Source organism: Hydrogenophaga defluvii, from assembly GCF_042665235.1.
GTDB lineage: Bacteria > Pseudomonadota > Gammaproteobacteria > Burkholderiales > Burkholderiaceae_C > Hydrogenophaga > Hydrogenophaga defluvii_A.
Genome location: NZ_JBHTBZ010000068.1, coordinates 1 through 108,956 on the forward strand (window position 1 = coordinate 1; position 108,956 = coordinate 108,956).

Below are 108,956 nucleotides of genomic sequence, written 5' to 3' on the forward strand. Positions count from 1 at the left end.
AGGCGATGCTGATAGGTCAAGCAACGGCGCTGCAAACCATCTTCGTGAGCCTTGCCAAGCGGGCGCACCATCAACAGTATCAACGGCACCTTGAGGCGTTTTTAGGGCTTGCCCTGAAAGCCCAGGCGCAGAGCCGAGCGACCATTCAGGCAGTTATCGACCTGAAGTTTCCCCGGCAGGCCACGTTCGTAAAGCAGGCCAATATTGCCCACGGACCGCAACAGGTGAACAACGGTATCCAACAGGTATCCAGCGAAACACAGCAAAACGTCAGCAGGCCAGAGGGGGCCACGCGCGCGCTGGAAAACCAGACTGAGCAAAACGAACTATTGGAGGGAACTACGCATGTCAGAGGTACGCACACCAGTACGCACATGGACGCCAGAGCGACGGCAACGGCAGCGCGAGGCAATCCAGCGGTGGAAACCCTGGCAAAAAGCCACCGGCCCAAGAAGCGCGGCAGGTAAGGCGGCGTCGGCACGCAACGCCTACAAGGGCGGGCATACCGTCAAGCTGCGGCGGATGATCGTGGAGTTGAACGGGCTACTTCGGGAGCAACGGCAAAGCCTGAGCGATGCCGACCAGTGAGGCCGTAAGGTGTAGACAGGGCCGGGGGCGGGTTGAAAGTCTGGAAGGTCGAACGACCTAGACCGACTGGTTTCTCACGCGGAGAAAAAATCCCCTTTTTCAGCAAATTCAAATGGCGGGCAAATCAATGCACTGCGGGCGGCGGCATCATGGCGTTGATGGCTATGCCTTCCATGAGGTCGGACACACGGGCCATGCCAACAATTAGCGCCATCATCGTATCGGCGCACTGAGGCGCGGCATCGACGGCGGCCTGTAGGCGCAACACTTCGTCAAGAGCATCCTCAAGCTGTTGTTGATCGGCGGGCGATGGCTTCATGGTGCCTGTCATTCTCTGACAGTTCACGATGGCCGGACACTCACATGCTCATGGCGGCAGCGCAAAAGGTACTCCGACGGGGTTTGCCCTACGGGAGCGCAGAGGCGCGAAGATCGACAGTTTTTCGGTGCCCCTAAGGTTGTAGTTTTTATTGTGTCGGGCTGTGGCTGCCTTTGGCGGCCCTGCGACAACGATTAGCGCATCCTGAACCGTTGTAATTGTCAAAAACGGTTTACATTTGAGGGTGAGCGGCAACGCTCCCGGCTTCACCTCCCTGAGCCGGTCCGCTTCACTGCGGATTCCCACCCGGCCTTGTGTCGGGTTTTTTTTGCCTGTGCTGTAGGCTGTGCGCGACACCGTGGCGGAAGTTTTCGGAAGTGTTAAGCGGGGCACAACCAGACGGAGCAAACCGGGGTATCAAGGCCATCACCGGGGAACAAATCGGGGAACAAATCGGTTTTAGAACGATGAAAATCGTTTAAAAACAATGTGCTAGAGCGTGAATGTGGCTCCGACAAGCGCACCATTTTTTCACGCACTCAGCGCCAGCTGCCTTGCTGGACCTTGATGCGCAACTGGCCCACCGCCAAACCCTTGTGTTCCAGTGCGAGCTTCATGGCGGGCAGCATCTGCCGCAGCTTGGCCGCCGCCGCGGTGTTGTCCACCAGCAGACACCAGTCGCTGCCGTCCAGCGGACCAGAGCGCACCGCTTTTCGCATGCCCGCCGGCAGCAATGGCAAAATAACGGCCAATCTTTTCTGGGATTGCGCCACCAAGTCGCTCAAGTGAGCGAGGGTCGGTGCGGCATGGATGGCCTGTTGCAGGCTCATCATCTGGTGGGTACGGGTCTGAGCATTCATGTGGGGCCCGCAACTGAGAACGTATGCATCTGATTATCACCGACGCCTGGGTGGCCAAGAGCCGCGCCCTGCACCTCACCGGGGTGCAGTTGGTGCTGGCCGGGCTGAGCCTGTCGGCGGTGTTGGTGCTGACCTCGCTTGGGCTGTACCACTGGGTGTTTCTGGAGGGCGCGCGCCAGGGCTGGCCAGTGGTCGGTCCCATGGTGAAGCTGCTGCTCAAGAGCGAGATCGAGTCGCAGGACGCGGTCATGCGCGACAACCTGGACGCCATGGCCAAACGCCTGGGTCAGATGCAGGCGCGGCTGGTGCAGCTCGAATCCCTGGGCGAGCGCGTGGCCGGGCTGGCGGGTGTTCCTGCTGCCGACCCCAAACTGCGCGGTGCGGCAGGTGGTGCCTTGATCGCGCCGCGTGCCATGACCGCCGAGGAACTGAGCCATTCGCTGGAACGCTTCGATGCCGCCGCCCTGGGACAGATGGACTGGCTCACCGTGACCGAGTCGCGTCTGTTCGAGCAAAAGGTCAGAAGCAGTCGGCTGCCCACCCAGCACCCCGTAGAAGGCGTGGACACGGGCTCCGGATTCGGCTGGCGCGTCGATCCGATCACCGGCCAGTCGGCCCTGCACAGCGGCCTGGATTTTCCAGCCGACACGGGCACGCCCATCGTGGCGGCTGCCGGCGGTGTGGTGGTGTTTGCCGGTTGGCATGCGGCGTATGGTCACATGGTCGAGGTGGATCACGGCAACGATCTGGTCACACGCTACGCCCACGCGTCCCAATTGCACGCCAAGCAAGGCGACCTCGTGCGGCGCGGCCAGAAGATCGCCAATGTGGGCAACACCGGCCGTTCCACCGGAGCGCACCTGCACTTTGAGGTGCTGGTGGCCGGTGTGCCCCAGGACCCGCAGAAATTCCTCGATGCCGGCAGACTTGCCGCGCAGCCGCAGGAAGCCCGCGCCGGGCCGTCCACACGTGTTGCCAGCGGCCCGCGCCGCTGACCTGCCTGCCCAGCTCCGCGCCCCTGGCCAACAGGGCTGCACAGGTAGAATCGTCCGGTTGGGCGCGGTGCGCCCATTCCCTTGTTTTCAACGGCTTGGCAGATCCCAAGAGCACCCAGAACCGTCACGCCCAGCGCCCGCCCACAGCGCGGTTGCGCGAGTGAAAAACACCTATGGCCACAAATTTCCTGACCAAAATCTTTGGCAGCCGCAACGACCGCCTGCTCAAGACCTACCGCAAAGCGGTGGAGCAGATCAACCGGTTGGAGCCGCAGTTCGAGCAACTCAGCGATGAGCAACTGAAGGCCAAGACCGAAGAGTTCAAACAGCGCGTGGCGCAAGGCGAAAGCGTGGACAAGCTGTTGCCCGAGGCCTTTGCCGTTGTGCGCGAAGGCAGCAAGCGCATCATGAAAATGCGCCACTTCGACGTGCAGTTGCTGGGCGGCATTGCCCTGCACCACGGCAAGGTGGCCGAGATGCGCACAGGCGAAGGCAAGACACTGACGGCAACGCTGCCCGTGTACCTGAACGCGCTCACCGGCAAGGGTGTGCATGTGGTCACGGTCAACGATTACCTGGCCAGCCGCGACGCGCAGTGGATGGGCCGCCTCTACAACTTCCTGGGCCTGTCGGTGGGCATCAACCTGCCACAGATGGCCCGCGAGGACAAGCAGGCCGCCTACCGTGCCGACATCACCTACGGCACCAACAACGAGTATGGCTTTGACTACCTGCGCGACAACATGGTCTACGAGACCGTGGACCGCGTGCAGCGTGGCCTGCACTACGCCATCGTGGACGAGGTGGACTCCATCCTGATCGACGAGGCGCGCACGCCCCTCATCATCAGCGGGCAGGCCGAAGACCACACCGCGCTCTACATCGCCATCAACCAGGTGGTGCCGCTGCTGACGCGGCAAGAGGGTGAAGCCGACCCACGCACGGGTGAGGGCGTGATCAAGCCGGGCGATTTCACGGTCGATGAAAAAGGCCACGCCATCCACATGACCGAGCAGGGGCATGAGAACGCCGAGCGCATTCTCACGCAGGCTGGCTTGCTGGCCGAAGGCGCATCGCTTTACGACCCCAGCAACATCGCCCTGATGCACCACCTGGTGACCGCACTCAAGGCGCACCACCTCTACCACCGCGACCAGCACTACGTGAACCAGGGGGGCGAGATCGTCATCGTGGACGAATTCACCGGCCGCCTGATGTCGGGCCGGCGTTGGAGCGACGGCTTGCACCAGGCGGTGGAAGCCAAAGAGGGCGTGGGCATCCAGGCCGAGAATCAGACCCTGGCCTCGATCACCTTCCAGAACTATTTCCGCCTGTACGGCAAGCTGGCCGGCATGACCGGCACGGCCGACACCGAGGCCTACGAATTCCAGGAAATTTATGGCCTCGAAACCGTGGTGCTGCCGCCCAACCGCCCCAGCCAGCGCAAGGACGAGCTGGACCGCGTCTACAAGACCACCAAGGAAAAGTACGACGCTGCCATCGCCGATATCAAGGAATGCCACGAGCGTGGCCAACCGGTGCTGGTGGGCACGTCCTCCATCGAGAACTCGGAAATCATTTCCGAGCTGCTGAAAAAAGCGGGCTTGCCGCACGAGGTGCTCAACGCCAAACAACACGCGCGTGAAGCCGACATCATCGTGCAGGCCGGCCGGCCCAAGGCCATCACCATCGCCACCAACATGGCGGGCCGCGGCACCGATATCGTGCTGGGTGGCAACCTGGAGAAGATGACGGCCGCCATCGAGGCCGATGCCTCGCTGGACGAAGCCGCCAAGGCCCAGCGCATCGAGGCGCTGCGCGCCCAGTGGCAGGCCGACCACGACCAGGTCAAGGCCTTGGGTGGCCTGCGCATCATCGCCACCGAGCGCCACGAAAGCCGCCGCATCGACAACCAGCTGCGCGGCCGTTCGGGCCGCCAGGGCGACCCCGGTTCTTCGCGCTTCTACCTGAGCCTGGACGATTCGCTGATGCGCATCTTCGCGGGCGACCGCGTGCGCGCCATCATGGACCGCCTGAAGATGCCCGAAGGCGAGGCCATCGAGGCCGGCATCGTGACCCGCAGCATCGAGAGCGCGCAGCGCAAGGTCGAGGCCCGCAACTTCGACATCCGCAAGCAGTTGCTCGAATACGACGACGTGTCCAACGATCAGCGCAAGGTCATCTACCAGCAGCGCAACGACATCCTGGACGCCCACGACCTGAGCAGCCAGATCGCCGGTCTGCGCGAAGGGGCCATCACCGACGTGGTGCGCGCCTACGTGCCCGAAGCCAGCGTGGAAGAGCAGTGGGACCTGCCCGGCCTGGAGCAGGTGCTGCGCGACGAGTGGGGCGTTGATGTCGAGTTGGTCAATTTTGTGGCGCAGGCCGAAGCCGTGACCGATGAAGACCTGGTCGAGCGCGTGGTGAACGCCGCGAACGAGGTGTTCAACGCCAAGGTGGCACAGGTGGGCGCCGAGAGCTTCACACAGTTCGAGCGCATGGTGCTGCTGCAGAACATCGACTCGCACTGGCGCGAGCACCTCAGCGCGCTGGACTACCTGCGCCAAGGCATCCACCTGCGTGGCTACGCACAAAAGCAGCCCAAGCAGGAATACAAGCGTGAGGCCTTTGTGCTGTTCGGGCAGTTGCTCGACACGGTGAAAAACGACGTGACCCGCACCCTGATGAACGTGCGCATCCAGTCCGACGAACAAATGGCCCAGGCAGCACAAGCGCTGGAGGCCAGCGCCGAACGTGTGAGCAACGTGACCTACACCGCGCCCACCGAAACGGGCGAGGTCGAAACCGTGGTGGACGCCACCACGGCCGCCATGCCACGTGTGGGCCGCAACGATCCCTGCCCCTGCGGCAGCGGTAAAAAATTCAAGCTGTGCCACGGCAAGCTGAGCTGAGGAGTTTGAGATGGCTGTGAACTGGACTGCGCCCGAGGCGGCGAGCATCCTGCCCGTGCCGGGCGTGCGTATTGGTGTGACGGAGGCCGGCGTGCGCAAGGCCAACCGCAAGGACCTGACGGTGTTCCTGCTGGACGATGGCGCGGCCGTGGCCGGCGTGTTCACGCAAAACCGCTACTGCGCCGCGCCCGTGCAAATCTGCCGCGAGCACCTGGCGATGGGCACCGGCATACGCGCCATGGTCATCAATACCGGCAATGCCAACGCCGGCACCGGCGAGCCGGGGTTGGTCAACGCGCGCGCCACTTGCATCGCCCTGGCCAAGGCGCTGCAGATCGCGCCGTCGCAGGTGTTGCCGTTCTCGACCGGCGTCATCATGGAACCGCTGCCCGTGGACCGTGTGCTGGCCGGCCTGCCCGCTGCCATCGCGGACGCTCAAGCCGTGCACTGGCTCAAGGCCGCTGAAGGCATCATGACCACCGATACCGTGGCCAAGGCGGCGAGCCGCCAGGTGGTGGTGGGTGGCCAGACCGTGACCGTCACCGGCATTGCCAAGGGCGCGGGCATGATCCGCCCCAACATGGCCACCATGCTGGGCTTTGTGGCCACCGACGCCAACATCGCCCCCGCGCTGCTGCAAAGCCTGGCGCGCGAACTGGCCGACGGCTCCTTCAACCGCGTGACGGTGGACGGCGACACCTCCACCAACGACAGCTTTGTGCTGGTGGCGACACGCCAGGCCGCGCATGCCGAGATCACCGCCTGGGACGGCGCCGAGGCGCAAGCCCTCAAGGCCGCGCTGCTGGACGTGGCGCGCACCCTGGCGCACGCCATCGTGCGCGACGGCGAGGGCGCGACCAAGTTCATCGCTGTGCGCGTCGAAGGCGGCGCCAGCACCGAGGAATGCCTCAAGGTGGCCTACGCGGTGGCGCACTCGCCGCTGGTCAAAACCGCCTTCTTCGCCAGCGACCCCAACCTGGGTCGCATTCTGGCGGCGGTGGGCTATGCCGGCATCACCGACCTGGACCAGGGCAAGATCGAGTTGCACTTGGACGACGTGCACGTGGTCACCCAAGGCGGGCGCAACCCCAGCTACCGCGAGGAAGATGGCGCACGCGTGATGAAACAAAGCGAGATCACCATCCGCATCGGCCTGGGCCGTGGTGCGGTGGCTGACACCGTATGGACCTGCGACTTCAGCCACGACTACGTGACCATCAACGCCGATTACCGGAGTTGATTGCAGCATGAACGAACACTTTGAGCGCCTGCTGCAACGCGTCGAGCAGCTGATCACCCGCATCGAGTCCGTTCTTCCGCAGCCCCTGGGCGAGCCCGACTGGGCCGCGTCCATTGCCTACCGTTACCGCAAACGCAGCAGCGGTCATGGCGGCCTGGAGCCGGTGCGCCACGTGGCCGACATGCGCCTGGCCTCGCTCAAGGAAATCGACCAGCAGAAAGAAAAGATCCAACGCAACACCGAGCAGTTCGTTACAGGCCTGCCGGCCAACAACGTGCTGCTGACCGGCGCGCGTGGTACCGGCAAAAGTTCGCTCATCAAGGCCTGCCTCAACGAATACGCGTCCCAGGGTCTGCGCCTGATTGAAGTGGATAAGGCCGACCTCACCGACCTGCCCGACATCGTGGACGTGGTGGCCGAGCGGCCCGAGAAGTTCATCGTCTTCTGCGACGACCTGAGCTTCGAGGACGGTGAGCCCGGCTACAAGGCACTCAAGTCCATCCTGGATGGCTCGGTCTCGGCGGCCTCGCCCAACGTGCTGATTTACGCGACCAGCAACCGGCGCCACCTGCTGCCCGAGTACATGAAGGAAAACCTCAGCTACACGCACACCGCCGATGGCGAGGTGCATCCGGGCGAGGTGGTGGAGGAGAAGATCTCGCTGTCCGAGCGCTTCGGCCTCTGGGTGAGCTTCTATCCTTTCAGCCAGGACGAGTACCTGGCCATCGTGGCGCAGTGGTTGTCGTCCTTCAACGTGCCGGCAGCGGCCATCGAAGCCGCCCGACCCGAGGCACTGGTGTGGGCCTTAGAGCGTGGCTCGCGCAGCGGCCGTGTGGCCTACCAGTTCGCGCGCGATTACGCCGGCAAACACGCTTCATGAGCGATACCCGCAGGCACACCGAGGTGGCCGTTGGCATCCTCATCCGCCAGGATGGGGCGCTGCTGCTGTCCACCCGCCCCGAGGGCAAGGCCTACGCTGGTTACTGGGAGTTCCCGGGCGGCAAGATCGAGGCGGGCGAGACGGTGGCAGAGGCCTTGCAGCGCGAACTGGTCGAGGAACTGGGTGTGACGATTGGCGAGGCCTACGAGTGGAAGGTCACCGAACACGACTACCCGCACGCACTGGTGCGGCTGCACTGGTGCAAGGTGTTCGAGTGGTGCGGTGAGTTTGAGATGCGCGAAGGCCAGCAGATGGCCTGGCAGACGTTCCCGTTGACGGTGTCACCGGTGTTGCCAGGGGCTTATCCGGTGCTTGACTGGCTGGAAGCCGAACAAGGCGTCACTGGAGCCTAGGGTCGCCGAACGGTTGTTCGTCGGGCGGTGCTTCGGCGGGCACGCGGAAGTGTTCGGCCGCCCACGCACCGATGTCCAGGTTTTTGCAGCGCTCGCAACAAAACGGCCTGTACGGGTTGGACGTGGCGTAGACGCTGTCGCCGCCGCAGCCGGGGCAGCGCACCAGGCGGGGCTTGACCTCGGTGCCGCTCATGCGCACAGGCTCAATTCAAAATTCATGTCCACATCGGTGGCGCCGTGCAAGCGGTGGTCTTCGCCCATGCGCATCATGCGCACCGAAAACATCAGGCGGTTGCCGCTGATTTCGGGTACCAGGCCCTGGCTGCCATCAATGAACACACGCAGCAGTTGGAAGCTGCGCCCCTGTGGCAGGTTTTGCTGAAACTGCCCGCCCACAGCCACCACCTTTTGGGGCGACCCCGCGTCACGCAGGAGCTTGAGCAGCCAGTGGATGGCCTCGGCCAAAGGTGCGAGGTGACCGACCCAGCCGTTGAGATCTTGCTGACGGCGCTCGGGCGGCTGGTGCTGCCAGTCGTAGTAAGCGGGCAGATCGAATTCGCAGGTGCCGCCGGGGATGCCGATGCGGCTGCGTATGGCCATGAGCCAGTCGTTGTCGGTCAAGGCCTGGCCGATCTTGCCGGAGATGGCATTGAGGGCGGTAAAACAGCTGTCAAGCTGACCCACGATCTGGTCGAGGGCGGCTTCAGAGATGGCCGGGTTGCCCCGGTAGCTGTTGAGCTGCTGCTTGTGTTTTTCCAGGTCCTTGAGCACGTCCGTTTTCATGTCGGCGCGCGCCGCCACGTCCATCACCTCGAAGATGGTCTGGATGGCGAAGTGGTGGTCCAGCGCGTGTGTGCGTGGCACCAGTTCACCCAGGCGCCGGAACAGGTCTTCCAGTCGAAGGTAGGTCCGGATGCGTTCGTTGAAGGGGTACTCGTACAGGATCACGGCGCGGGCTGGCTGGCTGGCAGGTGGGCGGACAGCGGGCATCATAGCCCGAATGATGTGGCCAGCGCCCGCACGTCGCGTTCCAATTGCAGCAGGGTGTTGCCAGCGCCGTTGAAAACCACGGCGTCGGCGGCGGCCAGTCGCTGGGCACGTGTGGCCTGTTGCTGGATGACGGCTTGCACGGCGTCACGTGCCCAGCCGTTGCGCGCCATCACGCGCTCGATCTGGGTCTCGTGGTCGCAATCGACCACCACCACGGCATCCACCCGGCCTCGCCAGTGGGGCGACTCGACCAGCAGCGGCACGTCGAACACCACACACGGGGCCGCGCTTTGGGCCAGGGCCTGTGCCATGGCTTGCTGCACACAGGGGTGGACGATGGCTTCCAGCGCCTTCTTGGCTGCCGGGTCGCTGAACACCCGTGCGCGCATCTGGTCGCGGTCCAGGCTGCCGTCGGCGGCCACAAAGTGGTCGCCAAACACGCGGCGGATATCGGGGATGGCACTGCCGCCAGCGGCCGTGCTGGCGCGCGACATGCCGTCGGCGTCCAGCACCTGGGCACCGAATGAGGCCAGCAACTGGGCCACGGTGCTTTTGCCGCTGCCTATGCCTCCGGTGAGCCCCAGGCGCAAGCCAGGCCCAGTGGTCACAGGCCCACCACCTTGAGGATGGCTTGCGGGCCGAAGACCAAGGCCGCAAAACCCGCACCGGCCAGAAACGGGCCAAAGGGCACGTAGCCTCCCTCACGCAGGTTGTCGAAAACCTTCATGCCAATGCCCACCACGGCGCCGATGACCGACGCCATGAGCACCATGGGCACCAGCGCTTGCCAGCCGAACCAGGCGCCCAGAGCGGCCAGCAGCTTGAAGTCGCCATAGCCCATGCCTTCCTTGCCCGTGGCCAGCTTGAACAGCCAGTAGATGCTCCACAACGACAGGTAGCCGGCCACAGCGCCCCACAGCGCATCGGTCAGCGGCACGCGGGTCCATTGGAGCGCTGCGGCGATCAGACCGGCCCACAGCAGGGGCAGGGTGATGTCGTCGGGCAGCAAGGTGGTGTCCCAGTCGATGGCGGCCAAGGCCAGCAAGGCGGCGGAAAACCCCCACCACGCCAGGGTGCTCAGGCTCATGCCGTGGCGGTCAAAACAGAAGACAAACAGCGCGCCCGTCAGCAGTTCGATGGCGGGGTAGCGCCAGCCGATGCGCGTGCCACATTCGGCGCAGCGCGCTTTCAGGGCCAGCCAGCTCAGCACCGGGATGTTCTGGTACCAGCGGATGGGCGCATGGCAGCTGGGGCAATGCGAACGTGGCGTGACCAGGTTGAAGGGTTTGCCGGCGTCGGCGGGTGCCTGGCCCGACAGTTCGGCACACTCAGCCGCCCAGCGCCGCTCCATCATCTTGGGCAGGCGGTGGATGACCACATTGAGAAAGCTGCCGATGAGCAAGCCCAGGATGCCCGCCAGCAGCGGGCCAGCCAAACCGATGTCCACCGTCACACCACCTGGCCCAGTTTGAAGATGGGCAGGTACATCGAGACCACGATGCCGCCGATGATGGTGCCCAGGATCACGATGATGATGGGCTCCATCAGGCTGGACAGGCCGGCCACCATGTCGTCCACCTCGGCTTCGTAGAAGTCTGCGGCCTTGCCCAGCATGTGGTCGATGGAGCCCGACTCTTCGCCGATGGCGCACATCTGTATCACCATGGACGGGAAGATGTTGGCGTTGGTCATGGCCGCCGTCAGGCTGGTGCCGGTAGAAACCTCTTGCTGGATTTTTTCGGTGGCCACGGCGTAGACGGCGTTGCCCGACGCGCCGCCCACCGAGTCGAGTGCCTCCACCAGCGGCACACCGGCGGCGAACATGGTCGACAAGGTGCGCGTCCAGCGCGCGACCACCGATTTTTCAACCAGCGCGCCAAAGATGGGGATGCGCAACAGCAGCTTGTCCATGAAGTGCTGCATTTTTTCGTTGCGCCGCCAAGCCTGGAAAAAGAAGTAGAGGCCACCACCAATGATGCCGAAGATCAGCCACCAGTAGGCGACAAAAAACTCGCTCATGGCAATGACGAAGAGGGTGGGCGCGGGCAGGTCGGCGCCGAAGGATGAGAACACCTGTTTGAACGCCGGGATCACAAAAATCATGATCACCGTCACCACCACAAACGCCACCACGATCACCGCGATGGGGTACATCAGGGCCGACTTGATCTTGGACTTGATCGCCTCGGTTTTTTCCATGTAGGTGGCCAGGCGGTCCAGCAGCTCTTCCAGAATACCGGCCGCCTCGCCCGCTTCCACCAGGTTGCAGTACAGGTTGTTGAAGTACAGCGGGTGCTTGCGGAAAGCCGAACTCAGCGAGGTACCGGTTTCCACATCGGTGCGCACATCGTTGAGCAGGCGGGTCACGCTGACGTTGGGGTTGCCGCGGCCCACAATATCGAAGGCCTGCAGCAAGGGCACACCGGCTTTCATCATGGTGGCCAGCTGGCGGGTGAAGATGGCGATGTCCTTGGGCTTGATGGCCTTGCCCGAGCGCATGCGGCGCTTCTTGATTTTGGTGGGCAGAATGCCCTGACGCCGCAGCGAGGCCTGCACCTGGTTTTCGCCCCCGGCACGCGTTTCACCCCGAACCACCTTGCCATTGCGGTCCTTGCCTTCCCACTCGAACACATACTCCTTGATGTCTTTCGATGCTGCGGTTGCCATGTGGGTCCTCTGGTGTCGGGGGCTTGTGCCGGCGCGTGGGCTCACTCGTTGGTGCAGTTCAGCACCTCTTCGAGTGAGGTAACGCCCAGTTTAACCTTGTGTAACCCTGCTTCGCGCAGGGTGCGCACACCTTCGCGCCGCGCCTGCTCGGCGATTTCGAGCGCGCTGCCGCCGCGCAAGATGATGCGTTGCATGTCTTCGGTGATGGGCATGACCTGGTAGATGCCCACCCGGCCTTTGTAGCCGTTGTTGCAGGCGTTGCAGCCCACTGGTTTGTAAGGGCGCCAGCTGCCGTCCAGTTCTTCGGGTTTGTAGCCGGCGGTCAGCAAGGCGTGCTCCGGCACGGTCAAAGGCACTTTGCACAAGGGGCACAGACGGCGCGCCAAGCGTTGCGCGGTGATCAGGATGCCGCTGGACGCGATGTTGAACGGCGCGATGCCCATGTTGATCATGCGCGTGAGCGTGGCCGGTGCGTCGTTGGTGTGCAGGGTGGACAAGACCATGTGGCCGGTCTGGGCCGCTTTGATCGCGATGTCGGCCGTTTCCAGGTCGCGGATCTCGCCCACCATGATCACGTCCGGGTCCTGGCGCAGAAAGGCCTTGAGGGCGGAGGCAAAGGTCAGGCCCGCCTTTTCGTTGACGTTGACCTGGTTGACGCCGGGCAGGTTGATTTCCGACGGGTCTTCCGCCGTCGAAATGTTCACGCCCGGCAGGTTGAGGATGTTCAGACAGGTGTAGAGCGACACCGTTTTGCCCGAGCCCGTGGGGCCGGTGACCAGCACCATGCCGTAAGGCCGGGAAATCGCATCCATCAGCTTTTTCTTCTCATCGGGCTCGTATCCGAGCGCTTCGATGCCCATCTTCGCGCTGCTGGGGTCGAGGATACGGATCACGATCTTCTCGCCAAACAGCGTGGGCAAGGTGCTGACGCGGAAGTCGATCACCTTTTCCGGGCCGACCTTGAGCTTCATGCGCCCGTCTTGCGGCACGCGCTTTTCGGAGATGTCCATCTTGGAGATCACCTTGATACGCGAGGCCAGTTTGTCCTTGATGGCCACCGGCGGGCTGGCGATCTCGCGCAGCTCGCCGTCGATGCGGAAGCGCACGCGGTAGTTGTGCTCGTAGGGCTCAAAATGCAGGTCAGATGCGCGCATGCTGAAGGCATCGAGCAGCATCTTCTGCAAAAAGCGCACAACAGGTGCGTCTTCCACTTCGGCCGACACCTTGTCCGCAGGCTCGCCGGAGCTCATCTCCACGCTGGATTCGTCGAATTCGAAGTCGCCGCCAACGATGTGATCGATGGCTTCACCCGCCGTGGTGCTGGCGGCATCCACCAGCTTGCTGAGCTTGTCGTATTCGGCAATCACCCAGTCCACGCCCAGCTGGGAGGAGAACTTGATCTTCTCCAGCGCCTGGTGGTCAGACGGGTCGGCGGTGGCGATGGTCAGGCGGTTGCTGCGCTTGCTCAACACCAGAATGCGCGCTTGTTGGCAGACTTTGGGGTCCAACACACCTTCAGGTAGGCGCTTGACGTCCACCGCATCGAGGTCGAGCAGTGGTGCGGCAAAGGCCTGCGACATGGTGTGTGCCAGGTCGGCCGATGACACCGCGCCGCTGCCCACCAGTTCCGAGATGAAACTGGTGCGCTGGGCCTGGGCCTTGGCGTAAATGTCCTCAGCACGGCGTGCGTCGAGTTTGCCGGCAGCCACCAGCGTGCGCGCCAGGCCTGGCAACGCCATGGTCACGGTGGGGGTGGTGGTCTTGTCGTCTTCAGCCATGGGTGGCAGCCGGCTGCAGGGTGCGGTCCAGGGCGGGAGATGCCCACTTTGCAGCTGCTAAAACTGTGCGGCCGACTGGGCGATTAAGGGCAGATGCCTGCATGTTGTCGGTGAATTGACCGAAATTGCTTACCACAAACGCCGGAAAGGTCGAAAATGAAGCTTCGTGTATAGTCCGCACGCTTTTCAACCATTGTGTATGGTTTGTTGCATTCTAGGTGCACATACTGGAGAAATATATGGATTTGCGCAAACTCAAGACCCTGATCGATCTGGTCTCCGAGTCCAACGTGTCGGAACTCGAAATCACGGAAGCCGAAGGCAAGGTCAGGATCGTCAAGAGCGCGCCCGTGGGGGGCGTTGCGCCGATGATGCAGGCGGCGCCGTTGGTGACGCTGGCACCCGCTGCGGCGGCTGCCCAGCCGGCGGTGGCAGCTGCCGAACCGGTGGTGGCCGCCGCTCCGGCCGGCCACGTGGTCAAGTCGCCCATGGTGGGCACCTTCTACCGGGCGTCCAGTCCCGGTGCCAAGCCCTTTGTTGAAGTGGGTGCGTCCATCAAGGAAGGCGAAGCCATCTGCATCGTCGAAGCCATGAAGATCTTGAACGAGATCGAAGCCGATAAAACCGGCACCGTGACCCAGATCCTGGTCGAGAATGGCCAGCCGGTGGAATACGGCCAACCGCTGTTCATCATCGAGTGAGCGGCGCTGCGCCATGTTCAAGAAAATCCTGATTGCGAACCGCGGCGAAATCGCCTTGCGGATTCAGCGCGCCTGCCGGGAGATGGGCATCAAGGCGGTGATGGTCTATTCCGAGGCCGACCGCGACGCCAAATACGTCAAGCTGGCCGATGAGGCCGTGTGCATCGGCCCGGCGCCGTCGGCCCAGAGTTACCTCAACATGCCGGCCATCATTTCGGCCGCCGAGGTGACCGATGCCGAGGCCATCCACCCTGGCTACGGTTTCCTGAGCGAAAACGCCGATTTTGCCGAGCGGGTGGAAAAAAGCGGCTTCAAGTTCATTGGTCCCACCCCCGAATCCATCCGCCTGATGGGCGACAAGGTGTCGGCCAAACAGGCCATGATTCGCGCGGGTGTACCTTGCGTGCCGGGCTCCGAAGGTGCCTTGCCGGCCGACCCGGCGGTGATCAAGCGCACCGCCAAGGCGATTGGCTACCCGGTCATCATCAAGGCCGCAGGCGGTGGCGGCGGGCGTGGCATGCGGGTGGTGCACACCGAGGCGGCCCTGCTGCACGCGGTGCAGACCACCAAGGCGGAAGCGGGTGCGGCCTTTGGCAACCCCGAGGTGTACATGGAGAAGTTTCTCCAGAACCCGCGCCACATCGAGATCCAGATCCTGGCCGACCAGCACCGCAACGCGGTCTACCTGGGTGAGCGCGACTGCTCCATGCAGCGCCGCCACCAGAAGGTGATCGAGGAGGCGCCGGCGCCAGGCATCCCGCGCCGCCTGATTGAGAAGATCGGCGAACGCTGCGCAGCCGCTTGCAAGAAGATCGGCTACCGTGGCGCCGGCACCTTCGAGTTCTTGTACGAGAACGGTGAGTTCTACTTCATCGAAATGAACACTCGTGTGCAGGTGGAGCACCCGGTGACCGAGTGGATCACGGGCATCGACATCGTGCGCACCCAGATCGCAGTGGCCGCAGGTGAGAAGTTGCCCTTCACCCAGCGCCAGATCGTGCTGCGTGGTCACGCCATCGAGTGCCGCATCAACGCCGAAGACCCCTACAAGTTCACGCCTTCGCCTGGCCGTGTGACCACCTGGCACGCCCCGGGCGGCCCGGGTGTGCGGGTCGATTCGCATGTGTACGCCAACTACTTTGTGCCACCCAACTACGATTCCATGGTGGGCAAAATCATCGTGCATGGCGATACCCGCGAGCAGGCGCTGGCGCGCATGAGCACGGCGCTGAGTGAAACGGTGGTCGAGGGCATCCTCACCAACATCCCGCTGCACCGCGAGCTGATGGTGGACGCCAACTTCGTAGCCGGTGGCACCAACATCCACTACCTCGAAGAGTGGCTCTCCAAAAGAGTTCGCTGATGTTTGAACTGACCCTGCTGGCCCCCGAAGACCGCGTCGAGACGCTGAGCGAGGCGCTGGAGGCGCTCGACGCTTTGAGCGTGTCGGTGGAAGACGCCGATGCCTTGACGGAGGCCGAGCAGGCGCTGTTCGGCGAGCCCGGCATGCCGCCGCCCAAGGCCGGTTGGCAGCGTTCGCGTGTGGTGGCCTTGTTCGGTGAAGAGGCCGCAGCGCGTGAAGCGGCAGCGTTGCTGCAGGTGCAGGATTTTTTCGATGGCTGCGAAGTGCTGGCCATCACCACCCTGGCCGACCAGGACTGGGTGCGCCTGACACAGTCGCAGTTTGATCCGGTCGAGATCACGCCCACTTTCTGGATCGTGCCGAGTTGGCACGAGCCGCCGGCCCAGGCGCGCCAGGTCATCCGCCTGGACCCGGGCCTGGCCTTTGGCACTGGCACCCACCCGACCACACGCATGTGCCTGCGTTGGGTGGCCGCGCGCGATCTGGTGGGGCAGCGCGTGCTCGACTACGGTTGTGGCTCGGGCATCTTGGCCATAGGCGCGGCCAAGCAGGGTGCAAACGACATCGTGGCGGTGGACATCGATCCTGCTGCCGTGGAATCCACCCGTTTGAACGCGGCCAACAACCACGTGGCCTTGCACGCGGGTTTGCCCGACCAGGCGCAGGGCGTCTACCAGGTGGTGCTGGCCAACATCCTGGCCACGCCGCTCAAGGTGCTGGCGCCGCTGCTCTGTGCTTTTGTTGCCGACGGCGGCCACCTGGTGCTGGCCGGTATCCTGTCGCGCCAGGTCGACGAGCTCAAAGCCGCCTACGCACCCTGGCTGGTGCTGGACGTGGCCGACGAACTGGACGGCTGGGTGCTGATGACCGCACGGCGTGGCTGAGCCAGCATCACGCTGCCCAGGCGATGGCCTGCTGTGATCCGCGCAACCTGAACATGCTCACGGCACCCACCAGTTGTTGCGCCTGCTGACGCAGCTGGTCGGCTGCGGCGGCAGATTCTTCCACCAGGGCCGCGTTCTGCTGGGTCATGTGGTCCAGGTCCTCGATGGCCTGCTGCATCCCCGTCACGCTGTGGGCCTGCTGTGTGCTGGATTGGCTCAGCCGCCCCATCACGCGGCCCACCTCGCCCACGGTGTGGACTATGTCCTGCATCGCCTGGCCGGCGTCGCGCACCAGTGTGGCACCGTCGGCCACCTTGCGCGTGGAGGTCGTGATCAGCTGCCGGATTTCGGCGGCCGCCGCGCCGCTGCGTGTGGCCAGCGTGCGCACCTCCGCCGCCACCACAGCAAAACCACGCCCCAGTTCGCCCGCGCGTGCCGCCTCCACCGCCGCGTTCAGGGCCAAGATATTGGTCTGAAAAGCGATGCTGTCGATGACGCCGATGATGTCGTTCATGCGCTGGCTGTCCGCGTGCATGCCGTCCATGGTCAACACCACCCGGGTGACCACCTCGCCGCCTTGCTGGGCCGCCGTGGCAGCGCGGGCCGCCAGTTGATCGGCTTCCTGCGTTGCCTGACCGGCTTGAGCGATGTGCTGGCTCAGGGTTTGCATGTCCAGCACCACCTGTTGAAGGCGCTGGGCGCCTTGTTCGGTGCGCTGGCTCAGGTCCATGTTGCCTTGTGCCATCTCGCCCGATACCTCGGAGACGGTGTGGGTGGCTGTCTGAATGCGCCCCAGGCTGGACTGCAGCTGCCCCACCAGCTGACCCAGCGAGGCCATCAGGCTGCTCGCTGGCGCTTGGGGGATGTCCATGTCGAGCTGGCCCGCAGCCAGGTCCGAAAGGACACGCCGCGCGCGCGACGGATCGGCGCCAAGTACCCGGGTGGCGGTGCGCCGTATCCAGACCGTGAAGCCCAGGCAGGTGACCACACAGGCAACGGTCAGCACCACCACCAGCCAGCCGCCGGTGGCTATCCAGGCCGCCAGTTGTTCGGGCGTGGCTTGGGCCGCCTGTGCGTGCAACCACCATGCGCCCAGTCCCACCGCGCCGCCGGCGCCGGCCACCATGCCTGTGGGCACCAGCATGGACAGTGTGAGTTTTTGCGTGTAGTTCATGGCATCTGAAGGCGAAACAAGGGAACCACTTTAGCGGCAACGCCCGCACCATGTGAAGCTGGCCCTGCACAAGGGGTGGCGTGCGCCCCCCTACAATCGCCGGCAATGAGCTTCGTCACCCGATGCCCCGCCTGTGCCACCCATTTCAGGGTGGTGTCCGATCAGCTCAAGATTTCGGATGGGTGGGTGCGTTGTGGGCAATGTGGCGAGGTGTTTGATGCCTCGGCCCATTTGACGCCGTTGCCACCGTCCGCCCCTGAACCAGCCCCAACGGTCGAGGCGCCAGCGGAAACCTGGTCGGCGGTGGTGCCTCCGTCGCCAGAGCCAGAGCCAGAGCCAGAGCCAGAGCCAGAGCCAGAGCCAGAGCCAGAGCCAGAGCCAGAGCCAGAGCCAGAGCCAGAGCCGCCGGTGGTGCCGTTGGTCGAGCCTCCGAGTGCCTTGCCATCCGATGACGATGCGCAGGACTCGATGTACGACCTGCCACCTGCGGCACAGCTGCTGCCGCCATCCGCAGCCGAGGCAGACGATCTGGCGGCCAACGAAGCGGTGCTGGCCGCATTCCCCGAGCAGGTGGGGTTTGTGCGCCAGGCGCAGCGCCGCGCTTGGTGGGCGCGCCCAGCGGTGCGATGGGGTCTTGGCGTGCTGAGCCTGCTGTTGTGCGCCGGCCTGTTGTTGCAATGGGTGCTGTTCGAGCGCGATCGGATCGCGGCCCTGCGGCCCGATCTGCGCCCCGCCCTGGAAACCTTGTGCCAGCCGCTTGGGTGCCAGATCGAGCCGTTGCGGCTGGTGCAGGCGTTGAGCATCGACAGCACCACCCTGGCGCGCCGGGGCAATGGCCGCTACGCACTGGAGGTCGTTCTGCGCAATGCCTCGGTGTTCGAGCTCGCCATGCCCGCGCTCGAATTGAGTCTCACCGATGTGCGCGACCAACTGTTGTTGCGTCGCGTGATCCTTCCGGCCGAGTTGCCGGTGGCGCCGGCCACCGTGCCCGCCAACAACACCTTGACCTTGCGCATCGATGTGCTCATCGATGGGCCGGCGGGGGACGCGCTGGCCGGCTACCGGACCCTGGTTTTTTATCCCTGACCGCTCACCTCTTCACACCATGTCCATTTACGTTTGTGGCTCGCTGGCCTTCGACACCATCATGTCTTTTGAGGGGCGTTTTGCCGAGCAGCTCCTGCCCGAGCAACTGCACATCCTCAACGTGTCCTTTCTGGTGCCCGCGCTGCGGCGCGAGTACGGCGGTTGTGCCGGCAACATCGCCTACGGTCTGCGCCAGCTCGGGGCAACGGTCACGCCGGTGGCCACGCTGGGCAACGACGGGCAGGACTACCTGGCGCGGCTGAAGGCCTTGGCCATCGACACCAGCCACGTGCAGGTGGCGGCGGCCGAATACACGGCACAGGCCATGATCATGACCGACCGCGACAACAACCAGATCACGGCCTTCCACCCCGGCGCCATGGCGCAGGCCCACCTCAATCCCATTCGGGCAGAGGGAGCAGGCCACATCGGCATCATCGCGCCCGATGGCCGAGAGGCCATGCTGCGCCATGCCGAGCAGTTCCATGCGGCGGGCATCCCGTTTGTGTTCGACCCTGGTCAGGGCCTGCCCATGTTCGACGGTGCCGAGCTGCGCCATTTCATCGAGCTGGCCGATTGGGTGGCGGTCAACGATTACGAAGGGCACATGCTCAGCGAGCGCACCGGCTGGAGCCTGGGCGAGGTGTCGCAACAGGTGCGTGGTCTGGTGGTGACGCTGGGTGAACACGGTGTGGATCTCTGGGAACAAGGCCAGGCCCAACGTGTGACGGGCGAGCGTGCCGAACAGGTGCTCGATCCCACGGGGTGTGGCGATGCGTTCCGTGCGGCCTTGCTGTGGGGCTTGTCTCAGGGGTGGCCCCTGGCGCGTTGTGCGGCGCTGGGCAACCGCATGGGCGCGCGCAAAATTGCCAGCCGGGGTCCGCAGAACTACCAACTCAGCGACGCTGACCGCAACGTGGCGCCCTGACCATGAAAAAAGCCCGGTGCATTGCACCGGGCTTTTGGCTTTCAGCGAGGCCTGAAATCAGGGTTTGCTGGAAGTGGGGAAAGGCCATGCGGCCTGCGGGTTCAGCGTGGTTTGTGCTGCGGGTGCAGGGGCAGGCTTGGCGGGCGCCTTTTTCGCGGCGGCTTTTTTGGCGGGAGCGGCTTTCTTCGCCGGTGCAGCAGCCTTTTTGGGCGCAGCGGCCTTCTTCGCCGGAGCTGCCGCCTTCTTGGCCGGAGCGGCCTTCTTCGCCGGCGCTGCCGCCTTCTTGGCCGGAGCGGCCTTCTTCGCCGGAGCTGCCGCCTTCTTGGCCGGAGCGGCCTTCTTCGCCGGAGCTGCCGCCTTCTTGGCCGGAGCGGCCTTCTTCGCCGGAGCCGCCGCCTTCTTGGCCGGAGCGGCCTTCTTCGCCGGAGCTGCTGCCTTCTTGGCCGGAGCGGCCTTCTTCGCCGGAGCTGCTGCCTTCTTGGCCGGAGCGGCCTTCTTCGCCGGAGCCGCCGCCTTCTTGGCCGGAGCGGCCTTCTTCGCCGGTGCTGCCGCCTTCTTGGCCGGAGCCGCCTTCTTCGCCGGTGCGGCTTTCTTTGCCGCAGCTTTTTTCGCAGTTGCCATGTTGTTCTCCTTGATCAAGTTGCACAGTGCACCACACGTCCCAGGATGGACGTGCAGCGATTCAGCGGGTTGGGAGCCGGTGGATGCATGCCACTTGTGGTGCCCAGCGCGTTGAATGGGGAGACAAAACCCGCGCGCGGCGTTGCCACAGCGTGTTGGTCGGGTTTTGAAAATGAAGGCCGCATGTGAAGAAGGCGTGGTGTTGTCCAGTCAGTCCCAGGACAGGGCGCCGCCCGATTGGTACTCGATCACACGGGTTTCGAAGAAGTTGCGTTCCTTCTTGAGGTCGATCATCTCGCTCATCCAGGGGAACGGATTCTCTTCGTTGGGGAACAGGGCTTCGAGGCCAATCTGCGTGGCGCGCCGGTTGGCGATGTAGCGCAGGTAGCCCTTGAACATGGAGGCATTGAGGCCCAGCACGCCACGCGGCATGGTGTCCTCGGCGTAGCGGTACTCCAGCTCGACCGCCTTCTCGAACAGCGCCTTGATCTCGGCCTTGAACTCGGCCGTCCACAGGTGCGGGTTCTCCAGCTTGAGCTGGTTGATCAGGTCGATGCCGAAGTTGCAGTGCATGGACTCGTCGCGCAGGATGTACTGGTACTGCTCGGCGGCACCGGTCATCTTGTTCTGGCGACCCAGGGCCAGGATTTGCGTGAAGCCGACGTAGAAGAACAGGCCTTCCATCAGGCAGGCGAACACGATCAGGCTCTTGAGCAGGGTCTGATCGTTCTCGGGTGTGCCGGTTTTGAAGGACGGGTCCATGATCGCCTCGATGAAGGGGATCAGGAACTGGTCCTTGTCGCGGATGGAGGCCACCTCGTTGTAGGCGTTGAAGATCTCGCCTTCGTCCAGGCCCAGCGACTCGACGATGTACTGGTAGGCGTGGGTGTGGATGGCTTCTTCAAAAGCCTGGCGCAGCAGGAACTGGCGGCACTCGGGCGCGGTGATGTGGCGGTAGGTGCCCAACACGATGTTGTTCGCGGCCAGCGAGTCGGCGGTGACGAAGAAGCCGAGGTTGCGCTTGACGATGCGGCGCTCGTCTTCGCTCAGACCGTTGGGGTCCTTCCAGGTCGCGATGTCACGCGACATGTTGACCTCTTGTGGCATCCAGTGGTTGGCACAGGTGGCGAGGTATTTTTCCCAGGCCCACTTGTACTTGAAGGGCACCAGCTGGTTGACGTCGGTCTGGCCGTTGATGATGCGTTTGTCGGCGGCCGAGACGCGGCCACCGGCGTGTGCGCTGCGCGGGGCAACGGCCGCTTGGGCCAGTGCCTGCGCGTGAGCCGAAGCCTGTGCGGCGGCCAGCGAAGCGGAGGCGGGAGAGGGGGTGTGCATCGCCAGAGACGGCGAGGCGGTCACACCGCTGGGGCTGTTCGATGCCGGCGGCGTGTGGGTGCGTTGCGGTGAGGGCGTGACTTCGTCGTCCCAGGTCAGCATATCGGTTTCCAAGTGTGCGAATTATCAAAGCTGCGAATCGAAAAGCAAAGCGGCATCTCGATCCATCGCGCGTGTTTGTTGTGTGGGTGCATCGAAAAAAGGCACAAGCACATGCGACACCTGAGTGACCACATGTGCCGTGCCTTGAGTCATGTCACTGGCAGGCTTCGCAGCCCGCGTCGTCGATGGCCGAGAAGGTCACGTCGGTGGCTGCCACCACAGCCACAGGGGCTGCCACGTTGGATGCCGCCATCGCACCGTGTCCGCCACCGGAACCCCCCATGGGCACCGCATTGAGCTGCCCCGTGCGACCGGTGGATTTCTCCACGTGGGTGGCGCTGCGGGTGCGCAGGTAGTAGGTGGTTTTGAGGCCACGCAGCCAGGCCAGCTTGTAGGTGTCGTCGAGCTTCTTGCCCGAGGCACCGGCCATGTAGATGTTGAGCGATTGCGCCTGGTCGATCCACTTCTGGCGGCGTGCGGCGGCTTCCACCAGCCAGTGTGTGTCGACTTCAAAAGCGGTGGCATACAAAGCTTTGATGTCTTGTGGCACACGGTCGATGGGCAGCAGCGAGCCGTCGAAGTGTTTGAGGTCCATCACCATCACGTCGTCCCACAGGCCCAGGCGCTTCAAGTCCTTGACCAGGTAGCCGTTGATGACGGTGAACTCGCCCGACAGGTTGGACTTGACCGACAGGTTGCCGAAGGACGGCTCGATGGACGCGTCCACACCAATGATGTTGGAGATGGTGGCGGTGGGCGCAATGGCCACGCAGTTGGAGTTGCGCATACCGTCCTGTGCGATTTTGGCGCGCAGCGCATCCCAGTCCAACGTGGCAGAGCGGTCGGTTTCGACGTAACCACCGCGCTGTTCGGCCAGCAGGTTCAGCGAGTCCAGCGGCAGGATGCCACGGTCCCACAGCGAGCCCTTGTAGCTGCTGTACTTGCCCCGCTCCTTGGCCAGTTCGGTCGACGCCCAGTAAGCGTGGTAGCACACGGCTTCCATGGAGCGGTCGGCAAATTCCACTGCTGCCTCCGATGCGTAAGGCACACGCAGCTGGTACAGCGCGTCCTGGAATCCCATGATGCCCAGGCCCACAGGACGGTGGCGCAGGTTGGAGTCGCGCGCCTTCTTGACCGCGTAGTAGTTGATGTCGATCACGTTGTCCAGCATGCGCATCGCGGTGGCGATGGTGCGCTTGAGCTTGTCCTGATCGATCTGGCCGTCCTTCAGGTGTTGGGCCAGGTTGACCGAGCCCAGGTTGCAGACGGCGGTTTCCGTGTCGCTGGTGTTGAGCGTGATTTCGGTGCACAGGTTGGACGAGTGCACCACGCCCACGTGCTGCTGCGGGCTGCGCACGTTGCAGGCGTCCTTGAAGGTGATCCAGGGGTGACCGGTCTCGAACAGCATCGAGAGCATCTTGCGCCACAGGTCAGACGCGGGCACCTGGCGGTAGGGCTTGATCTCGCCGCGCGCGGCCTTTTCTTCGTAGGCCACATAGGCCTTTTCAAAGGCGGTGCCGAACAGGTCGTGCAGATCGGGCACGTCGTTGGGCGAGAACAGGCTCCACATGCCTTTTTCCATCACGCGTTTCATGAACAGGTCGGGAATCCAGTTCGCCGTGTTCATGTCGTGGGTGCGGCGGCGGTCGTCGCCGGTGTTCTTGCGCAGCTCCAGGAACTCTTCGATGTCCAGGTGCCAGGTTTCCAGGTAGGTGCACACGGCACCCTTGCGTTTGCCACCCTGGTTCACAGCCACGGCGGTGTCGTTGACCACCTTGAGGAAGGGCACCACGCCCTGCGATTCGCCGTTGGTGCCCTTGATGTGGGAGCCCAGGGCGCGCACACGGGTCCAGTCGTTGCCCAGGCCACCGGCAAACTTGCTCAGCAGCGCGTTTTCCTTGATGGACTCGTAGATGCCGTCGAGGTCGTCGGGCACCGTGGTCAGGTAGCAGCTGGAGAGTTGCGAGCGCAGCGTGCCGCTGTTGAACAGCGTGGGGGTGGACGACATGAAGTCGAACGAGGACAGCACCTCGTAGAACTCGATGGCGCGCGCTTCGCGGTCGATTTCGTTGAGCGCCAAGCCCATGGCCACGCGCATGAAGAAAGCCTGCGGCAGCTCGATGCGGGTCTTGCGCACGTGCAGGAAGTAGCGGTCGTACAGGGTTTGCAGGCCCAGGTAGTCAAAGCCCTGGTCGCGCTCGGCCTTGAGGGCGGCGCCCAGGCGCTTGAGGTCGAACTGCAGCAGCTTTTCGTCGAGCAGTTCGTTTTCCACGCCCTTCTTGATGAAACCGGGGAAGTAGTCGGCGTAGCGCGCGGCCATGTCGGCAGACAACACCTCTTCGCCCAACACCTCCTTGACGATGGTGTGCAGCAGCAGGCGCGCGGTGGCGTAGGTGTAGTCGGGGTCTTTTTCGATCAGGGTGCGGGCCGCCAGGATGGAGGCCTTGTGCACCTCTTCCAGCGGCACGCCGTCATACAGGTTGCGCAGGGTTTCGGTGACGATGGGCTCGGGCTTCACGTCAGCGCCCAGGTTGGCGCAGGCACCGGCGATGAGGGTTTGCAGGTGGCCCATGTCCAGCGGCACGCGCTGGCCGCCATCGGTGACGTGCAGTTGTGGTGCGGCAGCGGCAGCGGGCACGCCTTGCTGGGCGCGTTCTTGCGCGCGGCGCTCGCGGTACAGCACATAGGCACGCGCCACTTCGTGGTGGCCGCTGCGCATCAGGCCCAGTTCCACCTGGTCTTGCACGTCTTCGATGTGGAAGGTGCCACCGCTGGGGCGCGAACGCATGAGCGCGCGCACCACGGCCTGCGTGAGCTGGTCCACGTCTTCACGCACGCTGGCCGAAGCGGCGCCCTGGGTGCCATGCACCGCCAGGAAAGCCTTCATCAGCGCCACCGCGATCTTGTTGGGCGCAAACGGCACCACCGCGCCATTGCGGCGGATGATCTGGTAATGCGACAGCGCGTCTGCGCTTTGAGCGCGGCTTGCCTGGGTCGCCGCAGGCTGGGCGGCCAGGGACGCGTGGGTGGGGCTGGATTCGGTGATCTGCATGGGCTTCCTCTTGGGATGTTGTTGGGCCTGGCGCTGTCGATGGGGGTGTCTCAGCGGCGGATGTTCGGCGTGGTCGAGAATCTCGGAAGGCACTATAGCTAGTGTGTCAACTTCCGACAAGCCACTACAGGTAGTGTATCGACCCAGTTTTCAATAGGCAAAAAAAGACGCGCTTCAGCGAGAAAAAATGGCAGTTTCTGCTCGGGCCTGTGGGCGCCAATGGCCAAGCCTGTGTGCGTGTTGGAAACGGCTTGCCACGGGCCTTGGAGCGCCATTTGCTGCTGTACCCCGCACCGGGCTTGGGCTTTGGGGGGCCTTCGGTGCGTGGAGGCTGCGCGGGCCTTTCCAGATCGGGGCTGCCGCTATTGGGGAAAACACCGGGCCGGCCACGCCAGCCGGTTTTGCAGCTGGGCCCAGTCAAAGCCGGCGCCTGGGTCGGCCTTGCGGCCGGGGGCCACGTGTTCGTGGCCGGCCACCGCGCGCACGGGGTAACGCCGGGCCAGGCGCTGGCACAGGTCGACCAGTGCGCCGTATTGCGCGGGCTCAAACAGGCCACCTTCCAGCCCTTCGAGCTCGACGCCGATGGAGAAATCGTTGCAGTTGTCGCGTCCCGCCCAGTGCGAGCGGCCGGCGTGCCACGCGCGCTGGTCGCAGGCCACAAACTGGACCACCTCGCCCGTGCGACGAATCAGGAAGTGTGTCGACACCTCCATGCCCCTGATGGTCTGGAAATAGGGGTGGTCGTCCCAATCGAGCCGGTTGCAGAACAGGGCTTCGATTTCGCCGCCACCAAAACAGCCCGGTGGCAGGCTGATCGAGTGCACCACGATCAGCGAGATGTCGGTCGGGTCGGGTCGGGGGCCGAAGTTGGGCGACGGCACGTGGCGCACTCCCGGCAGCCAGTGGGGCGCCACCTCACTCGTCATGGTCCACGGCGTCTTTGGGCATGGGAATTTGCAGGCGCTGGATGCGGTAGCGGATTTGCCGCAGGTTCAGGCCCAGGCGGGTGGCGGCCAACGTGCGGTTGTAGTTGGCCTCACGCAGCGCACGCACCAGCACCTCGCGTTCCTGCTGGTCCAGAAAAGCCTGCAGGTCCGACGGTGCGGCGGCGGGCGGCGCTGCGGCCTCGGGCAGGGCCTCGTCGCTGGCCGTTGGTGGGGCGTCAGGCGTCGGTGTCTCGGCCCATTCGCCGGCCCCGTCGCTGAGGTCGTTCAGGGTGATGATCTGTCCGTCGCACAGGGCCAGCGCGCGGTGCAGCAGGTTCTCCAGCTCGCGCACGTTGCCGGGCAGTGGGTGGTGGTTCAGCCAGTCCTGCGCCAGAGGGTCCAACAGGGGCAGGTGCTGGCCCGACTCGGTGCAGATGCGGCGCAGCAGCGCCTGCACCAGCTGGGGCAGGTCTTCGCGTCGTTCGCGCAGGGCAGGCATGCGCACCTCGATCACGTTGAGCCGGTAGAACAGGTCTTGGCGGAAGTGACCGGCCTTGACCTCGGCGGCCAGGTCTTTGTGCGTGGCACTGACCAGGCGCACGTCGATGTTGTCTTCCTGCACGGCGCCCAGTGCGCGCACCTGGCGCTCCTGCACCACGCGCAGCAGCTTGGCCTGCATGGCCAGCGGCAGGTCGCCGATTTCGTCCAGAAACAGCGTGCCGCCGTGGGCCGCCTGGAAGTAACCTTCGCGGTCTTGTGATGCGCCGGTGAAGGCACCTTTGCGCACACCAAAAAATTCGGCCTCGATCAGCGACTCGGGAATGGCGCCGCAGTTGACCGCCACAAATGGGCCGCTGGCGCGGTGGCTGCAACCGTGCAGGGCGCGTGCCACCAGTTCTTTGCCCGTGCCCGACTCGCCCTGCACCAGCACCGGTGCCATGCTGCGCGCCACCCGCTCGATGCGCTGGCGCACCGCCACCATGGGTGCCGACACGCCCACGATGCGGGCCAGCGGCGGTGCGCCGCTTGCGTCCGGTGACGGCACGGCGCTGGCCCCCCGTGTGGCCAGGGGACCGCTGCCCGGCATGCTCTGCAGGGCCGAGGCCACCACGCTGCGGAACTGCTTCAGGTCCACCGGTTTGGTCAGGTAGTCGAAGGCGCCGCATTTCAGGGCTTCCACCGCGTTTTCGGCCGAACCGTGGGCGGTGATGACGATGGCGCGCTCGTTGCGCTGGGCCCGGCTGATTTCGCGCAGCAACTCGATGCCCTGGCCGTCCGGCAGGCGCATGTCGGTGATGATGGCGTGAAAGCGCCGGCCTTCGAGGGCGGCGCGTGCCTCGCGCAGGTCCTGAGCGGCTTCCACCCGGTAGCCCTCGCGCAGCAGCGTGAGCTCGTAGAGGGTGCGCAGATCGGGCTCGTCGTCGACGACCAGAATCTCGAAGGGCGGGGTGGTGGACATGGTCAGGCTTGGGGCGCGAGGCGGTTCAGGCGCGGCAGATCGACGGCAAATTCATTGCCATCGCGTTGCTCCAGCAGGCTGCGCTGGTAGCTGATGTGCGCACCATAACGCTCGCACAGTTCACGGCAAATGTACAAGCCCAACCCGCTGCTGCGGCTCTCGGAGGAAAAGAAGGGCTCAAACAGGTGGCGGCGCACGCCCGCATCCAGCGGTTGGCCGTCGCTCCACACGCTCAGGCGCACCCGGTGCAAGCCCACAGGCACGGTGCTCACCAGAATGCAGGCGGGCGTGCCGCTGGCGTAGCGCAAGGCGTTGTCCAGCAGGTTGACCAGCAGGCGCCGCAGGTGCTCGGGGTCGAAGCCCACATGCACCTGCGGGCAGTGGGCGCGCACCTCCACCAGTGGCTGGCAGCCGTTTTGTTGTGCCCAGTCGTGGGTGATGGTGTGGGTGTGCAGATCCAGCGGCAGGGCCGGGCCCTGGCCCGTCGATGCCATGCCGGGCTCCAGCCGCGCCACGTTGAGCACATCGTCCACGATGCGGGCCAGCCGTTGCGCGTTCTGTCCGATCATGGCCGTGAGCCGGCGTTGGGTGGGCGCCTGCAGCTCTTCGTCGAGCAGGGCGTTGGCTTGCGAGATGGCGGCCAGCGGGTTGCGGATTTCGTGCGCCACGGCCGCCGACATGCGGCCCATGGCCGCCAGTTTTTCGGTGCGCACACGCGCCTCCATTTCGCGCAGGTCTTCCAGAAAGACCACGCACAGGTGCTCGGAGGCCTCGCCATGTTGCCCAGTCAGGTGGGTGCGCGCGAGCAGCTTGCGGTTGACACCCTGGCCGAGGTCAAGCCGCACCTCCTCCTCCATGGCGGTGCCGGTGGCAAAGGTGCGCTGCACCAGTTGCAGCACGGCCTGCCAGGCTTGTGGACTGCCCAGATCGACGGCGTTCGACGCGTCCACCGGGACGCCTTCGGTGTGCAACATGGCTTCGGCGGCCGGGTTGGCATGCCGTGCGCGGCCTTGCTGGTCGATCACCAGCACCCCCTCGGACAAGCCCTCGATCACCAGTTCGTTCACCCGTGCTTGCGTGCGCGCGGCACGCTGGCTGCTCTGGGCCAGCGCCTCCTCGCGCGCCAGGCGCAGTGCCAGCTGGTTGGCCAGCAGCGCGACCAGAAAAAAGCCGGTGCCGGTCAGCCCGGTCTGCAACAGCCGGGTGGTCGATTCGGCGCCACTGGACAGCAGGTTCCAGCCCGTGTCGAACAGCAGGAACAGCGTGACAGCTGCTGCGGTGGCCAGGCTCAACAACAGCGTGCCCAGCACCGATGCCAGCAGCAAAGGCAGCACAAACAGCGGCGTGTAGTTGAAGTTGCCTTGCTGGAAAAACTGCAGGCAGCCGAAGGCCGTGATGTCGATGACCAACGTCCAGATCCAGCGCAGGTCGACCCGGCGCCCACCATCGCTGCGTGGCGACCACCGCAACGAGGCCAGGGTGGACACGAGGTAGGCGGCCGTCAGCCCCACCAGCCAGGGCGTACTGCTGCCAGCCATGGTGTTGACCCAGGCCTGCAGCCCCAGCAACACCACCGCCACCAGCACCCGGGCCTGCATGAAAGCGGTCCACAGGCGGTTGAAGGACTGAGCGTGGGTGTCGCCGGGTGCCTGTGCACCGTGGTCGGACGGCTGGAACCAGCTGGGCACGAAGGTCGATGCCGCATCGGTTCGGTTCATGTCAGGGCCTCATGCCTCGTGTTGACGCAGGTGGTCCTGACTGCAGTAGGTGCCTCGCGCGCCCGCCACAGCGTCCAGGGCCGGGAGGTGCAGGCCACAGTGCGCACAAGACACCATCTCGGCCGGGGGCTGTGCTGCTGGCGGCGGCATGGGTGCCTGAGGCGCGGGCGGCTCGTCGCGGGCTTCTTCGGCGCGGTTGCGCCGCCACAGCCAGACGCCGGCCAGCACCACCAGGATGACCAGCACGAACTTCATGCGCGTTGCAGCAACACTTCGAGCACGAAGCGCGACCCCACGTAACCCAGCAGCAGCAGACCGGCGCCCGCGTACAACACGCGCACGGCGGTGCGGCCACGCCAGCCCAGGCGCCAACGGCCCCACAGCAGCACGGCGGTGGTCAGCCAGGCCAGCAGCGAAAACACGGTCTTGTGGTTCCACACCCAGCCGCCGGTGAGCTCGTGGGCAAACCAGCCGCCGACCAGCAACGTGGCGCTCAGCAGCACAAAACCCGCGCCCACAAAACGGAAGGTGAGGCCTTCCAGGGCCAGCAGGGGCAGGCCAGGCGAGGCGTCGCGGCCGGTGCGCATGGCCTGTTCGGCCCGGCGCATCAGCCAGGCGTGGAACACGGCCAGCGCAAACATGGCATAGGAGGCCACGCCCAGTGCCCAGTGCACCGGCAGCCACTGGGTGGGCAGGTTGTGCTGGTCGCTGCCGGGAAACACCCAGGCCAGCAGCACCGCCAACGCGCCCAGGCCGGCCAGCGCCAGGGTGGATTGCAGGCGGGGGTAGACCCAGGTTTCCACGGCATAGACCGCCAACACCAGCCACGCGGTGACCGACAAGGCCGGTGCAAAGCCGAATTTGGGCGGATCGGCGCTGAAGCCGGCGATCAGGGCCGCCGCGTGCAGCAGCCAGGTGGCGCTCATCAGGGTCCGCTGTGCAGGGGCCTGCCAGCGCAGGCGTCCCAGGGCCAACGCGGCATAGCCCAGCGCGGCCGCCAGGGCCAGCGCGGTGTTCCACCAGGGGCTCGCGGCTAAAATCATCTGCACAGTTTAACGGTCCCGTCCCACCCGACGCGGCGCCGCTGCCGCCTGCAGGCGGCTTTCCAACCGGTTTTCATCATGGCCTCAGCCCTCTCCGAAAAACTCTCACGCATCGTCAAGGAAATGCGCGGCCAGGCCCGCATCACCGAAGCCAACGTGGCCGACATGATGCGCGAGGTGCGCCTGGCCCTGCTGGAGGCCGACGTGGCCCTGCCGGTGGTGCGCGATTTTGTGGCCCGCGTGAAAGAGAAGGCGCTGGGCCAGGAGGTGGTGGGCTCGCTCACGCCGGGTCAGGTGCTGGTGAGTGTGGTCAACCGCGAGCTGGCCGCCACCATGGGCCAGGGCGTGGCCGACATCAACCTCGCCGCCCAGCCGCCGGCGGTCATCCTGATGGCAGGCCTGCAAGGCGCCGGCAAAACCACCACCACCGCCAAGCTGGCCAAACACCTGATCGAAAAGCGCAAGAAAAAGGTGCTGACCGTTTCGGGCGACGTCTACCGCCCGGCGGCCATCGAGCAGCTCAAGACCGTGACCAAACAGGCGGGCGCCGAGTGGTTCCCGAGCACGCCTGACCAAAAACCGGTGGACATCGCCCACGCTGCGCTGGATTACGCGCGCAAACACCACTTCGACGTGCTGCTGGTGGACACCGCCGGCCGCCTGGCCATTGATGAGGCGCTGATGCTTGAAATCAAGCAGTTGCACGCCACGCTCAACCCGGTGGAGACGCTGTTTGTGGTGGATGCCATGCAGGGTCAGGATGCGATCAACACCGCCAAGGCCTTCAAGGAAGCTCTGCCGCTGACCGGCATCATCCTCACCAAGATGGACGGTGATTCGCGGGGTGGCGCGGCGCTGTCGGTGCGTGCCATCACCGGCGCGCCCATCAAGTTTGCCGGTGTGTCCGAGAAGATCGACGGGCTGGAGGTGTTCGATGCCGAGCGCCACGCTGGGCGCATCCTGGGCATGGGCGACATCGTGGCGCTGGTCGAGCAGGTCACCGCCGGTGTGGACATGGCGCAGGCCCAGCGCCTGGCCGCCAAGGTCAAGAGCGGCGAGGGATTTGACCTTGACGACTTCCTTGACCAGATCCGCCAGATGAAAAAGATGGGCGGCCTCTCCAGCTTCATGGACAAGCTGCCCAGCGCCATGGCTGCCAAGGCCAGCGAGGCCGACCTGAGCCGCGCCGAGAAAGACATCAAGCGCAAGGAAGGCATCATTTGCAGCATGACGCCGCTGGAGCGCCGCAAGCCCGACGTCATCAAGGCCACGCGCAAGCGCCGCATCGCCGCCGGGGCGGGCGTCCACGTGCAAGAGGTCAACCGCCTGCTCAAGGAGTTCGAGCAGATGCAGGGCATGATGAAGAAGATGAAGGGCGGCGGCCTCATGAAGATGATGAAGCGCATGGGTGGCCTGCCGGGCATGGGCAAGGGCATGCCCAAGTTGCCGGGCATGTGACGTGCTCATCTGGCTGGAGGCCACATTGGCCCTGCTGGCCTTGGCCGTGGCGTTGAGTCTGCGGCCCTGGCGCATGCTTCAGGGCGGGGCGCTCACGCCGTGGATGGCCACCATCGTGTTTTTGCCGCTGCTGTGGCTGTTGCCACAACGCATGCCACCCGGCTTGGCTGTCCAGTTCTCGGGCGCCTGTTTGCTGGTGCTGATGGTGGGCTGGCCATTGGCGGTGCTGGCTTTGTGTGTGGTGGCGTTGTTGGTGTGGGCCTTGGGTTCACTGAGCGCGGTGGCCGTGCTCTCGCAACTGGTGTGGGTGGGGTTGGTGCCCGCCACGCTCGCGCTGCTGTTGGGTGCGGCCCTGCGGCGCTGGTTACCGCCCAATCCCTTCGTGTACGTGCTGGGCCGAGGTTTTCTGGGCACGGCAGCCTGTGTGTTTGTGGCCGGTGCGGTGCAAGAACTGCTGTACCGCCTGGTGGGCCAGGTGGGTTTGGAGCAGGCCTTGGTGGCGCACTGGCTCATGGCCTGGGGCGACGCGTTTTTGACCGGTATGGGTGCGGCCATCTTCGTGGCTTTCGCCCCGCAGTGGTTGGCCACCTGGTCGGACACGCGCTACTTGCGCCCACCCGAGCCGTGACACTATGGCGGCCATAGCCTGATCAACCAGCAGCCAAACGCTCAAAAAAGTAAAATTGCGACGTGCTGCAACAACGAACCCTCAAATCCCTCACCCGCGCCGTGGGCGTCGGCCTGCACAGTGGCCAGCGTGTGGAGCTGACGCTGCGCCCGGCGCAGCCCGACACCGGCATCGTGTTCCGCCGTGTGGACCTGCCCGAACCCGTGGACATACCGGTGTCGGCCACCTCGGTCACCGATACCCGCCTGGCGTCCACCATCTCGCGCGATGGCGCCCGGGTGCACACCATCGAGCACCTCATGAGCGCCTGTGCCGGGCTGGGCATCGACAACCTCTACGTCGACATCACGGCCGAGGAAGTGCCCATCCTCGACGGCTCGGCCGCCTCCTTTGTGTACCTGCTGCAGAGCGCCGGCATCGCGCTGCAAAACGCGCCCAAGCGTTTCATCCGCGTGCTCAAACCGGTGGAAGTGCGCGAAGGCGAGGGCAAAAACGTCAAGTGGGCCCGGCTGGAGCCGTACCACGGCTACAAGCTCAGCTTCGAGATCGAGTTTGACCACCCGGCCGTCAACGCCACCGGGCAACGGGTCGAGTTCGACATGGGCAGCGGCCAGTATGCGCGCGAAATCGCCCGCGCCCGCACCTTCGGCTTCACGCGCGACGTGGAAATGATGCGCGCCAACGGCCTCGCCCTGGGCGGTGGCCTGGACAACGCCATCGTGATGGACGACGTCAAGGTGCTCAACGCCGATGGCCTGCGCTACAGCGACGAATTCGTCAAACACAAAATCCTCGACGCCATTGGCGACCTGTATGTGGTGGGCAAGCCGCTGCTGGCGGCCTACAGCGCCTTCCGTTCGGGGCATGGGCTCAACAACCAGTTGTTGCGGGCCTTGCTGGCCCAGCCAGACGCCTTTGAGGTCGTCGATTTCGAACACCGTTCCCAGGCCCCGCGCGGTTTTGCCGAACCCGCGCCGGCATGGTGAAGCGCCTGGTCTGAGGCCGCACAACCATGCTGCTGTTCCGCTGGGCCATGATGTTCCTGCTGCTGGTGGCGGGCGTGTCGTTCGCGTTTTACATCGGCACCGGCCAGGCCAAATACCGCCTTTTTGGTCTGCGTGTGCTCAAGTGGACGGTGATCGCGGCGCTGGGCTTCTTTGGCGTGCTCTTTCTTGAGCGTCTGGCCTGATGGTGACCCCCACGTTCCTCCGCTGCGCGGGTCACTGCCCCCCGAGGGGGCTGTTGCGCCTTGGGGCGGCCCGGCGGCGCAACTGATGCCGACGTCAGGAAACTTGCGCAGCATCCTCGCGATGCTGGGTGCGGTGGCTTTTTTCTCGGTCATGGACACCGTGCTCAAGCTGCTGTCGGCCCATTACCCGGCTTTGCAGGTGGCCGCGTTGCGTGGCCTCACCGCGATGCCGCTGGTGGTGCTCTACGTGGCCTGGCGGCGCGAAGGCCAAACCTTGCTCAAGATCCGCTGGCCCTTGCACTTGTTGCGCGGTGTCATCGGGGTGCTCATGCTCAGCCTGTTCACCTTCGCGCTGCGCGAGCTGCCACTGGCCGAGGCCTACACCATCTTCTTTGTCGCGCCGCTGCTGATCACGGTCCTGTCCATCCCGGTGCTCAAGGAGCGCGTGCGCCCCGCCCACTGGGGCGCCATTGCGGTCGGTCTGGTGGGGGTGGTCATCGCCTTGCAGCCGCAGGGCGAGGGCTTTTTCACCTGGGGCGCGTTGGCGGTGCTGGCTGCCGCGCTGTGTTACTCCGTCTCGGCCATCACCGGGCGCCTGCTCAGCCGCACCGATTCGGCCGTGAGCCTGGTGTTCTGGTCCATGGCCATGATCGCGGTGGGCGCCGGCGTGCTGGCCTGGCCAAATTGGGTGCCGGTGCGGGCCGAGCACGGCTGGTTGTTGCTCGCTTTGGCTGGCACGGGTTTCATCGCCCAGCTGTGCATCACCGAAGCCTTCCGCCATGGCCAGGCCTCGGCGGTGGCGCCATTTGAATACACCGCCCTGGCCTGGGGTGCCGGCATCGACTGGCTGCTCTGGCACACCCTGCCACAAGCCCACACATTGACCGGCGCTGCCATCATCATCGCCAGCGGCCTGTACCTCATCCACCTGGAGCGGGGGCGGAACACGGCCTTGCCGCCTTGAGTTGTCTCAAGCCTGGCGCCAGTTCTCGATCCGTAGGCCGCCCACCCGCAAGAACTCCGACACGTTGGATGTGACAACCACCAGCCCACGCGCCAGCCCGCAGCCCGCGATCTGGCAGTCGTAAGGGCCTATGGGGCGGCCTGTCTGTCGCAGCGCCGCGCGCAGGCTTGCCGCCGCTTTGGCGTCGGCTTCTTCAAATGGCAGTGTGGTGATGGACGAGAGAAAGGCGTTGAGGACCGGTGCCAGTTTGTGGGCGCGCTGTGGGTTCAGCAGCAGACCGTAGTCGATTTCCATGCGCGTGACCACCGACACCGCAATCTCGTCTGGCGGCGTGCTTTTCATCGTTGTGAGCACCGCCGCGTCACCCCGCACAAAATCGCTCACGGTGCAGGTGTCGAGCAGGTACTTCATGCCAGTGGGTCGTCCAGTGCGGGCGCCAGGTCGGTTCGTCCCGCTTCGAACGGAGGCATGTCCGGGCTGCCGGTGTGTGACAGCACGGCCGCTGGCCATTGTGGCTGGTGGCGGCGTGCGAGCCACTCCTGCACCGCACGGCGGATCACAGCGTTGCGGTTCTCACCCGCCTGTTGGGCGGCCTCGGTCAAGCGCTGCCCGGTTTGATCGTCGAGATAGATGTTGAAGTGCATGCTGGCCTCTTTATCACACGTCGATATGTTATATCGCGGTGGGAGGTGATGTCCAGCCAGGGATGGATCAGTCCATGGCCTGCTGCACCAAGCCCGCCAGCAACCGTGCCTCCTCGCGCTGTTCGCCCAGCAAGCCGGTCACCGTGCCCACGCGGTCGGCCGGGGCTTCGTCCTGGCTGAGCTTGTGTTTGCCTTCCAGTCGGTCGATCGGGATTTCGATGCCCACGATGGCGCGCAGCAGGCGGTCGATGTAGGCGGTGGGCGCATCGGCTACCCGCCAGGGGCTGGGGCGGGCCACTTCCTGGGCCTGTGTGAGGCGTTCCAGCATGGCCAGCAGCCAGTCGCGGTCGTCGATGGCGCGCGCCACGCCGTGGGAGTGGGCCACCACGTAGTCCCAGGTGGGCACCACCTCGCCGTGGGCCGTTTTGCCCGGGTACCACGCCGGTGTGATGTAGGCCTGTGGCCCTTGGAACATGACCACCGACGGCGCCGTGGGGCGCAGACCGCGCCAGACGCCGTTGGCCCGCGACACGTGGCCGATCAGGGTGCCGTGGGGGCCTCTGCTGCGGTCCAACACAAAAGGAATGTGGTTGGCGATCAAGCCCTCGGTGCCTGTGCACACCCAGGCGCCCAGCGGGTGCTGGTCAATCAGGGTCAGCAGGGTGGCTGGGTTCTTGGCCTGGTGATAGCTGGGCAGGTACATGGTTGTGGGTTTCAGAGCAGGCCGTTCAGGGCATGGCGCACCAGCAGGGCCGTGAGCACCCACATGGTCAGGCCGATCAGGGCATCGAGCACCTGCCAGGCGCGTGGGCGCGCAAACCATGGGGCCAGCCAGCGGGCGCCAAAACCCAGCAGGGCAAACCAGCTCAGGCTGGCGACGCTGGCGCCGGCCACAAACCAGCCCCGCAGCGGCGCCGGCTGTTGCGCGCCAATGCTGCCCACCAGCAGCACGGTGTCCAAGTAGACGTGGGGGTTGAGTAAGGTGAAGGCCGCCGCCTGGGCCAGCACCGCGCCCCGGCCCAACCGGGCGCCGTCGCGATTGGCCTGCAGTTGGTGGGCGTGCCGAGCGCGTTGCAAGGCCTGCCAGCCGTACCAGGCCAGGAAGGCCGCGCCCGCCAGCGCCAGTGCCCGTGCCACGCCGGGGCGCTCGCCCAGCGCCTGGGCCATGCCCAGCACACCGGCGCTGACCAACAGGGCATCGGCCACGGCACAAAAGGCCACCACGCTGCCCACGTGTTCGCGGCGCAGGCCTTGGCGCAGCACAAACGCATTCTGGGCGCCGATGGCGACGATCAGGCCCAGGCTCAGCACCAGGCCCTGGACAAAAGCGGGGGCCACCTGGGCCCACACGAGGGGGTTGGACATCTCGTTCATGGCGCCAGCTTGCCTGTGTTATCAAATGAAGACAAACTGTCTTTGCTGTTGTTGATGAAGAAAAACTGAATCATGTTGGACTATGCCTCTTTGGCGGCGCTGGCCGCTGTGGTGCGTGAAGGCAGCTTTGAGCGCGCTGCCCGCGCCTTGCACGTGACGCCCTCGGCCATCTCACAGCGCGTGCGCCTGCTCGAAGAGCGGGTGGGCTGCGCGCTGGTGGTGCGCGGCCAGCCCTGCCAGGCCACCGACACTGGCCGGCGCTTGTGCCAACACGTGGACCGCGTGCGCCTGCTGGAACACGAGCTGCAGGCCGGGCTGCCCACGCTGGACCCGGCGGGCGAGGCGCGGGTGCGGCTGCCTGTGGCCGTGAATGCCGACAGCCTGGCGACCTGGTTTGCCCCCGCCGTGGCCGCCTTCGCCGCCAGCGCGCCGGTGTTGCTGGACGTGGCGGTGGACGACGAAGGCCACACCGCCGAGTGGTTGCGGGGTGGCGCCGTGCTGGCGGCCGTCACGGCCAGCGCGCGCGCCGTGGCGGGTTGCAACCACCGCCCGCTGGGGGCCATGCGCTACCTGGCCGCCGCCAGCCCGGCCTTTGTGCACCAACATTTCGCCGACGGGGTGGACGCGGCCAGCCTGGCACGCGCGCCCAGCTTGGTGTTCAGCCCCAAGGACGAACTGCAGACGCGTTGGGTGCGCCGCCTGTGTGGGCAGCACGTGGAATTGCCGCGCCACACGCTGCCCTCGTCGCAGGCCTTTGTGGTGGCCGCTGCCGCTGGCATGGGCTGGGGCCTGCACCCCGAATCGCTGATCGCCGAGCACCTGCGGCAGGGCACGTTGGTGGCGCTGGTGCCCAACCTGCCATTGGACGTGCCCCTGTACTGGCAGCACGCCCGCGCCACGTCGGCCTTGCTCGATGGGCTGACGCATGCGGTGCTGGCGGCGGCGCGGGCCGGGCTGGTGCCGCCCGCCTGAACGCTGTGGCCTCGCGGGCGGTGCAGGCCTGTGCGCTGACATAAACTCAGCCGCTGTTTGTCCTTCCCGGAACCCCTGTCATGAATCTCGTTTCACTGGGTCAAAGCGACCTGCGCGTCACGCCCATCTGCCTGGGCACCATGACCTTTGGCCAGCAGGTGGCCGAAGCCGAATCGCATCACATCTTGAGCCGCTCACTGGAGCGCGGCGTCAATTTCATCGACACCGCCGAGATGTACGCCGTCCCGGCCACGGCCGAGACCTGCGGTGCCACCGAAACCTTCATTGGCAACTGGTTGGCCAAGAACCCTGGGGCACGCCAGAAGCTGGTGCTGGCCACCAAGGTGGCCGGGCCGTCGCGCGGCATGCCCTGGATACGCGCCGGGCAGGGCATGACGGGGCAGGACATCCTGGCCTCGTGCGAGGCCAGCCTGCGCCGACTGCAAACCGATGTGATCGACCTCTACCAGATCCATTGGCCTGAGCGCAATGTGCCGGCCTTTGGCGCGCTGTATTTCGACCCCAAGAAGGACCGCGCGGGCACGTCCATCCATGAGCAACTGCAGGCGCTGGGCGAGTTGGTCAAGGCCGGCAAGGTGCGCTACATCGGGCTGTCCAACGAAACGCCTTACGGCGTGCACGAGTTCGTGCGCCTGGCCGAGCAACATGGCCTGCCGCGCGTGGCCACGGTGCAAAACCCGTATTGCCTGATCAACCGCAGCCTGGACAACGGCCTGGACGAAACCATGCACCACCTGGGGGTGTCCTTGTTGGCCTATTCGCCGCTGGGCTTTGGCTTGCTGACCGGCAAATACGACAGCACCGGCATCCACGGCGTGGCGCAGCCGCAGGGCCGCATGGCCATTTACGAGTCGATGCAGAAACAGCGCTGGGGCCGGCCCGAAGCCTTGGCGGCCGCCAAGCGTTACAACCAGCTTGCGCGCGACAACGGCCTCACGCCCGCGCAACTGGCGCTGGCCTTCTGCTACACCAACTGGCGCGTGGCCAGCACCATCATCGGCGTGACCTCGGTGGCGCAGCTCGATGAGTGCCTGGACGCGTGGGGCACCGAGTTGTCGCCAGAGTTGCTCAAGCAGATCGACGCCATCCGCTGGGAGTACCGCGACCCTGCACAGTGAGTCTGTTGCGATGGCGAAGAAGGCTCACGTCAGCGAAACACCGGCCACCGCGCTTTTAAAGGCACGGGCCATCGAGTTCACCGAACACCCCTACGAGTACCTGGAGCACGGCGGTGCCCAGCACAGCGCCCAAGTGTTGGGGCTGGACCCGTTTGCGGTTGTCAAGACCTTGATCATGCAGGACGAGAAGGCCCTGCCCCTGGTGGTGTTGATGCATGGCAACCGCACGGTGTCCACCAAAAACCTGGCGCGCCAGATCGGGCGCAAATCGGTGGAGCCCTGCAAGCCCGAGGTGGCCAACCGACACAGTGGCTATCTGGTGGGCGGCACTTCGCCTTTTGGTACCCGCAAAACCATGCCTGTGTTCATGGAAGAATCCATCCTTTTGCTGCCGCGCATTTGGCTCAACGGCGGCAAACGTGGCTATCTGGTGGGCATCGCGCCGCAGGTCTGTGTGGACTTGCTGGGGGCCCAACCCGTGAGTTGCGCGCTTGAAGAATAAGGACCCACAAGGACCCCATGGAAACGCTTTACCCCGCACTGGCCACTCTGGCCGCCTACCTGATCGGCTCCTTGTCGTTCGCCGTCATTGTCAGCCGCCTCATGGGCTTGAGCGATCCACGCAGCTACGGCAGCAAAAACCCGGGCGCCACCAACGTGCTGCGATCGGGCAACAAGGCGGCGGCCGTCATCACGCTGCTGCTCGATGCCCTCAAGGGCTGGGTGCCGGTGGTGCTGGTGCAGCAGTTCGGCGCCGCTTACGGGCTGGGCGATGCCACGCTGGCGCTGGTGGGTTTGGCCGCGTTTCTGGGCCACCTGTACCCGGTGTTCTTCCGCTTTCAGGGCGGCAAGGGCGTGGCCACGGCGGCCGGTGTGCTGCTGGCCTTTGAGCCCTGGCTGGGTGTGGCCACCTTGCTCAATTGGGTGCTGATCGCCGGCTTTTTCCGCTACTCCTCGCTGGCGTCCATTGCCGCTGCGGTGTTTGCGCCGGTGTACTACCTGATGGGCAACGGTGTGGCCTGGTACATGGCCAAACCGGTCCTGCTGGCCATTGCCGCCATGAGCTTGCTGCTGCTGTGGCGGCACCGCGAAAACATCAACCGCCTGCTGGCGGGCAAAGAATCCAAACTCGGAGCAAAGAAACAATGAGCGAGAACAACCTGCAGCGTTTCCACGTGGGCCCGCGCCTGAGCGAAGCGGCCGTGTTCAACGGTGTGGTCTACCTGGCCGGCATGGTGCCCGAGCGCGGGGACACCGATATCCGCGGCCAGACCCAGGACGTGTTGGCCCAGATCGACCAGCGCCTGGCCGAATGTGGGAGCGACAAAACCCGGCTGCTGCGGGTGCAGATCTACCTCAGCGACATCCGCGAGATTGGCGCGATGAACGAGGTGTGGGACGCCTGGGTGGCCGCGGGCCACACACCGCCACGCGCCACCGTGCAGGCCGCACTGGGCAACTCGGACTGGAAAATCGAGGTCATCGCCACCGCAGCGCAGTCTTGACGAGGCATTTGTCCAACGCGTTTTCCGCGAGCGACGCCGTTACCTGACCGGGAAACACCGCCGGGCCGGCTTCGCCGGACGGCTGGTGTTGCCCCCTTGAGGGGGGATGCGGCCACACGAAGTGGGCAAGCGACGGGGGTGTGCGATTACACCAGCGCGGCCATCTGCAGCAGCCGCGCGTGGTTCAGGCGCACCCGCACCGTGCGGGTGACAAGGGCGGCCTCCACCTGGTGGGGTTCGGCATCGGTGTGCACCAGCACCGGGTCGGGAATGGGGTGGGCGTCGGCGTCGAGCACAGGCGCCACGAGCGGCGCGCCGGGCACGTCGGTGCGGCGCAACACCACCGCCACCGACTGGTCTTGCAGTCGCACAAAGGTGCCGGGCGGGCAAATGCCCACGGTGCGCAGCAGGGCGTGGCCCACCGGGTCGGGCAGGTTGCCGTTGCGCGCCACCACGTTGCGGCCGGAGTCGGTGATGCAGCGGCCGCTGCGGGTTTCGCGCGGGCTGATGAGCGCGGTGTAGCGGTCGGTGGCCATCAGCACACGGGTCAGCAGGTTGATGGGGGAGGGGTCGTCCGATGGCAGCTCGGGCGCATCGTGGTGGCGGGCGACGATCTCCAGCCACACCGGATCGGACACACCCAGCGTTTCGAGCAGCGCCACGCCCGCGCTGGCGTGCGCGTCGATCTTCTCTTTCTGAGGCGGTGTGGGCTGGCCGGCCTGCAGCGCGAGCTCGTCCTGCACCTGCGTCATGGCGATGTTCATGGTCAGCGCCGCGCGGTTGAGGCTGCGGATCAGCCCGGGGTCGTCGATCTGGGTCGGCGCCACCAGATGGCACAAGCTGGCACACACCAGGGCGTGTGATCCGCTGTAGCCCACATTGCTGGAGGCCGCCAGTTGCAACATCAGGTAGAGCGAGCCGTCGGCATCGGTTTCCAGCAGGGCCACCATGTGCTGTTCGATGAACAGCAGGTCGTGCACAAAGTCGTCGGCCTCGTGCGGGGTGCGCAGCAGGCGCGACAGGCGGTTCTCCAGGTCGGTCCAGGCGCTGATGAGATCCTGTGTCAACCCGGCCGAGGGCCATTGTTCGGGAGGAAGGGCTGGCATGGGCTGGGGCCTCAGTAGCGTTTTTCGAGAATGAGCTGGGTGTTGTCGCGCCTGAGCTGGAAGCGCGACAGAAAACTGTTGCCGAGCAGCACATAGGGCATGGGCATGGGCATGACCACGGCGGGAACGTCGTACAGCGTGGCCTCGCCCACCTTCACGCTGTTGAGCCGCACCTGGTAACCCAGCACCGCGCCATTGGCGGTGTTCATCTGCACGGGTTTGCCGTCGCCAAGTTTGAGTCCAATGCGTTCGGCATCGGCACGCCCCAATGACACCACCGTCGCGCCGGTGTCCACCATGAACTGCACGTGCCCGCCGTTGATCTGGCCGGCGGTGACAAAATGCCCACCCGGGCCGGCCTCCAGCACCACACGGTTGCTTGCCAATGGCGCGGCCTGTTGGCCCATGCCAATGGGCGCCTGGCCCAGGCGCAGCGTTCGGCGTTCGCCGGACACATCCACCTCCGCGCTGTCGGCCCCCAGGCTCAGCAGCCGCACGCCGGCCACGGTTTGCCCGGGGCTCAAAAAGCGGGGCGCCTCACCGTTGATGACCAGCAAGGCCTTGCCGCTGGACAAACCGGCCAGTTGCACCGCCTGGGCCCAGGCATGGGGCGACGCCGCCAGCACCAGCCAGGTCAGGACAGCGCCCAGGCGTGGCATGGTGGCGCTCAGTCGCGGAAGTTGTCGAAGGACAGGGGCAGGTCCGCCAGGTCCTTCTTGATGATGGCCATGGCGGCCTGCAGGTCGTCGCGCTTGGCGCCGGTGACACGCACGGCGTCGCCCTGGATGGCGCCTTGCACCTTGAGCTTGCTGGCCTTGAGCGCGGCCTGGATTTTTTTGCCGTCTTCGGTGGCGATGCCGCTGCGCACCTTGACCACCTGCTTGACCTTGTCGCCACCGATTTTTTCGATCTTGCCGGCGTCGAGGAAACGCACGTCCACGTTGCGTTTGGTCAGCTTGTTCTTGAGGATGTCATCGACCTGGCCGATCTGGAAATCGCTGTCGCCGAACAAGGTGATTTCCTTGTCCTTGAGTTCCACGGCAGCGCTGCTGCCCTTGAAGTCGAAGCGGGTGCCGATCTCGCGCGAGGTCTGTTCGATGGCGTTTTTCACTTCCACCAGGTTGGGGTCGAGGACGGTGTCAAAAGAAGGCATGGCAGGGGCTTTTCAGAGGCGAATGAGACAATTCGTGGATGTTAGTCGAGAACAACGTGGCGCTCCAGCCATACAACAGCTTCGGTATCGCCGCGCGTGCGCAGCAGTTGGTGCGCGTGCGCCGCAGCGCAGATGTGCAAGTGCTGCTGGGCGCGTCCGAGTGGGCCGACACGCCGCGTTTTGTGCTGGGCGGTGGCAGCAACCTGGTGATCACCGGTGACATCAAGGCGCTGGTGCTCAAGGTGGAAATCGCCGGGCGCCGCCTGGTGGAAGAAACCCCCAAAGGTTGGTTGGTGGAGGCCGGGGCCGGCGAGAACTGGCACGATTTTGTGGCCTGGACCCTGGCCCAGGGCTGGCCTGGCCTGGAAAACCTGGCCCTCATCCCCGGCACCGTGGGCGCTTCACCGGTACAAAACATCGGCGCCTACGGGGTGGAGCTGCAGGACCGTTTCCATTCGCTGGACGCCGTTGAACTCGACACCGGTCACGCCTTCACGCTGGGCGCCGCCCAATGCGGTTTTGGCTACCGCGATTCGGTCTTCAAACACGAACGCGCGGGCGACAAAGGCTACGGACTGGCAGGCCGGGCCTTGATCACCCACGTGCGCTTCTGGCTGCCCAAACCCTGGAAGCCGGTGCTGGGCTACCTGGACCTGGAGCGCAAGATGGCGGAAACGGGCAACACCACACCGGACGCCACCACCCTTTTCGACTGGATCGTGGCGATACGCCGCGCCAAGCTGCCCGACCCGGCCGTCATTGGCAACGCGGGCAGCTTTTTCAAGAACCCCACCGTCACGCCCGAGCAGTGCGCCGACATCATCGCCCGCGACCCGAAGGTGGTGCACTACCCCATGGCCGATGGCAGCATCAAGCTGGCGGCCGGCTGGCTCATCGACGCCTGCGGCTGGAAAGGCAAAACCGTGGGCCACGCCGGTGTGTACGAAAAACAGGCCCTGGTGCTGGTCAACCGGGGCGACGAAGAACACCCTTGTACCGGTGGCGAGGTGATGACCCTGGCGCGTGCCATACAAACCAGCGTCTACGAGCGTTTTGGCATCCGGCTGGAGCCGGAGCCGGTGGTGATCTGAGGGCGTGCCCGCGCCAATTCAAGCTGCCAGGGCGTCGTTCAAGGCTTCCAGCCGGTAGCCCTGGCGGTACACCGAAACCAGCTTGAAGCCCCGTTCGGGCTGCAGGCCCAGCAACGAGCGCAGCTTGGAGATGTGGGTGTCCAGCGTGCGGCTGGGCAGGGCCTGGGCGTCGGTGTGTTCGGGCGACCACACCGATTCGAGCAGGTGCGCGCGCGACAGCAGCCGCCCCGAGTTGCGGAACAAGAACAGCGCCAGTTCAAACTCTTTTTTGGTCAGCGTCACCGGCTGGCCTTCCACCTCCACCGCGCACTGGTCGGCCAGAAAACGGTAGGGGCCCCAACTGAGGTCCTTGGGCACTTGCTCCGCATAACTGCGCCGCAGCAGCGCCGTGACCCGTGCGCTGAGTTCGCCTACCCGCACCGGCTTGACCATGAAATCGTCGGCGCCCGCACTCAGGCCTTCGATGATGGCCGCTTCGTCCTGGCGGCTGGTGAGAAACAGGATGGGCACCATTTCCTTGACGTGTTGGCGCACCCACTGCACCACCTCGGGCCCGGTGCTGTCGGGCAAAGCCCAGTCCACCATCAGCAGGTCAAAACTCTCCCGCAGGAGCATCTTCTGAAACTGTTTGGCGGTCAGAAACGTGTGGCACTCGTGACCCATGGTCTTGAGTGCAAACCGGGTCTGCTCCAACTGCCCTTCGTCGTCGTCCAGGCTGGCAATTCTCATTCTTCCTTCTCCCTTGCGGTGTCTGCCGCCTCCAGGCTTTGGAGCCCGGTTTGCGGTGGGAGAGGTGTAGCACAAAAGTCAAATTGTGTAAATTAAAGAGGGAGTCAATGACGCATTGGCGTGCTTCAACCATCTGTCGCAGCAACAGTTGCTGCAAGTTGGCGCTGTTCATGGTGGGGGGCAGTCACCGGTTGCGATGGTCCCAAAATGGGACTAAACTGCAGCCGATGCGCGTGATTGCCGTATCCACCCTTCGAGCCTTCTGGGAGCGACACCCTGATGCCGAGCAGCCACTGAAGGCTTGGTACGAGGAGGCGGCGTTCGCCACCTGGACCCAGCCCGCCGACATCAAGGTGCAGTACCGCAGCGCCAGCGTGCTGAAGAGCCGTCGCGTGGTCTTCAACATCAAAGGCAATGACTACCGATTGATCGTGGCCATTGCGTACAAGTTACAGATCGTCTACGTGAAGTTTGTCGGCACCCACAAGGAGTACGACGCCGTTGACGCAGAAACCATCGATTCGGCCTGAACGGCCGCAGAGGAAGACATGGACATCCGCCCTATCCACACCGAAGCAGACTACAAGGCCACGCTCAAGGAGATTTCGGCCTTGATGGCGTCCGACCCTGACCTGGGCACGCCGGAGGGGGATCGCCTGGACATCCTGGCCACGCTGGTGCAAGCCTACGAGGCCAAGCACGTACGCATCGCCGCGCCAGACCCGGTGGAAGCCATCAAATTTCGGATGGATCAGAGCGGTCTGTCCGTCAAAGATCTGGAGCCGATGATTGGCAAAAGCAACCGCGTCTACGAAGTCCTGAGCCGCAAGCGTCCGCTGACGCTGGCCATGATCCGCAGACTGCACAAGAGCCTGGGCATCCCGGCCGATGTGCTGATTGCGGAGACGGCGGCAGGGTGATCAACAAAGGGCCGAACCAGCACAAATTGCTCCAGTACGTCCGGCACCGCCGACCCAATAAAAAACGGACGCCCGAGGCGTCCGTTTTTTATTGAAAGGCGCCAAGCCTCACTTCTTTTTGTCGCCCTCCAGGCGCAGCATGCTGGCGCCTTCGCCCAGCGACAGCAGGCCGGTGTGGGCGTAGATGCCCAGCTTGGCGCGCGTGTCGGTGATGTCGAGGTTGCGCATGGTGAGTTGGCCGATGCGGTCCAGCGGGGTGAAGGGCGCGTCTTCCACCTTTTCCATGCTGAGGCGCTCGGGCGCGTAGGTCAGGTTGGGGCTGTCGGTGTTGAGGATGCTGTAGTCGTTGCCACGGCGCAGCTCCAGCGTCACCTCGCCGGTCACGGCACGCGCCACCCAGCGCTGGGCGGTTTCGCGCAGCATGATGGCTTGCGGATCGAACCAGCGGCCCTGGTACAGCAGACGGCCCAGGCGCAGGCCGTTGATGCGGTACTGCTCAATCGTGTCTTCGTTGTGGATGCCGGTGACCAAACGCTCGTAGGCGATGTGCAGCAGGGCCATGCCGGGGGCTTCGTAGATGCCGCGGCTCTTGGCTTCGATGATGCGGTTCTCGATCTGGTCGCTCATGCCCAGGCCGTGGCGCCCGCCAATCTCGTTGGCCTTGAGGAACAGGGCCACCGGGTCGGTGAAGGTTTCACCGTTGAGGGCGACCGGCTGGCCCTCCTCGAAGCGCACCGTCACTTCTTCGGCCTTCACTTCGACTTCAGGCTTCCAGAAGGCCACGCCCATGATGGGGTTGACGATGCGGATGCCGCTGCTCAGCAGCTCCAAGTCCTTGGCCTCGTGGGTGGCACCCAGCATGTTGCTGTCGGTGCTGTAGGCCTTCTCGGCGCTCATCTTGTAGCCAAAACCGTTGGCCGTCATGAAGGCGCTCATCTCGGCGCGGCCGCCCAGCTCGTCGATGAACTGCTGGTCCAGCCAGGGCTTGTAGATCTTCAGGCTGGGGTTGGTCAGCAGGCCGTAGCGGTAGAAACGCTCGATGTCGTTGCCCTTGAAGGTGCTGCCGTCGCCCCAGATGTTGACGTCGTCTTCCTTCATGGCCGCCACCAGCATGGTGCCGGTCACGGCGCGGCCCAGCGGGGTGGTGTTGAAGTAGGTGATGCCACCGGTGCTGATGTGGAAGGCGCCGCACTGGATGGCGGCTATGCCTTCGTGCGCGAGCTGGGTGCGGCAGTCCACCAGACGGGCCTGCTCGGCACCGTATTCCATGGCCTTGCGCGGGATCTCGTCGTAGTCCGACTCGTCGGGCTGGCCCAGGTTGGCGGTGTAGGCATAGGGCACGGCGCCCTTTTGTTTCATCCACAGCAGGGCGGCGGAGGTGTCCAGACCGCCGGAGAAAGCGATACCGACTTTTTGCCCTTTGGGCAGGTTTTGCAGGATGGTGGCCATGGTGGAAAAAGCGCTGATTAGCCGAAGTGGCAGATGTAGTGGTAAGCCTCGGTCACACGGATGTCGAATGACGAGTTGCCGGGGATGCTGAATTTTTCGCCGGGGCCGGACTTGAGCCAGGTGTCGCTGCCCTTGAGCTTGTACTCGCAGCCGCCAGCCACGCACTCCATGATTTCAGGCGCGCCGGTGTTGAAGGTCAGGGTGGCGGGCAGCACCACGCCCACCGATTTTTTGGTGCCGTCGGCGAAGGTGACGCCGTGGCTGACACATTTGCCGTCGAAGTAAACGCTGGCCTGGGTGTTGACGGACACGCCGTCGAGGGTGGTGGTGGTCATGGGTGGGTGTGGGCGGAAAAATCCAACATTTTAGATTCGGGCTTCCCAGTCCTCGGCTTTGAAGCCCACGGTCACCGCGTTGGCCCATAACACCACCGGGCGTTTGATGGTGCTGGGCTGGGCCAGCATGACGGCGCGGGCGGTGGCGGCATCGGTGACGGCGGCGCGGGTGGTTTCGTCAAGTTGGCGCCAGCTCGTGCCTTTGCGGTTGAGCACGGTTTCCCAGCCCACGGCGGCCAGCCAGTGGTCCAGCGCGGCCTCGGGCACGCCCTGTTTTTTGAAGTCGTGGAAAACGTGTTCGACGCCATGTTCCGTCAGCCAGGTGCGGGCCTTTTTCACGGTGTCGCAGTTGGGGATGCCGTAGAGGGTGATCATCAGCGGATTGTCCCGTATCCGGCGCCGCCTCGGCCGGCCTGCGAAAATCGAAGGATGACCACCGCCGCTGCACCGATTCCCGACACCCTGGCCGACTGGCTGGCCCATTGCGAACGCCAACACCCCAAGGGCCAGCAGGGCATCATCCTCGGGCTGGAGCGCGTGCGCGAGGTGGCGCAGCGCCTCAATGGTGGTGCGGGTTTGCGGTTTGAGGTGCCCGTGGTCACCGTGGCTGGCACCAACGGCAAGGGCTCCACCTGCGCCATGCTGGAGGCCATCTGCCAGCAGGCGGGCTACCGCACCGGTGTCTACACCTCGCCGCACTTGGTGCATTTTGAAGAGCGTTGCCGCGTGCTGGGGCAGTCCATCGCCGCAGCGGAGCTGTTGCCGGCCTTTGCCGATGTGGAGCGTGCGCGCCTGGACGGCCCGCCCATCGTGCTCACCTACTTCGAGTTCACGACCCTGGCCATCCTGCTCACGCTGTCGCGCCAACCGCTGGACGTGGTGGTGCTGGAGGTGGGCCTGGGCGGGCGGCTGGACGCGGTCAACATCGTCGACGCCGACTGCGCCGTCATCACCAGCATCGACCTCGACCACACCGACCTGCTGGGGGCCGACCGCGAGGCCATTGGCTACGAGAAGGCCGGCATCATGCGCACCGGCCGCCCGGTGGTGCTGAGCGACCCCATGCCGCCGCAGAGCATCATTGACCGGGCGCGTGAGATCGACGCGCCGCTGTGGCGCATCGGGGCCGACTTCCACTTTGCAGGTGACCGCCAACAATGGGGTTGGGCCATGCACCCCAGCCACGGCGGGCGCCGCTATGCCGGGCTGGCCTACCCGGCGCTGCGTGGCGCCAACCAACTGGTCAACGCCTCGGGCGTGCTCGCCGCGCTCGAAGCGCTGCGCCCGCGCCTGCCGGTGACGGCGCAGGCCGTGCGCAACGGCCTGGCCATGGTCGATTTGCCGGGGCGCTTCCAGATCGTCCCTGGCCAACCGGCCCTGGTGCTGGACGTGGCCCACAACCCGCATTCGGTGGCCGCCCTGGCCGAAAACCTGGACGCCATGGGCTTCTACCCCACCACCCACGCCGTCTTCGGCGCCATGGCCGACAAGGACCTCGCGCCCATGCTGGCGCGCGTGGCGCCGCTGATGGACCGCTGGTACTTCACCGACCTGCCGTCGCCCCGCGCCGCGCCCGCCGCCCAACTGGTGGCCGCGTGGAACGACGCGGGCTTGGCCAAGGGCAAAAACGTGCCCGTGTCCACCCACGCCAACCCCCAAGCGGCGCTGGACGCAGCGGTGGCCCAGGCAGACCCCGCTGATAGAATCGTTGTCTTCGGTTCGTTCTACACGGTCGGCGGGGTGTTGCAAGCGGGTGTGCCGCGCCTGACGGCTCCGCATCTGGCGGCCTGACCCCGGCGCCTTCGATTTCCTCCCGCGGCTTCCACGCAAACCCATGTCCAAGTCCCGTTCCGTCAGCCAGGGCGTTGCCGCCGCTCCCGAAAGCCTGGACGCCGTGCGCCGGCGCGCACGCCACCGGCTCATCGGCGCGGCGGTGCTGGTGCTGCTGGGCGTGGTGGGTTTCCCCTTGTTGTTTGACACCCAGCCGCGCCCAATCGCGGTGGACATCCCCATCGAGATCCCCTCGCGCCAGGCCGCCAAGCCCTTGCCCGCGCCGCCCAAGCCCGACGCCACGGCCTCGGTGAAAGACAGCCTGGACGAACGCGAGCAGGTGGTGGCCGCAGGCGCGCCCGCCACGCCACCCGCGCCCGCCGCGGTGCCCAAGCCGGCACCGGTCGAGCCCAAACAGGAAGCCAAGCCGGAACCCAAGCCCGAATTCAAACCCGAGGCCAAACCCGAGGTCAAGGCGGAGCCCAAACCCGAACCCAAATCGGCTGCCCGCCCCGATGCCACCGAGGGCGCGCGCGCCCAGGCTGCGCTGGAGGACAAGGCGGTCGAGCGCATCGTGGTGCAGGTGGGCGCCTACGCCGAACGTGCGCGCGCGCAGGAAGTCCGGCAAAAGCTGGAGCGCGCCGGCCTCAAGACTTACACCCATGTGGCCAACACGCCGGACGGCGAGCGCATCCGCGTGCGCATCGGCCCTTACGAGAACCGGGCCGAGGCCGAGAAGGCTGCGGCCAAGGTCAAGGGCCTGGGCTTGCCCACGGCCATCCTCACGCTGTGACGGCCTGGCCGTCCCGCTGGTCCGCCCCATGAACATCGCCACCGTCGATCTGCTGCTGCTGCTGGTGCTGTTGATCTCGGTTGTCATCGGCGCCTGGCGTGGCCTGCTGTACGAGGTGCTCTCGGTGATCGGCTGGGTGGCGGCGTTTGTGCTGGCGCAGTGGTGGGCGGTGGCCGTGGGCGAGTGGTTGCCGCTGGGCGAGGCGGCTGAGCCTTTGCGCTACGCCGCCGGTTTTGCGCTGGTGTTTGTGGCGGTCGCGTTTGCCGCCGGCCTGCTGGCTTGGCTGGTCAAGAAATTGGTCGATTCCGTGGGCTTGCGCCCGGTGGACCGCACCCTGGGTGCGCTGTTTGGTTTGTTTCGTGGTGCTGTGGTCTTGCTGGCCGTGGCCCTGGTGGTGGTGATGACGCCACTGCGCGAGGCCGAGGCCTGGCGCGAGTCCATGGGGGCCCAAACCCTGGGCCACACCTTGCACAATCTGCGCCCCCTGTTGCCCGAACCCCTGGTTACCTACATCCCCTGAGGACCCTCCCCATGTGTGGCATTGTTGGCGTTGTTCACAACGCACCCGTCAACCAGCTGATTTACGACGCGCTGCTGCTGCTGCAGCACCGTGGCCAGGATGCCGCCGGCATCGTCACCCAGCTGGACCGCAAGTTTTTCATGCACAAGGCCAAGGGCATGGTGCGTGACGTGTTCCGCACCCGCAACATGCGGGCCCTGCCCGGCCACACCGGTCTGGGCCAGGTGCGTTACCCCACGGCGGGCAACGCCTTCAGCGAAGAAGAGGCCCAGCCCTTCTACGTCAACGCGCCCTTTGGCCTGGTGCTGGTGCACAACGGCAACCTCACCAACGCGCACGCGCTCAAGCACGAGCTGTTCCAGACCGACCACCGCCACATCAACACCGAGAGCGATTCCGAGGTCTTGCTCAACGTGGTGGCGCACGAAATCGAAAAGTCCACACGCGGTGTGCCGCTGCAAGTGGAGGATGTGTTCAAGGCCGTGCGTGCGGTGCACAAGCGCATCAAAGGTTCTTACGCCGTCATCTCGCTGATTGCCGGCCACGGATTGCTGGCCTTCCGCGATCCGTTCGGCATCCGCCCGCTGTGTATCGGTCGCAACGCCGAAGGCGCTTTCATGGTGGCCAGCGAATCGGTGGCCCTGGAGGGCGCGGGGTTTGTGTTCGAGCGCGACGTGGCGCCGGGCGAAGCGGTGTTTGTCACGCTTGATGGCCAACTGCACAGCCAGCAGTGCGCCGATGCGCCGCAGCACTACCCTTGCGTGTTCGAGTTTGTCTACCTGGCACGGCCCGATTCGGTGCTGGACGGCATCTCGGTTTACCAGGCCCGCCTGAACATGGGTGAGACCTTGGCCAAGCGTGTGATCTCCACCGTACCGCCCAACGAAATCGATGTGGTCATCCCCATCCCCGAATCGAGCCGACCCAGCGCCATGCAGCTGGCGCAGTTGCTGGGCATTCCCTACCGCGAAGGCTTCGTGAAGAACCGCTACGTGGGCCGCACCTTCATCATGCCCGGCCAGGCGGTGCGCAAGAAGTCGGTGCGCCAGAAGCTCAACGTGATTGGCAGCGAGTTCAAGGGCCGCAACGTGTTGTTGGTGGACGATTCCATCGTGCGTGGCACCACGTCGAAGGAAATTGTGCAGATGGCGCGCGACGCCGGTGCGCGCAAGGTCTATATGGCCAGCGCTGCGCCGCCGGTGCGTTACCCCAACGTGTACGGCATCGACATGCCGACCAAAAGCGAGTTGGTGGCGCACGGTCGCACGGTGGACGAAATCCGCCAGATCATCGGTTGCGACGCCCTGATTTACCAGGACGTGGATGCGATGAAAAAGGCCATCGGCTCGCTCAACCCCACGCTGGCGGGCTTTGACGCCTCGTGTTTTGACGGTGTCTACGTGACCGGCGACGTGACCTCGGACGACATCGTGCGCCTGAACGAAAAGCGCGTGGGCACAGAAGAGGGCGACGACGACACCTCGCGCCTGGCCTTGCCCAACTCCCAAGAAGGCTGATCGATGACCCGCCCCTTGCACCCCGACACCCTGGCTGTGCGCGAAGCAGTGGAGCGCTCGCAGTATGGCGAAAACTCCGAAGCGCTGTACCTCACCAGCGGCTACGTGCAGCCCAGCGCCGAAGCCTCGGCGCGGCGTTTTGCCGGCGACGAAGACGGCTTCACCTACGGCTGCTACGGCAATCCCACGGTGGCCAGCTTCGAGCGCCGCCTGGCGGCCATGGAAGGGGCCGAGGCCTGCATGTCCACCGCTTCGGGCATGTCGGCCATTCTCATGATGTGCTTGGGCCTGCTCAAGGCCGGCGACCATGTCATTTGCTCGCAATCCATGTTCGGCTCCACCATCAAGCTGATCGGCTCCGACCTGGCCAAGTTCGGCGTCGAGTCCAGCTTTGTGTCGCAGACCGATGTGGGTGCCTGGCAGGCGGCGGTGAAGCCCAACACCCGCCTGCTGTTTGCCGAAACGCCCACCAATCCGCTGACCGAGGTGTGTGACATCCAGGCCCTGGCCAACATCGCCCACAACGCTGGCGCGCTGCTGGCGGTGGACAACTGTTTTGCCACGCCGGTGCTGCAGCGCCCTATCGCGCTGGGCGCCGACATCGTGATGCACTCTGGCACCAAGTTCCTTGATGGCCAGGGTCGTGTGATGGCCGGCGCGCTGTGCGCCTCACAGCAGATGGTGACCGAGAAGTTCCTGCCCGTGCTGAAGAGCGGTGGCATGACGCTGGCGCCCTTCAACGCCTGGGTGGTGCTCAAGGGGCTGGAGACGCTGGACATCCGCGTGCGCGCACAAAGCGCTCGCGCGCTGGCGCTGGCGCAATGGCTGGAGGCGCACCCCGCCGTGGCACGGGTGTACCACCCCGGCCTGGCCAGCCACCCGCAGCACGAGCTGGCCATGGCCCAGCAATCGGGCGTGGGCGGGGCGGTGCTCTCGTTTGACGTGAAGGCCTCCGATCCAGACCAAGCACGCCAGCGCGCCTTCCACGTGCTGGACTCGCTGAAAGTGCTGTCGCTGGCCACCAACCTGGGCGACACCAAAACCCTGTGTGCCCACCCCGCCAGCACCTCGCACGGCCGCCTCACCGAGGCCCAACGCCAAGCGGCCGGCATCGGCCAGGGGCTGGTGCGCGTGGCCGTGGGCCTGGAACATTTTGACGACGTGACCGCCGACCTCGACCGCGGCCTCAGCAGCTTCTGAACATGACGATGACCACCCAGGTTCGCACCCGCTTTGCTCCCTCGCCCACCGGTTTCATCCATCTGGGCAACATCCGCTCGGCCTTGTACCCGTGGGCCTTTGCCCGCGCCAGCGGTGGCACCTTCATCCTGCGCATCGAAGACACCGATCTGGAGCGCTCCAGCCAGGCCGCCGTGGATGTGATCATCGAAGGTATGAAGTGGCTGGGCCTGGACCACGACGAAGGCCCGTTCTACCAAATGCAGCGCATGGACCGCTACAAGGCGGTGCTGGCTGAGATGGTGGAACAAGGTCTGGTCTACCCCTGCTACATGAGCGTGGCCGAACTGGACGCCCTGCGTGAGCGCCAAATGGCAGCTAAGGAAAAACCGCGCTACGACGGCACCTGGCGGCCCGAGCCCGGCAAGGTGTTGCCCGCCGTGCCCGATGGCGTCAAGCCCGTGCTGCGGTTCAAGAACCCGCAGGGTGGCGTGGTCGCTTGGGACGACAAGGTCAAAGGCCGTGTCGAGTTCAGCAATGACGAACTCGACGACCTGGTGATTGCACGCCCCGACGGCACGCCCACCTACAACTTCTGCGTGGTGGTGGATGACATCGACATGGCCATCACCCATGTGATCCGGGGTGACGACCACGTCAACAACACGCCGCGCCAGATCAACATCTTCCGCGCCTTGGGCAAAGAGCCGCCCGTGTACGCCCATTTGCCCACCGTGCTCAACGAGCAGGGCGAGAAGATGAGCAAGCGCAACGGCGCCAAGCCCGTGACGCAGTACCGCGAAGAAGGCTACCTGCCCGATGCCATGGTCAATTACCTGGCGCGCCTGGGCTGGAGCCACGGCGACGACGAAATCTTCAGCCGCGAGCAGTTCTTGCAATGGTTCAACCTCGACCACCTGGGCAGCAGCGCCGGCCGTTTTGACGAAGCCAAGCTGCGTTGGGTCAACGCCCAGCACCTCAAGGCCTTGGACAACGAAGTGCTGGCACCGCTGGTGGCCGAGCAGTTGGCCAAACGTGGCATCACCGCCGATGCCCGTCTGCCCGCGCTGTGTGCGCTCTACAAAGACCGCTGCGACACCACCGTGGCCTTGGCCGACTGGGCGCAGGCCCACTACACCGACGTGACGCCCAAGGCCGAGGACCTGGCCCAGCACGTGACCGAAGCCGTCAAGCCCGCGATCGCCTCTCTGGCCCAGCGCCTGCAAGCCTGCGCCTGGGACAAGGCATCGATTGCCGCCGCGCTCAAGGAAACGCTGGCCGAACATGGCTTGAAGATGCCCCAGCTGGCGATGCCCGTGCGGGTGTTGGTCATGGGCACGCCCAACACGCCATCGCTGGATGCGGTGCTTGAACAGCACGATCGCGAAAAAATTTGTGCGCGCTTGCAAAAAGCATAAAAACTCCCCTATAATTTGAGGCTCGCTAGGTCGCAACGACAAACAGTGAAAGCTGAATGTAAAAGTGATCAAGCGTCGCAGAGTTTGTTGGGGGTATAGCTCAGCTGGGAGAGCGCTTGCATGGCATGCAAGAGGTCAGCGGTTCGATCCCGCTTACCTCCACCAACAAAGCACAGAAAAACGCAGTTTTTAGGTGCTAGAATGCGAGGCTTCAGAAGTTGCAAGGCTTTTGAAGGTAACTGGAAACAGTCCAAGGTTTTGACCCTATCGTCTAGAGGCCTAGGACATCACCCTTTCACGGTGAGTACCGGGGTTCGAATCCCCGTAGGGTCGCCAAGTTGTAGCGCTTGGTTGGTTGATGTGAATTGACCAGCGAATGCTGCCTACCAGGAGTGGTAGTTCAGTTGGTTAGAATACCGGCCTGTCACGCCGGGGGTCGCGGGTTCGAGTCCCGTCCACTCCGCCAAAGTTTCAAAAAGCCTGCAAATCGTTGATTTGCAGGCTTTTTGTTTTTCGGGGCCTGTCTTTCAGGCCGCAAGCGGTAGAACGTTGGGTTCTTCTTGGGCCTGAGCATAGGCAGCGCGTTCCATCAAGGCTTCCAGCGACAGCTCTCTGGACAAGAGGTGGCCTTGGCCCTGGGTGATGCCGAGCGCGAGCAGTTCGTCAAGCTGGCCCCAGGTTTCCACCCCCTCGGCCACAAACGTGGCGTTGTAGCGTTGGGCCGATTCGAGCGCCAGTTCGATGGCCGCGCGCATTCTGGCGTTGCCAATCAGGGCAATCATGGTGTGGTCCACCTTGAGTTCTGAGAACTGGAACCGCGCCAGCACCGCGAGACCTGAGTAGCCACTGCCAAAATCGTCGAGCGACAGTTTGATGCCCTGCTGGTTGAGGTGTTGCACGTTTTCCCGCACGGTGTCGATGTCGGGCACCGGATCGTACTCGGTGAGCTCCAGCACCAACGCCTCGGGTGGCAGGTCCATGCGCTTGAGCAGCGCGGCCAGCCGCAAGGCGAAGTTGGCCGTGACGAGCGATGCGCTGGAAATGTTGACCGACAGGGGGCGCGCTCCGCCCGCAAGCGACCACCGCTGGTAGTCGCGGCAGGCGCGTTCGATGGTGCACCACTCGAATGCCGGCAGCAGTTTGTGGCGGGCCGCCAGCACCAGCACCTGCCCGGGGGGAACGTGTTGCCCAAGCCCGTCGTTGAAGCGCAACAACGCTTCCGCCCCCACCACCGCTCGCGTGCGCAGGTGGAATTTGGGCATGTAGGCGAGTGGCGGGTTGTTGTTGTCGATCCAGTCGGCGAGGCAGGCCAGCAGTTGGGCCTCGCGCCTGGCCACGTGGGTGAAGCTGGTGTGCAGAAAGGTCACCGTTCGCAGTTCGTGGCCGTGGGCATGGAGGTACAGCCCGAGGTCGCGCAAGGCGGACGCGGCATCGGCGTGCCTTTGCGCGTCACAGGTGGCAACGGTCATGGCCAGGCTGGGGGTGGGGCCGTTGGCAGTGTGGCTGTGCATTTTCAGGCTGAGCTCCTGGTGCAGCCGGGTGGCGAGGCCACTGTCGTCGAGGTCGGCCGGGCTGATGCCATCGAGCACCAGCACCAGGCTCAGGTCGGTGAACTGAAACACCCGCAGCTCGAAGGCATGGAGCAAGGACTTGATCGGTTCTTCGTGGACCGCGATGGCGAGTTGCTGTAAAAACTTGTCGCCCCAGCCGTGGCCTTGTGCCAGCAGCATCTGGGTGTGGTTGTTCACGCCGATACAGATCAGGGCCATCTTGTGGGGGGCAGGGCGACCAAAGTGGCGGGCAAGGTGTTCGCCGAGCGCGCGCCGGTTGGGCAACTGCGTCAACGAATCTCTGCGGCTGCTGTCCCAGTCCAGTCGCTGCCGACGCCGGTCGTGTGCGTCGAGCCTGAACATCGCAAACACGCAGACAAAAAAGAGCAGCGCTGGCGCGGCCATCAAGGTCTTGCGCACCAGAGAACCCAGCGAGTTGGTGCGTGGCAGCAAATCGAAAACAACCCAGCCGTCAGGAAGGTGGTGCAGCCCGAGGAGCACCAGGCCGGAGACCACCAGCGTCAACGACCGCATGGCCCACATCCAGAGCATCTGGCGCAGGCCCACATCGGCGAGATCGAGGTGACGGTACCAATGGTGGGCCCAAATGCCGCCGAGCGTGACGATGGCCATGTCGATGCCGGTGTACACCCCTTGCACCGTGCCGGCAAACTGCAAGCGGGCGCCAAAAATCAGCACATACCCCAGCAAGCCGCCGCGCCAGCCGCCCAGCATGCCAGCCAAGAACAACAAGTCGTAGCGGATGGGGGCGCTGGACGGCGGAGGCAGGTAGATGTGCAGCAGCGCGCTGATGCCATAGCCGGCCACCGCCAGCACCACGCTGTGCAGCCAGCCCGCTTGCCGCGGGCCAATGTGCAGCGGGCGGGTGAGCACCAGCATGAGGGCCATCAGCCCGAGCACGGCAGCGTACTGCCACATGAACATGGGGATGGGCCCCAGCTCATAGCGAATCAATTCAAGCCACGACATGGCGTTCTCCCTGGTTCGGCTGTGGGCCGAATCTGGGCGAGAACATACCATTGCTGGCCGGCAGTGTTAATAAATGTGTCTGAATACGCCGCCGTCTGTCACAAAGGCAGACGAATGCCGGTTTTTATTTGAAGTTTTTGACGTTTAGCGAGGGCGGGCCGTCGCCAGTGGCCGCCACAAACCCGTGGCCAGGGCGATGCCCAGCAAGATCACACCACCGCAGACGATCATCCAGCCGGTCACGGCTTCACCCAGGAAGGTGGTCCCATAAAAGACCGCAAAAAGCGGAATCATGAACGTGACGGTGATGGCTTTGGCGGGGCCGGTTCGCGCGATCAGGCGGAAATAGAGGATGTAAGCGAGGGCACTGCAAAAGACCGCCAGCGCCACGATGGCGAGCCAGGCTTGTAGGCTGGGTGTCTGCTCGGGCCAGAACCACAGGGTGGGCAGTGCCAGCCCGACCGTGGCGCCCAACTGGCTGCCGGTGGCGTTGACCAGCGGCGGCACACCTGCCAGAAAGCGTTTGGCGTGGTTGGCCGCCATCCCGTAGCACAGGGTGGCGCCCAGGCAGGCCACCACGGCCCAGCCGGTGCCCCCCGCTGTGAAGTTGGCCTTTTCCCACGACAAGAGGGCCACGCCCGCAAAGCCCAAAGCCAGCCCCAGCAGGCGGTTTCTGTCGAGCCTTTCGTGCAGCCACAACCACGCCACCAAGGCGCCAAACAGGGGAGCTGTCGCGTTGAGGATGGCAGACAGTCCGGTTGAGATCGACGTGACCGCGTAGGAGTACAACGCAAACGGTAGGGCCGAACTCAACATGCCTGAAACAAACAAGGCACCGGCGTGCTGCCGCAACCGCGCGAGCTGTCCTTCGCGCCAGAGAAGCGGCAGCAGCACGAGGGCGGCCAGCCCGACACGCCCGCCCGCAGCCGCCACGGCGCCAAACTCGGCGGCGCCCAAACGCATGAACATGAAAGAGGCACCCCACAGGGCCGCCAGCAGCACGAACTCGGCCGCAACAGTGGATTTCATGAGAACAATTCGAGGGTGGCGCCGGTGGGCGAGGTGGGGGGATGGCCGAGTTCAAGGCGCAGCAGGGCGGTCTTGCGCCACAGGCCGCCGGCGTAGCCGGTGAGGCTGCCGTCCGCGCCCAAAACGCGGTGGCAGGGCACGATGATACCCAGGGGGTTGCGCCCCACGGCGGCGCCCACGGCACGCACGGCCGCCGGTCGCCCGATCTGCCGCGCCAGCGCCCCGTAGCTCAGCGAAGCGCGCACGGGAATCGTCAGCAAGGCTTGCCAGACCGCGCGCTGGAAATCGGTGCCTTGGTCCAGGTCCAGCGGCAGGTCGAAATCGTTGCGCTCGCCGGCAAAGTAGGCGTGCAACTGGCGTTCGGTGGTGTGCAGCACCGCGTGTTCACTTGCAGGAGCGGGGGTGCGGTTGGCCAGCCAGGCCGGCAGGTGGCGCTGGTCCTCAAACCACAGGCCGCTCAGGCCGCGTTGGCTGGCCGCCAGCAGCAGCGGGCCCAGCGGGCTGTCGGTGCGGGCCACGGCAACGACGGGGTAGGTGTTTTTCATGTCGGTGTCTCCTGGGAAGAACGGGTGTCGCCGTGCCAGGCGCACATCACGGCATAGGCGCGCCAGGGCCGCCAGGCCTCGGCGCGGCGTTCGGCTTCGCGGCTTGCCTGGCGCACGTTGAGGCCGCGCAAGCCCAGCGCGTGGTGCAAGGCCACGTCGCCGGCCACAAAGGCGTCGGGCCAGTGCAGGGCGCGCATGGCGATGTAGTGGGCGGTCCAGTCGCCTATGCCGGGCAGGGACTTGAGCTGCTCGATGGTGGCCTGCACCGGGGCCTCGCTGTCCAGCCGCAATTCGCCGCTGTCCAGGGCACGCGCAAGCGCGCGCAGGGCGGCCTGGCGCTGGCGCGTCACGCCCAGCTCGCCCAGGGCATCTTCGGTGGCCTGCGCGATGCTGTGGGGTGTGGGAAACAGCCTGTTCAAGCCGGCCCAGGGCGTGGTGATGGGTTCGCCAAAACGCTGTGCCACCCGGCGGGCGAGGGTGCGGGCAGCGGCCACCGTCACCTGCTGGCCCAGCACCGCGCGCACCGCCTGCATGAAGCCGTCGAGCGCGCCCGGCAGGCGCTGGCCTTCGGCGTTGTGAAAATCCCGCTCGAGCACATGTGTGACGGCCTCGGGCTGCAGGTCCAGGTCCAGCGCGTGCCGCACCCGCTGCAGCACCTGGGGCAGCACCGGGGTCAGACTGCCTGCCACACGCAGCAGCACGCGGGGCCGTTCGGGATCGAAGGCGGCCACCACCCAGCCGGTGTGCGTTTGGCCAGCTTGCAGCAGGCGCAGCGTGCTGCCCCATTGGGCGATGGGGTGATCAGGCTGCACCACATCCACGCCGTCTATGGTGCGCTGGGCCAGGAAGCCCAACAAACGTGCGCGGTCCAGCGGCGGGCGGTAGTCGAGCCGGAAGCTGAAAGCCTCGGGCAGGGGCGTGTCGGGGGCCTCGCCTGTGAAGCGCCGGAGTTGCAGCGGTGGCAGACCGTAGCGCGCCTTCCATGCCGCGTGGAAGCTGCGTTGCGAGGCGAAGCCACTGAGCGAGGCCACCATGGGTACGGGCAGGCGGGTGTCGGTGAGCAGCAGCTTGGCATTGAGCAGCCGCAGCGTCTGCAGAAACTGCAGTGGCCCGGTGCCCCAGTGCTGGCGGAAGATGCGGCGCAGGTGGCGTTCGCTCACACCCAGCCTTTGGGCGATGTGGTCCAGCCCCTCGTTGTCACCAGCACCGTGTTCGACCTGGGCGCGCAGCAGCCGCGCGGCCTCGTGCGCCAGCAGGCGGCTGGCGTCTTCGTGGTTCCAGGGCATGGGGCCGCCGGCCGCAGGTGCCAGTTCGGGCCGGCAGCGCAGGCAGGGCCGAAAACCCGCCGCCTCCGCCTGGGCCGCGTGATCGAAGAAACGGCAGTTGCCGGCCTTGGGCGTGCGCACCCGACACACCGGGCGGCAGTAGACGCCGGTGCTGGTGACACCGACAAAAAACACGCCGTCAAAGCGCGCATCGCGGGCGCTCAGGGCGAGGTAGCGGGCATCGGTATCGGGGGTGTCCATGGGGGCATGATAGGCCGCGAAGAAGAAAAAAATCGCCGTTTTCGGACTTCGTCCTCGGATGTGCTCGTGAGCCCGTTCGGACGGACCGACCGGGCGGCGGGCGGGGCGCCGCTGCCTACAATCGCGGCATGCTGCAACTCCAACCGGCCATCTTCAAGGCCTACGACATCCGGGGCGTTGTGCCCGACGCCCTCAACACCGACGTGGCCCATGCGTTGGGCCGTGCCTTCGGTGCCGAGGCCCTGGCCCAGGGCGAGACCACCGTGGCCGTGGGCCGCGATGGCCGCCTGAGCAGCCCCTCGCTGGCCCAGGCGCTGATCCATGGCCTGTCTGACGCCGGCGTTCAGGTCATCGACGTCGGCATGGTGACCACACCCATGCTGTATTACGCGGCCAGCACCGCCTGCCGCAGCGGCATTCAGGTCACGGGCAGCCACAACCCCAAAAACTACAACGGCTTCAAGATGGTGCTGGCCGGCCGCGCCATTTTTGGGGATGACATCCAGGGGCTGCGCCGCCGCATGGAACACGGCGACCTGCCTACCCGCGCGGGTGGCGGTGTGCGCACGCTGGATGTGGGCGACACCTACCGCGATCGGATCGTCGGCGACGTGAAGCTGGCACGCCCCATCAAGATCGTGATGGACTGTGGCAACGGCGTGGCCGGTGCCTCGGCGCCCGCGCTCTTCCGCGCCCTGGGCTGCGAGGTGATCGAGTTGTTCAGCGAAGTGGATGGCGAGTTCCCCAACCACCACCCCGACCCGAGCAAACCCGAAAACCTGCGCTGGCTGATCGAGGCCCTGCAAGGTTCGGACGCCGAGCTGGGCCTGGCCTTCGATGGCGACGGCGACCGGCTGGGCATCGTCACCAAAAGTGGCGAGAACATCTTCCCCGACCGCCAGATGATGCTGTTTGCCCAGGACGTGCTCTCGCGCGTGCCCGGCGGCACCATCCTGTTCGACGTCAAGTGCACCCAGCGTCTGGGCCCGGCCATCTCAGCGGCGGGCGGCGTGCCGCTGATGTACAAGACCGGCCACTCGCTGATCAAGGCCAAGATGAAAGAGGTCGACGCCCCCTTGGGTGGCGAGATGAGCGGCCACATTTTCTTCAAGGAGCGCTGGTACGGCTTCGACGACGGCAGCTACGCCGGGGCGCGCCTGCTCGAAATCCTGAGCCGCCACACCAACCCGTCGGCGGTGCTCGAAGCCCTGCCGACCAGCTTCAGCACGCCCGAGCTCAACGTGGCCTGCGCCGAAGGCGAGCCACACGCACTGGTGGCCCAGTTGCAGCAGGCCAGCTTCGAGGCGCCGGCCCAGGTCTCCACCATCGACGGTCTGCGCGTGGACTGGCCCGACGGCTTTGGCCTCATCCGCGCCAGCAACACCACGCCGGTGCTGGTGCTGCGCTTTGAAGGGCAGACGCCCGAGGCCCTGCACCGCATCGAGGCGCGCATGATGGCGCTGCTCAAGTCCGTCAAGCCCGACGCCCTTATCCAGCAGGCTGCGCACTGATATGCTCCCACGCTCCTCACGCCGTGTAGTCGCTGCCCCCCGAGGGCGCGCGGCCTTGCTTGGGGCGGCCCGGCGCTGCAGCCAGCCATGACTCAATTCAAACCCAGCGACGACCCCGAGGTCATCGTCTTCAACCTCAAGAAGCGGTACACCGGCGTCTCGGCAACGGTCAACGCGCTGGTGCCTATTCAACTGGGGCAGTGGCGCCTGGCCTACTGCGGTACGCCGCTGCCACACGGTGTGCCGGGCATGACGCTGAAGCAGGCCATCGCGCTGTCGCGCAAACCACCGGCCGGGCGCGCGTTCCGCATTTGGCACGTGCGGCGCGACCACGAAATGATGGCCGGGCTGTGGGCGCGCGATGTGCTGCGTTTGCCCATCAAGCTGGTGTTCACTTCGGCCGCGCAGCACCTGCACGGGCGTTTCCCGCGCTGGCTGATCTTGCGCATGGACGCGGTGATTTCCACCACACCCCTGGCCGCCAGTTTTGTGCCGAACACCACCGCCGTGGTGCCACATGGCATTGACCTGCAGCGCTTCGCCCCACCGCCCGACAAGGTGAACGCCTGGGCCGATTCGGGCCTGCCCGGCCGTTACGGCATCGGCACCTTTGGCCGCGTGCGGCCCGACAAGGGCAGCGATGTGTTTGTGGACGCCATGATCGCCGCGCTGCCGCACCTGCCCGACGCCACCGCTGTCATTGCCGGCCTGGCGCAGCCCCAGCACCAAGCTTATGAAAAGGCGCTGCGGGAGAAAATCGCCGCCGCCGGCTTGAGCGAGCGCATCGTTTTCCTGGGCGAGGTGCCGGCGGCCGAGGTGCACCGCTGGTACCAACGCTGCCTGCTGTGTGTGGCCTGCCCACGCTACGAGCCCTTTGGTCTCACCCCTTTCGAGGCGGCGGCCACCGGCTGTGCCGTGGTGTGTTCGCGCACGGGTGCCTTCGACCAACTCACCGTGCCGGGTGAAACCGGTGAATTGGTGGACACCGGCGACGCGGTTGGCTTGGCCGATGCCGTGCGCCGCGTGATGGCCGACCCGCAGCGCACGCTGGCCATGGGCGAGGCCGCGCGCCAGCGCGTGACCGAGCGTTTCTCGCTGGCGCAGGAGGCGGCCGGTATTGGCCGCGTCTACCGGCAACTTTTCGACAAGACATGACACTGGCCCAGCGCCTGGCCTTGGCGGTGTATGGCGCCGTGACCACGCTGGCCCAACCGCTGCTGCGGCGCAAGCTGCGCCAGCGTGGGCAGGTGGAACCGGGCTACCTGGAGGCGGTGGAAGAACGTTTCGGCCGCTATGGCGCAGAAGCGGCGTCGCGTGCTTGGGTGTGGGTTCATGCCGTGTCCCTGGGCGAAACCCGGGCGGCTGCGCCGCTGATCGCCGCCCTGCGCGCGCAGCAACCCGGCCTGCGCCTGCTGCTGACCCACGGCACCGCCACCGGCCGCGCCGAGGGCCAGCGCCTGCTGCGCCCGGGCGACCGCCAAGCTTGGCTGCCCTGGGACACGCCGGGTGCCACGCAGCGCTTCCTGGCCCATTTCCGTCCGACCGTCGGTGTGCTCATGGAAACCGAGGTCTGGCCCTGCCTCACACGGGCCTGCCGTTCGGCTGGCGTGCCGCTGCTGCTGGTCAACGCCCGCCTCAGCGAAAAATCACTGAAGCAAGCATGGCGCTTGAAAACCTTGTCGCAGGCCACCTATGGCGGCCTGCACGCGGTCTACGCCCAAACCGAAGCAGACGCTCAGCGGCTGCGCCAACTCAAAGCACCGGTGCAAGGCGTCTTCGGCAACCTCAAGTTCGACGCCACGCCCAACGCCGCGCAACTGGCGACGGCGCGGCGCTGGCGTGCATCGCCCGCAGCGCGCCCCGTGGCCCTGCTGGCCAGCGCGCGCGAGGGCGAGGAGGCGATGTGGCTGGCGCAGCGCCAACCCGGTGCCCTGTGGTTGGTGGTGCCGCGTCACCCGCAGCGATTCGACGAAGTGGCGGCTTTGCTGGCCGGTGCGGGCCTGAACGTGTCGCGCCGCAGCCAATGGCCTGAATCCGGCCCCAGCGCCGCCGACTGGGTGGCCGATGTCTGGCTGGGCGATTCGCTGGGCGAGATGGCGCTGTACTACGGCTTGGCCGAGGTGGCCTTGCTGGGTGGCAGCTTTGCGCCCCTGGGCGGGCAGAACCTGATCGAGGCGGCCGCCTGTGGCTGCCCGGTGGTGATGGGGCCACACACCTTCAACTTCCTGGAAGCCGCCGAGCGGGCCCAGGCCTGTGGCGCGGCCTTGCGGGTGGCCGACATGGGCGAGGCCTGCCAAACCGCGACGACCTTGTTGAACGATGGCGCGCGTTTGGCGGTGGCTCGCCAGGGCACGGTGACATTGATCGATGGCGGGCGGGGTGCCGTGCAACACACGGCCCAGGCGGTGATGGCGGCGCTGGCCCGACCGTGATCAGGCGGGTTCCGGCCCGCTGTGGGGGGCCTGTGTGATGCTGGCGCGTTCGCGCTTCTGGCCATACATGCGACCATCGGCCTCGCGCAGCAAGGCCACCAGGTTGTCGCCGTCCTCCGGGAAACACGCCACGCCCATGCTGATGCCCACGGGCGTGGGCGGGCCATCAAACAGAGGTGACGCGTCCAGCGTGCTCCGCAGCCGCGCCACAGCGGCCTGCACGGCCTGTGGGCTTGAGGCTTCCAGCACCACCACAAACTCGTCACCGCCGAGCCGCGCTACCAGGTCGGTCTCCCGGGTGGCTTGCTGGGCGCGTTGCGCCACTTCGCGCAGCACACCGTCACCGGCAGCGTGGCCGTGGCGGTCGTTCAGTCCCTTGAATCCGTCCAGGTCCAGCAGCACCACGGCCAGGTGATCGCCGTGCCGCTGGGCACGTCGCAAGGCCTGCGCGGCAAAGCTGTCGAGCTGGCGGCGGTTGGCCAGACCCGTGAGTGGGTCGATCAAGGCCATCTGCTGCAGCCGCTCCTGCACGCTGAGGTTGACCGCCAGGCTCATGCCACAAATCCAGGCCAGGTTGTGGGTCAACAGCAACAGGAACACCAGTCCCATCACCGGGTGGTCCTGCATGGGCGTGCCGGGTGGCGACTGCCAGGACAACGTGGCGCGCACCACCAGGGCCAGGCCGGCCAGCGCCACAAACACGGCGCATGTGCCATAGAGGGCCCGCCAGTGGCCCTGGGTGTGTTGCAGCAGCAGCACCGCCGTGGCCAGCAGCACACACGCGACCACGGGATCCAGCGTGCCGTAACGCATGCGGGCGTCGGTGGCATACACCGACGACAGGAGTACCACCAGCCCCATCACCGGCGCCCACCAGCCCCACCGGCCCCTGGCCTGCGGCATGCGTTTGAAACGCAGCAGCCCTTCGATGTGCAAGAGGGCCGCACCCACCAGCAGGCTGTTGTTGACGGGCGAGATGAACACGCCCAGTGCCGGGCGCATGATGACCGCCAAAAATCCCAGGCCACTGCAGACCGCCGCCACCGTCCACACGCCCGGGCCGGGCACATCGCGGTTGATGTGCCACAACGCCAGCATCACCAGGATCGCTACGCCGTTCACAATGGCGACGATCAGGCTGAGCGTGGGGTAGTGAAGCTCATACATGGGCTTGGTAAATTTAACACTTTCGCCCACTTTCCACACCTGTGCCTACCCTGCCTCATGCGCATCCGATGAACCGCCCACCCAAAATCCCCCAGTCGGTGCTGGTCGTCATTCACACACCCGATCTGCACGTGCTGCTGATCGAGCGCGCCGACGCCCCCGGTTTCTGGCAATCGGTGACCGGTGCCAAGGACTTTGCCGAGGAGGCATGGGGCCAGACCGCCGCGCGCGAGGTCGCGGAAGAAACCGGCCTGGACGCACACGCCCCGGGCCACCGGCTGCGTGACTGGGGGCTGGAAAACGTGTACGAGATCTACCCCCAATGGCGCCACCGCTACGCGCCCGGCGTCACCCACAACACCGAACGCCTGTTTGGCCTGTGTGTGCCGGCGCCGTTGCCCGTGCGCTTGAACCCACGCGAGCACACCGCACAGGGTTGGTGGCCTTGGGCGCAGGCGGCCGAGCGCTGTTTTTCGCCATCCAACGCCGAGGCCATTCTGTGGTTGCCCCGGCTGGGTGGCATGATGGTGTGATGGACAGTTTCCGCGTTGCCACCTACAACATCCACAAAGGCGTGCAGGGCCTGGGGCCGGCGCGCCGGCTCGAAATCCACAACCTCGGTCACGCGGTGGAGCAGCTCGACGCCGACATCGTGTGCTTGCAGGAAGTGCGCAGCCACCACCACAAGCTCAAAAAGCGCTTTCAGCATTGGCCGGAGCAGGCGCAGGCCGACTACCTCTCGCCCGAAGGCTACGAAGCCATCTACCGCACCAACGCCTTCACCCGCCACGGCGAACACGGCAACGCGCTGTTGTCGCGCTGGCCGGTGCTGGCCACGGGCCACCACGACGTGTCGGACCACCGCTTCGAGCAGCGTGGCCTGCTGCACGCGGTCGTCAACGTGGCCGACCGAACCGTGCACGTGGTGGTGGTGCACCTGGGCCTGATCCACGCCAGCCGGGAACGTCAGGTGCAGCGATTGGGCCAGTTCATCGAACGCGAGGTGCCGGCCGGCGCGCCCCTGGTGGTGGCGGGCGATTTCAACGACTGGAGCGCCAAGCTGCTCGCGCCCATGGCCAACCTGGACCTGCGCACCTTCGACGGCATACGCCTGCCCACCTTCCCCTCGCGCCTGCCTTTGCTGCACCTGGATCGCATCTACGTGCGGGGCCTGCGGCCGGTGTCGGCCCACGTGCCTCACGGGCGGGCGTGGGCGCGCATGTCCGACCACCTGCCGCTGGTGGCGGAGCTGTCGTTCTGAGTGCCATGGCGTCGCCGGCCACAGACAACTGGCGCCCAGCACGCCCACAACCCGGCCACCGCCTGCTGCTGCTGCAGGGCGGTGACGCGTTTTTCCCGGCCCTGGTGGCGGCCATGGACGCGGCCGTGCAGTCGGTGCACCTGGAAACCTACATCTTCGAATTTGCCGGCAGCGCCCTTCAAGTGGCCGAGGCCCTGGAGCGCGCCGCCCGGCGTGGGGTGCACGTGCGCCTGGTGGTGGACGGCATCGGCACGCCCCACATCCCCACCGAATGGCAACAGCGGCTGGCATCGGCCGGGGTGTACTGGCGCGTGTACGCCCCGCTGGGCCGGTTTGGGCTGGCCTTGCCCAGCAACTGGCGCCGTTTGCACCGCAAGCTGTGTGTGGTGGACGGCAGCGTGGGGTTTTGTGGCGGCATCAACATCATCGACGACCTCGACGACGTGGCGCTGGGGCGGCTCGCCCACCCACGGCTGGATTTTTCGCTCCAGGTCAGTGGCCCGCTGGTGGCCGACATGACGGAAACCATGGAGCGCTTGTGGTGGCGCCTGCAGGCCGTGCGCAAGGCGCGGCAGCGCGAGTTCCGTGCCGCCTGGGACGCCTTGCGCGCGGGCACGCCGGTGGGCGATTTTTCGTCGCTGTTCGCGTCCGACCTGGGCCACGGCGCCCACGCCGGCAACGCCGCCCTGGTGCTGCGCGACAACCTGCGCCACCGCCACGACATCGAGCGCGCCTACCTCAAGGCCATTGGCGAATCGCACCACGAGGTGCTCATCGCCAACGCCTATTTCATCCCCGGGCGCAAGCTGCGCCGGGCGCTGACCATGGCGGTGGCGCGGGGCGTGCGCGTGCGCCTGTTGTTGCAGGGCAAATACGAGCACTTTCTGCAGTACCACGCGGCGCGGCCGGTGTTCCACCAGCTGCTGCGTGCCGGCATCGAAATTTACGAATACGTGCCCAGTGCGCTGCACGCCAAGGTGGCTGTGGTCGATCAGCGCTGGGCCACGGTGGGCTCCACCAACCTCGATCCCCTGAGCCTGTTGCTGGCGCGCGAGGCCAATGTGGTCAGTGCCGACGAGGGTTTTGCCAAGGCTTTGCACGAACGCCTGGACCACATCGTCACCCACCAGGGCCGGGCGCTGCAGCTACACGATCTGGCAGCGCGTCCTTGGCCGCAGCGTGCCCTGGACCGGCTGGCTTTTATGGTCATGCGGGCCACGCTGTTTGTGACCGGCCACAGATACTGATGCAGGACCTGATCGTCCAGCGCCCCGAAGGCCTGTACTGCCCGCCGGGCGATTTCTACATCGATCCCTGGCGCCGCGTGGAGCGTGCCGTCATCACCCATGCCCACGCCGACCACGCACGCACAGGCCATGGGCACTACCTCGCCACCGCCGTCTCAGAAGGGGTGCTGCGCGCGCGCCTGGGCAACATCACCCTGCAGCCGCTGGCTTATGGCGAGACGGTGGAGCACCAAGGCGTGCGCGTCTCGCTGCACCCGGCGGGCCACGTGCTGGGCTCGGCCCAGGTGCGGGTGGAACATGCCGGTCGCGTGTGGGTGGCCAGCGGCGATTACAAGGTCGCGCCCGACGCCACCTGCGCGGCCTTCGAGCCCGTGCGTTGCGACGTGTTCATCACCGAATCCACCTTTGGCCTGCCGATCTACCGCTGGCAGACCGATACGCAGGTCTTTGCCGAGATCAATGCCTGGTGGGCACAGAACGCGGCACTGGGCCGGGCCAGCGTGTTGGCCTGCTACAGCTTTGGCAAGGCGCAGCGCCTGCTGGCGGGGGTGGACGCGTCCATCGGCCCCATCGTTTGCCACGCTGCCGCCGAACCCATCAACCGCGCCTACCGCGAGGCCGGTGTGGCTTTGCCTGACACCACGTCCGCCACGTCGTTGGACAAATCCGCCGTCGGGCGCGCCCTGGTGTTGTGCCCGCCTGCTGCCATGGCAGGCACCTGGCTGCGCCGCTTCGGCGACCACAGCGACGCTTTTGCCAGCGGCTGGATGCGGCTGCGCGGCGGCCGCCGGCGCGGTGGTTTCGACCGGGGCTTTGCCCTGAGCGACCACGCCGACTGGCCCGGCCTGATGTCGGCCATCGCCGCCACGGGCGCGCAGCGCGTCATCGTCACCCACGGCAGCGTGCCGGTGATGGTGCGCCACCTCACCGAACAAGGTCTGCAGGCTGAGGCGTTCGAGACCCAGTACGGCGACACGCAGGAAGCGGCGGCGGAGGCGTCGGCATGAAGCGTTTTGCCGCGCTCTACGCCGAGCTGGACGCCAGCACGTCTACCCAGGCCAAGCTGGAAGCCTTGCGTCGCTATTTCAGCGACGCGCCGCCCGAAGATGCGGCCTGGGTGGTGTACTTCCTGGCCGGAGGCAAGCCGCGCCAGGTCGTGCGCACCGCCGCTTTGCGTGCCACCGCCTGCGAACTGGCGGGTTTGAGCGACTGGCTGTTTGAAGCCAGCTACCAGGTGGTGGGCGATTTGGCCGAAACCATTTCGCTGTTGATTCCTGATCGGCAGGATGGCCCAAGCCCACTGGCCCAGTTGGGCTTGAGCCACTGGATGACCGAACAACTGTTGCCGCTGCGCGGGCAATCGCCTGAGGCCGTGGACGCCGCCTTGCGCGCTATGTTCACGGTCTTGGATGCCGCTGGCCGCTTCTTGCTCATCAAGCTGGTGGGCGGGGGTTTTCGTGTTGGGGTGAGCAAGCTGCTGGTGCAGCGGGCCTTGGCCGAACACGCGGGGCTGGACCCCAAACGCGTGGCGCAGCGCATGATGGGCTACACCGATGCCAAGCGCATGCCCACCGCCTCCCGCTTCCTGGCCCTCGTCGCGCCCGAGGGCAGCGCCGACGATGAAGCGCGCAACGACGGTCAGCCCTACCCCTTTTTCCTGGCCCACCCCCTGGCCGATTTGTTTGACCTGCCCGACGACACCAGGGCTTGGGACGCGGCATTGGGCACACCCGACCAATGGCTGGTGGAGTGGAAGTGGGACGGCGTGCGGGGGCAGGTGGTCAAACGTGCTGGGCAGGTGTGGGTGTGGACACGCGGCGAAGAGCTGGTGACCGAGCGCTACCCTGAGTTGGTCGCGCTGGCCGCCACCTGGCCCGACGGCACAGTGCTGGACGGCGAAATCCTGGCGTGGGATGCGCCCAACAACAGCCCGGCGCCGTTTGCCCTGCTGCAACAGCGCATCGGTCGTCGAAGTGTGACCCGCAAGCTGCTGACCGAGGTGCCGGTCACTTTCATTGCCTATGACCTGCTGGAAGCCCAAGGGATGGACCAACGCGACCAACCCCTGTGGGGGCGGCGCGAGCAACTGCAGGCCTTGGCGGTTCAATGCCCGACATTGCGCCTGTCCCCGCTGGTGCAGGCCGTGGATTGGCCAGCCCTGGCGGCCCAGCGCGCCCAGGCCCGCGAACAAGGCCATGAAGGCCTGATGCTCAAACAGCGTGAGGCCCGCTATGGCGTGGGCCGCACGCGCGGTGACGGGCTGTGGTGCAAGTGGAAACTGGACCCCATGGCGGTGGACGCGGTGCTGATCTACGCCCAGGCCGGCCACGGCCGCCGCGCCGCGCTCTACACCGACTACACGTTTGCCGTCTGGAGCCGCCCGCCGGTGGATGCGCAGGAGGCGCAGGCGGTGATCGATGCCATCGCACGGCGCGAGCCGGCACAGCCCGGGGCGTTGCAACTGGTGGCCTTTGCCAAGGCCTATTCGGGCCTGACCGATGCCGAATTCGCGCAGGTGGACGCCGTCATCCGCCAGACCACGCTGGAAAAGTTTGGTCCCGTGCGCAGCGTGCGGCCCACCCTGGTGTTCGAACTGGGGTTTGAGGGCATTGGTGCCAGCACGCGCCACAAGAGCGGACTGGCGCTGCGTTTTCCGCGCATGTTGCGGCTGCGCACCGACAAGCCCTTGCACGAGGCCAACACCCTGGCCGACCTGCAGGCCCTGGTGGTCCGGCGCCAATAACCTCATGCACGCGGCGCATGGAGGCCGGTGTTAGCATGGCCCAATGTTGAGGAAAGTTGAGCCAATCATGAACCCTACCGACGATTCCGGTCGGCGCGACGAGGACGTCGGTGTCCCCGTGTCGGTCAAGATCCGCGAGCGGATCAAGAGCGCGCGCAAGCGTTTCCACTCCAACGACAACATCGCCGAGTTCATCCAGCCTGGCGAACTCGACAAGCTGCTCGACGAGGTGACCGTCAAGATGCAGGGCGTGCTCGACGCCATGGTGATCGACACCGAGAACGACCACAACACCGGTGACACCGCGCGCCGCGTGGCCAAGATGTACCTCAAGGAGGTCTTCAATGGTCGCTACGTCAAAGGCCCCAGCGTCACCGAATTTCCCAACGCCGAGCACCTCAACGAGCTGATGATCGTCGGGCCCATCACCGTGCGCAGCGCCTGCAGCCACCACTTCTGCCCGGTCATCGGCAAGATCTGGATTGGTGTGATGCCCAACGAGCACACCAACGTGATCGGCTTGTCCAAGTACGCGCGCCTGGCCGAATGGATCATGGGCCGCCCACAAATCCAGGAAGAGGCGGTGGTGCAGCTGGCCGATCTGATCCAGGAAAAAACCCAGCCCGACGGCCTGGCCATCGTGATGGAAGCCAGCCACTACTGCATGGCGTGGCGCGGCGTGAAGGACATGGACAGCAAGATGATCAACTCGGTCATGCGCGGCGTGTTCCTCAAGGACCCCAACCTGCGGCGTGAATTCCTGTCCCTCATTCCCCGAAAGAACTGACCATGCTGGTGCGCCTGCTCTACGTCAGCCGCGCGGTCGAAAAAGACTGCTCGGCCGCCATCGAATCCATCCTGCACGCCTCGCGCAACCACAACCTCAACCACGGCATCACCGGCATCCTATGCTACGGCGGTGGGGTGTTCTTGCAAGCCATTGAAGGCGGTCGCGAGGCGGTCAACAAGCTCTACAACCACCTCATCGAAGACGATCGCCACACGGACGTGGTGCTGCTGCACTACGAAGAGATCACCGAGCGACGCTTTGGTGGCTGGACCATGGGCCAGGTCAACCTGAGCAAGCTCAACACCTCCATCGTGCTCAAGTACTCTGAAAAACCCGAGTTCGATCCGTATTCGGTGTCGGGCAAGGTGTCCTTGGCCTTGCTGGAAGAGTTGATGGCCACCGCCTCCATCATCGGTCGCGCCTGAGCGCAGTGCTCCCGCAAGGCCGCAGCCCGTGCCCGGTGCTGCGGCCTTTGCCATTCTGAACCGCCGTGTCGCCCACCGCTTTCCTGCTCATCGTGCTGGCCGGTCTTGTCCACGCCGGCTGGAACATCGTCGCCAAAAAGGCCGGTGGCGACGCGCGGTTTGCCTTTTTTACGGCCGTGCTGATGATGCTGGTGTGGGCGCCTTTGGGTGCTTGGCTGGGCGTGGACGAGGTGCCCCGCTGGGGCGCCGCCGAATGGGCCTTTGTGGTGGCCAGCGGTGTGTTGCATGTGGCCTACTACGTGGTCCTGTTGCGCGGCTACCGCAAAGCGGATCTCACCGTCGTCTACCCGCTGGCGCGCGGCACCGGCCCGCTGTTGTCGTCGTTGGTGGCCATCGTCTGGTTGGGCGAGCGCATCTCGGCCTTGGGGGCGCTGGGCATCGCGGGGGTGGTGGGTGGTGTGTTCCTGATCGCCGGTGGGCCCGGCTTGTTGCGTGCTGCGCACGACCCCACGGCGCGTGCTCGGGTGCACAAGGGCATGTGGTACGGGGCGATCACGGGGGTCTTCATCGCGTCCTACACCGTGGTGGACGGCTACGCGGTGAAGGTGCTGCTGATGTCACCCATCCTGGTGGACTACATGGGCAACTTTGTGCGGGTGGCCGTGCTGGCGCCCAACGCCTTGCGCGATCAGACGGCGATGTGGGCGCTCTGGCGCACGCAGTGGCGCCATGCGCTGGTGGTGGCCACCATCAGCCCGGTGGCTTACGTGCTGGTGCTCTACGCCATGCGTGAGGCCCCGCTGTCGCACGTGGCGCCGGCGCGTGAGGTGTCCATGCTGTTCGCCGCCTTGCTGGGCGGGCATCTGCTGGGCGAGGGCGACCGCATCGCGCGCCTGTTCGGCGCCGCGTGTATTGCGGGTGGTGTCACCGCCCTGGCCTTGGGATGAGCATGAACCTGCCGACCGTGATCGGTTGCGACTTTTCCAGCGCCCCTTCGCGCCGCAAACCCATTGTGGTGGCGCACGGCCGGTTGGTGAGCGGGCGGGTGGTATTGGGTCACATCGACACCTTCGACAGCCTGGACACCTGGGCCGCGTGGCTGGCGCAGCCGGGTGACTGGGTGGGGGGCTTCGACCTGCCTTTTGGTCTTCCGCGTGAACTGGTCGAACACCTGGGCTGGCCCACCGAGTGGGGCGCTTGTATGGACCACTACGCCGCCTTGTCGCGCGAGCAGATCCGCGCGCAGTTTGCCGCCTTCTGCGATGCGCGTCCCGCCGGCCACAAGTTTGCCCACCGAGCCACCGACGGCCCGGCCGGTTCCAGCCCCAGCATGAAGTGGGTGAATCCGCCGGTGGCCTACATGCTGCACGCGGGCGTGCCGCGGCTGCGTGCGGCCGGCGTGGCCATGCCCGGTTTGTGCGCGGGTGACCCTCGGCGTGTGGCACTGGAAGCCTACCCCGGCCTGCTGGCGCGCGAGCTGTTGGGGCAGCGTTCTTACAAAAGCGACGACAAGGCCAAACAAACGCCCGAGCGCCTGATCGCGCGCAAAGACCTGGTGGAGGCGCTGGAGCAGGGCCGCACGCGGTTGGGTTTGCGTCTCAAGCTCAGCCACGCGCAGCGCGATGCGCTGGTGGACGACGCCAGCGGCGACCGTCTGGACGCGGTGTTGTGTGTGCTGCAGGCGGCCTGGGCCTTGACGCAACACCTGGCCGGGCGGCCCCGCTATGGCTTGCCCGAAAGCGATCCGCTGGAGGGTTGGATCGTTAGCGCCGCCTAGAATGGCGGGGTTCGGTCGTTCAGACCGGGCATGCGTTCTCAGGGCGGGGTGAAATTCCCCACCGGCGGTGATGGTGGCCTGGTCCACACGAGTGCCGCGAGCGCCTGGGTGCCTGCCACCCAGGGTCAGCAGACTCCGGTGCGATCCCGGGACCGACGGTCACAGTCCGGATAAAAGAGAGCGCGAGCCGCTTGCGCCTGCTGGCCTTTGGGCCGCGTGAGGCGTGCGCGTGCTTGTGCGCCCTGATTCAGTCCACTCCTTTTTGAGGAAACCATGAATCAGACCCCACTGCCTTCCCACCTTCGTTTTGCGTTTGTCGAGGCCTCCTGGCACGCCGACATCGTGCACCAGGCGCGTGACGCCTTTTTCGAGACCATGGCGCAAGCCGGGTTTGGTGCCGATGCCATCGACGTGTTCGATGTCCCCGGCGCTTTTGAAATCCCGCTCCACGCCCAGCGGCTGGCGCGCTCAGGGCGCTATGCCGCCGTGGTGGGCAGCGCGCTGGTGGTGGACGGCGGCATCTACCGCCACGACTTTGTGTCGGCCACCGTGGTGCAAGCCCTGATGGACGTGCAATTGCAGACCGGCGTGCCGGTGATTTCGGCTGTGCTCACGCCCCACCATTTCCACGAACACGCGGAGCACCGCAAGTACTTCCTGCGTCACTTTGCCGTCAAGGGCACGGAAGCGGCCGAGGCTTGTTTGCAGACGGTGGCCAGTTTGCTGCGTCTGCCGCCGGTGCTGGGCTGATCAGCCGAAAGGGCGCACGCCGATCAGCAGGCCGTGGGCCCACAAGGCAAACACCACCCAGCTGGCGCCCCCCACCAGCACCGACACGGCGGTGCCGGTGCGGCTGGCGGCCGGGTAGGTGGTGCCCAGGGCGCGGTCGTGGCGGCGACTGACGATGAACAACACCACCGCCCAGGCCAGGAAACCGCCGAACAGCAGCACGTCAGCCAGGTTGCCGTTGGCCAGCAGGTGGGCCAGCGCCCACAGCTTGGTGCCCAGCAGCATGGGGTGGCCCCAGCGCGCCTTGAACACATTGCGTGGCACATAGGCCGCCGCCAGCAGCACAAAGCTGCCCAGCGTGAGCAGGCTGGCCGCGTGGCGCATGCCCAACGGGGGCACCCACAGCGTCACAGGCGCCTGACGGGCCAGGCCATAGCCCCAGCAGATGGCCACAAAACCGGCTAGGCTGACCACGCTGTAAAGGCCTTTCCAGGCGCCTTCGCCCAGGCGGGCGCGGGTCGCGTCGCGCCAGGGCGCGGCGAAGACGCGCACGGAGTGCACGCCCAGAAAAATCACGAGGCCGAGGATCAGCAGGTTCATGGCGGGTGCGGTTGCGAGGTGGTGCCGATGTGGCTGCCGCATTATGGTTCAGCCATTCCGGTGACGCGCGCAGTGCTCACAAGACCCCCAAGTGGCGGGGGCAGGGGTATGCTCATGCCCATGTTGCGATGTGCTGCCGTGTGGTGTGTGGCTTGGTCTGTGTTGGCTTTGGCCGGGGCAGCGCCCGCGCGCGGTGGGCACGCCGACGGCGAGGTGTTGCTGGGGGCCGTGGTGCTGCGGGTGGTGGATGGCGACAGCCTGTGGGTGCGCCCGTCGGGTGGTGCGCCACTGCGTCTTCGGGTGTCGGGCGTGGACGCGCCGGAGATTTGCCAGCGCCATGGGCGCGAAGCGCGCGATGCGCTGGCCACACGCTTGCAAGGCCACAAAGTGCGTGTCACCCTGCAGCACAAAGACACCTACGACCGCTGGCTGGCGCGCGTCGATGGCCCTGACGGTGATGTGGGCGCCTGGCTCGTGGGGCAGGGGCACGCCTGGTCGATGCGCTGGCAGAACAACCCAGGTCCCTACGCCGTGCAGGAAAGTGCGGCACGCAAGGCGCGGCGGGGGCTGTTCAGTGAGTCGCGCCCAGAATTGCCGCGCGATTTCAGACGCCGAAACGGGCCCTGTCAGGCCGGTGGTGCGTCACACACCGGGCAGCCGGGCTGACGGTCCATGCGGATGTCGGTGAAGGCCATGCTGCGGCCGTCCAGCATCAGCAGGCGCCCCACCAGTTGCGAGCCCATGCCCGACAGGATTTTGAGCGCCTCGGCCGCCTGCATGGTGCCCACGATGCCCACCAAAGGCGCAAACACGCCCATGGTCGCGCAGCGCACCTCTTCCATGTCCTCGCTTTCGGGGAACACGCAGGCGTAACACGGGCTGTTGCCACCGCGCGGGTGGTACACCGCCAACTGGCCATCGAAACGGATGGCCGCCCCCGACACCAAAGGCACGCCGTGACGCACACAGGCGCGGTTGATGGCGTGTCGGGTGGCAAAGTTGTCGGTGCAGTCCAGCACCACCTGTGCCTGGGGCACGAGTTGGTCCAGCAGCGTGGCGTCGGCCCGCTGCAACACCGTGTTGATCTGCGGGTCGGGGTTGATGGCCGACATGGCCTCGCGCGCGGATGCGGCCTTGGCCATGCCCACCCGGGCCAGGGTGTGGGCAATCTGTCGCTGCAGGTTGGTGGCGTCCACCGTGTCGTGGTCCATCAGGGTGATGTGGCCGACCCCGGCGCTGGCCAGGTAGAGCGCCACCGGTGAGCCCAGGCCACCGGCACCAATCACCAGCGCGTGGGATGCCAGCAACCGTTCCTGCCCCTCGATGCCCAACTCGTCGAGCAGAATGTGGCGCGAGTAGCGCAGCAGCTGTTCGTCGTTCACGCGTGGGCCTGAGCGCTCAGTTCTCTTTTTTCTCTTCAGGGCGTTCGGTCTGCGTCTTGCTGACGATCACCGGCTGGCCTTTGAGTCGGTTGAGCGCCTGCTGCAGCTGGAAGTCTTTGTCGGAGCCGAACTCGGGCATCAGGCGCTGGCCCGGGTTTTTGCGGGTTTCCTCTTCCAGGCGCAGGCGGGCGCGTTCGCGCGCTTCCTCGCGGGCCTTGGTGGTTGCGGCGTCGGGCTTGTCGGCGTTTTTGTCCTGGCCGTTGCCCAGGTGGGCGGTCAGATCGGCCTCGCGGGTGCGCAGGGCCGCAAACAAGTTGCCTTCTTCGGTTTCGTCCACCAGCACCTCGGGCACGATGCCCTTGGCTTGAATCGAGCGGCCCAGCGGCGTGTAGTAACGCGCGGTGGTGATCTTGAGCGCCGTGTCGGGGCCCAGCGGGCGCACGGTCTGCACCGAGCCTTTGCCAAAGGTCTGGCTGCCCATGATCACGCCACGTTTGTGGTCTTGCAGCGCACCGGCCACAATTTCACTGGCCGAGGCAGAACCCTCGTTGACCAGCACCACCAGCGGCACGGTCTTGAAGACGCCCTTGGTGTTGTCGGTCAGGCGTTTGATGGGGTCGTTGCCGCCCCGGCGCAGGTAGAACTGAGGCGCGGCCTTGTAGACAAACTTGCTTTCTTCGAGCTGGCCGTTGGTGGAGACCACGGTCACGTTTTCGGGCAGGAAAGCGGCCGAGATGGCCACCGCCGCGTCGAGCAGACCGCCCGGGTCGTTGCGCAGGTCCAGCACCAGGCCTTTGAGCTGCGGCGATTCCTTGTGGATCTCTTCGAGCTTGCGGGCGAAGTCTTCCACCGTGCGTTCCTGGAACTGCGACACGCGCAGCCAGGCGTAGCCGGGTTCGATCACCTTGGACTTGACGCTCTGGGTCTTGATTTCCTCGCGTGTGATGGTGACCGGGAAGGTCCGGTTCTCATCCTTGCGGAAGATGGTCAGTTGCACCTTGGTGTTGGGCTCGCCGCGCATGCGCTTGACGGCGTCGTTGATCGACAGGCCCTTGACCAAGGTGTCGTCGATCTTGGTGATCAGGTCGTTGGGCTTGAGGCCGGCGCGAAAGGCGGGTGAGCCTTCGATGGGCGACACCACCTTGACCAGGCCGTCTTCCATGCTGATTTCGATGCCCACGCCCACAAACCGGCCGCTGGTGCCCTCGCGGAATTCCTTGAAGGACTTTTTGTCGAAATACTGGGAGTGCGGGTCCAGGCTGGCCACCATGCCGGAGATGGCGTCGGAAATCAGTTTTTTCTCGTCCACCGGCTCCACGTAGTCGGTCTTGACCATGCCAAACACCGCTGCCAGCTGCTGCAGCTCCTCCAGCGGCAACGGCGACAGCGTGCCCCGTGCCACGGCTTGCACCTGCACGGTGGTCAGTGCGCCCGCCATCGCGCCCAGCGCAATCCAGCCGGCGATCTTCAGTTTCTGGCCCATGTCCCAACACCTTCAAAAATGGTCAAGGCAATATACACCTCAGAGTGCGCTCCGAGGTTTCGGTTCCGCAAAGACCATGGCGCGTTTCTGCGAAGCAGATTGTCCAATGGGCCGCAGCGCTGGGCCTCCCCAAGCAAGGCCGCGCCCCCATGGGGGGCAGCGGCCCGCGGAGCGGCGCAGCGTAGGGGTGGCCATTCAGGCCTTGCCCTGATTGGCCACGGCAGCAGCAGCCCGGGCCGCCGCTTCGGCATCGCCCAGGTAGTAGCTCTTGATGGGCTTGAGGTTGGCGTCCAGCTCGTACACCAGCGGGATGCCGTTGGGGATGTTGACGCCGACGATGTCGTTGTCGCCGATGTTGTCGAGGTACTTCACCAGCGCGCGGATGCTGTTGCCGTGGGCGGCGATCACCACCCGTTGGCCACGCAGGATGGTGGGCGCCAGCACCTCGTTCCAGAACGGCATGACGCGGGCCACGGTGTCCTTGAGGCACTCGGTCAGGGGGATCTGCTCGGGCGACAGGGCGGCGTAGCGGCGGTCGCCGCGCTCGCTGCGCGGGTCGGTTGCTTCCAGGGCCGGCGGCGGCGTGTCGTAGCTGCGGCGCCACACCAGCACCTGCTCGTCACCGTACTGCTTGGCCATGTCGGCCTTGTTCAGGCCTTGCAGGCCGCCGTAGTGGCGTTCGTTCAGGCGCCAGTCCTTGACGACAGGCAGCCAGGTGCGGTCCATCTCGTCGAGCGTGTACCACAGGGTGTGGATGGCGCGCTTGAGCACGCTGGTGAAGGCGATGTCGAAATCCCAGCCTTCGGCCTTGAGCAGCTTGCCGGCCGACATCGCCTGCGACACGCCGGTGGGGGTCAGGTCCACATCGGTCCAGCCGGTGAAGCGGTTTTCAAGGTTCCAGGTGGATTCGCCGTGGCGGATCAGGACGAGTTTGTACATGGGGTGTGGGGGTGGTTCGGGGGAAGAAATCGCGTGCGGCCACAGCGGCGCAACCCGACATTCTAAAATCCCGGCTTCTCAAGAAAGGTTTGCTGTGAAGTTTCTGATCGACAACTGGATGCTGATCTCGGTGGCGGTGGCCTCGGGCGGCATGTTGCTGTGGCCCGCGCTCATGGGCGGCGGCGGTGCCGGTGGCCTCAACCCGACCGATGCCGTGATGCTGATGAACCGCGAAAAAGCGGTGGTGATCGACGTGTGTGGTGCCGACGAGTTTGCCGCCGGGCATGTGGCCGGGGCCAAAAACGTGCCGCTGGGCGAACTGGAGAGCAAGTTGGCCGGTGTGGTCAAGAACAAAACCAACCCCTTGATCCTGGTGTGCGCCAGCGGCATGCGCTCCAAGCGCGCGGTGGCGGTGGCTAAGAAGCTTGGGTTTGAGAACGCCCATTCCCTGACGGGCGGTACGGCTGCCTGGCGCGCGGCCAGCCTGCCCATCGAGAAAGCCTGAAAATCCAGGCCGTTGAAGTTTTTCAGGAGTTCCGCATGAGCGCCGTCAAGATGTACACCACCGCTGTGTGCCCCTACTGCATCCGCGCGAAAGCGCTGTTGAAGCAGCGCGGGGTGGAGCAGATCGAGGAAATCCGCATCGACACCGACCCCGCAGCCCGCGCCCACATGATGGAGACGACCGGTCGCCGCACCGTGCCACAAATTTTTATTGGCGACACCCACGTGGGCGGCTGCGACGACCTGATGGCGCTGGATGCGCGCGGCGGCCTGCAACCCCTCTTGGCCGCCTGAGATAATGCCCACCTGAGGGCCCGTTGCCGGAGCACCATCTCCGCAACGGGCTTCTTTGCGTTTCAACCCGACATTTCGCACATTCGAAAGATCACCATGGCCGACGAGCAGAACCCCGTTTTTCAGATCCAACGCGTCTACCTGAAGGAAGCGTCGCTGGAGCAACCCAACTCGCCCGCCATCTTGCTGGAGCAGCAGCAACCCAACGTGGACATCCAGCTGGGCGTGGCCGCCGAGCCGGCCGCCGAAGGCGTGTTCGAGGTCAGTGTCACCGCTACCGTGCACACCAAAATCGGTGACAAGACCGTGTTCCTGGTCGAGGTCAAGCAAGCCGGCATCTTCGAGGCCCGCAACATCCCCGAAGACCAGATGGGCGCCATCCTGGGCATCGCCTGCCCACAGATCGTCTACCCCTACCTGCGCGCCAACGTGGCCGACATCGTCAACCGCGCCGGTTTCCCGCCCGTGCACCTGGCCGAAATCAACTTCCAGGCCATGTACGAGCAACAGCAACAGCAACAACAGCAAGGCCTGACGCAATAAGCGGCCACCATGCGGGTGTTGGTCATTGGTGCAGGCGCCTGGGGCACGGCCCTGGCGGTGAGCGCCGCGCGCGACGGCCACCGCCGCGTGAGCCTGTGGTCGCGCGATGTGGCCCAGGCGTCCGAAATGAGGTCGTTGCGCCAGAACCGGCGCTACCTGCAGGGCATGGATTTGCCCGTTGGCTTGCACATTGCTCACGCCGGTGACGGGCCGTTGGCCGCCTTGGCGCAGGCGCAAGACCTGGTGGTGGTGGGCACGCCCATGGCGGGCCTGCGCAGCACCCTGAGCGCCTTGGCCGGCGTGCGCGTGCCCGTGGTGTGGCTGTGCAAAGGCTTTGAAACCGCCCAGCCCGGCGCCCAGGGTTTGCTGGGCCACGAAATCTGGGCCCAAATCGCCCCGCAGCACCTGCCCGAGGCCCGCTGTGGCGTGCTCAGTGGCCCCAGTTTTGCGCAGGAGGTGGCACGTGGCCAACCCACCGCGCTGGTGGCGGCCTCACCACACGCCGATGTGCGCGACGCCATGGTGCGGGCCTTCCACGGCCCCAGCCTGCGTGTTTATGCCAACGACGACATGGTGGGGGTGGAGGTGGGCGGCGCGGTGAAAAACGTGCTGGCCATCGCCACCGGTTTGTGCGACGGGCTGCAACTGGGCCTCAACGCCCGCGCTGCCCTCATCACCCGGGGGCTGGCCGAAATCACCCGCCTGGGCCTGGCGCTGGGCGCGCGGGCCGACACCTTCATGGGCCTGTCCGGTCTGGGCGACTTGGTGCTCACCGCCACCGGCGACCTGAGCCGCAACCGCAAGGTGGGCCTGCTGCTGGCGCAGGGGCAGACGCTGCAGCAGGCGGTGGACTCGCTCGGCCATGTGGCCGAGGGCGTGTACTGCGCGCGCACCGTGGTGCAGCGCGCCCGCCACCTGGGGGTGGACATGCCCATCGCAGACGCGGTGGTGGCCTTGCTTGACGGCGCCTTGCGCCCCGACGAGGCTGTGGGCCGCCTCATGGGCCGCGACCCGGCGGCCGAGCTTTAAAACTCTAGGTTGTCGATCAGGCGCGTTTTGCCCAGGCGTGACGCGCCCAATACCACCAGCTCGCCGGCCTGGCGCTGATCGGGGGCGGGGGGCAACAGGTCGCTGCGGCGGCGCACGGTCAGGTAATCGCTGGCCCACCCTCGTGCGTCCAGGGTTTCGCGTGCCTTGGCTTCCAGTTGGTGGAGGTCGGTGCCGGTGGTCAGCGACTCGCGCGCCAGCGCTTTGAGCGCAAGCGACAGCTGCACCGCTTCCTGCCGCTCGGCGGCCGACAGGTAGCCGTTGCGCGAGCTCAGGGCCAGGCCGTCGTCGGCACGGCAGGTGTCGCCACCCACCACGTTGATGGGCATGGCGAACTGTTGCACCATGCGGCGGATCACCATCAGCTGCTGGTAGTCTTTTTTGCCGAACACGGCGGTGCGGGGGCCCTTGCCTTGCGAGAGCGCGCACTGGAACAGCTTCATCACCACCGTGCAAACACCCACAAAAAAGCCGGGACGGAAGTGGCCTTCGAGGATGTCGGCCAGTTCGGTGGGTGGGTGCACCTTGTAACCCTGGGGTTCGGGGTAGAGGTCTTTTTCTGACGGGGCGAACACGACGTCGCAGCCTTGCGCCGCGAGTTTTTCGCAGTCGGCTTCCAAGGTGCGCGGGTAGGTATCGAAGTCTTCGTGTGGTGCGAACTGCAGGCGGTTGACGAAGATGCTGGCCACCGTCACGTCGCCCAGGTTTTTGGCCTGTTTGACCAGGGCGATGTGGCCCTCGTGCAGGTTGCCCATGGTGGGCACGAAGGCGGGGGCATCAAAGGGGGCCAGCGCGGCGCGCAGGTCGGCGATGGTGTGAACAACTTGCATAGCGAAATCACCAGGCGTGGAGGGAATCGTCGGGGAAGCTGCCGTCTTTGACCGCAGCAACAAAGGCGGCCATGGCAGCGCGCACGCTGTCCTGGCCGGTCATGAAATTGCGCACGAACTTCGGGTTCTTGCCCAGGTTGATGCCCAGCATGTCGTGCATCACCAGCACCTGGCCGGCCGTGCCTTTGCCGGCGCCAATGCCGATCGTTGCGCAACGCGTGAGTTCGTGTGTCAGTTGGGCGGACAACGTGGCCGGCACCATTTCCAGCACCAACATGGCCGCGCCGGCGTCTTGCAGCGCGAGGGCTTCGGTGCGCAGGCGTTCAGACGCAGCGTCTCCCCGGCCCTGCACGCGGTAGCCGCCCAGGGCGTGCACGGTCTGCGGCGTCAGCCCCAGGTGGGCGCACACGGGAATGCCCCGTTCGACTAGGAAACGCACGGTCTCGGTGGTCCAGCCGCCGCCTTCGAGCTTGACCATGTGAGCACCGGCCTGCATCAGCACGCTGGCGCTGCGCAAGGCCAACTCGCGCGACTCGTGGTAGCTGCCGAACGGCAGGTCGGCAATCACCCACGTTGTGCCCTGCACCCGTTGCAGACCGCGCACCACGCTTTCGGTGTGGTAGCGCATGGTGTCCAGCGTCACGCCCACGGTGCTGGACAGGCCCTGGCAGACCATGCCCAGCGAGTCGCCCACCAACAGGCAGTCCACGCCGGCGGCATCGGCCACGGCGGCAAAGGTGGCGTCGTAGGCGGTGAGCATGGTGATTTTTTCGCCGCGCGTGCGCATGTCGTGCAGGCGGGGCAGGCTCACCGGCTTGCGCGGCGCCAGGGGCGACGCGGGGGGCAGGGTGCCGTAAGGCGTCGTCTGGGGGCTTGTCTCGCTCATGTGTCTGGTTGGTTGCAGTGCGAAAAGGCGGCAGTCTAGTCGAAGCGCGGTTTGCGCTGACCAGTGGTGAGGCGTGCGCAGACGGGCGGTGTGCTCCGGTGGTGGAAAATGCGGGTCCACAACGTGCCGTGGGGCGCAGGAAGCAGCAATGAGCGAAGTGGCAATGAACGACGTGATCGAGGTGGACTACGAGCAGCCCGCGTGCGCAACCCAACATGCCTGGGTGCGTGTGCCAGTGGAGCCTGGCCCACAGCGCCGGGCCGAACTCAAAGACAAGATCCGCCGCCTGCTCAAAGAGCGCAACGCGGTGATGGTGTCGCACTACTACGTGCACCCCGACCTGCAGGACCTGGCCGAGGAAACCGGTGGCCTGGTGAGCGACTCGCTGGAGATGGCACGCTTTGGCCGTGACCACGCCGCCACCACCCTGGTGGTGTCGGGCGTGCGCTTCATGGGCGAGACCGCCAAGATCCTCAGCCCCGACAAAACCATTCTGATGCCCGAGCTGGAGGCCCACTGCTCGCTGGACCTGGGCTGCCCCATCGATGCCTTCAGCGCCTTTTGCGACGCGCACCCCGACCGCACCGTGGTCGTCTACGCCAACACCAGCGCCGCCGTGAAGGCGCGGGCCGACTGGCTGGTCACCTCCAGCTGCGCGCTGGAGATCGTGGCCGCGCTGCACGCCAAGGGCCACAAAATCCTGTGGGCACCCGACAAACACCTGGGCGACTACATCCAGCGCCAGACCGGCGCCGACATGGTGATGTGGCAGGGGTCGTGCATCGTGCACGACGAGTTCAAGGCCACCGAGCTGCAAGCGCTGATGCACGAGCATCCCGATGCCAAGGTGCTGGTCCACCCCGAAAGTCCGGCCGACGTGATTGCCCTGGCCGACGCCGTGGGTTCCACCAGTGCCATCCTCAAGGCCGCGCGGGAAATGGATGCACGCGAGTTCATCGTCGCCACCGACAACGGCATGATGCACAAGCTGCGCACGCTCAACCCGGGCAAGACCTTCATCGAGGCCCCCACCGCCGGCAACAGCGCCACCTGCAAGAGCTGCGCGCACTGCCCCTGGATGGCCATGAACGGCTTGGAGGCCGTGGCCCAGGTGCTTGAAAAAGGCCTCAACACAATCCACGTCGATCCCGCCACCGCCGCCCGCGCCCGGCTGCCCATCGACCGCATGCTGGCCTTTACGGCCGCCCTGAAGGGCGGCAACGACGCCGGCGCCTTGGTGCCGAATATTGGCGCCGCGTGAAGCAGCCCGTTTGAGGATGCAGTGCCTTAACCGGGGATGCCGTCGATCCGGCTCTGCCGGTCGACTGGCATCGCCCCCTGGGGGGTGACGCCGCAGGCGGCGCGGGGGGTACCCAGTCAATTCGGGGTGTAGGCCAGGCGCACGTAAATGGGCGCAAAGGCCTCGGCCTGGGTCAGCTCAATCAGCGTTTCCTTGGCCAGTTCCAGCATGGCGATGAAGGTCACCACCATCACCGGTGCGCCTTTTTCGGGGTCGAACAGTTCGCCGAATTCGACAAATTTGCGCCCCTGCAACTGGCGCAACACCAAGCTCATGTGCTCGCGCACCGACAGTTCTTCGCGGCTGATCTTGTGGTGCTGGACCAACTTGGCGCGTTGCAGGATGTCGCGCCAGGCCTGTTGCAGTTCGCTGGCCGAGACATCCGGAAAACGCGGCACCAGGGCCTGCTCCACATAGACCTCGGCACGCAAAAAGTCGCGCCCGTACTGCGGTGCGTCGGCCAGCGCCTGGGCGGCCAGTTTCATCTGCTCGTATTCCAGCAGCCGGCGCACCAGTTCGGCACGCGGGTCCTCCGCTTCCTCGCCGTCCTCGGTCTTCTTGGGCGGCAGCAGCATGCGCGACTTGATCTCGATCAGCATGGCCGCCATCAGCAGGTACTCGGCCGCCAATTCGAGGTTGCTGGCGCGGATTTCATCGACATAGGCCAGGTACTGGCGCGTGAGCGCCGCCATGGGGATGTCGAGGATGTTGAAGTTCTGCTTGCGGATCAGGTAGAGCAGCAGGTCCAGCGGGCCTTCAAAGGCTTCGAGGAAGACCTGCAGCGCATCGGGCGGGATGTAGAGGTCCTGCGGCAGTTTGAAGAGAGGCTCGCCGTACAGGCGCGCCAGGGCCACCTGGTCCACTACCTCCGGCATGTCGGCGGCCGTGGCGGCGGTCAGGGCTTGCGCCAGGCTGTCCAGGGACGCGGCGTCCGCGCCACCTTGGCTCATGGTGCTCAGCGCGGGTCGGCGTTGGTCTGGTACACGTAGGGCTTTTGGGCCACGCGGGCGGCGTTGGCCTGAGCCTGCTGGTCACGGTCCACCTGTTTGTCCCACAGCAGGGCGCGGCCTTCGCGTTGCTCGGCTTCCAGCGCGGGCTTGGCGGCCTTGAGGGACTCGATGAACTGCGTGGCGTCGGAGGTGTAGTGGGGGCGGGCGAAGAGGGACATGGCCAAAACCGTTCGGTCAGACGAAAACGGCAATTTTACCGGGAGCGGTGTCTGTCACTGGAAGGTGTGCAGGTGTTGTGCAAACCCCGATCGCTCGATGAGTGAGCGCGGCTGTTCGTTCACGCCCACCATGCCCAGCTTGCCGCCTTTTTTGTCCAGCGCCTTGTGCAGTTGCTCCAGGGCGTCCAGTCCGGTGGTGTCGAGCGAGATCATGTGGGTGGCGTCCAGCATCAGCGCCTGGCCCGGTTCGGCTGCTTCGGCGGCGGCCAGCAACGGGTCCACCTTGGCCACCGCGCCAAAAAACAGCGAGCCGTACAGCTTGAAGGTGATTTGCTGCGGCGTGCGCGCCACCTCCTCCACACGAAAGATGGCGCTTTGCCGCCGCACGAACAGCACACAGGCCAGCACCAGGCCCAGCTCCACCGCCACCGTGAGATCGAACACGATGGTGACAAAGAAGGTGGACAACATCATCAGCCGGTAGTGGTTGCTGAAGTGGCGCAAGCGGCCAAACTCGCGCCACTCGCCCATGTTCCAGGCCACAAACAGCAGCACCCCAGCCAGCACCGCCAGCGGGATGTGCATGGCCAACGGCGCGGCGATGAGCACCACGGCCGCCAGGGTGAGTGCGTGCACGATGCCCGCCACCGGCGAGGTGGCGCCCGCGCGGATGTTGGTGACGGTGCGTGCGATGGTGCCGGTGGCCGGCATGCCGCCAAAAAACGGCACCACGGTGTTGGCAATGCCCTGGGCCATCAGCTCCTGGTTGGGGTCGTGTTTGGGGCGGTCGCCCAGCTGGTCGGCCACGCGGGCGCACAGCAGCGATTCGATGGCGCCCAACAACGCGATGGTGAGCGTGGGTGTGACCAGCAGACGCACGGTTTCCCACGAAAACGCCGGCAACTCGAAGGCCGGCAGGCCTTGTGGGATGCCCCCAAAACGCGAGCCAATCGTCTCCACCGGCAAACTCAGTGCCCAGGCCAGCAGCGACAGTGTGACCAGCGCCACCACCGGTGCCGGCAGGCGCGAGGTGGCGCGCAAGGCACTGACGGTGTCCATTTGGTCCAGTCGCTGGCGGAACTTCGAATCGACCGCCCACAGCCTGGGCCACACAAACAGACCCACCACACACAAGGCGCCCAGCAGCAGCGCGTGGCCGTTGATGGTGTGCAGGTGGCGGCCAATGATGGCGATCTGACTGAAGAAGTCGCCCGGCATCTTGGCGATGTCCAGCCCCAGCCAGTCGCGCAGTTGCGAGAGGGCGATCAGCACCGCGATGCCGTTGGTGAACCCAATCACCACACTCACCGGCACATAACGCACCAGGTTGCCCAGCTTGAAAAACCCCAGCAGGAACAGCAGCACCCCGGCGCTGGCGGTGGCAATCAGGAGGTTGGCCACGCCGTAGCGCTCCACGATGCCGTAGACGATGACGATGAAAGCACCCGCAGGCCCGCCAATTTGCACCGACGAGCCGCCCAAGGCAGAAATGAGGAAGCCGGCGATGATGGCCGTCCACAGCCCGGCTTCGGGCTTGAGACCGCTGGCGATGGCAAAGGCCATGGCCAGGGGCAGGGCCACAATGCCCACGGTGGCGCCGGCCCCCACGTCTTTGGCCAGGCGTTCGCTGTTGTAGCCTTTCAGATCACTCAGCAGGCGGGGGCGGAAGGGGGCCAGGGGCGGCAGGCCTTTGGGCAACATCGCGGCATGTTACAGCCGCTCGCATTTCACCGAACTGACAGACGGCGCCCCAAAAGGCAGGGGTTTACACTGATTCGCCGCCATGTGGCGGCTTGGCAGGGAAGACATGAACCACACCATCCGCAACCGATTTCGCAGCCGATGCGCCGCGCTGGGCCTGGCCGCCAGTGCGCTGGTGCTGATGGGCTGCGACCCGCAGCGCATCAGCGAACTGGAAGAAGGCGTCTCGACCGAGGCCGATGTGCGCGAGCGTTTTGGCCCACCCGAGGCGGTGTGGGATGCGCCCGAAGGCGGTCAGGTGTACGAGTACAACCGCCAGCCCGCAGGCGACGTGAACTACCAGATCACCATCGGTGCCGACGGCAAGATGTCGGCGCTGCGCCAGGTGCTTACCCCGCAGAACTTTGCCCAGATCACGCCGGGCATGATGATGGAAGATGTGCGACGCCGCCTGGGCAAACCCATGAAGGTCACGCCCTACGAACTCAAGCGCGAAACCCACCACGACTGGCGCTACCGCGACGGTCCCAACGACAGCGACCGCAAGGTCTTCACCGTGGTGTTCGACAGCGACCTGCGGGTGCTGTCCACGATGTCGGCGCGCGACCCTGAGTTGGACCAGGGCAGCCGCTGAGGTTTTAGCGCACTCTCATGCCGGGCTGGGCGCCCGGCCAGGGGTTGAGCACGTAAATGCCCGGGTTGGTTTTCTCGTCGCCATGGCTGGCCGCCAGCACCATACCTTCGCTCACGCCGAACTTCATCTTGCGTGGCGCCAGGTTGGCCACCATCACGGTGAGCTTGCCGATCAGATCGGCGGGCTGGTAGGCGCTGGCGATACCGCTGAACACGTTGCGCGTTTTGCCCTCGCCCACGTCGAGCGTGAGGCGCAGCAGCTTGGTCGAACCTTCGACCGGTTCGCAGTTCACGATCTGGGCGATGCGCAGGTCGATTTTGGCGAAGTCGTCGATGGCGATGGTGGGCGCCAGCTCCTCGCCGCCGGGCACCACCTTCTCGGGCTCGGGCGCGGCAGGGGCTTCGAACAGTGCGTCGAGTTGCTTCACGTCCACGCGCTGCATCAGGTGCTGGTAGGTGCCGATGGTGTGGCCGGCGCCCAGCAGGCGGTCGGCGTCTGCAAAGGCCAGGGCAGGCACCTGCAGGAAGGCCTCGACCTGGGCCGCCAGCGACGGCAGCACCGGCTTGAGGTAGATGGACAACAGCCGGAAGGCCTCGATGCAGGTGCTGCACACGTCTTGCAGGCGGGCGTCTTGCCCTTCTTGTTTGGCCAGCTCCCACGGCTTGTTGGCATCCACGTATTCGTTCACGCGGTCGGCCAGCAACATCACCTCGCGCAGGGCGCGGGCGGTGTCGCGGGCTTCAAACAGCGCGGCGATGTCCACACGCTGTTCTTGCAGACGCGACAGCAGGGTCTGGCCATCGGCGCTCACCACACCCAACTGGCCGCCGAAGCGTTTGGTCAGGAAGCCGGCGGCGCGCGATGCGATGTTGACGAACTTGCCGATCAGGTCGCTGTTGACCCGGGCCATGAAGTCTTCGGGGTTGAAGTCGATGTCTTCGTTGCGGCCGTTGAGTTTGGCGGCCAGGTAGTAGCGCAGCCACTCGGGGTTCATGCCGAGACCCAGGTACTTGAGCGGGTCCAGGCCGGTGCCCCGGCTCTTGCTCATCTTCTCGCCGTTGTTGACGGTGAGGAAGCCGTGCACGTAGACCGCGTTGGGCACCTTGCGACCGCTGAAATGCAGCATGGCCGGCCAGAACAGCGTGTGGAAGGTGATGATGTCCTTGCCGATGAAGTGGAACTGCTCCACCGCCGGGTCGGCCAGGAAGGCGTTGAAGTCCCGTCCGGTTTTGTCAAACAGGTTCTTCAGCGAGGCCAGGTACCCCACCGGCGCGTCCAGCCACACATAAAAGTACTTGCCCGGTGCGTCGGGGATTTCGATGCCGAAGTAGGGCGCGTCGCGGCTGATGTCCCAGTCGCCCATGCGGGGCTTGCCGTCTTCGCCGGGCTCGATCCATTCGCGGATCTTGTTAAGCACCTCGGGTTGCACCGCGCCACTGGTGGTCCAGGCTTTGAGGAAGTCCAGGCAGCGCGGGTCGGACAATTTGAAGAAGAAGTGCTCGGAGGTCTTGAGCACCGGTTCGGCGCCTGACAGGGCCGAATAGGGATTCTTCAAGTCGGTGGGCGAATACACGGCGCTGCACACCTCGCAGTTGTCGCCATACTGGTCTTTGGCGCCACACTTGGGGCATTCGCCCTTGATGAAGCGGTCGGGCAGGAACATGTTTTTCTGTGGGTCGAAAAACTGCTCGATGGTGCGCGTCTCGATCAGCCCATTGGCCTTGAGCGCGCGGTAGATGTCCTGCGCCAGCGCGTGGTTCTCGGGGCCATCGGTGCTGTGCCAGTTGTCGAAGGCGATGTGGAATCCGTCGAGGTAAGGTTTGCGGCCGGCGGCGATGTCGGCCACGAACTGCTGCGGCGTTTTGCCGGCTTTTTCCGCCGCGATCATGATGGGGGCACCGTGGGCGTCGTCGGCACAGACGAAGTGCACATCGTGCCCCAGCATGCGCTGGAACCGCACCCAGATGTCGGCCTGGATGTATTCCATGATGTGGCCGATGTGGAAATGGCCGTTGGCGTAGGGCAGGGCGGTGGTGACGAACAGGCGGCGGGGCGTCATGGTCTCGGGCTCGGTCAGGGGTCGCGGAAAGCTTGGGATTGTAGGTGGCAGGCCGTGCCGGCAGTGCCGCGTGGCGCCAACGGGCACAAAGCCAGCCAGCCCCAAGGGTCGGCCCGGCTTGGTTAGACTCTGCGCTCTTACAACCAGAGGCAGACGTATTTCATGGCGATCACAGCGCAGCACATCCAGGACGCCCTGCAGGGCGTGGTGGACCCCAACACCGGCAAGGATTTCGTCTCGTCCAAGTGCGTCAGGAACCTGCAGGTGCAGGACGGCGACGTGTCCTTCGACGTCGAGCTCGGTTACCCGGCCAAGAGCCAGATTCCGGGCTTCCGCAAAGCCTTGATCGCCGCCGCCAAAAGCGTGCAGGGCGTGGAGAACGTTTCCGTCAACGTGACCACCAAGATCACCAGCCACGCCGTGCAGCGCGGCGTGCAGTTGCTGCCCAGTGTCAAGAACATCATTGCCGTGGCCTCGGGCAAAGGCGGTGTGGGCAAAAGCACCACCGCCGTCAACCTGGCCCTGGCGCTGGCCGCCGAAGGTGCCACCGTGGGCATTCTGGATGCCGACATCTACGGCCCCAGCCAGCCCATGATGATGGGCATCGAAGGCCGGCCCGAAAGTGTGGACGGCCAGACCATGGAGCCGCTGGAGAACTACGGCGTGCAGGTCATTTCCATCGGGTTCCTGATCGACAAGGACGAGGCCATGATCTGGCGTGGCCCCATGGCCACGCAGGCGCTGGAGCAGTTGCTGCGCCAGACCAACTGGAAAGACCTCGACTACCTGATCGTGGACATGCCACCGGGCACCGGCGACATCCAGCTGACCCTGAGCCAACGTGTGCCCATGACCGGCGCCGTCATCGTCACGACGCCGCAGGACATCGCCCTGCTCGATGCGCGCAAAGGCATCAAGATGTTCGAAAAGGTCGGTGTGCCCATCCTGGGCATCGTCGAGAACATGGCCGTGCATGTGTGCACGAACTGCGGCCATGTGGAGCACATCTTCGGTGCCGACGGCGGCAAGAAGATGGCGGCGGAATACGGCATGGATTACCTGGGCGCGCTGCCGCTGAAGATGCAGATCCGCGAGCAGGCCGACAGCGGTCGTCCCACCGTGATTGCCGATCCCGATGGCGAGGTGGCTGGCCTCTACAAGGCCGTGGCGCGCCAGGTGGCCATCAAGATCGCGGCCAAGGCCAAAGACTTCTCCAGCAAGTTCCCCACCATCAAGGTGTCCAAGGACACCTGAAAGCCACACCATGGCCGAGCGCCCAACCCTCACTGTCGCCGTGGTGATGCGGCGCGAGCCGGTGGCCGGCCCGCAGGCACGATGGATGCCCTGGCGCTGGGTTTTGGCCGACGTGGTGCCCCAGGCCGAGCTGGGGCTGCCTGACGAGGTCACCACCGTTCAGCGCATTGAAGACACCCAGGGCGGTGAGGCCCATGGGGCCGAGCATTGGGTGTTCCCGGGGTTTCGCATCGAGCTGTACCGCGACGATGTCGAAGGGCATTTTCTCAACCTCTCCACCGAACGCCCGGCCGTGTGGGTGATGTGGCGGCCCGATGAAAGTGGGGCGCCCGAGGCCTTGCCCGCGCCACAGATCGTCACCCTCAGCTACACCGACGCCGGCCGCTGGCTGGACGCGCAGGAGCGCGTGGACCAGGTGCCCGCCAACGCCGACATGGTGGCGTGGCTGCGCGCTTTTGTGGCCGAGCATTACCAGCCCGAGGCCAAGCGTCGCAAGCGGCCCGAGAGCTTCCGCCCGCTCACCGACCGCTTCGGGCAGCCTGCCCGCATCTCTACCGACAAGCTCAAACCCGGTGGACAGGGGCCAGGGTTGGTACCAGGGCAGGGTCGGGGAGGCGCGGCGCCATGACACTTCGCATCGGGATTTCGGCGCGCCTGTTGCACGAGCCACCCGCCGGCCTGGGCCTGCCGCAGAAACGCCTGCAGTTTCTCGAAAGCTCCATGGCGCACTGGATCATGGCGCACGGCGCCATCCCACTGATGATGCCGTTCGTGGACGAAGCCAGCCCACAACTGGTCAACCGCGCCCCGGTGGCAGAGATGGTGGAGCTGCTCGACGGGCTGGTGCTGCAGGGTGGCATCGACATCTGCCCCGAAACCTACGGCGAGGCCTTGCGCCACCCGGACTGGGCCGGCGATCCGATCCGCGACCGCTACGAGCTGGCCTTGCTGCGCGGCTTCATCGAGGCGGGCAAACCCGTGCTCGGGGTGTGCCGGGGCGCCCAACTCATCAACGTGTATTTTGGCGGTTCGCTGATGCAGGACATCCCCTCCGATTGCGAGGGCGCCACCCTGCACCAGGACACCGCCCGCTATGACCGCCTGATGCACGACGTGGCTTTTGAGCCGGATTCCCTGCTGGCTACGCTGTACCCGGCCCCACTGCCACACCGCATCACCAGCATCCACCACCAGTGCGTGAAACGTCTGGGCGATGGTCTGGTGGTGGAAGCACGTTGTCCGCAAGACGGCGTCATCGAAGCCATCCGCCATGCCGGGCCCGGTTTTGTGTTGGGCGTGCAATGGCACCCGGAATTTCACCTGAACCTGGACGAAGCGCTGCAAGGCCTGCTCGACAGCGGCCCGGTGATGCAAGCCTTTCTGGACGCCGCCTGGGCCCGTGCCGACCGCCCCCGCACGGCGGCAACGGCATGAGCACCGACGACGGTTTTTTCTCGCGCTGGTCGCGCCGCAAGGCGCAGGTGCGAGGCGGTGAGGCCGTGCCAGAGCCGACACCGACGCCAATCGCGCCCTTGCGCCCCTTGGCGCCCACCGTGGGCACCCAGGGCCGCACCGCGCCCGCTGCGGTGCCCGCCGTGGCGCCTGCGCCCGCCGACACACCTGCCACCGAAGTGGTGCCCGCCGCACCACCGGCACCCACCCTGCAAGACACCGAGGCCCTGACGCCTGCGTCCGACTTCAGCCGCTTTGTGGCGCGTGACGTGGCGCCCGATGTGCGCAACGCCGCCGTGAAAAAACTGTTTGCCGATCCCCACTTCAACGTGATGGACGGTTTGGACATCTACATCGACGACTACAGCAAACCCGATCCGCTGCCGCTGGCATTGGCGCGCAAGCTCACCAGCGCGCAATTCATGAAGGTGTTTGATGCACCTGAGCAAGCGCCCGAGGCAGCCCCTCAGGATGCACCTCAGGTGCCCTCTCAGGCAGCGTCCGCAAAGCTGCCCGAGCAAACCGCTGCCGACAACCTGCCCCCTCCCACGGAACCGACCGAGCCCCATGGGCCCCCCGCATGACCACGCTGATCTGCAACTGCAACCGCACCATGCCGCTGGACGTGCCCGCTCTGGGCCGCGCCCTGGGCGAAACGCTCACCGAACACACCACGCTGTGCCGGCGCGAGGCGCCCGCCTTTCAACAGGCCGCCCGCGGCGGCGACGACTTGGTGGTGGCGTGCACCCAGGAAAGCCGTCTGTTCGTTGAACTCGCTGAGCAGACAGAAGGCAGTCCACCGCTGGACGTGCGGCCCATCCACTTCGTCAACCTGCGCGAGACCGGCGGCTGGGGCCGCGAAGCCCAACAGGCCACACCCAAGATGGCCGCGCTGCTGGCCGCAGCCCGCCTGCCCGAGCCCGAGCCGGTGCCCACGGCCACCTACAAAAGCGCCGGCCGGCTGTTGGTGATCGGTCCGCTGGAGCGCGCTGAGGCCCTGGCCGCCCAGGTGGCCGACACGCTGCAGGTCAGCCTGTTCGCCACCGGCGGCGCTGGCATGCAGGCGCGCCGATACCCGGTCATGGCTGGGCGCCTTGCGCGCGTGAGTGGCTGGCTGGGCGCCTTTGACGTGAGCTGGGCCACCGACAACCCCATCGACCTCGACCTCTGCACCCGCTGCAACGCCTGCGTGTCGGCCTGCCCCGAAGGCGCCATCGGGCTGGATTACCAGATCGATCTGAACGCCTGCAAGTCCCATCGCGATTGTGTGAAAGTCTGCGACGCGCCCGGCGCCATCCAGTTCGGTCGCGACGCCACCGAGCACAGCGAGCGCTTCGACCTCGTGCTCGACCTGCGCGACGCACCCGCCTTCACCCAGCACGCCTTGCCCCAGGGCTACTTCCACCTGCCGACCAGTGCAGATGCCACGGCGCAGCTGAGCGCCCTGCTCAAGCTGCGCGAGCTGGTGGGCGAGTTCGAAAAGCCCAAGTTCTTCCAGTACAAGGCCAAACTTTGCGCTCACGGGCGCAACGAACAACTCGGCTGCAATGCGTGTGTGGACATCTGCTCGGCCTCGGCCATCCAGTCGCGCCTGGACAGCGACGCCAAGCGCAACCAAATCGAGGTCAACCCCTACCTGTGTGTGGGCTGCGGCGCCTGCACCACCGTGTGCCCCACCGGTGCGTTGAGCTACCACTACCCGAGCGCGCCCGACCAGGGCCGGCGCGTGCGCACCCTGGTGTCGGCTTACACCAAGGCCGGTGGCAAGGCCGCTGCGGTGCTGTTCCACAGCCAGCAGGCTGGGTCCGCGCTGATCAGCGACCTGGGCCGCGCGGCCAGCCTCGACAAGTCGATCAACGGCGTGCCCGCGCGCGTGCTGCCGCTGGCCGGCTGGCACACCGCCAGTCTGGGCCTGGAGGTCTGGCTGGCCGCCAAGGCCTGGGGCGCCAGCCAGGTGTGGGTGCTGGCTACCGGCGAAGAGGCACCCGACTACCTGCGTGCGTTGGGTGAGCAGATGGCCATTGGCAATGCCTTGTTGCAAGGCCTGGGCTACGCGGGTGAACATTTCCGCCTGCTGCACGCCCGCGATGCGCGCGATCTGGCCACCCTCGACGCCGACCTGCGCGCCGCGCCGGCCGCCACTGTGTCCGTGCCCGCTGCGTTTGCGGTGCAGGCCGAAAAACGCGCCACGCTGGAGCTGGCGCTGGACCACCTCATGGCCCACGCGCCCCAGCGCAACGAGACGCCGATTGCCTTGCCCGCCGCCGGCTCGCCTCTGGGCCAGGTGCTGGTGGATGCGAACAAGTGCACCCTGTGCCTGAGTTGCGTGAGCGCCTGCCCGGCCAGTGCGCTGCTCGACAACCCCGACCGCCCACAACTGCGCTTCACCGAGAAGAACTGCGTGCAATGTGGCCTGTGCGTGAAGACCTGCCCCGAGGACGCCCTGCAACTGCAGGCCCGCCTGTTGCCCCTTGATGCGCGCAAGCAGCCGCGTGTGCTCAACGAAGCCCAGCCCTACGGCTGCATCCGCTGCGGCAAACCCTTTGGCACGCTCAAGGGCGTGGAGGCCATGTTGGGCCGTCTGGCCGGGCACAGCATGTTCCAGGGCGCAGCGCTGGAGCGCCTCAAAATGTGTGGCGACTGCCGCGTGATTGACCTGCACACCGCCACCAACGAATCCCGCATCACCGACCTGTGACCCCGCCATGAGCCTGCCACCCCCCACCAGCAGCGCGCTGGACGAAGAAACCGCCCGCGCCGAGGTCTACGGCCTGTTGGCCGCCCTGTACTACGCGCCGCCTCCGGCCGAGTTGCTGGCGCAGATCCGTGTGGCCGTGACCGAGGCACCGGCGAGCGGCGCCTTTCTGGAAGAAAGCTGGCGCCAGTTGGTGGGCCGGACACGCGAACTCAGCGACCAGGCCGTGGCCGATGAGTTCGACGCCTTGTTCGGTGGCCTGGGCAAACCCGAAGTGCAGCTGTTTGGCTCCCACCACCTGAGCGGTTTTTTGAACGAAAAACCGCTGGCCGCGCTGCGCGGCGATCTGGCCGCGCTGGGCCTCACGCGCGACGAGGCCATGCCCGAAACCGAAGACCACATCGCCTACCTGTGCGAGGTCATGCGTTTCCTCATCGCTGGCGACGATGTCGAGGTCTCCAACCTCACCCGCCAGCAGGCCTTCTTCACCACCCACCTCCAGCCCTGGGTGATGGCCTTGTGCGACGCGCTGGAGGCCCATCCCAAAGCGCGCTTCTACGGTGCCCTGGCCGGCTTCACGCGGGCGTTCTTCAGCGTCGAGGCACAGGGCTTTGACATGTTGACCTGAACCGATCGGAGGAGATGATGGAAGCCAACCACCACCGTTTCAGCGAGTTGTTCGCCCAGCTTGGCCTGCCGGCCGACCCGGCGGGCATCGCCACCTTCATCCAGCGCCATTCGCCGCTGTCGGCCGATGTGTTGCTGGCCGAGGCACCGTTCTGGACCCCGGCCCAGGCCACGCTGTTGCGCGAGCAACTGCTGGTGGATGCCGATTGGGCGGAAGTGGTCGATCAGCTCAACGCCGCGCTGCGAGGCTGATCACAAGGCGCCGGGCCGGCCATCGCCGGTGCGTGCGTTGGCTTCGGCCGGCGCCATCGGTTCGGTCAGCAGGCGGATGCGGAACGCGGCGCCGGGTCCATCCATGCGGTTGTCGGCTTCGAGCTTGCCGCCGTAGCGTTCCACCAGCCCCAGGCTGATCCACAAGCCCAGGCCATTGCCATCGTTTTTGGTGGTGAAGAAGGGGCTGAACAGGCGATCTCGCACGGCGTCGCTCAGGCCGGGACCCTGGTCCAGTACCGAGATCACGGCCCCTTGGGGCTGGCCCTGGTCGTCCAACCAATCGCGCGTTTCCAGTGTCAGTTCACCACCCTCGGGCATGGCCTGGATGGCGTTGATCAGCAGGTTGATCACCACCTGTTGCAGTTCCTGCGGGTTGAAGCCCACACGCTGGGTGGCGCCGCAATCGCGGGTGACGCTGATGCGCCGCTGGTGCAGCAGGTGGCTCACCAGCACCAGGCAGGCATCCACTGTCTGCCGGGTGTCCAGCGTTTCCACGTAGCCCGCGTATTCGGTGGGGCGGGCGTATTGCAGCAGTTGCGTCACGATCAGGCGCATGCGCTCCACTTGCTGGTCCAGCAATTGGATTTCGGCCCGCACCGGTTCGGCTTGTGCGCCCAGTGTTTCGCGCATGAGGTCCAGGTTGCCCTGCATCACCGCGATGGGGTTGTTGATTTCGTGGGCGATGCTGGCGGTGAGCTGGCCGATGGCGGCGAGTTTTTCGCTCTTGACCAGTTGCTGCTGTGCCTGGCGCAGCGAAGCGTTGCTGGCGGCCAGCTCGCGCGTGCGCTCGGCCACCTTGAGGTCCAGCTCGTTGGCCCAGGCCTGCAGCGCACGGGTCTTGTCGTCGATGGTGTCGAGCAACTCGTCGAGGTGGGCCGCCAAGGCGCCGATTTCGTCGCGTGCCGCCACCGCGCCCACGCGCGCGTTCGACTCACCCGACTCCACCCGGCGCATGGTCTGGTTCATCTGCTCCACGGGTTTGAAGATGCTGCGCGCCCAGCGCACCGAGAACACGGCGGCCGCGGCCATCACCGCGAGAAAGATCAGGCCGATCACGGCCACCATCGCGTAGCGCATCCAGCGGAACGGTTGTTCCAGGTAGCCCACGTACAACATGCCGATGCGCTGCTCGTCGGCATCGAGCAGCGGCTGGTAGGCGCTCACGTACCAGTCGTTGACCACAAAGGCGCGGTCCAGCCAAGTCTGGCCCTGGCCCAGCACCGCGTCGCGCACCGCCTTTGACACGCGTGTGCCCACGGCGCGCTGGTCCTGGAACAGGCGCACGTTGGTGGTGATGCGCACGTCGTCCAGGAACAGGGTGGCGGTGCCTTGGCTGCCAAAGGGCAGCGAGCCTTCGGGGTAGACGATGCGGTTGATGTGGTCGATGAAGTCCAGGTTCTGGTTGAGCATCAGACCACCGCTGAGGACGCCCAGCAGCTGGCCGGCGTCGTCACGCACCGGCAGGGTGGACACCATCACCATGGCCCGGTCTTCAATGCTGCGTTCGGTGGGGGTGGCGTTGCGCGTCGGCACCAGCGGGATGCGCAGCCGGTCAGCCACTGCGGGCGCGATCTGCCGCATGGTCTCGGGGGGCAACAACACCAGGCGGGCAGCACTTTGTGGCATGGCGCCGCCGGGCAACGTGGCCGCCAGGGCCGGCGGCAGCGTGGGGCTGCCGGTGGGGTAGAAGTTCAGGAAGTCCAGCCGCAGCCGGTTGCGTTCCTGCGCCAGCAGGGTGTCGGTGGGCTGCTGTTCCGCCAGCGCGCGCACCAGCGCGTGGGATGCCGCCACGCCCCAGGTGCCCGACCCCACTTCGCTGAGCACCTGTTCGAAGTAGCCCTGTGCCACCGCCAGGTCGGCGCGCACCTTGGTGATCATCAGGCGGTCGTAGGCCACGTTGCTCCACAGCGTGAGGGCGAGCACCAGCAGCGGAAACACGACGGCCAGTGGCAGCAGCGCCATGGCCAGCAGCTTGTGGCGGATGGAGGCGGCCAGCCACGCAGGGCTGCGCCAGAAGTTCATGCGCTTTGCCACTCGGCCACGCGACGCTCCAGCGTGCGACGCGACACGCCCAACAATTGCGCGGCCTTGGTCTTGTCCCCCTGCACCGATTCCAGCACGCTTTGGATGTGCCGTTTTTCCATGGTGTGCAGATCGGTCACGGGGGCATTCGCTGACGGCGTGCTGGGCAGTTGCGGGTACAGCGCCGAGACGTTGAGCTGCCCCAGAATCAGCGAGCGTTCGATCAGGTTGCGCAATTCGCGCACGTTGCCGGGCCAGTCGTATTGCGACAGGAAGCGTTGTTCGTCCTCGCTGATGGCGATGGGCTCCAGGCCCAGGGCGGGGCACAACTCGCCCATGAAGTGGGCCACCAGCGCGGGGATGTCGGGCTTGTGGTCGCGCAACGGCGGCAGGCTCAGGTCCACCACCTGCAGCCGGTAGAACAGGTCGGCACGGAAGCGCCCGGCGGCCACTTCGTCGGCCAGGCGGCGGTTGGTAGCGGCCACGATGCGCACGTCCACCGGCACCAGCTGCTGACTGCCCACGGGGCGGATGTGCAGGTCTTCGATGGTGCGCAGCAAGGTGGCCTGGATGGACAGCGGCAGCTCGGCCACCTCATCGAAAAACAGGGTGCCGCCCTGGGCGTAGTAAAACAGCCCGTCGCGCGAGCGGGTGGCGCCGGTGAAGGCGCCTTTGGCGTGGCCGAACAGCTCGCTTTCGATCAGCTCGGGCGAGACCGAGGCGCAGTTCAATGGCACAAAGGGGCCGTTGGCGCGCGCGCTGCGGGCGTGCAGCTCGCGTGCCACCAGCTCCTTGCCCGTGCCCGATTCACCCTGCAGCAGCACGGTGCTGTTGACCGCCGCGAGGCGGTTGATCGCGTCGCGCAGGCGGGCCATGTCGGGCGACTCGCCGACCAGCGACGAGCTCTCGCTGCGGCGCAGGCTGCAGTCGCGTTTGAGCACGAAGTTCTCGCGCGCCAGGCGGGCGCGCTCGAAGCTGTGTTTGACCGCGTTGAGGATTTGTGGCACCCGAAAGGGCTTGAGGATGAAGTCGGAAGCGCCCGCGCGCAGCGCCTCGATGGCGGTGTCCAGGTCGGCGAAGGCGGTGATCAGAATGACCTCACCCGAGAACCCTTGCTCGCGCAGCTCCTTGAGCCAGGCCACGCCGTTTTTGCCGGGCAGCGAAATGTCGAGCACGATGAGGTCGAAGTGCTGTTCGCGCAGCAGCGCTTCACCTTCTTCGGCGCTGCCTGCGCTTTCCACAAAGTGGCAACGTGGCGCCAGCGTCTTGACCAGGAAGTGGCGCATGCCCTGTTCGTCGTCCACCACGAGGATGGACCAGTTGGGCCAGCCGTCGGCGGTTCTGTCGGTGCCAAGGGGATAGGGGAGGGTTGCCACGGCGCTGGATTCTACGGAGGTATCCGTGTGAATCACTCGGCTATTGGCGAAATCCCCACAACCCACCACGCCGTGCAAACGCGACAAATTGTCGCGGTGTGCGCGACAAGCTGGCGGTTGGTTGGCGCGACATGGGCCACGCCCTGGCGATGGGGTGCTTGGGTGGGCCTGGCCTGTGAATTGCTTAGCGCGTGCCCGTTTTTTCACGTCTGCTCTTGTTGCAGCGCATCAATCCCGACGCTGCGGCGTCGCGCGACAAGTTCCCCGTGCAATCGGATCGCTGGCGCACTACAGTTCACGGTGTTATGAATGCCAAGCCATACGTGAGGTTGCGTGTGGCTGCTCACGCACATCCAGGAGACACGCATGCGAAAACCCGACCCGGCCCAGCCCCGCTCGCTCAACCGCCGTTCCCTGTTTGCCGGCGCCGGCACCCTGGGTGCCGTGGCCGCCGCAGCCACCTTGTTGCCCAGCGCGCCCGAGCTTGAAGCCCAGGTCGCGCCCGTTTTGCCCAAGCCCGAACGTGGCGGTGGCTACACCCTGACGGAACACGTCAAGCAGTACTACAAAACCACCCGCATCTGACGCTGCGGGCGAGGAGATCAACACCATGTTGCTGACCAAAAAAACCTCCGGCGGCGCGGGCTCCAGCTCGACCGCATTTGTGCACAGCCTGCGCCGTGGCTTGCAGAACGCCTTGCCCACGGTGGACCGCCGCAGCTTTCTGCGTCGCTCTGGCTTGGGGCTGGGTGTGGGCCTTGCGGCCAGCCAGCTCACGCTGGTGAAAAAGGCCAAAGCGGCCACCGGTGGCTCCATTGACGGCACCGGCAAGATCGAGGTCAAACGCACCGTTTGCACCCATTGCTCGGTGGGCTGTGCCACCGACGCCATCGTGGAAAACGGCGTCTGGGTGCGCCAGGAGGCGGTGTTCGACTCGCCCATCAACCTGGGCGCCCACTGCGCCAAGGGCGCGGCCTTGCGTGAACACGGCCACGGCGAGTACCGCCTGCGCTACCCAATGAAACTGGTCAACGGCAAGTACCAGCGCATCAGTTGGGACACCGCCCTGAACGAGATTACCGAGAAGATGAAAGAGTTGAAGGCCGCGAGTGGCCCCGACTCCGTGTACTTCGTTGGCTCGTCCAAACACAACAACGAGCAGGCCTACCTGCTGCGCAAGTTCGTGAGCTTCTGGGGCAGCAACAACTGCGACCACCAGGCGCGCATCTGCCACAGCACCACCGTGGCCGGTGTGGCCAACACCTGGGGCTACGGCGCCATGACCAACTCGTACAACGACATGCAGAACAGCAAGGTCGCTCTGTACATCGGCTCCAACGCCGCCGAGGCGCACCCTGTTTCGATGCTGCACATGCTGCACGCCAAGGAAACCGGCTGCAAGATGATCGTGGTCGATCCGCGCTTCACACGCACCGCGGCCAAGGCCGACGAGTACGTGCGCATCCGCTCCGGCACCGACATCCCCTTCCTCTTCGGTTTGCTGTACCACATCTTCAAGAACGGCTGGGAAGACAAGCAGTACATCAACGACCGCGTCTATGGCATGGAGTCGGTGAAAGCCGACGTGCTGGCCAAGTGGACACCCGACAAGGTGGAAGAGGCCTGCGGCGTCAAGGAAGACCAGATGTTCAAGGTCGCCAAGATGCTGCACGACAACAACCCTGGCACCATCGTGTGGTGCATGGGCCAGACGCAGCACACCATTGGCAACGCCATGGTGCGGGCCTCGTGCATCCTGCAGCTGGCCCTGGGCAACGTGGGCAAAAGCGGTGGCGGCACCAACATCTTCCGTGGCCACGACAACGTGCAGGGCGCCACCGACGTCGGCCCCAACCCCGATTCGCTGCCCGGCTACTACGGCCTGGCCGCCGGCTCGTGGAAACACTTCGCCGCCACCTGGGGCGTGGACTACGAGTGGATCAAGAAACAATACGCCGAAGGCATGATGGAAAAGCCCGGCATCACGGTGTCGCGCTGGATCGACGGTGTGCTGGAGAACAACGAGGCCATCGACCAGACCAGCAACCTGCGCGGTGTGTTTTTCTGGGGCCACGCGCCCAACTCGCAAACGCGTGGTCTGGAAATGAAGCGGGCCATGGACAAGCTGGACCTGCTGGTGGTGGTCGACCCCTACCCTTCGGCCACGGCCGCCATGGCCGCCATGCCGGGCAAGCCCGAAGACCTCAACCCCAAGCGCGCGGTGTACCTGTTGCCGGCGGCCACGCAGTTCGAGACCAGCGGCTCGTGCACCGCGTCCAACCGTTCGCTGCAATGGCGCGAGAAAGTCATCGAGCCGCTGTGGGAGAGCCGCAGCGACCACATGATCATGTACCAGTTCGCGCAGAAGCTGGGCTTCGACAAGGAGCTCTGCAAGAACTACAAGATGCAGCAGGTCAAGGGCATGGACGAGCCCGTGGTCGAGGACATCCTGCGCGAGATCAACAAGTGTGTGTGGACCATTGGCTACACCGGCCAGAGCCCGGAGCGCCTCAAGGCCCACATGCGCAACATGCACGCGTTTGACGTCAAGACGCTCAAGTGCAAAGGCTCGGTGGTGGACAAGGAAACCGGCTACGACATGAGCGGTGACTACTTTGGTTTGCCCTGGCCTTGCTACGGCACGCCCGAGCTCAAGCACCCGGGCACCGCCAACCTGTACGACACCTCGCGCCACGTGATGGACGGTGGCGGCAACTTCCGCGCCAACTTTGGTGTGGAGCGCGAAGGCGTGAGCCTGCTGGCGGGTGACGGCTCGCACTCCATGGGCGCCGACATCACCACCGGCTACCCTGAGCTGGACCACGTGCTGCTCAAGAAGCTGGGCTGGTGGGACGAACTCACCGACGCCGAAAAGACCGCTGCCGAAGGCAAGAACTGGAAGACCGATCCGTCGGGAGGCCAGATCCGGGTGTTCATGAAGAACCACGGCTGCCACCCGTTTGGTAACGCCAAGGCGCGTGCCGTCGTGTGGAACTTCCCCGACGCCATCCCGCAGCACCGCGAGCCCATCTACGGCACGCGTCCCGACCTGGTGGCCAAGTACCCCAGCCACGACGACCAGAAGAACCGCTGGCGCCTGCCCATCCTCTACAAGTCGCTGCAGACCAAGAACGTGGAGGACAAGCTGCACGAGAAATTCCCGTTCATCATGACCTCGGGCCGCTTGGTCGAGTACGAGGGCGGTGGCGAGGAAACCCGCTCCAACCCCTGGCTGGCCGAGCTGCAGCAGGAGATGTTTGTCGAACTCAACCCGGCAGCCGCTTCTGCGCGTGGCATCCGCAACGGCGAACGGGTGTGGGTCAGCACCCCCACCGGCGCGCGCTTGAATGTGCAGGCGCTGGTGACCGAGCGTGTGGGCCCCGACACCGTGTTCCTGCCCTTCCACTTCTCGGGCCGCTGGCAGGGCCAGGACATGAAGGCTTTCTACCCCGACGGCGCCATGCCCGTGGTGCGCGGTGAAGCCATCAACACCGCCACCACCTACGGTTACGACATCGTGACCATGATGCAAGAAACCAAGACGACGATCTGCAACGTCGAAAAAGCGTAAGGAGACACAGACATGGCTCGAATGAAATTCATCTGTGACGCCGAGCGCTGCATCGAATGCAACGGCTGCGTCACCGCCTGCAAAAACGAACACGAGGTGCCCTGGGGCGTGAACCGCCGCCGTGTGGTCACGCTCAACGACGGTGTGCCTGGTGAAAAGTCCATCTCGGTGGCCTGCATGCACTGCAGCGACGCGCCCTGCATGGCGGTCTGCCCGGTCAACTGCTTCTACCGCACCGACGAAGGTGTGGTGTTGCACGACAAGGACGTGTGCATCGGCTGTGGCTACTGCTCGTACGCCTGCCCGTTCGGTGCGCCGCAGTTCCCGTCGCAGGGCACGTTTGGTGTGCGCGGCAAGATGGACAAGTGCACCTTCTGCGCCGGTGGCCCTGAGGAACACGGCAGCCAGAGCGAGTTCGAAAAATACGGCCGCAACCGCCTGGCCGAAGGCAAGCTGCCGGCCTGCGCCGAGATGTGCTCGACCAAGGCCCTGCTGGCCGGCGACGGCGACGTGGTCGCCGACATCTTCCGCACCCGCGTGATTCAGCGTGGCAAAGGCGCTGAGGTGTGGGGCTGGGGCACGGCCTACGGCAGCAAGCCGGGCGCACAAACCAACGGAGCCAAGTCATGAACACGCGTCACTTTTCGCTGGCGTTTGCCGCCACCGCTGTGCTGGCCTTGACCGGCTGCGGCGAACAACCGCAGGCCATGGGTGGCGTCAAAAGCGACCAGGCCCCGTACACCGGCGTTGGCAAGAGCCAATATGCCCACACTGGCTGGACGGCCGGCGACAAGGGCAGCTGGGAGCAGCAGCTCAAGGCACGCGCCCAATACGGCCAAAACGAATACACCCGCACCGCCAAGTGAAGGAGCGCCGCATGAACCACACAAGCACATGGGTGGGCTGGCTGGCGGCGGGGGTGTTGGGGCTGGCTTCGCTGGGCGCCAGTGCCCAGACCTCGCCCAGCGCCGCGCCCGGCGTGGCGGGCGTTCAAAGCGCCAACATCTTTGAGGTGGCGCCCGACGCCGCCACCGACCCCAACTACGAGAAACAAACCAACGCCGAACGTGCCCAGGTGCAACCGGGCAACAACGCGCCCATGTGGCGTGCCGTGGGGCAGGGCAGCACCGGCGTGACCAACTTCCCGTACGCCGAGTACGGTACCTTGATCCAGCCCTTTGTGCAGTACCCGGGGTCGCGCCTGACCAACGCGGGCGAGGCCTGGCGCCAGGTGCGCAACCATTGGCTCATTCCCTACGGCGGCTCGTTGCTGCTGATCGTGCTGCTGGCCATTGGCCTGTTCTACTGGCGCAAAGGCACGCTGCAATTGCACGGCGCTGAGACGGGGCGGCAGATCGAGCGGTTCACCGCTTTCGAGCGGGCCGCGCACTGGGCCAACGCGTTTGCTTTTGTGGCCTTGGCGGTCTCGGGCATCGTCATGGCCTTCGGCAAGTTTTTCATCTTGCCCGTCATTGGCACCACGCTGTTCGGTTGGCTGACCTACGCGCTAAAGAACCTGCACAACTTTGTCGGTCCGCTGTTTGCGGTGTCGCTGCTGGTGGTGATCGTCACGTTCGTGAAGGACAACCTGCCGGCCAAGGAAGACATCACCTGGTTGCTCAAAGGCGGCGGGTTGCTGGGCGGGCACGAAGTGCCGTCACACCGCTTCAACGCGGGTGAGAAGGTGCTGTTCTGGGGTGGCGTGTTCCTGTTCGGTCTCATTGTGGTGGGTTCTGGCCTTGTGCTCGACAAGCTGGTGCCTGGCCTGGCCTATTTCCGCAGCGACATGCAGATCGCCCACATGATCCACGCTGCCGCCGCGCTGGTGATGATGGCCATGTTCATGGGCCACATCTACATGGGCACCATCGGCATGAGTGGCGCCTACAAAGCCATGAAGACCGGCTATGTGGACGAGACCTGGGCCAAGGAACACCACGAACTCTGGTACGACGACATCAAGGCCGGCAAGATCCCCGCGCAGCGCAGCGCGCCTTCTGGTGGCGCGTCTGGGCAAGTGGCCAAGGCCTGACACACCTCTTTCGGAGCACACGCATGAAACCGATCCTCTTGATCGCCCTGATGACCGTGGCCCTGAGCGCCCAAGCCAAGCTGCCGGCGCCCCCGCCCATGGACGACGCCGCCAAGGCCAAGGCCGAAGAAGCCAAGGCCAAAGCCGCTCACGCCGCGAAGGTCGATGGCTTCAAGCTTTGCAAGTCCATGGACGCTGCCGTGGCGAACTACGTGAAGACCGCGGGCGCCAAGGCCACCAAGCCGTCTGACAAAGCGCCGGCTTGTGTGGATCCGGGGCCGTTCACGGGCGCCCCTGCCGCCGCACCCGCTGCGGCGCCCGCCAAGAAGTCCTGATACCCTGCGCGCATGAACGCACGCCTGCCCGATTCGGTTGCCGCCCTCACCCCGCGTGACCTGCCCCGCCTGACCCAGGCGCGTGTGCCGCTCACGCGAGCCATCGAGGTGCGCAACGAATTCGGTGACACCCACACCATCTCCATCCCCGCCGAGCGCGACCTCACGGTCTACGTGGACAAACGCGAGTTGGTCACGCTCATGACACTGGGCGGTCACCCTGAGTGGCTGGTGCTGGGCTATTTGCTGAACCAGCGACTCGTGGCGTCGGCCGAAGAGATCGACTCCATCACCGTCGATTGGGACGTGGGCGCGGCCTCGGTCAAAACCCGCCACGGCATCGATCGCATCGAGGAGCGCACCGCCAAACGGGTGGTCACCACCGGTTGTGGGCAAGGCAGCGTGTTTGGCGCACTGATGGACGATGTGGACAAGATCCAGCTGCCCGAGGGGGCGGTGCTGCGCCAGTCGGAGCTGTATGGCGTGGTCGAGACCATTCGCCAGATGCAGAGCACCTACAAGGCGGCGGGTTCGGTGCACGGCTGCGCGCTGTTTCGTGGCGCTGAGCTGTTGAGTTTTGTGGAGGACGTCGGCCGCCACAACGCGGTGGACAGCATCGCCGGCTGGATGGCGCTGCAAGACCCGGTCGATATGGTGGGCGCTGACAAGGTGTTTTACACCACCGGGCGCCTCACCAGCGAAATGGTCATCAAAGCTGCTCAGATGGGTGTGCCGGTGGTGGTCTCGCGCAGCGGCATCACCCAGATGGGGCTCGAGGTGGCGCAGCGTGTGGGCCTGTGTGCCATTGGCCGCGCAACCAACAAGCGTTTCCTGTGTTTCACGCACCCACAGCGCCTGCTGATGGACGCGGTGCCGCCACGGCTGGCTTAAACTCGTCGGCCCACCTGCGAGGCCGCCATGAGCACACGACAAGTCCACCTGATCGACCACCCCCTGGTGCAGCACAAGCTCACGCTGATGCGCCAGAAAGACACCAGCACCAAAAGCTTCCGCCAGCTGGTGCACGAACTCAGCGCCCTGCTGGCCTACGAGGTCACGCGTGACATGCCCATGCAGGAGATCGAAATCGAGACCCCGCTGGAGACCATGAAGTCCCGCGTGATCGATGGCAAAAAGATCGTCCTGGCGTCCATCCTGCGGGCCGGCAACGGTTTCCTGGATGGCATGCTGGAGGTGGTGCCCAACGCGCGCGTGGGCCACATCGGCCTGTACCGCGACCCGAAAACCCTGCAGGCGGTGGAGTATTACTTCAAGATGCCCAGTGGCATGGACGAGCGCGATGTGATTGTGCTCGACCCCATGCTGGCCACCGGCAACTCCGCTGTGGCCGCTGTGGACCGCCTCAAGCAGACCAAGCCGCGCTCCATCCGTTTTGTGTGCCTGGTGACCTGCCCCGAGGGCCTCAAGACTTTCCACGACCACCACCCCGACGTGCCGGTGTACACCCCGGCGGTGGACCGGGGCTTGAACGACCACGGCTACATCGTCCCCGGCCTGGGCGATGCCGGCGACCGGATCTTCGGCACGAAGTAAGCCCACCCCCGTTTCTCGCTCACTGCGTGTAGCTCGATCCCCCCTCAAGGGGGCGCACCCGGTGGACCGGCAGAGCCGGATCCACGGGTGCACCGGGATGACTCCCCCGCGTTCGTCGGGTTGTTCCTTCTGCGGTAAGGTTCGGGCATGACGCATCAACCCCCTTCTTTCTGGCAACTTGGCTGGCGCGCGCTGTGGCGTGATCTGCGGGCGGGTGAACTGCGGCTGCTCATCGTGGCGGTGGCCTTGGCCGTGGGCGCGCTCACAGCCGTGGGGTTTTTTGCCGACCGCCTGCAAGGTGGCTTGCAGCGCGATGCGCGCCAGCTCATTGGCGGTGATGCGGTGGTGCAGAGCGACCACCCGGTGCCACCGCAGTTTCTGACCCAGGCGTCTGCGCTGGGTTTGCGTGCCGTCACGACGCTGAGCTTTCCCACCATGGGCCGGGCCGACGACGCGCAAGGGGGCGCCGCGCGTCTGGTGGCACTCAAATCGGTGGAAGGCGGCTATCCCTTGCGTGGTCGGCTGCGCACCGCCGACGCGCCGGGCCAGCCCGATGTGGCCACCGCTGACATTCCCGTGCCCGGAACGGTCTGGATCGACGCGGCGCTGCTGGATGCGCTCAACCTCCAGATGGGGCAGACCCTGCTGCTGGGCGACAGCGGTTTTCGCATCGCGCGCATTCTGGTGGTCGAGCCCGACCGGGGCGCCGGTTTCATGAGTTTTGCGCCGCGTGTGATGCTCAACACCACCGACCTAGCGGCCACCGGCCTGGTGCAACCCGCCAGCCGCCTGAGCTACCGCTTGGCGGTGGCCGGCGAAGACGCCGCCGTGCGGCGCTACACGGCATGGGCCGAGGCTGAGCTGAAAAAGCCCGATGTGCGCGGCATGCGGCTGGAGTCGCTGGAAGGCGGTCGCCCCGAGATGCAGCGCACGCTGGAGCGGGCCGAAAAATTCCTCAACCTCGTGGCCCTGCTGGCCGCCTTGCTGAGTGCCGTGGCCGTGGCCATTGCCGCGCGCGGTTATGCCGCCCGCCACCTGGACGACTGCGCCATGCTGCGGGTGCTGGGCCTGTCGCAGGGCACCATGGCGCGGGCTTACACCTTCCAGTTCGTCACCGTGGGCCTGGCGGCCAGTGCCATCGGCGTGGCGTTGGGGTTTGCCGTGCACTTCGTGTTCGTGGTCTTGCTGGCCGGGCTCGTGGACGCGGCCTTGCCCGCAGCCAGCGTTTGGCCGGTGTTGTTTGGCCTCGGCATGGGCCTCACGTTGATGTTGGCGTTTGGCTTGCCGCCAGTGCTGCAACTGGCGCAAGTGCCGCCGCTGCGTGTGATCCGCCGCGACGTGGGCCAGCTCAAGCCCGCTTCGCTGGCCGTGTTGGCGCTGGGCGCGGCGGGTTTTGCCGCGCTGCTGCTGGCGGCCAGCCGCGACCTCACGCTGGGACTCATCGCTGTGGGCGGTTTTGCGGTGGCGGTGGCCATTTTTGCCGTGGCCTCTTACGCGGCGGTGCGCCTGCTGCGAGCCAGCGTCAACGAAGCCACCGCGCCGCGCTGGCTGCGCCTGGCCACGCGCCAGCTGGCCGCCCGTCCCGCTTATGCGGTGGTGCAGGTGAGTGCGCTGTCGGTGGGCCTGTTGGCCCTGGTGCTTCTGGTGTTGCTGCGCACCGACCTCATCAGCAGCTGGCAAAAGGCCACGCCGCCCGATGCGCCCAACCGCTTTGTCATCAACATTCAGCCCGAGCAAGCCCAGCCCTTCCAGGCCAGCCTACGCCAAGGTGGCGTGAACCAGTTCGACTGGTACCCCATGATCCGGGGCCGGCTGGTGGCCATCAACGGCAAGGACGTGGTGCCCGAAGACTTCACGACAGACCGCGCCCAGCGCCTGGTGGACCGCGAGTTCAACCTGTCACACAGCGCAGAACGCCCCACGCACAACGAGATTGTGGCCGGGCGCTGGACACCCGACGAAGCCGGCGGTGCCAGCGTGGAAGAAGGGTTGGCCGAGGAACTGGGCCTCAAGCTGGGCGACCGCATCACCTTCGACATGGCCGGCCAGCGCATCGAGTCGCGCATCACCAGCCTGCGCAAGGTCGATTGGGGTTCGCTGCGCGTCAACTTCTTTGTGCTGTACCCGGTGGCACAAATGAGCGACGTGCCACTGACCTACATCAGCGCCTTCCGCGCGCCCGACACACCAGGCTTCGACAACGCGCTGGTGCGCACCTACCCCAACATCACCAACGTGGACATGAGCAGCACCATCGCCCAGGTGCAGCGGGTGTTGGGCCAGGTCATACGCGCGGTGGAGTTTTTGTTCGGCTTCACCCTGGCCGCTGGCTTGGTGGTGCTGTTCGCCGCCGTGACCGCCACCCGCAGCGAACGCGAGCGCGAATTCGCCGTGATGCGCGCTGTGGGCGCCCCCTCCAAGCTGCTGCGGCAGGTGCAACGCGCCGAACTGGTCGGTGTGGGTCTGTTGGCGGGTTTCCTGGCCTCGGTGGTGGCCGTTGTCGTCGGCTGGGCGCTGGCGCGCTACGTGTTTGAATTCGCCTGGACCGCCTCGCCCTGGGTGCCGTTGGGCGGCGCCGTGGCGGGTGCCTTGCTGGCGTTGGCGGCCGGCTGGTGGGGCCTGCGCAGCGTGCTGCGCACCCCGGTGGTGGAGACCCTGCGCAAGGCGCCAACGTGATGAACACCGAGAACCCTTCTTCCAACGTGGCAGCCGCGACCACACCGTTCGAGTGGGTGGGCGGCGAGACGCGTGTGCGTGCCCTGGTGGACCGCTTCTACGACCTCATG

At 65.7% G+C, this 108,956-nt stretch carries 110 protein-coding genes, 3 tRNA genes, 3 pseudogenes and 1 riboswitch; of the genes and pseudogenes, 71 read left to right on the top strand and 45 right to left on the bottom strand.

Annotation, left to right across the window (positions count from 1 at the left end; translation table 11 throughout):
• A pseudogene (locus tag ACFQU0_RS18320) lies at window positions 1–467 on the top strand (hypothetical protein); the annotation flags it as partial.
• Window positions 468–712: 245 nt separating this feature from the next.
• Here ACFQU0_RS18320 and ACFQU0_RS18325 read toward each other — a convergent pair.
• Both ACFQU0_RS18325 and ACFQU0_RS18330 read right to left on the bottom strand, forming a co-directional pair.
• Entirely contained in the window at window positions 713–907 is a 195-nt protein-coding gene (locus tag ACFQU0_RS18325; protein ID WP_382203172.1) for a hypothetical protein, read from the bottom strand.
• Window positions 908–1,446: 539 nt separating this feature from the next.
• Window positions 1,447–1,767 carry a hypothetical protein gene (locus ACFQU0_RS18330; protein WP_382203173.1) on the bottom strand — a complete coding sequence of 107 codons (321 nt, stop codon included), beginning with the start codon at window positions 1,765–1,767 and terminating at the stop codon, window positions 1,447–1,449.
• A 23-nt stretch (window positions 1,768–1,790) separates the two neighbouring features.
• Between ACFQU0_RS18330 and ACFQU0_RS18335 the strand changes: the two genes are divergently transcribed.
• The 5 genes from ACFQU0_RS18335 to ACFQU0_RS18355 all read left to right on the top strand — a co-directional run bounded on the left by ACFQU0_RS18335 (window position 1,791) and on the right by ACFQU0_RS18355 (window position 8,207).
• Window positions 1,791–2,762, top strand: a complete 972-nt coding sequence (locus ACFQU0_RS18335) for a M23 family metallopeptidase (protein ID WP_382203174.1) — start codon at window positions 1,791–1,793, stop codon at window positions 2,760–2,762.
• Window positions 2,763–2,935: 173 nt separating this feature from the next.
• Window positions 2,936–5,674 carry a preprotein translocase subunit SecA gene (gene secA / locus ACFQU0_RS18340; protein WP_382203175.1) on the top strand — a complete coding sequence of 913 codons (2,739 nt, stop codon included), beginning with the start codon at window positions 2,936–2,938 and terminating at the stop codon, window positions 5,672–5,674.
• Between the two features lie 10 nt (window positions 5,675–5,684).
• Entirely contained in the window at window positions 5,685–6,914 is a 1,230-nt protein-coding gene (gene argJ / locus ACFQU0_RS18345; RefSeq protein ID WP_382203176.1) for a bifunctional glutamate N-acetyltransferase/amino-acid acetyltransferase ArgJ, read from the top strand.
• Between the two features lie 7 nt (window positions 6,915–6,921).
• Entirely contained in the window at window positions 6,922–7,794 is an 873-nt protein-coding gene (locus ACFQU0_RS18350; protein WP_382203177.1) for an ATP-binding protein, read from the top strand.
• Window positions 7,791–8,207: an NUDIX domain-containing protein gene (locus ACFQU0_RS18355; RefSeq protein ID WP_382203178.1), complete on the top strand. Its 417-nt coding sequence runs from the start codon at window positions 7,791–7,793 to the stop codon at window positions 8,205–8,207. Before ACFQU0_RS18350 ends, ACFQU0_RS18355 begins: the two co-directional genes overlap by 4 nt.
• Here the strand turns inward: ACFQU0_RS18355 and ACFQU0_RS18360 are convergent.
• The 6 genes from ACFQU0_RS18360 to pilB are packed head-to-tail and all read right to left on the bottom strand — an operon-like array spanning window position 8,194 to window position 13,642.
• Complete coding sequence (locus tag ACFQU0_RS18360; RefSeq protein WP_382203179.1) at window positions 8,194–8,400, bottom strand: DNA gyrase inhibitor YacG; 207 nt, start codon at window positions 8,398–8,400, stop codon at window positions 8,194–8,196. The two genes, ACFQU0_RS18355 and ACFQU0_RS18360, sit on opposite strands and share 14 nt — an antisense overlap.
• Entirely contained in the window at window positions 8,397–9,155 is a 759-nt protein-coding gene (zapD, locus tag ACFQU0_RS18365) for a cell division protein ZapD (protein WP_382203545.1), read from the bottom strand. The genes ACFQU0_RS18360 and zapD overlap by 4 nt, the downstream gene beginning before the upstream one ends.
• Before the next feature lie 41 nt (window positions 9,156–9,196).
• Entirely contained in the window at window positions 9,197–9,805 is a 609-nt protein-coding gene (gene coaE / locus ACFQU0_RS18370; RefSeq protein ID WP_382203180.1) for a dephospho-CoA kinase, read from the bottom strand.
• Window positions 9,802–10,650, bottom strand: a complete 849-nt coding sequence (locus tag ACFQU0_RS18375) for a prepilin peptidase (RefSeq protein ID WP_382203181.1) — start codon at window positions 10,648–10,650, stop codon at window positions 9,802–9,804. Before ACFQU0_RS18375 ends, coaE begins: the two co-directional genes overlap by 4 nt.
• Entirely contained in the window at window positions 10,647–11,864 is a 1,218-nt protein-coding gene (locus ACFQU0_RS18380; RefSeq protein WP_382203182.1) for a type II secretion system F family protein, read from the bottom strand. Before ACFQU0_RS18380 ends, ACFQU0_RS18375 begins: the two co-directional genes overlap by 4 nt.
• Window positions 11,865–11,905: 41 nt before the next feature.
• Window positions 11,906–13,642 (bottom strand): type IV-A pilus assembly ATPase PilB, encoded by a 1,737-nt coding sequence (gene pilB, locus ACFQU0_RS18385; protein WP_382203183.1) that lies wholly within the window; start codon window positions 13,640–13,642, stop codon window positions 11,906–11,908.
• 239 nt (window positions 13,643–13,881) lie between these two features.
• Here pilB and accB point away from each other — a divergent pair, with 239 nt between their 5' ends.
• From accB to prmA, 3 genes are read left to right on the top strand one after another with little or no spacing between them, the layout of a single operon-like run.
• Complete coding sequence (gene accB / locus ACFQU0_RS18390) at window positions 13,882–14,343, top strand: acetyl-CoA carboxylase biotin carboxyl carrier protein (RefSeq protein WP_382203184.1); 462 nt, start codon at window positions 13,882–13,884, stop codon at window positions 14,341–14,343.
• Between the two features lie 13 nt (window positions 14,344–14,356).
• Entirely contained in the window at window positions 14,357–15,706 is a 1,350-nt protein-coding gene (gene accC / locus ACFQU0_RS18395; RefSeq protein ID WP_382203185.1) for an acetyl-CoA carboxylase biotin carboxylase subunit, read from the top strand.
• The gene (gene prmA, locus ACFQU0_RS18400) at window positions 15,706–16,590 is read left to right on the top strand and encodes a 50S ribosomal protein L11 methyltransferase (protein WP_382203186.1); all 885 of its coding nucleotides are present in this window, start codon (window positions 15,706–15,708) and stop codon (window positions 16,588–16,590) included. Before accC ends, prmA begins: the two co-directional genes overlap by 1 nt.
• Window positions 16,591–16,597: 7 nt before the next feature.
• On the opposite strand, the gene ACFQU0_RS18405 is transcribed toward prmA, so the two are convergent.
• Window positions 16,598–17,764 (bottom strand): methyl-accepting chemotaxis protein, encoded by a 1,167-nt coding sequence (locus ACFQU0_RS18405; protein ID WP_382203187.1) that lies wholly within the window; start codon window positions 17,762–17,764, stop codon window positions 16,598–16,600.
• Between the two features lie 105 nt (window positions 17,765–17,869).
• Here ACFQU0_RS18405 and ACFQU0_RS18410 point away from each other — a divergent pair.
• From ACFQU0_RS18410 to ACFQU0_RS18420, 3 genes and pseudogenes are all read left to right on the top strand, one after another.
• Window positions 17,870–17,974: pseudogene (locus tag ACFQU0_RS18410) on the top strand (zinc-ribbon domain-containing protein); the annotation flags it as partial.
• Window positions 17,975–18,202: 228 nt separating this feature from the next.
• Window positions 18,203–18,850: a DUF3426 domain-containing protein gene (locus ACFQU0_RS18415; RefSeq protein WP_382203547.1), complete on the top strand. Its 648-nt coding sequence runs from the start codon at window positions 18,203–18,205 to the stop codon at window positions 18,848–18,850.
• Between the two features lie 19 nt (window positions 18,851–18,869).
• Window positions 18,870–19,778, top strand: coding sequence for a carbohydrate kinase family protein (locus ACFQU0_RS18420; RefSeq protein WP_382203188.1), 909 nt, complete (start codon window positions 18,870–18,872; stop codon window positions 19,776–19,778).
• A gap of 57 nt (window positions 19,779–19,835) precedes the next feature.
• Here ACFQU0_RS18420 and ACFQU0_RS18425 read toward each other — a convergent pair whose 3' ends face one another.
• The 8 genes from ACFQU0_RS18425 to ACFQU0_RS18460 all read right to left on the bottom strand — a co-directional run bounded on the left by ACFQU0_RS18425 (window position 19,836) and on the right by ACFQU0_RS18460 (window position 30,034).
• Window positions 19,836–20,399, bottom strand: coding sequence for a histone (locus ACFQU0_RS18425; RefSeq protein ID WP_382203549.1), 564 nt, complete (start codon window positions 20,397–20,399; stop codon window positions 19,836–19,838).
• Window positions 20,400–20,609: 210 nt separating this feature from the next.
• A complete protein-coding gene (locus ACFQU0_RS18430) occupies window positions 20,610–21,836 on the bottom strand; it encodes a ribonucleotide-diphosphate reductase subunit beta (protein ID WP_382203551.1) in 1,227 nt (408 codons plus the stop codon).
• 154 nt (window positions 21,837–21,990) lie between these two features.
• Window positions 21,991–24,888, bottom strand: a complete 2,898-nt coding sequence (locus ACFQU0_RS18435; RefSeq protein WP_382203189.1) for a ribonucleoside-diphosphate reductase subunit alpha — start codon at window positions 24,886–24,888, stop codon at window positions 21,991–21,993.
• Window positions 24,889–25,250: 362 nt separating this feature from the next.
• Entirely contained in the window at window positions 25,251–25,814 is a 564-nt protein-coding gene (gene ampD, locus ACFQU0_RS18440) for a 1,6-anhydro-N-acetylmuramyl-L-alanine amidase AmpD (protein ID WP_382203190.1), read from the bottom strand.
• A complete protein-coding gene (locus ACFQU0_RS18445; RefSeq protein ID WP_382203191.1) occupies window positions 25,804–27,273 on the bottom strand; it encodes a sigma-54-dependent transcriptional regulator in 1,470 nt (489 codons plus the stop codon). Before ACFQU0_RS18445 ends, ampD begins: the two co-directional genes overlap by 11 nt.
• Before the next feature lie 2 nt (window positions 27,274–27,275).
• A complete protein-coding gene (locus ACFQU0_RS18450) occupies window positions 27,276–28,991 on the bottom strand; it encodes a sensor histidine kinase (protein ID WP_382203192.1) in 1,716 nt (571 codons plus the stop codon).
• 9 nt (window positions 28,992–29,000) lie between these two features.
• Window positions 29,001–29,246 carry a PP0621 family protein gene (locus tag ACFQU0_RS18455; RefSeq protein WP_382203193.1) on the bottom strand — a complete coding sequence of 82 codons (246 nt, stop codon included), beginning with the start codon at window positions 29,244–29,246 and terminating at the stop codon, window positions 29,001–29,003.
• Window positions 29,243–30,034 carry a cytochrome C assembly family protein gene (locus ACFQU0_RS18460; RefSeq protein WP_382203194.1) on the bottom strand — a complete coding sequence of 264 codons (792 nt, stop codon included), beginning with the start codon at window positions 30,032–30,034 and terminating at the stop codon, window positions 29,243–29,245. Before ACFQU0_RS18460 ends, ACFQU0_RS18455 begins: the two co-directional genes overlap by 4 nt.
• A gap of 78 nt (window positions 30,035–30,112) precedes the next feature.
• Between ACFQU0_RS18460 and ffh the strand changes: the two genes are divergently transcribed.
• The 5 genes from ffh to ACFQU0_RS18485 all read left to right on the top strand — a co-directional run bounded on the left by ffh (window position 30,113) and on the right by ACFQU0_RS18485 (window position 34,273).
• A complete protein-coding gene (ffh, locus tag ACFQU0_RS18465; RefSeq protein ID WP_382203195.1) occupies window positions 30,113–31,492 on the top strand; it encodes a signal recognition particle protein in 1,380 nt (459 codons plus the stop codon).
• 7 nt (window positions 31,493–31,499) lie between these two features.
• Complete coding sequence (locus tag ACFQU0_RS18470) at window positions 31,500–32,120, top strand: hypothetical protein (RefSeq protein WP_382203553.1); 621 nt, start codon at window positions 31,500–31,502, stop codon at window positions 32,118–32,120.
• Window positions 32,121–32,182: 62 nt separating this feature from the next.
• Window positions 32,183–33,106, top strand: coding sequence for a UDP-3-O-acyl-N-acetylglucosamine deacetylase (gene lpxC, locus ACFQU0_RS18475; protein ID WP_382203196.1), 924 nt, complete (start codon window positions 32,183–32,185; stop codon window positions 33,104–33,106).
• A 26-nt stretch (window positions 33,107–33,132) separates the two neighbouring features.
• Window positions 33,133–33,309, top strand: a complete 177-nt coding sequence (locus ACFQU0_RS18480) for a hypothetical protein (protein WP_382203197.1) — start codon at window positions 33,133–33,135, stop codon at window positions 33,307–33,309.
• Between the two features lie 85 nt (window positions 33,310–33,394).
• Window positions 33,395–34,273 (top strand): DMT family transporter, encoded by an 879-nt coding sequence (locus tag ACFQU0_RS18485; protein WP_382203198.1) that lies wholly within the window; start codon window positions 33,395–33,397, stop codon window positions 34,271–34,273.
• A gap of 6 nt (window positions 34,274–34,279) precedes the next feature.
• On the opposite strand, the gene ACFQU0_RS18490 is transcribed toward ACFQU0_RS18485, so the two are convergent.
• From ACFQU0_RS18490 to ACFQU0_RS18505, 4 genes are all read right to left on the bottom strand, one after another.
• Window positions 34,280–34,684, bottom strand: a complete 405-nt coding sequence (locus ACFQU0_RS18490) for a type II toxin-antitoxin system VapC family toxin (RefSeq protein ID WP_382203199.1) — start codon at window positions 34,682–34,684, stop codon at window positions 34,280–34,282.
• A complete protein-coding gene (locus ACFQU0_RS18495) occupies window positions 34,681–34,917 on the bottom strand; it encodes a ribbon-helix-helix domain-containing protein (RefSeq protein ID WP_382203200.1) in 237 nt (78 codons plus the stop codon). The genes ACFQU0_RS18490 and ACFQU0_RS18495 overlap by 4 nt, the downstream gene beginning before the upstream one ends.
• A gap of 67 nt (window positions 34,918–34,984) precedes the next feature.
• Window positions 34,985–35,620: an FMN-binding negative transcriptional regulator gene (locus tag ACFQU0_RS18500; protein ID WP_382203201.1), complete on the bottom strand. Its 636-nt coding sequence runs from the start codon at window positions 35,618–35,620 to the stop codon at window positions 34,985–34,987.
• Window positions 35,621–35,631: 11 nt separating this feature from the next.
• Entirely contained in the window at window positions 35,632–36,282 is a 651-nt protein-coding gene (locus ACFQU0_RS18505; RefSeq protein WP_382203555.1) for a LysE/ArgO family amino acid transporter, read from the bottom strand.
• An 81-nt stretch (window positions 36,283–36,363) separates the two neighbouring features.
• Between ACFQU0_RS18505 and ACFQU0_RS18510 the strand changes: the two genes are divergently transcribed.
• The 5 genes from ACFQU0_RS18510 to ACFQU0_RS18530 all read left to right on the top strand — a co-directional run bounded on the left by ACFQU0_RS18510 (window position 36,364) and on the right by ACFQU0_RS18530 (window position 39,907).
• The gene (locus ACFQU0_RS18510; protein WP_382203202.1) at window positions 36,364–37,263 is read left to right on the top strand and encodes a LysR family transcriptional regulator ArgP; all 900 of its coding nucleotides are present in this window, start codon (window positions 36,364–36,366) and stop codon (window positions 37,261–37,263) included.
• Between the two features lie 80 nt (window positions 37,264–37,343).
• Window positions 37,344–38,402 carry an aldo/keto reductase gene (locus ACFQU0_RS18515; RefSeq protein WP_382203203.1) on the top strand — a complete coding sequence of 353 codons (1,059 nt, stop codon included), beginning with the start codon at window positions 37,344–37,346 and terminating at the stop codon, window positions 38,400–38,402.
• Window positions 38,403–38,412: 10 nt separating this feature from the next.
• On the top strand, window positions 38,413–38,904 hold the full coding sequence (locus tag ACFQU0_RS18520) for an aminoacyl-tRNA deacylase (RefSeq protein WP_382203204.1): 492 nt from the start codon (window positions 38,413–38,415) through the stop codon (window positions 38,902–38,904).
• Between the two features lie 17 nt (window positions 38,905–38,921).
• Window positions 38,922–39,551, top strand: a complete 630-nt coding sequence (gene plsY / locus ACFQU0_RS18525; protein WP_382203205.1) for a glycerol-3-phosphate 1-O-acyltransferase PlsY — start codon at window positions 38,922–38,924, stop codon at window positions 39,549–39,551.
• Window positions 39,548–39,907, top strand: a complete 360-nt coding sequence (locus tag ACFQU0_RS18530) for a RidA family protein (protein ID WP_382203206.1) — start codon at window positions 39,548–39,550, stop codon at window positions 39,905–39,907. The genes plsY and ACFQU0_RS18530 overlap by 4 nt, the downstream gene beginning before the upstream one ends.
• A gap of 146 nt (window positions 39,908–40,053) precedes the next feature.
• Here ACFQU0_RS18530 and ACFQU0_RS18535 read toward each other — a convergent pair whose 3' ends face one another.
• From ACFQU0_RS18535 to ACFQU0_RS18545, 3 genes are read right to left on the bottom strand one after another with little or no spacing between them, the layout of a single operon-like run.
• A complete protein-coding gene (locus tag ACFQU0_RS18535) occupies window positions 40,054–41,013 on the bottom strand; it encodes an HD-GYP domain-containing protein (protein ID WP_382203207.1) in 960 nt (319 codons plus the stop codon).
• 11 nt (window positions 41,014–41,024) lie between these two features.
• Window positions 41,025–41,672, bottom strand: a complete 648-nt coding sequence (locus ACFQU0_RS18540; protein ID WP_382203208.1) for a retropepsin-like aspartic protease family protein — start codon at window positions 41,670–41,672, stop codon at window positions 41,025–41,027.
• Window positions 41,673–41,680: 8 nt separating this feature from the next.
• On the bottom strand, window positions 41,681–42,166 hold the full coding sequence (locus ACFQU0_RS18545; RefSeq protein WP_382203209.1) for a YajQ family cyclic di-GMP-binding protein: 486 nt from the start codon (window positions 42,164–42,166) through the stop codon (window positions 41,681–41,683).
• Between the two features lie 38 nt (window positions 42,167–42,204).
• Between ACFQU0_RS18545 and murB the strand changes: the two genes are divergently transcribed.
• A complete protein-coding gene (murB, locus tag ACFQU0_RS18550) occupies window positions 42,205–43,257 on the top strand; it encodes a UDP-N-acetylmuramate dehydrogenase (RefSeq protein WP_382203210.1) in 1,053 nt (350 codons plus the stop codon).
• Window positions 43,258–43,275: 18 nt separating this feature from the next.
• Here murB and ACFQU0_RS18555 read toward each other — a convergent pair whose 3' ends face one another.
• On the bottom strand, window positions 43,276–43,986 hold the full coding sequence (locus tag ACFQU0_RS18555) for a response regulator transcription factor (protein WP_382203211.1): 711 nt from the start codon (window positions 43,984–43,986) through the stop codon (window positions 43,276–43,278).
• 227 nt (window positions 43,987–44,213) lie between these two features.
• On the opposite strand from ACFQU0_RS18555, the gene ACFQU0_RS18560 reads away from it, so the two are divergent.
• Both ACFQU0_RS18560 and ACFQU0_RS18565 read left to right on the top strand, forming a co-directional pair.
• Window positions 44,214–44,516, top strand: coding sequence for a type II toxin-antitoxin system HigB family toxin (locus ACFQU0_RS18560; RefSeq protein ID WP_382203212.1), 303 nt, complete (start codon window positions 44,214–44,216; stop codon window positions 44,514–44,516).
• An 18-nt stretch (window positions 44,517–44,534) separates the two neighbouring features.
• Complete coding sequence (locus ACFQU0_RS18565; protein ID WP_382203213.1) at window positions 44,535–44,906, top strand: helix-turn-helix domain-containing protein; 372 nt, start codon at window positions 44,535–44,537, stop codon at window positions 44,904–44,906.
• 108 nt (window positions 44,907–45,014) lie between these two features.
• Here ACFQU0_RS18565 and argG read toward each other — a convergent pair whose 3' ends face one another.
• Genes argG through ACFQU0_RS18580 form a run of 3 tightly spaced genes read right to left on the bottom strand, consistent with a single transcriptional unit; the run spans window position 45,015 to window position 47,065 of the window.
• Window positions 45,015–46,355: an argininosuccinate synthase gene (argG, locus tag ACFQU0_RS18570; RefSeq protein ID WP_382203214.1), complete on the bottom strand. Its 1,341-nt coding sequence runs from the start codon at window positions 46,353–46,355 to the stop codon at window positions 45,015–45,017.
• Window positions 46,356–46,372: 17 nt separating this feature from the next.
• Window positions 46,373–46,690, bottom strand: a complete 318-nt coding sequence (ppnP, locus tag ACFQU0_RS18575) for a pyrimidine/purine nucleoside phosphorylase (protein WP_382203215.1) — start codon at window positions 46,688–46,690, stop codon at window positions 46,373–46,375.
• Between the two features lie 30 nt (window positions 46,691–46,720).
• Window positions 46,721–47,065 carry an ArsC family reductase gene (locus ACFQU0_RS18580; RefSeq protein WP_382203216.1) on the bottom strand — a complete coding sequence of 115 codons (345 nt, stop codon included), beginning with the start codon at window positions 47,063–47,065 and terminating at the stop codon, window positions 46,721–46,723.
• A 54-nt stretch (window positions 47,066–47,119) separates the two neighbouring features.
• On the opposite strand from ACFQU0_RS18580, the gene folC reads away from it, so the two are divergent.
• The 9 genes from folC to ACFQU0_RS18625 all read left to right on the top strand — a co-directional run bounded on the left by folC (window position 47,120) and on the right by ACFQU0_RS18625 (window position 54,353).
• Window positions 47,120–48,481 (top strand): bifunctional tetrahydrofolate synthase/dihydrofolate synthase, encoded by a 1,362-nt coding sequence (gene folC / locus ACFQU0_RS18585; RefSeq protein ID WP_382203217.1) that lies wholly within the window; start codon window positions 47,120–47,122, stop codon window positions 48,479–48,481.
• Between the two features lie 43 nt (window positions 48,482–48,524).
• Window positions 48,525–49,253: an SPOR domain-containing protein gene (locus tag ACFQU0_RS18590; RefSeq protein ID WP_382203218.1), complete on the top strand. Its 729-nt coding sequence runs from the start codon at window positions 48,525–48,527 to the stop codon at window positions 49,251–49,253.
• A gap of 34 nt (window positions 49,254–49,287) precedes the next feature.
• Window positions 49,288–49,773, top strand: a complete 486-nt coding sequence (locus tag ACFQU0_RS18595) for a CvpA family protein (protein ID WP_382203557.1) — start codon at window positions 49,288–49,290, stop codon at window positions 49,771–49,773.
• An 11-nt stretch (window positions 49,774–49,784) separates the two neighbouring features.
• Window positions 49,785–51,290 (top strand): amidophosphoribosyltransferase, encoded by a 1,506-nt coding sequence (gene purF, locus ACFQU0_RS18600; protein ID WP_382203219.1) that lies wholly within the window; start codon window positions 49,785–49,787, stop codon window positions 51,288–51,290.
• Window positions 51,291–51,293: 3 nt separating this feature from the next.
• Window positions 51,294–52,490, top strand: a complete 1,197-nt coding sequence (locus ACFQU0_RS18605) for an O-succinylhomoserine sulfhydrylase (protein WP_382203220.1) — start codon at window positions 51,294–51,296, stop codon at window positions 52,488–52,490.
• Between the two features lie 2 nt (window positions 52,491–52,492).
• A complete protein-coding gene (gltX, locus tag ACFQU0_RS18610) occupies window positions 52,493–53,887 on the top strand; it encodes a glutamate--tRNA ligase (RefSeq protein ID WP_382203221.1) in 1,395 nt (464 codons plus the stop codon).
• Between the two features lie 89 nt (window positions 53,888–53,976).
• Window positions 53,977–54,052 (top strand) — tRNA-Ala (locus ACFQU0_RS18615).
• A 95-nt stretch (window positions 54,053–54,147) separates the two neighbouring features.
• A tRNA-Glu gene (locus ACFQU0_RS18620) sits at window positions 54,148–54,223 on the top strand.
• A 53-nt stretch (window positions 54,224–54,276) separates the two neighbouring features.
• Window positions 54,277–54,353, top strand: a tRNA-Asp gene (locus ACFQU0_RS18625).
• 61 nt (window positions 54,354–54,414) lie between these two features.
• Here ACFQU0_RS18625 and ACFQU0_RS18630 read toward each other — a convergent pair.
• From ACFQU0_RS18630 to ACFQU0_RS18645, 4 genes are all read right to left on the bottom strand, one after another.
• On the bottom strand, window positions 54,415–56,427 hold the full coding sequence (locus tag ACFQU0_RS18630; RefSeq protein ID WP_382203222.1) for an EAL domain-containing protein: 2,013 nt from the start codon (window positions 56,425–56,427) through the stop codon (window positions 54,415–54,417).
• Between the two features lie 144 nt (window positions 56,428–56,571).
• On the bottom strand, window positions 56,572–57,456 hold the full coding sequence (locus tag ACFQU0_RS18635) for a DMT family transporter (protein ID WP_382203223.1): 885 nt from the start codon (window positions 57,454–57,456) through the stop codon (window positions 56,572–56,574).
• Complete coding sequence (locus tag ACFQU0_RS18640) at window positions 57,453–58,001, bottom strand: methylated-DNA--[protein]-cysteine S-methyltransferase (RefSeq protein WP_382203224.1); 549 nt, start codon at window positions 57,999–58,001, stop codon at window positions 57,453–57,455. The genes ACFQU0_RS18635 and ACFQU0_RS18640 overlap by 4 nt, the downstream gene beginning before the upstream one ends.
• The gene (locus tag ACFQU0_RS18645) at window positions 57,998–59,527 is read right to left on the bottom strand and encodes a DNA-3-methyladenine glycosylase 2 family protein (RefSeq protein WP_382203225.1); all 1,530 of its coding nucleotides are present in this window, start codon (window positions 59,525–59,527) and stop codon (window positions 57,998–58,000) included. The genes ACFQU0_RS18640 and ACFQU0_RS18645 overlap by 4 nt, the downstream gene beginning before the upstream one ends.
• 131 nt (window positions 59,528–59,658) lie before the next feature.
• Between ACFQU0_RS18645 and ACFQU0_RS18650 the strand changes: the two genes are divergently transcribed.
• The 3 genes from ACFQU0_RS18650 to ACFQU0_RS18660 all read left to right on the top strand — a co-directional run bounded on the left by ACFQU0_RS18650 (window position 59,659) and on the right by ACFQU0_RS18660 (window position 63,470).
• A complete protein-coding gene (locus tag ACFQU0_RS18650) occupies window positions 59,659–61,038 on the top strand; it encodes a phosphomannomutase/phosphoglucomutase (protein WP_382203558.1) in 1,380 nt (459 codons plus the stop codon).
• 87 nt (window positions 61,039–61,125) lie between these two features.
• Window positions 61,126–62,193 carry a glycosyltransferase family 4 protein gene (locus tag ACFQU0_RS18655; protein WP_382203226.1) on the top strand — a complete coding sequence of 356 codons (1,068 nt, stop codon included), beginning with the start codon at window positions 61,126–61,128 and terminating at the stop codon, window positions 62,191–62,193.
• Window positions 62,190–63,470 carry a 3-deoxy-D-manno-octulosonic acid transferase gene (locus ACFQU0_RS18660; protein WP_382203227.1) on the top strand — a complete coding sequence of 427 codons (1,281 nt, stop codon included), beginning with the start codon at window positions 62,190–62,192 and terminating at the stop codon, window positions 63,468–63,470. Before ACFQU0_RS18655 ends, ACFQU0_RS18660 begins: the two co-directional genes overlap by 4 nt.
• On the opposite strand, the gene ACFQU0_RS18665 is transcribed toward ACFQU0_RS18660, so the two are convergent.
• On the bottom strand, window positions 63,471–64,637 hold the full coding sequence (locus tag ACFQU0_RS18665; protein WP_382203228.1) for a GGDEF domain-containing protein: 1,167 nt from the start codon (window positions 64,635–64,637) through the stop codon (window positions 63,471–63,473).
• A 68-nt stretch (window positions 64,638–64,705) separates the two neighbouring features.
• On the opposite strand from ACFQU0_RS18665, the gene nudB reads away from it, so the two are divergent.
• The 10 genes from nudB to ACFQU0_RS18715 all read left to right on the top strand — a co-directional run bounded on the left by nudB (window position 64,706) and on the right by ACFQU0_RS18715 (window position 73,630).
• A complete protein-coding gene (gene nudB / locus ACFQU0_RS18670; RefSeq protein ID WP_382203229.1) occupies window positions 64,706–65,170 on the top strand; it encodes a dihydroneopterin triphosphate diphosphatase in 465 nt (154 codons plus the stop codon).
• Window positions 65,170–65,898: an endonuclease/exonuclease/phosphatase family protein gene (locus ACFQU0_RS18675; protein WP_382203230.1), complete on the top strand. Its 729-nt coding sequence runs from the start codon at window positions 65,170–65,172 to the stop codon at window positions 65,896–65,898. Before nudB ends, ACFQU0_RS18675 begins: the two co-directional genes overlap by 1 nt.
• Window positions 65,899–65,903: 5 nt before the next feature.
• On the top strand, window positions 65,904–67,145 hold the full coding sequence (clsB, locus tag ACFQU0_RS18680) for a cardiolipin synthase ClsB (protein ID WP_382203232.1): 1,242 nt from the start codon (window positions 65,904–65,906) through the stop codon (window positions 67,143–67,145).
• Entirely contained in the window at window positions 67,145–68,152 is a 1,008-nt protein-coding gene (locus ACFQU0_RS18685; RefSeq protein ID WP_382203233.1) for a ligase-associated DNA damage response exonuclease, read from the top strand. The genes clsB and ACFQU0_RS18685 overlap by 1 nt, the downstream gene beginning before the upstream one ends.
• Window positions 68,149–69,888: an ATP-dependent DNA ligase gene (locus ACFQU0_RS18690; RefSeq protein WP_382203235.1), complete on the top strand. Its 1,740-nt coding sequence runs from the start codon at window positions 68,149–68,151 to the stop codon at window positions 69,886–69,888. Before ACFQU0_RS18685 ends, ACFQU0_RS18690 begins: the two co-directional genes overlap by 4 nt.
• A gap of 67 nt (window positions 69,889–69,955) precedes the next feature.
• Window positions 69,956–70,675: a GTP cyclohydrolase I gene (gene folE / locus ACFQU0_RS18695; protein WP_382203237.1), complete on the top strand. Its 720-nt coding sequence runs from the start codon at window positions 69,956–69,958 to the stop codon at window positions 70,673–70,675.
• A gap of 2 nt (window positions 70,676–70,677) precedes the next feature.
• The gene (locus ACFQU0_RS18700) at window positions 70,678–71,103 is read left to right on the top strand and encodes a BLUF domain-containing protein (RefSeq protein WP_382203239.1); all 426 of its coding nucleotides are present in this window, start codon (window positions 70,678–70,680) and stop codon (window positions 71,101–71,103) included.
• 65 nt (window positions 71,104–71,168) lie between these two features.
• Complete coding sequence (locus ACFQU0_RS18705) at window positions 71,169–72,050, top strand: EamA family transporter (protein ID WP_382203240.1); 882 nt, start codon at window positions 71,169–71,171, stop codon at window positions 72,048–72,050.
• A gap of 2 nt (window positions 72,051–72,052) precedes the next feature.
• Window positions 72,053–72,880 carry a DUF429 domain-containing protein gene (locus tag ACFQU0_RS18710; RefSeq protein WP_382203241.1) on the top strand — a complete coding sequence of 276 codons (828 nt, stop codon included), beginning with the start codon at window positions 72,053–72,055 and terminating at the stop codon, window positions 72,878–72,880.
• A gap of 30 nt (window positions 72,881–72,910) precedes the next feature.
• Window positions 72,911–73,066: riboswitch (FMN riboswitch) on the top strand.
• Window positions 73,067–73,153: 87 nt separating this feature from the next.
• Window positions 73,154–73,630 carry a 6,7-dimethyl-8-ribityllumazine synthase gene (locus tag ACFQU0_RS18715; RefSeq protein ID WP_382203243.1) on the top strand — a complete coding sequence of 159 codons (477 nt, stop codon included), beginning with the start codon at window positions 73,154–73,156 and terminating at the stop codon, window positions 73,628–73,630.
• Here ACFQU0_RS18715 and ACFQU0_RS18720 read toward each other — a convergent pair whose 3' ends face one another.
• A complete protein-coding gene (locus tag ACFQU0_RS18720; RefSeq protein WP_382203245.1) occupies window positions 73,631–74,209 on the bottom strand; it encodes an NnrU family protein in 579 nt (192 codons plus the stop codon).
• Window positions 74,210–74,323: 114 nt separating this feature from the next.
• On the opposite strand from ACFQU0_RS18720, the gene ACFQU0_RS18725 reads away from it, so the two are divergent.
• On the top strand, window positions 74,324–74,875 hold the full coding sequence (locus ACFQU0_RS18725) for a thermonuclease family protein (protein WP_382203247.1): 552 nt from the start codon (window positions 74,324–74,326) through the stop codon (window positions 74,873–74,875).
• Here the strand turns inward: ACFQU0_RS18725 and ACFQU0_RS18730 are convergent.
• From ACFQU0_RS18730 to gpmA, 3 genes are all read right to left on the bottom strand, one after another.
• Window positions 74,836–75,591 (bottom strand): HesA/MoeB/ThiF family protein, encoded by a 756-nt coding sequence (locus ACFQU0_RS18730; protein WP_382203249.1) that lies wholly within the window; start codon window positions 75,589–75,591, stop codon window positions 74,836–74,838. The genes ACFQU0_RS18725 and ACFQU0_RS18730 overlap by 40 nt on opposite strands.
• Window positions 75,592–75,607: 16 nt before the next feature.
• Entirely contained in the window at window positions 75,608–77,074 is a 1,467-nt protein-coding gene (locus ACFQU0_RS18735; RefSeq protein WP_382203251.1) for a S41 family peptidase, read from the bottom strand.
• A gap of 195 nt (window positions 77,075–77,269) precedes the next feature.
• A complete protein-coding gene (gene gpmA / locus ACFQU0_RS18740) occupies window positions 77,270–78,013 on the bottom strand; it encodes a 2,3-diphosphoglycerate-dependent phosphoglycerate mutase (RefSeq protein ID WP_382203253.1) in 744 nt (247 codons plus the stop codon).
• 94 nt (window positions 78,014–78,107) lie between these two features.
• Between gpmA and ACFQU0_RS18745 the strand changes: the two genes are divergently transcribed.
• From ACFQU0_RS18745 to ACFQU0_RS18760, 4 genes are all read left to right on the top strand, one after another.
• Window positions 78,108–78,518, top strand: a complete 411-nt coding sequence (locus tag ACFQU0_RS18745; RefSeq protein WP_382203255.1) for a rhodanese-like domain-containing protein — start codon at window positions 78,108–78,110, stop codon at window positions 78,516–78,518.
• A gap of 35 nt (window positions 78,519–78,553) precedes the next feature.
• Entirely contained in the window at window positions 78,554–78,811 is a 258-nt protein-coding gene (gene grxC / locus ACFQU0_RS18750; protein ID WP_382203257.1) for a glutaredoxin 3, read from the top strand.
• 96 nt (window positions 78,812–78,907) lie between these two features.
• Entirely contained in the window at window positions 78,908–79,354 is a 447-nt protein-coding gene (gene secB, locus ACFQU0_RS18755; RefSeq protein WP_382203259.1) for a protein-export chaperone SecB, read from the top strand.
• A gap of 9 nt (window positions 79,355–79,363) precedes the next feature.
• Window positions 79,364–80,383 carry an NAD(P)H-dependent glycerol-3-phosphate dehydrogenase gene (locus ACFQU0_RS18760; RefSeq protein ID WP_382203261.1) on the top strand — a complete coding sequence of 340 codons (1,020 nt, stop codon included), beginning with the start codon at window positions 79,364–79,366 and terminating at the stop codon, window positions 80,381–80,383.
• On the opposite strand, the gene panC is transcribed toward ACFQU0_RS18760, so the two are convergent.
• Window positions 80,380–81,231: a pantoate--beta-alanine ligase gene (gene panC, locus ACFQU0_RS18765; protein WP_382203262.1), complete on the bottom strand. Its 852-nt coding sequence runs from the start codon at window positions 81,229–81,231 to the stop codon at window positions 80,380–80,382. The two genes, ACFQU0_RS18760 and panC, sit on opposite strands and share 4 nt — an antisense overlap.
• A 7-nt stretch (window positions 81,232–81,238) precedes the next feature.
• Window positions 81,239–82,117 carry a 3-methyl-2-oxobutanoate hydroxymethyltransferase gene (panB, locus tag ACFQU0_RS18770; RefSeq protein WP_382203264.1) on the bottom strand — a complete coding sequence of 293 codons (879 nt, stop codon included), beginning with the start codon at window positions 82,115–82,117 and terminating at the stop codon, window positions 81,239–81,241.
• Between the two features lie 148 nt (window positions 82,118–82,265).
• On the opposite strand from panB, the gene nadA reads away from it, so the two are divergent.
• Window positions 82,266–83,378 (top strand): quinolinate synthase NadA, encoded by a 1,113-nt coding sequence (nadA, locus tag ACFQU0_RS18775; RefSeq protein WP_382203266.1) that lies wholly within the window; start codon window positions 82,266–82,268, stop codon window positions 83,376–83,378.
• A 116-nt stretch (window positions 83,379–83,494) separates the two neighbouring features.
• On the opposite strand, the gene ACFQU0_RS18780 is transcribed toward nadA, so the two are convergent.
• The 3 genes from ACFQU0_RS18780 to ACFQU0_RS18790 are packed head-to-tail and all read right to left on the bottom strand — an operon-like array spanning window position 83,495 to window position 86,286.
• Complete coding sequence (locus tag ACFQU0_RS18780; RefSeq protein ID WP_382203268.1) at window positions 83,495–84,367, bottom strand: segregation and condensation protein A; 873 nt, start codon at window positions 84,365–84,367, stop codon at window positions 83,495–83,497.
• A gap of 5 nt (window positions 84,368–84,372) precedes the next feature.
• On the bottom strand, window positions 84,373–84,585 hold the full coding sequence (locus ACFQU0_RS18785) for a DUF3460 family protein (protein ID WP_382203270.1): 213 nt from the start codon (window positions 84,583–84,585) through the stop codon (window positions 84,373–84,375).
• Window positions 84,586–84,639: 54 nt separating this feature from the next.
• Entirely contained in the window at window positions 84,640–86,286 is a 1,647-nt protein-coding gene (locus ACFQU0_RS18790) for a SulP family inorganic anion transporter (RefSeq protein ID WP_382203272.1), read from the bottom strand.
• A gap of 106 nt (window positions 86,287–86,392) precedes the next feature.
• Here ACFQU0_RS18790 and bamE point away from each other — a divergent pair, with 106 nt between their 5' ends.
• The gene (gene bamE, locus ACFQU0_RS18795; protein WP_382203274.1) at window positions 86,393–86,920 is read left to right on the top strand and encodes an outer membrane protein assembly factor BamE domain-containing protein; all 528 of its coding nucleotides are present in this window, start codon (window positions 86,393–86,395) and stop codon (window positions 86,918–86,920) included.
• 4 nt (window positions 86,921–86,924) lie between these two features.
• Here bamE and metG read toward each other — a convergent pair whose 3' ends face one another.
• Window positions 86,925–88,979 (bottom strand): methionine--tRNA ligase, encoded by a 2,055-nt coding sequence (gene metG / locus ACFQU0_RS18800; protein WP_382203276.1) that lies wholly within the window; start codon window positions 88,977–88,979, stop codon window positions 86,925–86,927.
• Window positions 88,980–89,141: 162 nt separating this feature from the next.
• Between metG and apbC the strand changes: the two genes are divergently transcribed.
• The 7 genes from apbC to ACFQU0_RS18835 are packed head-to-tail and all read left to right on the top strand — an operon-like array spanning window position 89,142 to window position 95,259.
• Entirely contained in the window at window positions 89,142–90,233 is a 1,092-nt protein-coding gene (gene apbC, locus ACFQU0_RS18805) for an iron-sulfur cluster carrier protein ApbC (RefSeq protein WP_382203278.1), read from the top strand.
• A gap of 10 nt (window positions 90,234–90,243) precedes the next feature.
• Window positions 90,244–90,861, top strand: a complete 618-nt coding sequence (locus ACFQU0_RS18810) for a DUF3305 domain-containing protein (protein ID WP_382203280.1) — start codon at window positions 90,244–90,246, stop codon at window positions 90,859–90,861.
• Window positions 90,858–91,667, top strand: coding sequence for a gamma-glutamyl-gamma-aminobutyrate hydrolase family protein (locus tag ACFQU0_RS18815; RefSeq protein ID WP_382203282.1), 810 nt, complete (start codon window positions 90,858–90,860; stop codon window positions 91,665–91,667). Before ACFQU0_RS18810 ends, ACFQU0_RS18815 begins: the two co-directional genes overlap by 4 nt.
• Complete coding sequence (locus tag ACFQU0_RS18820) at window positions 91,664–92,269, top strand: DUF3306 domain-containing protein (protein ID WP_382203284.1); 606 nt, start codon at window positions 91,664–91,666, stop codon at window positions 92,267–92,269. The genes ACFQU0_RS18815 and ACFQU0_RS18820 overlap by 4 nt, the downstream gene beginning before the upstream one ends.
• On the top strand, window positions 92,266–94,383 hold the full coding sequence (locus tag ACFQU0_RS18825; RefSeq protein ID WP_382203286.1) for a 4Fe-4S binding protein: 2,118 nt from the start codon (window positions 92,266–92,268) through the stop codon (window positions 94,381–94,383). Before ACFQU0_RS18820 ends, ACFQU0_RS18825 begins: the two co-directional genes overlap by 4 nt.
• Before the next feature lie 7 nt (window positions 94,384–94,390).
• Entirely contained in the window at window positions 94,391–95,008 is a 618-nt protein-coding gene (locus ACFQU0_RS18830; RefSeq protein WP_382203288.1) for a TorD/DmsD family molecular chaperone, read from the top strand.
• Between the two features lie 17 nt (window positions 95,009–95,025).
• Window positions 95,026–95,259 carry a DUF2789 domain-containing protein gene (locus tag ACFQU0_RS18835; protein WP_382203290.1) on the top strand — a complete coding sequence of 78 codons (234 nt, stop codon included), beginning with the start codon at window positions 95,026–95,028 and terminating at the stop codon, window positions 95,257–95,259.
• Here ACFQU0_RS18835 and ACFQU0_RS18840 read toward each other — a convergent pair whose 3' ends face one another.
• Both ACFQU0_RS18840 and ACFQU0_RS18845 read right to left on the bottom strand, forming a co-directional pair.
• Window positions 95,260–97,302: a sensor histidine kinase gene (locus tag ACFQU0_RS18840; RefSeq protein ID WP_382203292.1), complete on the bottom strand. Its 2,043-nt coding sequence runs from the start codon at window positions 97,300–97,302 to the stop codon at window positions 95,260–95,262. It abuts the gene before it with no gap.
• Window positions 97,299–98,678, bottom strand: coding sequence for a sigma-54-dependent transcriptional regulator (locus ACFQU0_RS18845; RefSeq protein WP_382203294.1), 1,380 nt, complete (start codon window positions 98,676–98,678; stop codon window positions 97,299–97,301). Before ACFQU0_RS18845 ends, ACFQU0_RS18840 begins: the two co-directional genes overlap by 4 nt.
• A gap of 366 nt (window positions 98,679–99,044) precedes the next feature.
• Here ACFQU0_RS18845 and ACFQU0_RS18850 point away from each other — a divergent pair, with 366 nt between their 5' ends.
• The 10 genes and pseudogenes from ACFQU0_RS18850 to ACFQU0_RS18895 all read left to right on the top strand — a co-directional run.
• On the top strand, window positions 99,045–99,263 hold the full coding sequence (locus ACFQU0_RS18850; protein ID WP_382203296.1) for a formate dehydrogenase: 219 nt from the start codon (window positions 99,045–99,047) through the stop codon (window positions 99,261–99,263).
• Window positions 99,264–99,288: 25 nt separating this feature from the next.
• Window positions 99,289–102,249: a formate dehydrogenase subunit alpha gene (locus tag ACFQU0_RS18855; RefSeq protein ID WP_382203298.1), complete on the top strand. Its 2,961-nt coding sequence runs from the start codon at window positions 99,289–99,291 to the stop codon at window positions 102,247–102,249.
• 12 nt (window positions 102,250–102,261) lie between these two features.
• The gene (gene fdh3B / locus ACFQU0_RS18860) at window positions 102,262–102,879 is read left to right on the top strand and encodes a formate dehydrogenase FDH3 subunit beta (RefSeq protein WP_382203300.1); all 618 of its coding nucleotides are present in this window, start codon (window positions 102,262–102,264) and stop codon (window positions 102,877–102,879) included.
• A complete protein-coding gene (locus tag ACFQU0_RS18865) occupies window positions 102,876–103,115 on the top strand; it encodes a hypothetical protein (protein WP_382203302.1) in 240 nt (79 codons plus the stop codon). Before fdh3B ends, ACFQU0_RS18865 begins: the two co-directional genes overlap by 4 nt.
• 11 nt (window positions 103,116–103,126) lie before the next feature.
• Window positions 103,127–104,281, top strand: a complete 1,155-nt coding sequence (locus ACFQU0_RS18870) for a formate dehydrogenase subunit gamma (protein WP_382203304.1) — start codon at window positions 103,127–103,129, stop codon at window positions 104,279–104,281.
• A gap of 23 nt (window positions 104,282–104,304) precedes the next feature.
• Complete coding sequence (locus ACFQU0_RS18875) at window positions 104,305–104,616, top strand: hypothetical protein (RefSeq protein WP_382203306.1); 312 nt, start codon at window positions 104,305–104,307, stop codon at window positions 104,614–104,616.
• A 12-nt stretch (window positions 104,617–104,628) separates the two neighbouring features.
• Window positions 104,629–105,507, top strand: a complete 879-nt coding sequence (locus tag ACFQU0_RS18880; protein WP_382203308.1) for a formate dehydrogenase accessory sulfurtransferase FdhD — start codon at window positions 104,629–104,631, stop codon at window positions 105,505–105,507.
• Window positions 105,508–105,534: 27 nt separating this feature from the next.
• Entirely contained in the window at window positions 105,535–106,170 is a 636-nt protein-coding gene (gene upp, locus ACFQU0_RS18885; RefSeq protein WP_382203310.1) for a uracil phosphoribosyltransferase, read from the top strand.
• Window positions 106,171–106,317: 147 nt separating this feature from the next.
• Window positions 106,318–108,846 (top strand): ABC transporter permease, encoded by a 2,529-nt coding sequence (locus ACFQU0_RS18890; protein WP_382203312.1) that lies wholly within the window; start codon window positions 106,318–106,320, stop codon window positions 108,844–108,846.
• Window positions 108,846–108,956 (top strand): annotated as a pseudogene (locus tag ACFQU0_RS18895) (globin); the annotation flags it as partial. The gene ACFQU0_RS18890 and the pseudogene ACFQU0_RS18895, both read left to right, overlap by 1 nt.

Excerpts from the sequence above, each read along its gene's own strand:
- ACFQU0_RS18325 (WP_382203172.1), bottom strand. The coding sequence starts at position 907 with ATGAAGCCATCGCCCGCCGATCAACAACAGCTTGAGGATGCTCTTGAC.
- ACFQU0_RS18330 (WP_382203173.1), bottom strand. The coding sequence starts at position 1,767 with ATGAATGCTCAGACCCGTACCCACCAGATGATGAGCCTGCAACAGGCC.
- ACFQU0_RS18335 (WP_382203174.1), top strand. The coding sequence starts at position 1,791 with ATGCATCTGATTATCACCGACGCCTGGGTGGCCAAGAGCCGCGCCCTG.
- secA (WP_382203175.1), top strand. The coding sequence starts at position 2,936 with ATGGCCACAAATTTCCTGACCAAAATCTTTGGCAGCCGCAACGACCGC.
- argJ (WP_382203176.1), top strand. The coding sequence starts at position 5,685 with ATGGCTGTGAACTGGACTGCGCCCGAGGCGGCGAGCATCCTGCCCGTG.
- ACFQU0_RS18350 (WP_382203177.1), top strand. The coding sequence starts at position 6,922 with ATGAACGAACACTTTGAGCGCCTGCTGCAACGCGTCGAGCAGCTGATC.
- ACFQU0_RS18355 (WP_382203178.1), top strand. The coding sequence starts at position 7,791 with ATGAGCGATACCCGCAGGCACACCGAGGTGGCCGTTGGCATCCTCATC.
- ACFQU0_RS18360 (WP_382203179.1), bottom strand. The coding sequence starts at position 8,400 with ATGAGCGGCACCGAGGTCAAGCCCCGCCTGGTGCGCTGCCCCGGCTGC.
- ACFQU0_RS18380 (WP_382203182.1), bottom strand. The coding sequence starts at position 11,864 with ATGGCAACCGCAGCATCGAAAGACATCAAGGAGTATGTGTTCGAGTGG.
- pilB (WP_382203183.1), bottom strand. The coding sequence starts at position 13,642 with ATGGCTGAAGACGACAAGACCACCACCCCCACCGTGACCATGGCGTTG.
- accB (WP_382203184.1), top strand. The coding sequence starts at position 13,882 with ATGGATTTGCGCAAACTCAAGACCCTGATCGATCTGGTCTCCGAGTCC.
- accC (WP_382203185.1), top strand. The coding sequence starts at position 14,357 with ATGTTCAAGAAAATCCTGATTGCGAACCGCGGCGAAATCGCCTTGCGG.
- prmA (WP_382203186.1), top strand. The coding sequence starts at position 15,706 with ATGTTTGAACTGACCCTGCTGGCCCCCGAAGACCGCGTCGAGACGCTG.
- ACFQU0_RS18405 (WP_382203187.1), bottom strand. The coding sequence starts at position 17,764 with ATGAACTACACGCAAAAACTCACACTGTCCATGCTGGTGCCCACAGGC.
- ACFQU0_RS18420 (WP_382203188.1), top strand. The coding sequence starts at position 18,870 with ATGTCCATTTACGTTTGTGGCTCGCTGGCCTTCGACACCATCATGTCT.
- ACFQU0_RS18425 (WP_382203549.1), bottom strand. The coding sequence starts at position 20,399 with ATGGCAACTGCGAAAAAAGCTGCGGCAAAGAAAGCCGCACCGGCGAAG.
- ACFQU0_RS18430 (WP_382203551.1), bottom strand. The coding sequence starts at position 21,836 with ATGCTGACCTGGGACGACGAAGTCACGCCCTCACCGCAACGCACCCAC.
- ACFQU0_RS18435 (WP_382203189.1), bottom strand. The coding sequence starts at position 24,888 with ATGCAGATCACCGAATCCAGCCCCACCCACGCGTCCCTGGCCGCCCAG.
- ampD (WP_382203190.1), bottom strand. The coding sequence starts at position 25,814 with ATGACGAGTGAGGTGGCGCCCCACTGGCTGCCGGGAGTGCGCCACGTG.
- ACFQU0_RS18445 (WP_382203191.1), bottom strand. The coding sequence starts at position 27,273 with ATGTCCACCACCCCGCCCTTCGAGATTCTGGTCGTCGACGACGAGCCC.
- ACFQU0_RS18450 (WP_382203192.1), bottom strand. The coding sequence starts at position 28,991 with ATGAACCGAACCGATGCGGCATCGACCTTCGTGCCCAGCTGGTTCCAG.
- ACFQU0_RS18455 (WP_382203193.1), bottom strand. The coding sequence starts at position 29,246 with ATGAAGTTCGTGCTGGTCATCCTGGTGGTGCTGGCCGGCGTCTGGCTG.
- ACFQU0_RS18460 (WP_382203194.1), bottom strand. The coding sequence starts at position 30,034 with ATGATTTTAGCCGCGAGCCCCTGGTGGAACACCGCGCTGGCCCTGGCG.
- ffh (WP_382203195.1), top strand. The coding sequence starts at position 30,113 with ATGGCCTCAGCCCTCTCCGAAAAACTCTCACGCATCGTCAAGGAAATG.
- ACFQU0_RS18480 (WP_382203197.1), top strand. The coding sequence starts at position 33,133 with ATGCTGCTGTTCCGCTGGGCCATGATGTTCCTGCTGCTGGTGGCGGGC.
- ACFQU0_RS18485 (WP_382203198.1), top strand. The coding sequence starts at position 33,395 with ATGCCGACGTCAGGAAACTTGCGCAGCATCCTCGCGATGCTGGGTGCG.
- ACFQU0_RS18490 (WP_382203199.1), bottom strand. The coding sequence starts at position 34,684 with ATGAAGTACCTGCTCGACACCTGCACCGTGAGCGATTTTGTGCGGGGT.
- ACFQU0_RS18495 (WP_382203200.1), bottom strand. The coding sequence starts at position 34,917 with ATGCACTTCAACATCTATCTCGACGATCAAACCGGGCAGCGCTTGACC.
- ACFQU0_RS18500 (WP_382203201.1), bottom strand. The coding sequence starts at position 35,620 with ATGTACCTGCCCAGCTATCACCAGGCCAAGAACCCAGCCACCCTGCTG.
- ACFQU0_RS18505 (WP_382203555.1), bottom strand. The coding sequence starts at position 36,282 with ATGTCCAACCCCCTCGTGTGGGCCCAGGTGGCCCCCGCTTTTGTCCAG.
- ACFQU0_RS18510 (WP_382203202.1), top strand. The coding sequence starts at position 36,364 with ATGTTGGACTATGCCTCTTTGGCGGCGCTGGCCGCTGTGGTGCGTGAA.
- ACFQU0_RS18515 (WP_382203203.1), top strand. The coding sequence starts at position 37,344 with ATGAATCTCGTTTCACTGGGTCAAAGCGACCTGCGCGTCACGCCCATC.
- ACFQU0_RS18520 (WP_382203204.1), top strand. The coding sequence starts at position 38,413 with ATGGCGAAGAAGGCTCACGTCAGCGAAACACCGGCCACCGCGCTTTTA.
- plsY (WP_382203205.1), top strand. The coding sequence starts at position 38,922 with ATGGAAACGCTTTACCCCGCACTGGCCACTCTGGCCGCCTACCTGATC.
- ACFQU0_RS18530 (WP_382203206.1), top strand. The coding sequence starts at position 39,548 with ATGAGCGAGAACAACCTGCAGCGTTTCCACGTGGGCCCGCGCCTGAGC.
- ACFQU0_RS18535 (WP_382203207.1), bottom strand. The coding sequence starts at position 41,013 with ATGCCAGCCCTTCCTCCCGAACAATGGCCCTCGGCCGGGTTGACACAG.
- ACFQU0_RS18540 (WP_382203208.1), bottom strand. The coding sequence starts at position 41,672 with ATGCCACGCCTGGGCGCTGTCCTGACCTGGCTGGTGCTGGCGGCGTCG.
- ACFQU0_RS18545 (WP_382203209.1), bottom strand. The coding sequence starts at position 42,166 with ATGCCTTCTTTTGACACCGTCCTCGACCCCAACCTGGTGGAAGTGAAA.
- murB (WP_382203210.1), top strand. The coding sequence starts at position 42,205 with ATGTTAGTCGAGAACAACGTGGCGCTCCAGCCATACAACAGCTTCGGT.
- ACFQU0_RS18555 (WP_382203211.1), bottom strand. The coding sequence starts at position 43,986 with ATGAGAATTGCCAGCCTGGACGACGACGAAGGGCAGTTGGAGCAGACC.
- ACFQU0_RS18560 (WP_382203212.1), top strand. The coding sequence starts at position 44,214 with ATGCGCGTGATTGCCGTATCCACCCTTCGAGCCTTCTGGGAGCGACAC.
- ACFQU0_RS18565 (WP_382203213.1), top strand. The coding sequence starts at position 44,535 with ATGGACATCCGCCCTATCCACACCGAAGCAGACTACAAGGCCACGCTC.
- argG (WP_382203214.1), bottom strand. The coding sequence starts at position 46,355 with ATGGCCACCATCCTGCAAAACCTGCCCAAAGGGCAAAAAGTCGGTATC.
- ppnP (WP_382203215.1), bottom strand. The coding sequence starts at position 46,690 with ATGACCACCACCACCCTCGACGGCGTGTCCGTCAACACCCAGGCCAGC.
- ACFQU0_RS18580 (WP_382203216.1), bottom strand. The coding sequence starts at position 47,065 with ATGATCACCCTCTACGGCATCCCCAACTGCGACACCGTGAAAAAGGCC.
- folC (WP_382203217.1), top strand. The coding sequence starts at position 47,120 with ATGACCACCGCCGCTGCACCGATTCCCGACACCCTGGCCGACTGGCTG.
- ACFQU0_RS18590 (WP_382203218.1), top strand. The coding sequence starts at position 48,525 with ATGTCCAAGTCCCGTTCCGTCAGCCAGGGCGTTGCCGCCGCTCCCGAA.
- purF (WP_382203219.1), top strand. The coding sequence starts at position 49,785 with ATGTGTGGCATTGTTGGCGTTGTTCACAACGCACCCGTCAACCAGCTG.
- ACFQU0_RS18605 (WP_382203220.1), top strand. The coding sequence starts at position 51,294 with ATGACCCGCCCCTTGCACCCCGACACCCTGGCTGTGCGCGAAGCAGTG.
- gltX (WP_382203221.1), top strand. The coding sequence starts at position 52,493 with ATGACGATGACCACCCAGGTTCGCACCCGCTTTGCTCCCTCGCCCACC.
- ACFQU0_RS18630 (WP_382203222.1), bottom strand. The coding sequence starts at position 56,427 with ATGTCGTGGCTTGAATTGATTCGCTATGAGCTGGGGCCCATCCCCATG.
- ACFQU0_RS18635 (WP_382203223.1), bottom strand. The coding sequence starts at position 57,456 with ATGAAATCCACTGTTGCGGCCGAGTTCGTGCTGCTGGCGGCCCTGTGG.
- ACFQU0_RS18640 (WP_382203224.1), bottom strand. The coding sequence starts at position 58,001 with ATGAAAAACACCTACCCCGTCGTTGCCGTGGCCCGCACCGACAGCCCG.
- ACFQU0_RS18645 (WP_382203225.1), bottom strand. The coding sequence starts at position 59,527 with ATGGACACCCCCGATACCGATGCCCGCTACCTCGCCCTGAGCGCCCGC.
- ACFQU0_RS18655 (WP_382203226.1), top strand. The coding sequence starts at position 61,126 with ATGACTCAATTCAAACCCAGCGACGACCCCGAGGTCATCGTCTTCAAC.
- ACFQU0_RS18660 (WP_382203227.1), top strand. The coding sequence starts at position 62,190 with ATGACACTGGCCCAGCGCCTGGCCTTGGCGGTGTATGGCGCCGTGACC.
- ACFQU0_RS18665 (WP_382203228.1), bottom strand. The coding sequence starts at position 64,637 with ATGTATGAGCTTCACTACCCCACGCTCAGCCTGATCGTCGCCATTGTG.
- nudB (WP_382203229.1), top strand. The coding sequence starts at position 64,706 with ATGAACCGCCCACCCAAAATCCCCCAGTCGGTGCTGGTCGTCATTCAC.
- ACFQU0_RS18675 (WP_382203230.1), top strand. The coding sequence starts at position 65,170 with ATGGACAGTTTCCGCGTTGCCACCTACAACATCCACAAAGGCGTGCAG.
- clsB (WP_382203232.1), top strand. The coding sequence starts at position 65,904 with ATGGCGTCGCCGGCCACAGACAACTGGCGCCCAGCACGCCCACAACCC.
- ACFQU0_RS18685 (WP_382203233.1), top strand. The coding sequence starts at position 67,145 with ATGCAGGACCTGATCGTCCAGCGCCCCGAAGGCCTGTACTGCCCGCCG.
- ACFQU0_RS18690 (WP_382203235.1), top strand. The coding sequence starts at position 68,149 with ATGAAGCGTTTTGCCGCGCTCTACGCCGAGCTGGACGCCAGCACGTCT.
- folE (WP_382203237.1), top strand. The coding sequence starts at position 69,956 with ATGAACCCTACCGACGATTCCGGTCGGCGCGACGAGGACGTCGGTGTC.
- ACFQU0_RS18700 (WP_382203239.1), top strand. The coding sequence starts at position 70,678 with ATGCTGGTGCGCCTGCTCTACGTCAGCCGCGCGGTCGAAAAAGACTGC.
- ACFQU0_RS18710 (WP_382203241.1), top strand. The coding sequence starts at position 72,053 with ATGAACCTGCCGACCGTGATCGGTTGCGACTTTTCCAGCGCCCCTTCG.
- ACFQU0_RS18715 (WP_382203243.1), top strand. The coding sequence starts at position 73,154 with ATGAATCAGACCCCACTGCCTTCCCACCTTCGTTTTGCGTTTGTCGAG.
- ACFQU0_RS18720 (WP_382203245.1), bottom strand. The coding sequence starts at position 74,209 with ATGAACCTGCTGATCCTCGGCCTCGTGATTTTTCTGGGCGTGCACTCC.
- ACFQU0_RS18725 (WP_382203247.1), top strand. The coding sequence starts at position 74,324 with ATGCCCATGTTGCGATGTGCTGCCGTGTGGTGTGTGGCTTGGTCTGTG.
- ACFQU0_RS18735 (WP_382203251.1), bottom strand. The coding sequence starts at position 77,074 with ATGGGCCAGAAACTGAAGATCGCCGGCTGGATTGCGCTGGGCGCGATG.
- gpmA (WP_382203253.1), bottom strand. The coding sequence starts at position 78,013 with ATGTACAAACTCGTCCTGATCCGCCACGGCGAATCCACCTGGAACCTT.
- grxC (WP_382203257.1), top strand. The coding sequence starts at position 78,554 with ATGAGCGCCGTCAAGATGTACACCACCGCTGTGTGCCCCTACTGCATC.
- secB (WP_382203259.1), top strand. The coding sequence starts at position 78,908 with ATGGCCGACGAGCAGAACCCCGTTTTTCAGATCCAACGCGTCTACCTG.
- ACFQU0_RS18760 (WP_382203261.1), top strand. The coding sequence starts at position 79,364 with ATGCGGGTGTTGGTCATTGGTGCAGGCGCCTGGGGCACGGCCCTGGCG.
- panC (WP_382203262.1), bottom strand. The coding sequence starts at position 81,231 with ATGCAAGTTGTTCACACCATCGCCGACCTGCGCGCCGCGCTGGCCCCC.
- panB (WP_382203264.1), bottom strand. The coding sequence starts at position 82,117 with ATGAGCGAGACAAGCCCCCAGACGACGCCTTACGGCACCCTGCCCCCC.
- nadA (WP_382203266.1), top strand. The coding sequence starts at position 82,266 with ATGAGCGAAGTGGCAATGAACGACGTGATCGAGGTGGACTACGAGCAG.
- ACFQU0_RS18780 (WP_382203268.1), bottom strand. The coding sequence starts at position 84,367 with ATGAGCCAAGGTGGCGCGGACGCCGCGTCCCTGGACAGCCTGGCGCAA.
- ACFQU0_RS18785 (WP_382203270.1), bottom strand. The coding sequence starts at position 84,585 with ATGTCCCTCTTCGCCCGCCCCCACTACACCTCCGACGCCACGCAGTTC.
- ACFQU0_RS18790 (WP_382203272.1), bottom strand. The coding sequence starts at position 86,286 with ATGTTGCCCAAAGGCCTGCCGCCCCTGGCCCCCTTCCGCCCCCGCCTG.
- bamE (WP_382203274.1), top strand. The coding sequence starts at position 86,393 with ATGAACCACACCATCCGCAACCGATTTCGCAGCCGATGCGCCGCGCTG.
- metG (WP_382203276.1), bottom strand. The coding sequence starts at position 88,979 with ATGACGCCCCGCCGCCTGTTCGTCACCACCGCCCTGCCCTACGCCAAC.
- apbC (WP_382203278.1), top strand. The coding sequence starts at position 89,142 with ATGGCGATCACAGCGCAGCACATCCAGGACGCCCTGCAGGGCGTGGTG.
- ACFQU0_RS18810 (WP_382203280.1), top strand. The coding sequence starts at position 90,244 with ATGGCCGAGCGCCCAACCCTCACTGTCGCCGTGGTGATGCGGCGCGAG.
- ACFQU0_RS18815 (WP_382203282.1), top strand. The coding sequence starts at position 90,858 with ATGACACTTCGCATCGGGATTTCGGCGCGCCTGTTGCACGAGCCACCC.
- ACFQU0_RS18820 (WP_382203284.1), top strand. The coding sequence starts at position 91,664 with ATGAGCACCGACGACGGTTTTTTCTCGCGCTGGTCGCGCCGCAAGGCG.
- ACFQU0_RS18825 (WP_382203286.1), top strand. The coding sequence starts at position 92,266 with ATGACCACGCTGATCTGCAACTGCAACCGCACCATGCCGCTGGACGTG.
- ACFQU0_RS18830 (WP_382203288.1), top strand. The coding sequence starts at position 94,391 with ATGAGCCTGCCACCCCCCACCAGCAGCGCGCTGGACGAAGAAACCGCC.
- ACFQU0_RS18835 (WP_382203290.1), top strand. The coding sequence starts at position 95,026 with ATGGAAGCCAACCACCACCGTTTCAGCGAGTTGTTCGCCCAGCTTGGC.
- ACFQU0_RS18840 (WP_382203292.1), bottom strand. The coding sequence starts at position 97,302 with ATGAACTTCTGGCGCAGCCCTGCGTGGCTGGCCGCCTCCATCCGCCAC.
- ACFQU0_RS18850 (WP_382203296.1), top strand. The coding sequence starts at position 99,045 with ATGCGAAAACCCGACCCGGCCCAGCCCCGCTCGCTCAACCGCCGTTCC.
- ACFQU0_RS18855 (WP_382203298.1), top strand. The coding sequence starts at position 99,289 with ATGTTGCTGACCAAAAAAACCTCCGGCGGCGCGGGCTCCAGCTCGACC.
- fdh3B (WP_382203300.1), top strand. The coding sequence starts at position 102,262 with ATGGCTCGAATGAAATTCATCTGTGACGCCGAGCGCTGCATCGAATGC.
- ACFQU0_RS18865 (WP_382203302.1), top strand. The coding sequence starts at position 102,876 with ATGAACACGCGTCACTTTTCGCTGGCGTTTGCCGCCACCGCTGTGCTG.
- ACFQU0_RS18870 (WP_382203304.1), top strand. The coding sequence starts at position 103,127 with ATGAACCACACAAGCACATGGGTGGGCTGGCTGGCGGCGGGGGTGTTG.
- ACFQU0_RS18875 (WP_382203306.1), top strand. The coding sequence starts at position 104,305 with ATGAAACCGATCCTCTTGATCGCCCTGATGACCGTGGCCCTGAGCGCC.
- ACFQU0_RS18880 (WP_382203308.1), top strand. The coding sequence starts at position 104,629 with ATGAACGCACGCCTGCCCGATTCGGTTGCCGCCCTCACCCCGCGTGAC.
- upp (WP_382203310.1), top strand. The coding sequence starts at position 105,535 with ATGAGCACACGACAAGTCCACCTGATCGACCACCCCCTGGTGCAGCAC.
- ACFQU0_RS18890 (WP_382203312.1), top strand. The coding sequence starts at position 106,318 with ATGACGCATCAACCCCCTTCTTTCTGGCAACTTGGCTGGCGCGCGCTG.